This window comes from Solibacillus sp. (assembly GCF_040273735.1).
GTDB lineage: Bacteria > Bacillota > Bacilli > Bacillales_A > Planococcaceae > Solibacillus.
The window spans coordinates 115,344-230,686 of record NZ_JBELZM010000002.1; the positions used below are offsets into that span (position 1 = coordinate 115,344).

Genomic DNA, 115,343 nt, shown 5'->3' on the forward strand with positions numbered 1-115,343 from the left:
TGAGTCTAAGAGGAGGTGCATTTTAATGTACGCAATTATCGAAACTGGTGGTAAACAAATCAAAGTTGAAGCAGGTCAAGAAATCTATGTTGAAAAACTAGGTGTGGCTGCTGACGAAATCGTTACTTTTGACAAAGTTTTATTCGTAGGTGGAGAAACAGTTAAAGTTGGAGCTCCAACTGTTGCTGGCGCTACTGTAACAGCGAAAGTTGTTAAAGAAGGTAAGCAAAAGAAAATTACTGTTTTCAAACTTAAAGCGAAAAAGAACTACCGTCGCAAGCAAGGTCACCGTCAACCATATACAAAATTAGTAGTTGAAGCTATCAACGCTTAATAAGTAGGTGATGGATATGATTACAGTAACTATTTATAGTGATGAAAATCGTAAATCGTATGGATTTGAAATTTCAGGACATGCTTTATCGGATATCTATGGTCGTGATTTAGTTTGTGCAGGTGCTTCTGCTGTTGCCTTTGGTGCAGTGAACGCAATCCCGCAAATTACAGGAATTACTCCTGAAATCGAACAAGGTGCTGAAGGTGGTTACTTAAAAGTAACTGTTCCACAAGCTGAACTGAATGATGAAACAGACGCTAAATTACAAGTTATTCTGAACACAATGGTGACACAGTTCTATACAATGACTGCGAGCTATTCAGAATATATCGAATTGAAATATAAAATGATCTAGGAGGTGGAACAGAATGTTATTATTAACTTTAGATCTTCAATTCTTCGCATCTAAAAAAGGTGTAGGTTCTACTAAAAACGGACGTGACTCTGAGTCTAAACGCCTTGGCGCTAAACGTGCTGATGGTCAATTCGTTACTGGTGGTTCAATTCTTTACCGTCAACGCGGTACAAAAATTTACCCAGGTACAAACGTAGGCCGCGGTGGTGACGATACATTATTCGCAAAAGTTGACGGCGTTGTTAAATTTGAACGCTATGGTCGCGACAAGAAAAAAGTATCTGTATACCCTACAGCTCAAGAAGCATAATTCTTGCAATGAAAGGACTGCATTTATTGCAGTCCTTTTTTTAAGTTGTTACACGAATTCATAGTTGAATGCAGAGATGCCTTTATGGAGATGGATGATTGAAATTTTCTTAAGTATTGAATATGTATGAGTATGAAGTATGGAAGGAAAACAGATGAAATACTTGTTATACTAATAATATTGGAATACGGAGTGTGTGAAATGACCGTTTCAAAATTAACTGTAAGTGAAGCATTGCGCTTTGCAAATCATGATTATTTGAATCAGCTTCATTTAATCCAGATGAACTTAGATTTAGGACGAGTGGACGAGGCAAAAAAAGTAATTTTTGATCAGTCTGAACATTGTAAAATACTTTCGAACATCAATCGACTTCAATTAACGGAAACAGTTGAATGGCTTCATACTCTATGTTGGCGTTATCCGGCTTTACAGCTAAACATGACAAGTGATGTAAGTACACCAATACAAAGCAAGTACGATGAAGCGATTGTTCAATACTTGGAAAACACAATTATTCATGTTTACGACAAGCTTGATCCATATGAAGAGCATCAATTACTGTTAAACATCGAAACATATGAAGATAAATGGAATATTTCGTTTCATTTAAAGGGAAAATGGGAACAGTCGCCATTTTCAATAGAACAGAATATTTTTAATGTGGAAACATATGAACAAACGAATACAAGTTGGAAATATGTTCTTCACATATGAGGAGTGAAAGAAATGTTTGTCGATCACGTAAAGATTTATGTTAAAGGTGGAGACGGCGGGGATGGAATGGTTGCCTTCCGCCGTGAAAAGTATGTACCAAATGGTGGTCCAGCAGGTGGAGACGGAGCTCGTGGCGGTAACGTTATTTTTGAAGTAGAAGAAGGTTTACGTACGTTAATGGATTTTCGTTACAAACGTCACTTCAAAGCTGAACGTGGAGAGCACGGAATGAGCAAAGGGATGCACGGTCGTCGTGCAGAAGATCTAATCGTTAAAGTACCACCGGGAACAGTTGTGATGAATGCTGAAACAAAAACAGTCATTGCCGATTTAGTTGAACATGGTCAACAAGCCATTATTGCTAAAGCAGGCCGTGGCGGACGCGGTAACTGCCGTTTTGCGACACCATCTAACCCTGCACCGGAATTAGCCGAAAAAGGCGAGCCTGGTCAGGAACTGGAAGTAATTTTAGAATTGAAAGTATTGGCGGATGTTGGATTAGTTGGATTCCCTTCAGTAGGTAAATCAACATTACTATCTGTTGTTTCTTCTGCAAAACCTAAAATCGGCGCTTATCACTTTACAACTATAGTACCGAACTTAGGTATGGTGGAGACTGATGATGGCCGTTCATTCGCAATGGCAGATTTACCTGGTCTAATCGAAGGCGCACACCAAGGTGTCGGATTAGGGATGCAGTTCTTGCGTCACATTGAACGTACACGCGTCATCGTACACGTTATCGATATGTCAGGTATGGAAGGCCGCGAACCATATGATGATTATGTAACAATTAACAACGAGCTTGAGCAATATAATTTACGGTTACTTGAGCGTCCTCAAATTATCGTAGCAAATAAAATGGATATGCCGAATGCGGAAGAAAACTTGGAAGAGTTTAAAAAGAAAGTAGGCGAAGACGTAAAAATCTTCCCGATTTCAGCCGTTTCCCGTCAGGGTTTAAAGCCGTTACTATTTGAAATTGCGGATCTTTTAGAAGTAACACCTGAGTTCTTATTACATGATGTAATCGACGAAGAATCAGATGCGGTAGTAATGTACAAGCATGAAGGCCAAGGTGGCGACTTCGAAATTACACGTGATGATGATGGTGCATATGTGCTTTCAGGATACACAATCGAACGCCTATTCAAAATGACTGACTTCAGCCGTGAAGACGGTATTCGACGCTTTGCTCGCCAGTTACGTGCAATGGGTGTCGATGAAGAGTTACGTAAACGCGGTGCTCAAAATGGCGATACTGTACGTTTAATGGAATTCGAATTTGACTTTGTCGACTAATTAAGTGGGGGATGACGATGAAAAACGTAGCAAATCAGCGATATTATTTAGTGCGTGAAGATGTCCTGACAGATGCGATGCAAAAAACATTGGAAGCAAAACAATTATTGCAAAAAGGATCTGTTTCATCCATTTGGGATGCGGTAAAAGAAGTGGATTTATCTCGCAGCGCATTTTATAAATATCGTGATGCAGTTTTTCCTTTCCATTCGATTGTGCAAGAGCGTATTTTAACGGTTTTCATTCAATTGCAAGATCGAAAAGGTACACTTGCCAAATTACTCGAAACTGTATCTGATGCCCATTGCAATGTCCTGACGATTCACCAGACGATTCCGATTCAAGGGCGTGCCAATGTGACGCTTTCTTTAGATGTGACAAGCATGTCTTATGAGCTGGATGAACTTATTCGCAGCTTAAATCAACTTGAATTTATCGAATCTGCTGAAGTAATCAGTTCAGGCGCATTTTAACTTTTCTTCAAAGAGCAGATGTTGCTTATAGAAAAAGTGAGATGACCCTCAGCAATTACATCAGGATATAATTAAATAAAAATTGCTGTCCAATAAGTTTTAGGGCATATTGGACAGCTTTCTTTATAGGATAAATTTCCAGAAAATTTAGAACTTATAATCGAGGTGCTCATTAATGTCAGAAAAAAATTGGGAAAAGAGAGTTGCTTACCTAGGTCCGGAAGCATCATTTACATATTTAGCTACAAAGGGTCTGTTCCCGAATGATTGGCATATTCCGTACAAGTCCATTCCGGAATGTATTGAAGCTGTATCGGAAGGGAAAGTTGAGCTGGCGGTTGTCCCTGTGGAAAATGCGCTGGAAGGCTCTGTTCCGCTGACAATTGACTATTTGTTTCATGAATCCGAGCTTTTCGTTACAGCTGAAGTCATGTCGAAAATCCAGCAGCATTTATTAGTGAATAAAAAATTCGCGGAAGATATCGAGGCAATAGAAGAGATTTATTCCCATCCGCATGCTTTGGCACAGTGCCATAAATATTTATATTACAATCATGGTGATGTAAGACAGACATCGTATTCTTCAACAGCTGCTGCAGCTGAGCTTGTTTCCCGTACAGAAGACCGCTGTATCGCTGCTGTTGCGAATCTTTCTGCCGCCGAAAAATATAATTTACATATACTGGAACATAATATCCATGATTTCCACTTTAATCATACGCGCTTCTTCGTTTTATCGAAGCAAAATATAAAGCATGGCTTAGTACCGCTGCAGGCACAGCCGAAAACAACGTTTATGCTTACATTACCGACAGATGTGTCTGGTGCGCTTCATCAAGTACTATCAGTATTTGCTTGGCGTAAACTGAACTTGAGCAAGATTGAGTCGCGTCCACTTAAAACAGGACTCGGGAATTATTTCTTTATAACTGATATACTAGCAGATGAAGAGGAACCAATGATGAAAGGTGCAGTTGAAGAACTGATTGCACTAGGCTGTAAAGTGAAGTCACTCGGAACATATTATACATACGTCACACCGGAATGAGGTGAAAAGCATGAAGCGAATCTTATTATTTGATGGAGTGTGCAATTTCTGTGATGCAAGCGTCAAGTTTATTATTAAACGTGACCCGAAAGCATTGTTTCAGTTTGCTTCGCTTCAAAGTGATGTTGGGGTAGCTTTGTTGAAAAAGTATGATGTGCCGGTAACCACGGACAGTATTGTGTTTATTGAAAATGACCGGCATTATACAGAATCGACGGCCGCACTTAAAATTACACGAAATTTATCGGGTTTGTGGAAGCTGTTTTATGTATTTATCGTTGTACCAAAACCGGTTCGCGATCTTGTGTATCGCTGGATTGCCAAAAACCGCTACAAATGGTTCGGAAAAAAGCAGGAATGCATATTACCTTCACCAGAACAGCGAAAACGATTTTTATAAAACAACACGTGCACTCTGCTTCATGCGGAGTGCTCTTTTTGTTTGTTAGGATGCGTCAGGAATTTTATTGGAACAATGGTGCCGGTTATTAGAAGAATTAAGCCGTTTATTAGAAAAAGCACCGAGGTTATTAGTACTTGGATGAATTTTGGAGACGCATCCGTGTTTTTTATTACATATAGGCCTGAATAAAATGGACGTATCGTTTATATTAGAACATCGGGACGGTATATTAGAAATTCGTCTATTTATTAGTACATAAAAATTTATTTTAGAAGATCTGCAAATATATTAGAAATTAAGTTAAGAAATCAAACTTTCCTATAACGGGGCTCGTCTAATTGTTGAAAGGAGGTATTACGGTGGAAGGTTATTTAATAAATGATACCGCTAACTTATCAAATGAAGCGATTATAGATGAACTAATGCAGCATTACGGAGAAGACGTATTAAAGCTTGTCATACAATATGTACATAATAACTCGGTTGCCGAGGATCTGACACAGGAAATTTTCGTGAAATGCTACAGGGCACTTCCTTCTTTTCAATATGGCTCGTCGTTAAAAACTTGGCTTTGGCGCATTGCAATCAACCATTCAAAAGATTATCTGAAAAGCTGGTATGCCAAAAATGTTGAAGCAAAAGATGATGAAGCTTTTATGCAAGTGGAAAGCAATATTTCCGTTGAACAGGAAGTCATCCAGCAACAGGAAGATGATAACTTAGTAAAGGCGGTCATGGCGCTGCCGATTAAATACCGTGAAGTTATTTATTTATGTTATTACGAAGATCAGACGATGAAGGAAATGGCAGATGTACTGCAAATTAATGAGAACACAGTAAAAACAAGACTTCGAAACGGGAAGCAGCTATTAAAAAAATATCTGGAGCGTGAAGAAAATGGATGATCGTTTAAAAAATTTGAAAAAAGCGATGGATCGCACTGCATTTTCCAGCACGAAGTTCACAGAGCAGCATAAAGAAAATGTTCAGCGGCAGTTAAGCGCCGATGAGTTGAAAAAGATTATTTTATCACTTCTTTTTGAAGCAAAGTCCGGTATTGAAATTACGCAATTACTGCATATAAGGGGGATACGGGATGTTGTCAACAATGAGGGATTGATTTATTCGATTCTTCATGAACAGGAAAGCAATGGATTTGTTCTCTCCAATTGGAAGGAAGGCATTAAGCGGTACGAGTTAACGAAGACCGGTAAAAAACAATTACAGCAAGAAGGTCATGTGAAACTGACATTAAAGGAACGGCTATGGGGGGTGCGCATTCATGCAGAGTGAAAGCTTCTTAAGAAAAGTAACTGCCTTTATTCGTTCGAAGGAAGCTCAGGTTCATGTGTATGAAGAATTGAAGCATCATATTGAATATTCGAAAAATGCATGGATGAAAAAAGGATATACACCAGAAGAAGCAGAACGAAAAGCGATCGAAGAAATGGGTTCGCCGTCCGAAATCGGGAAATCCATGGACAAAATTCACCGTCCGAAAATTGACTGGCTGCTGATTAGTTTAGTTGCCATTCTTTTAGGTGCAAGTTTTATCCCGATTTTATCATTTGACAGTACCATCATTTTTGGGACGGATATGACTGATTATTTTATTCGAAATAAGTGGCTGCACTTTCTATGTGCCGTAATATTGGTTGCAGGACTGACGTATATCGATTATCGGAAGCTGGAACGCTTCAGTCTGGCTATATATTTTGGTGCCCTTATTTTGTTAATGATATTAAATTATTTTCCGACAGCTATGGTGCAAGGGCAAAGCTATTTAATGGTAGGACCGATACAGATTCAGGCTTGGACCGTTTTACCATTGCTGCTCATTGCTTGGGCAGGCTTTTTTACGCAGAAAAAACTAAAAAGCTGGCAGTTAATCGTCTTATTCGTTTTGCCGTTATGGTTTATTCTAAGTGCACCAAGCCTGATAGCAGCGCTTATTTATGCAGGTGCAGTGACGGTATTGTTTTTTGTTAGCGACTATTCCGCCAAGACAAAAATTGTGACAAGTATGGCGGGAAGCGGGTTCATAGCGAGTAGCATGTTCCTGATCATTCCCCGGCTGCACGATTATCAGCTTGTACGGTTATACGCATTTTTGGATCCGTCTAGCTATGCGACAACGGAAGGCTATGTTTATTTGGTAGTTAAAAATGCACTAAATGAAGCAGGATGGTTTGGGGCAGAGAAGGTTCGTTATATTCCGGAAGGGCATACAGACTTTGCTTTGGTATTGCTTATTCAGGAATTCGGATATATTGCAGGGATTGTCATCGTATCGGTATTATTTGCCATCGCCTTTCGTATACTTTGGAAAGTGAACCGATTGACCCGTTCCTATGGCAAAATGCTTGTAATTGGAGCAGTATCTTTTTATTGCATGCAGTTTGGATATTCTGTTGCCATGATACTTGGCTGGTTGCCGATCATCGGATTGTCGCTTCCTTTTATAAGTTATGGTTTTACACCTCTCCTATTAAACTCATTTGTCATCGGGATTGCACTAAGTGTATATCGCCGGAAAACATTCATCAGAAGTGGCGTACAACGGAATTATTCATAAGAAAAACAGCTTATTCATTTGACAAGTGTCTTCTGAATAAGCTGTTTTAACTTAGTTTTCAATTAAAAAGCCGCGTTGTCGCAATTTTTCTTCGGCCAGATTCAAGCTTTCTTCGGAAGTCGAGCTAATGACATGTAAGTGAGTACCATCCGTTAATGCAGAAAGGTACAATGCATTAGTTTCCTGGACACGTTTCACAAAATGCTCAACTTCCAAGCGGTTAGAAACCATAATCGAAGCGGTAATTTCTCCGTATACCGGATGTTCGACAATAACGCTTTCGACCGTAACCCCACAATCAACCAATATGAAAAGCTCTTCTTTTGCCTCATTTGGATTGTGCATACAGACAATTTTTCGCTGAAGGCGTGTTTGCTGGACATTGTGCATATAAATATAACCTTGGCTTGTTGCTACAATCGGTTCATTTCGTGCTTTCAATAAATTCATATCATTGACGATGACTTGTCTTGAAACATTTGTATGCTTCGCCAAATCTGTACCTGTCATTGGCTGTTCAGCAGTTTTTAACAATGCTAGCAGTTCCAGACGACGTTCTTCACCTAATAATTTTTTCAATATATTCACCTCAATTAGCATACCGGTTCCTTTTCATCTTATCATATTTACCGCTTGCTAAGCGTGAACATTGTGGCAATAGCACAATTTGTGCATATGCTATTACGAGAAAAGGAGGAAAGAAGTGCGCGTTCATATTGTTCAAAAGGGAGACACTTTGTGGAAAATCGCGAAGCAATACGCGGTTGGCTTTGAAGAATTAAAGCGATTAAATGCCCATTTAGCAAACCCTGACTATATTGTTCCGGGAATGGAAATCTATTTACCGGACACGACAGCGAAAAAAGAAATGCCGCAACCTATGAAGGAGCAGCCGAAGTCTGTTAAGGAGCAACCGGTACCAACACCGGCCCCAGCACCGAAAAAAGAGCAAATTGTTAAGCCGGCCCCTGCGCCTGCTCCAACACCGGCTCCGATGCCGATGCCACAGCCGCAAAAGCCGCTTTGGCAAGGGGATATTTATTTACAGCAACCACAGCCGATGCCAATGCCAATGCCGAACTGGCAGACACATGTACATGTTCAGCCGACATTTGAAAATACGGTGACAGTACCGCAACCTATACCAATGCCACCGCAACCGGTTGTTCAACAACCTCCGCAGCCACCACAGCAACCGATTTTCATCGAACAACCGCAATATATCCAGCCGATGCCGATGCCAATGCCACAAATGCCTGTGTGTCCAACATGTCACCATATGCCGATGCCAATGCCAATGCCACAAATGCCTGTGTGTCCAACATGTCACCATATGCCAATGCCAATGCCAATGCCGCAAATGCCTGGATGTTCAAAATGTCATCAAATGGCAATGGAATCTCCAATGCATATGCATCCAATGCCAATGCCGCAAATGCCTGGATGTTCAAAATGCAACCAAATGGCAATGGAATCTCCAATGCATATGCAACCAAATATGTATATGGAGCCGATGTCGGTGCCTATGCAAATGCAGATGCAGCCAATTTTCCATGAAGAGTCTTCATTAAAGGGAGATCATTGCCAGGATAAGGATCATCTAGTACACCAGTATTATGAAGAAATTGACCACATGATGCGTCAACAAAACCCTTGTTGTCACCCACACATGATGCCGTATACAGAAAATACAATGCAGCAAATGATGCCATATCCAGCCAATACGATGCCTCAAATGCACCCAATGCCACATCCGCCGAAATCATGTCAATAGTAATTAAAGAAAATTGCTGGAAGTGGGATACACATAAAGGGTCCTTTTTTATGAAGTACTATGAGAATGGTTTTGTTGCGCAGAAAGTTAAAGCGATTCATCGAGAGCTTGATAATATACAATTTCCATATCATATTCCACTTGTTGAAAATGAAGAGCCGCATATATTAAAGCAGTTTTGGTTTGATGGGAAAAGTGCGGAGTATAAACGTTTTGAACATCAGCAGCTTTCCCTCCATGCAATCGAAAAACTGCACGAAACTAATGAAGTCATTCCTTGGGCGGAAACGGGCATCTTGTCCACGTATCAACTACAGGAGAAGTGGGCGAGGAGATTTGAACGTTTTATCAATCATGAAAGAGAACTAAGACGTTTATTAAAAAGCAATTATGATATTTTAGTCAATCATGCTTCTTATGCCTTAGGTTTAATGGCTCAAATTACAGTTCCGAGTGAAAAGCATACGATTTTACATGGGGATGTTGTTCATCATAATGTGATGTTACGTGGCGAAGACGTGAAACTTATTGATTTTGATTTAGCCTCTTTAGGAGAGGCGTCAGATGAAATTATTTTATGGCTTCATCGCGTATTGCCACATGTTCAGTATGAAATACAGCCACTTGTAAATGACCATCATTATTTGCATAAAGCGCAGGAAAAGCTTCATTATTTGTTTTTCCCGAATGAAATATTAAGGGAATGTTTATTCTATTTGAAACTCAGCGACCGGCAAAAGCTTTCCTGCTATCCGTTTATTCAATCGATTGTTTATGACTGGATGAAAAATTATGATTCTTTTGCAAGACAGATTGATACATTGCAAAACTAATTTGCAGTTTATAATCGATGTTAGATGGAGAAGAATATGATAAACTATTAAAGGCTGTCTTTAAGGACGGTCTTTTCTTTTTTGATGCAACATACGTTCGGTAATTCACAGTTCTTATGCTATAATAGAGCGAGAAATGTGAGGGATAAAACGATGTATGATTATTTAAAAGGACAGGTTACTAGGGTTACACCAGAATATATTGTATTAGAGCAACAAGGCATTGGCTGGATGCTGTATACACCAAATCCATTTGCATTCCGTACATCTGCAAGTGAACAGCAAATCTATGTGTCATTGCAAGTGCGTGAAGATGCCCAAAATTTATATGGATTCAATAGTTTGGAACAACGTGAATTATTTAAAAAACTGATTCAAGTATCAGGCATCGGCCCAAAAGGTGCGCTTGCTATTTTAGCGAGTGGAAATCCAACTTCAGTCATCCAGGCAATTGAAATGGAAGATGAAGCATTTTTAGTCCGTTTCCCAGGTGTCGGGAAAAAAACTGCACGTCAAATGATTCTCGATTTAAAAGGGAAGCTGGACATGCTGCTTGATCACGTCGAGTTACCGAGCGCCGAAAATGAACTGCCATTATTTGGAGTGAATCCGAACGAGCATGAGTTGCAGGAAGCGATGCTGGCACTTGTCGCATTAGGCTATTCAGAAAAAGAATTAGATAAAATCAGACCGCAATTAAGTGAAGACGAAAAGTTAACTACTACAGACGCCTATATTAAACAGGCATTGAAACTGTTGTTGAAATTGAAATAAAAAGGAGTGAGAATCATGTCAGACCGTGTACTTTCTGGTGAAGCAACAGATGCCGAGCAGCAGTTTGAGCTATCTTTAAGACCACAACGTCTAGCGCAATACATAGGCCAGGATAAAGTGAAAGAAAATCTGAAAATCTTTATCGAAGCCGCTAAGCTACGTCAGGAAAGTCTTGACCATGTTCTCCTTTATGGTCCACCAGGTTTAGGGAAGACGACGTTAGCAATTGTCATTGCAAATGAGATGGATGTAAATGTAAAGATGACGAGCGGTCCTGCAATTGAGCGGCCTGGGGATTTAGCAGCGATTTTAAGCTCCCTTGAAGCAGGGGATGTACTTTTTATCGATGAAATTCATCGCCTGCCTAGAGCGATTGAAGAAGTGCTTTATTCGGCAATGGAAGATTTCTGTCTTGATATCGTTGTTGGAAAAGGTCCTGAAGCCCGTTCGATCCGATTGGAATTGCCGCCCTTTACACTCGTCGGTGCAACAACGAGAGCTGGTGCTTTATCTGCTCCGCTTCGTGATCGTTTTGGTGTATTATCGCGCCTGGAATATTATGATGAGCAGTCTCTCGCTGAAATTGTCGTCCGCTCCGGCGAATTATTCGGTGTTGCACTCGATAAGCATGCGGCATTTGAAATTGCCCGCAGATCCCGAGGGACACCTCGTATTGCAAATCGATTGTTAAAACGTGTCCGTGACTATGCACAAGTATTGGCAGATGGCATTGTTTCCACAAGTCTTGCTGAGCAGGCATTAGAACTGCTGCAAGTCGATCCACGTGGACTGGACCATATCGATCATAAACTTATGCAGTCAATGATTGAACGATTCGGCGGGGGGCCTGTCGGATTGGATGCATTAGCGGCCTCGATCGGGGAAGAACGCATTACGATTGAAGATGTATATGAACCATATTTACTGCAAATCGGATTTATCCAACGAACACCACGCGGCCGAATCGCGACAAATCTATGTTACGACCATTTCGGTTATCCGCCGACACAAAATGAATAGAAGGAAGTTTTGAACGTGAAAGTAGAAGATTTTGATTTTTATTTACCAGAGGAATTAATTGCCCAAACACCATTATTGGACCGTACAGCGAGTCGTTTAATGGTAGTAAATCCGAACTCACTGGAAGTGGAGCATCACACATTCGGCCATATTTTAGATGAGCTAAATGCAGGGGATTGCCTTGTACTGAATGACACACGCGTATTGCCGGCACGCTTAATGGGTGTCAAAGCTGATACGGGTGCGAACATCGAATTATTGCTGTTAAAACAGACAAATGACGATGAGTGGGAAACATTAGTAAAGCCTGCAAAGCGTGTAAAAACAGGTACTGTCGTTACTTTTGGCGATGGACTATTGACGGCAACTTGTACGGGTGAGCTGGATCACGGCGGCCGTACTTTTAAATTCACATATGACGGGATCTTTTATGAAATTTTAGATCAACTTGGTGAAATGCCATTACCGCCATATATCCGTGAAAAGTTGGATGACCAAGATCGTTATCAAACGGTTTATGCGAAAGAGCGCGGTTCTGCAGCTGCACCAACAGCTGGTCTGCATTTTACACAGCCATTACTTGAAGCGATTAAAGCAAAAGGTATTGAAGTCGTATTCATTACACTGCATGTGGGACTTGGTACATTCCGCCCTGTAAGTGTGGATTCGATTGAGGACCATGATATGCATTCTGAATTTTACAGTGTGACAGTAGAGGCAGCGGCTGTAATTGAACGTGTTAAACAAGCAGGTGGCAAGGTTATATCGGTAGGGACAACCTCAACTCGTACGCTTGAAACAGTCGCATCCAAAAATGACGGTAAAATTGTTGCTTCTCAAGGGTGGACAAATATTTTCATTTATCCGGGATATGAATATAAAGCAATCGATGGACTAATTACAAACTTCCATTTGCCGAAGTCAACATTAGTAATGCTTGTCAGCGCACTCGCTTCAAAGGAAACAATTATGAACGCTTATGAACAAGCGGTAAAGGAAAAATACCGTTTCTTCAGCTTTGGCGATGCTATGTTTATCCGACCGACTAAGTAATTTGCAATTAGACAAAAACCTATATACAATAATAGTTTGTGCAACACCTACTAAACTTAGTAGGTGTTTTCATTCGAAGTACTGTGTTTACTTTAGAAACGAGAGGATTTTTTTATTATGACTGAAACAACAAAACAACCACCAATTCGTTATGAATTGATTAAAACTTGTGCACAGACTGGTGCGCGTTTAGGTATTGTGCATACACCACACGGATCATTTGAAACACCAACATTTATGCCGGTTGGTACACAAGCGACAGTAAAGGCAATGAGCCCTGAAGAACTAAAAGAAATGAATGCAGGAATTATCTTGTCAAACACTTATCACCTATGGTTGCGTCCAGGGAATGATATCGTGAAGGAAGCAGGCGGACTGCATAAATTCATGAACTGGGATCGTCCAATTTTAACGGATTCAGGCGGTTTCCAAGTGTTTTCATTGTCAAAATTCCGTAAAATTGAAGAAGAAGGCGTTTATTTCCGTAACCATTTAAATGGAGACAAGCTGTTTTTATCTCCGGAAAAGGCGATGGAAATCCAAAATGACCTAGGCTCTGATATTATGATGGCATTTGATGAATGTCCGCCATTCCCGGCGACATACGAATACATGGAGGCTTCAGTTGACCGTACAACACGTTGGGCAAAACGCTGTAAAGAAGCACACCAACGCCCGGAAGAGCAGGGACTGTTCGGCATTATTCAAGGCGGGGAATATGAAGAGCTTCGCCGTAAATCAGCTGAAGCATTAGTAGAGCTGGATTTCCCGGGTTATGCAATCGGCGGTTTATCAGTTGGTGAGCCTAAAGATATTATGAATAAAGTATTGGACTTTACTGCACCAATGATGCCGGCAGACAAACCGCGATATTTGATGGGTGTCGGTTCACCGGACTCTTTAATCGATGGATCAATCCGCGGCATCGATATGTTTGACTGTGTACTACCAACACGTATTGCACGTAATGGTACATTAATGACATCTGAAGGACGTATGGTCATCAAAAATGCGAAATATGCAAAAGACTTTACGCCAATCGATGAAAATTGCGATTGTTACACATGTAAAAACTATACACGTGCATATGTTCGTCATCTATTGCGTACGGAAGAAACATTCGGCTTACGTTTAACGTCATATCATAACTTACGCTTCCTCATTAAATTGATGGAAGATGTACGCCAGGCGATACGTGAAGACCGTCTAGGCGATTTCAAAGAAGAGTTCTTTGAAAAGTACGGTTACAACAAACCAAATGCTAAAAACTTCTAAAAATATGTTCGAAATCCGAAATTTAATATAATTTTTTTGAGAAAAAAAAGAGTTTTTTGCGCAAAAATCAGCAATTCTATACTATACTAGGTAAGTGAGAAAGAGATAGAGAAAGGGGGCAATTTGAAAATGGAAGGTTTAGTACAATTTTTACCGATTATCGTAATGTTCGTTGCGATGTGGTTCATTTTAATTCGTCCGGCACAAAAACGTCAAAAAGCAACTGCTACAATGCAAAACAGCTTAAAACGTGGTGATAAAGTCGTTACTGTAGGTGGCTTACACGGAGAAGTTGATGCAATTGAAGATACGACTGTCTATTTAATCGTTGACGGAAATACACGTTTAAAATTCGAACGCCAAGCAATTGGCCGTGTAGAATCAGTTTAAACGTTTCTAAAAAAGCTTGTGGAAAATAATTTTTCCACAAGCTTTTTTGTATCTTTCATGCAATTTAGAACAAGCTATTGTATGAGAGGTGAATCAATTGGAAGATTATACATTAATTATATTCCGAACAATTGTTTTATATATTATTTTACTAGTTGTTTTCCGTCTTATGGGCAAGCGTGAAGTTGGTGAACTCAGCATTGTGGATCTGGCAATATTCGTATTGATGGCTGAAGTAGCTGCAATCGCTTTGGACGATTATGACAGGCAGTTCTTTAAAGCCATTTTACCGATTATTTTGTTATTTTTGATTCAATACTTAAACTCCTGGCTTATATTAAAAAATAAAAAACTGCGCGACTTTATTGAAGGAGATCCGTCGCTTGTTATCCGCGACGGATTCATCTGTGAAGGTGAAATGAAAAAGCAGCGCTACAATCTCGATGATTTGCTCCAGCAATTACGTGAACAGGGAGTCTGCTCTGTACAGGACGTTGCCTACGCATTTTTGGAACAATCCGGAAAGCTATCGATTTACCAAAAAGATCAGGGCGGATTTATTTTGCCTCTCATTTTGGACGGCTATGTTGACAAAAGACATTTAAAAATTCTTGGTAAAGATGAAAAATGGCTCGTTCATGAATTATTGGTAAACGGTTATCCCAATATACGCGATATATTCTACTGCAGTTATGAAGACGGAAAGTGGTTTGTCCAATTACGAGCGCGAAAAAATTGAACGAAGATACTGGAAATCAGTAAAACGGATTTGTTTTGTAATGAACAGTAACAGCAAGACAAACCCAATTGTAATTGCAACGCTTATGATAAGCGGCATTCCGGCAGCAATGATCGGCTGTACAAAACAAGTAAGGATAAAAATACCATACGGCAGAACGAAAAAGCGGAAACCAACATTAATCTTTTTCTGCTGTCTAATGGAAGCGATGTGTAAGAAGGATGTGATTAATACGCCAAAGCCTATAGCGATAATCGCCCCTTTTTCCTGAATTGCAGGTTGTGAGGCAAGGAAAAACAGTAAAAACAGTTTTCCGATTCCTCCGTAGATGGAATTCATCATGGCAGCCTGCGCTTCATCTAGTGCTTGTAAAATAGAATGAAGCGGACTCTGTATATAATAAAAATAAAAGATAGGAGCCAATATTTTCATATAGCCACGATTTTCCTCAAGATGGAACAGTACCATAGTCAACTCATCGCCGTGTATGAAAAACACGGTAGCGGCCATACAGCCAATCAAAGAAGAGAGTCGTAATGAATGTGTGATGCGTTTATTAAGCAACGGGTAATTATTGCTGGCTAGTGCGCTGCTTACTGCAGGAATGAGTACTATTGCCAATGCGGCAGGTATAAAAGCCGGGAACAGCAGCAATGGTATATGCACACCTGAGATGATACCGTACAATGTAGTGGCCGCGCCTGCAGCCAATCCTGAAACTGTCAGTGCTTTTAAGAAAATGATTGGTTCCAAAAACCATGTAAATGTACCAAACAATTTACTGCCGGCTGATGGCAATGCAATATTAAAAATCGGTTTTGTAAAGGAAGTGCCTGTTGATCCCTTTTTGAACATTCTACTTGAGCGTTTATAAAAAATCGCCAAAAACAGTAATGAAAAAATCTCACCAATTGCTGTTATCCCCATAGCGGCTGCCGCTGTCAATGCAGGCGATTCCGAAATGAAATAAGGCAACAATACGACAATGAGGCCGATCCGTACAAGCTGCTCAAGAAGCTGTGCCCATGCAGTTGGTGCAATTTTCGCTAAACCTTGCAAATATGCTTTTATTAAGCTAGAAAAGATTACGATCGGAATTGTGAATAGGCTAATATAAAGAGTGAAAATAAGGTTTTCATTATGTAAAAGCACTTTTGCGATATACGGAATAGCAAAATAAATGAATGGGCTAAATAAAATAATTGAAATGGCCGAAATTTTGATTGCCGTTTTCATTACGGATGTAACATGTTCCGTTTTCTTTTTCGCATGGTATTCTGCAATAAGCTTGGAAATTGCAATCGGAATACCTAATTGAATTAGTGAAATGAAAAATATAAATGTCGGATAAGCCGTCATATAGAGCCCGACCGCTTCCTCCCCGGCAATACGCATAAACTGCATTCTGTACATAAACCCAAGACATTTTGAAATAAATATGACAAACATTAAAAATAATGTTCCTTTTAGAAATGAGCCCAAATAACTTCTGCTTTCTCCCTTCTCAATTTAATTTCATTCATATACAATAAAGTATGCAGTAGTAATCGCAGTTAAAACCTAAGTTCAGGAGTGATCGACATGCAAATTCCATTTTTCGGCCTTTATGAAAAGGTACAGCTTATATTGACGAACAAAATCGAGGAATTCCATTACTATGGATATGATTCGATAACAGAACAGGATTTATGGAAATATTGCATCGATAAGGTGTGGCGCAAAAAAGATGTGCAAAATATGCGGTTGCATGAGCTGACATCCGGCATTTTCGGTGCAACGGCTTCGGAAGTGCTTAGCTATATGCAAATAAGGGATTTTAAGCGTAATGAATTGAACTTAAAACTTTCCAATGAGGAGCTTCAGAGTTTATTCCATCCGCTTAAAGAGTAGGGAAAAATAAGAATAATATAATAAATTATCTAGTAATAATTTGACAGTTTCCATAAGCTGTTTCATAATGAGAGTGTTGTGCTTTTCAAACTGTCGGATTGTTATTTTTGAAAAGTGATTCAGGAAATTATTGAAATGAATACATAGTTTGTGGAAGGTAATTTTTACGTGTTACATCACACCGCGTTTCGTGTGATATTGAGGAGGATTTTTTAATGAAATTAGCAAACCGTATCATTACGTTCATACTTGTCGTAGCATTGCTATTTACAGGGATGGGCACAACGGTAGAGAAGGTTTTAAACGATGTAAAACTTGGGTTGGACCTTCAAGGTGGATTTGAGGTACTTTACGAAGTGGAATCACTTGTTGATGGACAAAAGATTACCCAGGATGTACTGGCCGATACAACGTCAGCATTAAACAATCGTATTAATGAATTTGGTGTAAGTGAGCCAAGCATTCAAATTGAAGGGGAAGACCGAATTCGTGTTCAGCTTGCTGGTTTGGCGGATCAGGATTCTGCTCGTGAGCTATTATCGAGTACAGCGAATTTAACTTTCCGTGATGTAAATGACAATATTTTATTGGATGGTACTGATTTAAAGGAAGGTGGCGCAGCACCGTCATTTGACCAGCAGAACCGCCCAATCGTAACGTTAACATTAAAAGACGCGGCAAAATTTGCGGAAGTGACGCAGAAAGTCATGAGCATGGGCGCACCTAATAACTTATTAGTTGTTTGGCTGGACTTTGAAGAGGGTGTAGATTCTTACGCTGAAGAAAGCAAAAAGCCACCTGAACAGCAAAAGTTTGTTTCGGCAGCGTCTGTTACACAAGTATTAAATACAACAGATGTTATGATTTCAGGTAGCTTCACAGTGGATGAAACGAAAAACTTTGCATCTATACTGAATGCAGGATCATTACCTGTTAAGTTAACGGAGATTTATTCAACATCGGTTGGAGCACAATTCGGTAAAGACGCATTAAATGATACAGTATTTGCAGGGGTTATCGGCGTAATGCTAATCTTCCTGTTCATGCTGCTATACTATCGTTTACCAGGGTTTATCTCTATTATTACATTATCGGTATTCACGTATTTAGTGTTAGTCGTCTTTAACGGCATTAATGCTGTATTAACATTACCGGGTATCGCTGCGATTGTATTAGGAATCGGGATGGCCGTTGATGCAAATATTTTAACAGCCGAGCGTATTCGTGAAGAACTGCGTGTTGGCCATTCTGTAAAGGACGCCTTCAAATTAGGTTCAAAACAATCACTATCAGCAATCATTGATGCGCAATTGACAACTTTACTTGCTGCTGTCGTATTATTCTACTATGGTACAAGTTCTGTTAAAGGTTTCGCTACGACGCTAATTATTTCGATTTTACTATCATTTGTAACAGCTGTATGGGGTTCTCGCGTACTGCAGGGTCTTCTTGTAAACAGCGGCTACTTCAATAATCCGGCATGGTTCGGAATTAGCAGATCGAAACAGCATTCAATTGATGAAGGAATCACTTCATTGGATTTATCAACGAAATTCGATAAATTGGACTTCGTTGGAAACCGTAAAAAATTCTATGCGATATCAACAATTATTTTAGTTGCAGGTATAGTTGTGCTTGGTGTATTCAAGCTGAATTTGGGAATTGATTTTTCTCAAGGTACACGGGTAGAGATTAAATCCGATACGGCGCTGGTCCAAGAAGAAGTTATAGATTATCTGGAAGAAATCGGTTTTGCAAACGAGGATGTCGTGATTTCAGGTGACAATCAATCTATCGCCGTTATGCGTTATAAAGATGACTTCTCTCAACAAGAGGTACTTGATTTTACAGCGCAGGTAAACGAAAAATACGGCCATGAGCCAAGCTTAAGTACTGTTTCGGCTACAGTCGGAAAAGAATTGGCAGAAAATGCGATCTATGCATTGGTATTGGCAGCTCTAGGGATTATCATCTATGTTGCAATCCGCTTCGAATGGCGAATGGGTCTAGGGGCCATTATTTCGTTACTGCATGACGTATTCTTTATCATCGTGATCTTCAGTATGCTGCGTTTAGAGGTAGATATTACGTTTATCGCTGCGGTATTAACAATTGTCGGTTATTCGATTAACGATACAATTGTAACGTTTGACCGTATCCGTGAAAATATCGACCGTCACGAAAAAATTACGACAAAAGAAGAGCTGGCATTGATTGTCAACAAATCACTTCGCCAAACGATGGGACGCTCTGTTAATACAGTATTGACAGTTATTGTTGTAGTTATTGCACTTATTTTCCTAGGTGCTCCATCAATTCAAAACTTCTCGATTGCTCTATTAATCGGGTTAGTTACAGGGATTTACTCTTCAATCTGTATCGCGGCACAAGTTTGGTATTCATTAAAATGTCGTGAAATGGACAAAAAAGGTACTTCTGTTGTGAAAAAAGAGAAAAAACAGTGGGGTTCAGACGAGCCACAAGTATAAAAATATTAAACCGCGTAATTGTACTTCTGCAAATTACGCGGTTTTTTGTTTACCCTTTTTTAAAAAAAGGAATAAATTTCTTAAATAAAGCGTGAAAGGAGACTAATATGAAAATTCAATGGACATTTGTAGTTGGACTCATTTTTGCTCTAATAATTGCCATTTTTGCTACAGTAAATGTGGATAGCGTGCAGGTCAATTATGTTTTTGGAGAAGCGCGCTGGCCATTGATATTAATCATTTTAGGATCGGTATTAATCGGTTTTATCATCAGTTTTTGTTTTTCGGTATTCCGTATGTACGGAAGTAAAAAGCAAACGAAAGCACTTCAAAAAGAACTTGAAGCAGCACATGTACTGATTAATGAAAAGGATGCTGAGATAGTACGATTGAAAAATGAACTCCGGAAACGGGGTACTTCAGGAGTTGTAACAGAAGAAATTTCGGATAATAATGAAATGCCGATGCCTAAAAAGTAGACAAAATGGATGCTGTTCAATGGTAGCTATTTGAAACGTATATAACGTTACAAATAGCTTTTTTTATTTATTTATAAATTTGGTGAAGAAACCGTTTGGTGACCGTCAAATTCATCAATTTTTCAAGCAGTCTTCCTAAAATTACATGTCAATTTTTCTAAGAAACTTTGGGAAACGTAATAGATTTCCGTTATAATGAACTGCGTGAGGAAGTGAATATATATGATACAGTCACAAAAATTATGGATAATAACAAAGCAAGATGAGCAACTTGTAAAACAATTCAGTGAACAGCTGAAAATTTCAACGATCGCAGCAAAAATTTTAATTGCCCGTGGCTGCACATCGATAGAACAAGCAAAGCCATTACTTAAAATTGATGAAACCCAGTATCATGATCCGTTTCTAATGGCCGGGATGGAAGATGCGGTTATGCGTATCGAACAAGCATTGGATAACGGTGAAAAGATTCTCGTATACGGTGATTACGACGCCGATGGAATAACAAGTACAACTGTGCTGCTCAATGCTTTACTTGATCTGGGTGCAGATGTCAGTTTTGTCATTCCGGATCGGTTTATTCATGGATATGGACCGAATGAAGAACTTTTCAAAAAAGCTTATGAAGATGGCGTAAATTTAATCATTACGGTCGATAATGGAATAAGCGGGATTGAACAAGTAAAAGCGGCCAGAGAGCTTGGTATGGATGTGATTATTACTGATCACCATGAGGCGGGTGAAACTTTGCCGGATGCCAATGTTATCATCCACCCACGTGTACCAGAAGGTCATTACCCGTTTGGAGAGCTTGCTGGAGTAGGTGTTGCCTTTAAGTTGGCGCATGCATTATATGGCGAGTTGCCGGACCATTTATTTGAATATGTGGCGGTCGGGACAATTGCAGATTTAGTGCCGCTCATCGGCGAAAACCGCTATTTAGTACAGCGCGGTTTGCAGGCATTAAAGCAGTCTCCGAATCCTTGGGTTAAGGCCATTTGTGATGCTTCAGGGGCAAACCAGAGAGATATTAATGAAGAAACTGTTGGTTTTTATTTTGGCCCGCGTCTTAATGCAATTGGGCGTTTAGGCAGTGCCGAGCCGGGTGTGCATTTTTTAATGAGTGAAGACCCGCTACAGGCAAATGCAATGGCAACCCTATTAAATGATAAAAATACAGAACGGAAAAAAATTGTAGAAGACATTACAAATGAAGCTATGGCAATGATTGAAAGTGACGTTACCCTAAAAGATTCCCTTGTTTTAGTCGTTGCAGGGGAAGGTTGGAATCCGGGTGTTGTCGGTATTGTTGCATCGCGATTAGTTGAAAAGTATTACCGTCCGACAATTGTACTTTCACTTAATCCTGAAAAAGCGATCGCGAAAGGTTCCGCGAGAAGTATTGAGGGATTCCATCTATATAATGAGTTGGCGAAAAACCGGGATATTTTACCGCATTTCGGTGGCCATCCAATGGCGGCAGGGATGACATTACCGATTGAACATGTGGAATCATTGCGTACACGTTTAAATGAACAGGCCAGCCTTTGTTTAACCGAAGAACAGCTTGTACAAAAGATGCAGATTGATGTGCCGATTGAGCTGAGTGAAATTACCGTTGATGCGATTGAAGAACTGCGGCAATTGGCTCCGTTTGGCACAGAATTCCCGAAGCCGGTTTTTGGAATTCAGGATGTTAAAGTAAAATCGATGCGAAAAATTGGTTCTGGCGAAAATCATCTGAAGATGGAGTTGGAAGATCCGTATCGCTCTCTTGATGCAATTGGGTTCAACAAAGGGTCCTTACATGATGAAATTTCATATGGAGTTGCCTTATCATTAGTTGGGGATTTGCAAATCAATGAATGGCAGGGCAATAAAAAACCGCAATTCATGATTCAGGATGTTCGGGTTAATGAATGGCAACTATATGATTACCGCGGGAAAAGCAAGACTGCAAACTGGCTTGCAAAAATTAACGTGAAAAAAACGGATTTTATAGCTTTCTTCGAACAGACAAAGCTACATTTTGAACAGGAAATTCCAAAAGAAATAATATATTTCACAGCTGGGACAAAAGCCGAAAATTTGCATAAAAATATCGTTTTACTCGATTTACCGGAAAATGTATCCACATTGGAAAAATTACTGCAGGATGTTCAAATTGAACGAATCTATGCACATTTATATACCGATCAATCAGCATATTTTAATGGAATGCCGACAAGGGAACACTTTAAATGGTATTACGGATTCCTGAAAAAACGTCCTGATTTTGACTTGAAAGAACATATTCGACAATTATCCGAACATATCGGACTGAATATAGAAGTAATTAAATTTATGACAAAAGTGTTTTTTGAGCTAGGATTTGTTACAATAGAGAATGGTTTGACGACCGTAAACGAAAATGCACCGAAAAAAGCATTATCCGAAGCACCGTCATATAAATTGCGTTCACAGCAGATTGAACTTGAGCAGAAGCTGTTATATGCAACATACAGTGAACTTAAGCAATGGTTTAGTGAACGATTGAGTTCTTGAGGAGGACATAGGAAGAATGGATTTAAAACAGTACGTAACAACAGTTGAAAATTGGCCGAAAGAGGGCATCAGCTTTAAAGATATTACAACAATCATGGATAATGGTCCGGCATATAAATATGCGACTGATGAAATTGTAAAATATGCAAAAGAAGTTGGCGCTGAAATCATCGTAGGTCCTGAAGCACGCGGATTTATTATTGGTTGTCCGGTTGCCTATGCATTAGAAATCGGTTTCGCACCAGTTCGTAAACCAGGAAAGCTTCCACGTGAAGTGATTTCTGCAGATTATGGCTTAGAATACGGTACAGACACGTTAACAATGCACAAAGATGCAGTAAAACCAGGCCAAAAAGTTTTAATCTGTGATGATTTGCTTGCAACAGGCGGTACAGTAGAAGCGACTGTTCGCTTAATCGAGCAATTAGGCGGCGAAGTAGTGGGTGCAGCATTCATTATCGAGCTTACAGAATTGAATGGCCGCAACAAAATCAACAATATCCCAATTAAAACTTTAATTCAGTATTAATCCACCGAACTATCCCGCGAAACCTTTGCGGGATAGTTTTTTTTCAATGAATTATATACTAGAAGCTGTTCAATAATTCTACAAATTTCGACTTTCTGCAAAACTAAATGCCCACGTGCCTTTACATTTAGTAGATATATTTTATACAATTGAACTTATACTTAAAGCGAAAATAGAAAGAACAGGTGGACTCATAATGGCGAAAGAACAAATATTGGCGCCCGAAGATGTTTTCGAGCTCGTCAAATCTTATATGAACGAAGAACATGTTACCTTTGTTGTTAAAGCATTTGAGGTAGCGAAAGAAGCACATAAGGAGCAGTTTCGGAGCTCTGGAGAACCATATATTATTCATCCGGTCCAAGTGGCGGGTATTTTGGCTGAGCTGCAGATGGATCCTGAAACAGTAGCGGCAGGATTTTTGCATGATGTCGTGGAAGACACGGAAGTGACACGCGAAGATCTAGTAAATGAATTTAGTGAAGAAGTAGCCAAGCTTGTAGACGGGGTAACGAAGCTTGGGAAAATTAAATATATGTCAAAAGAAGAGCAGCAAGCCGAAAACCACCGGAAAATGTTCGTTGCGATGGCTCAGGATATCCGAGTGATTTTAATTAAGCTGGCAGACCGTCTGCACAATATGAGAACATTAAAGCATTTACCAGCTGAAAAACAACGCCGTATTTCTCAGGAAACACTGGAAATTTTCGCACCATTAGCGCATAGATTAGGTATTTCGAAAGTGAAATGGGAGCTGGAGGATACGGCATTACGCTATTTAAATCCGCAACAGTATTACCGGATCGTCAGCTTGATGAAGAAAAAGCGTGATGAACGTGAAGCTTATTTGGATAACGTAATGGACGAAATCAATTCCCAGCTGAAAGAAGTGGAAATTGAAGCGGATATTTTTGGCCGTCCGAAACATTTATATAGTATTTACCGCAAAATGGTACTTCAAAAAAAGCAATTTAATGAAATTTATGATTTACTGGCGGTACGTATTTTAGTCGATAGTATTAAAGATTGCTACGCGGTAATCGGAATAATCCACACATTATGGAAGCCAATGCCCGGACGCTTTAAAGATTATATTGCGATGCCAAAGCAAAATCTTTACCAATCCCTACATACAACTGTCATCGGACCATATGGGGATCCGCTTGAGGTGCAGATCCGTACAAAGGATATGCACAAAATAGCAGAGTTCGGTATCGCGGCACACTGGGCTTATAAGGAAGGCAAAACCGTAGAACAAAATGCCGAAACAATTGACCAGAAGCTGACTTGGTTCCGAGAAATTCTCGAGTTCCAAAATGAATCTTCTAATGCTGCCGAGTTTATGGAATCGTTGAAATTCGACTTATTCTCGGACATGGTATATGTTTTCTCTCCAAAAGGAGACGTAATTGAGCTTCCATCCGGTTCTGTACCGATTGACTTTGCTTATCGCGTACACTCGGAAGTCGGGAATAAAACAATTGGAGCAAAAGTAAACGGTAAAATGGTACCGCTTGATACACCTTTAAAAACAGGGGATATTGTTGAAGTATTAACATCAAAACAATCATTCGGTCCTAGCCGGGACTGGATTAAAATTGCACAAAGTTCGCAGGCAAAAAACAAAATCAAGCAATTTTTCAAAAAGCATGTACGTGAAGAAAGTGTTGTTAAAGGAAAAGAACTCGTTGAAAAGGAAATTAAGGCTCAGGAGTTTGATATGAAGGAAGTCTTAACAACCGAAAATATTAAACGTGTGATTGAAAAATTTAACTATACACATGAAGATGATTTATATGCGGCTGTCGGTGTAGGTGGAATTACGGCTCAGCAAATTGTCAATCGTCTTGCTGAAAAAATGCGCAAAGAGCGTGAACAGGAAGAAGCGCTCGAAAAAATCGTTAAAAGCATGAACAATCCGACGCCGAAAAAGCGCACGGAATCAGGTGTTATTGTAAAAGGAATCGATAATTTATTAATTCGTTTATCACGTTGCTGTACTCCGGTACCGGGTGATGATATTGTCGGCTTTATTACGAAAGGCCGCGGTGTTTCAGTACACCGTGCAGATTGTCCGAATATCCAGGAAGATGGAAACCTGGAACGTCTTATTGAAGTGGAATGGGAAAATGACGGCACACAGATCCGCAAAGACTACCCTGTGGATATCGAGATTTCGGCATTCGACCGTCCAGGCATTTTAAATGATGTCATGCATGCTGTCAGTGAAGCGAAAACAAATATTTTGGCAGTTACAGGTCGTGCTGACCGTGAAAAAATTGCCACGATTCATTTAACGATTGCCATTACCAATATTTCAGGACTACATCGTGTTGTCGAAAAAATTAAACAGCTTCCGGATATTTACTCCGTTCAGCGTGTAATTAATTAATAGATAGTAGGGGAAAAGATGCGCGTAATATTACAACGTTCAAAACAGGCCTCTGTTACAGTCGATGGACAAGTAACAGGTGCCATTCAAAAAGGCTATGTACTGCTTGTCGGCATTACACATAGTGATACAGAAGAAGATATCAAATATGTGGCTAAAAAAATTACCGATCTGCGTATTTGGGAAGATGAGGACGGCAGGATGAATCGTTCCATTGCTGAAGCAGGCGGTGATATTTTATCAATCTCCCAATTTACACTTTATGCGGATACTCGCAAAGGGAAGCGGCCAAGTTTTGTGGAAGCGGCAAGACCTGAACAGGCAAAGCCATTATGGGAAGCATTCAATGAACAATTAAAGGCGAACGGACTGCATGTTGAAACAGGTGTTTTCGGTGAGATGATGGATGTTGCACTCATTAATGATGGTCCTGTAACGATCACGATTGAGTCTAAAGCCAAATAAACGATGAACGGATCACTCCTTTAACGCATATTGTACAGTATGCATACAAAGGAGTGATTTTTTGGTTCAAATGAACACATATCCAAACGCGTACTGGCTTGAAGCGATCCAAAACTATTTAGGGCAAATGGTTGCCGTCCAGCAAGAGGGGAATCGTGTTCAGCAAGGGATATTGGCGGCAATCTGTCCGGACTATATTGTACTTGATGTGTGCCAAACGCCGTTCTATATTCGTATTGACAAAATAGTTTGGATTATGCCATTTTTAAAAAAATGAAATGAATATGGTCTACGCACCTTCTAATCGTCATAAGCTTACTATGACAATTAGGGGGTGCTTTATTGTTTCAACGCGTCAATCGATTACTTATTGATTTACCACAGGTTGAATATGGAGACGCAAACGCTGCAAGTGCGGTACAGGAATTATTAGGCGGAAAGTTTGGCGAAATGTCGACTTTGAATAACTATATGTATCAGTCATTCAATTTCCGTGGAAAAAAGAAATTAAAACCTTTTTATGATTTAGTTGCGAGTATTACAGCGGAAGAGTTTGGGCATGTGGAACTTGTAGCGACTACAATCAATCTACTGAGTAAAGATACGACGTTTTCCGGTAACCCAAATCTGGCACCGATGATGAACGCCAAAAATATGCGCAATACGCAGAGCTTTATCGCTTCTGCGCAGACAGCTTTACCTGTCGATTCGATGGGGAAACCTTGGAATGGGGAGTATGTATTTTCCAGCGGGAATTTAGTGCTCGACTTACTGCATAATTTCTTCTTGGAATGCGGCGCGCGGACACATAAAATGCGTGTTTATGAAATGACGGATCATCCGACAGCCCGTGAAATGATTGGCTATTTACTAGTACGAGGCGGAACACATGTTATTGCCTATGCAAAAGCACTGGAAATGGCAACTGGTGTAGATGTAACACGGATGCTTCCGATTCCTAGCCTTGATAATCATGTATTTGACCACGCAAGAAAATATGAAGAGCGTGGCTATGGAAATGTATTATTTACGTGGAATTACGTAGGGGATTATCAGGATATCAATAAAATCTGGAAAGGGCCGCATCCATTAACGAATGCCCCGCTCATTGTAGAAGAGGGCACACCAAAAGGTGCAAAGATGCCGGATTTAGATGAACTGCCGGAAGAGTTTGCACCGGGAATCGGTCCGGAAGAGTTCCAGATGATTGCAAAACGTCTAATGTTCAATATGTAAAATGAAGTGTATAAAAATAAACCCATTTTTCTTTGATAGAAAAATGGGTTTTTGTTGTGTCCGTCTCTTACGGCATTCATTGAACTCTGGTTATTCAATACCTTCGCAATAATTCACTACTGTTTGGAAGTCCAGGTCACCGCCGAAAATGGAAAGGGCACTGCCGATTGTTACGTGTAATTTACCATTTGAAATTGATTCGAACTTTTTCAAATCATCAATTGAACGTACGCCTCCAGCATACGTTGTCGGAATCGATGTCCATTCCGCCAGATCACGTACTAAATCTTCCTGCATCCCACTGCGTTTTCCTTCCACATCAACCGCATGAATGAGCAGTTCATCACAATATTCTTCAATTTCCTTAATCGACTGTGCATTTACTTCGAAGTCGCTGAATTTTGTCCATTTATCTGTTACAACATACCATTTACCATCACGTTTTCGACAGCTCAGATCAAGGACAAGTTTTTCTTTACCGATTTTTTTAACTAACTGCTGCAGACGATCCATATCAAGCTGCCCGTCATGAAAAATATATGATGTAACAATGACATGCGAAGCACCAGCAGCGATATATTTTTGTGCATTGTCGGCAGTAATTCCGCCGCCTATTTGAAGACCGTTCGGATAAGCTTGCAATGCAGATATCGCTGCTTCTTCATTGCCGGGACCTAGCATAATAACATGTCCGCCCGTCAGTTTGTTCTGCAGAAACAGTGAAGCGTAATATGAGGCATCCTGGTCGGAAGTGAAATTTTCAACCACTTCTTTATTTTCATAGCCAAGAGTGCTCCCGACAATTTGCTTCACTTTTCCGTCGTGTAAATCAATACAAGGTCTAAAGTTCATGTTCTTCACTACTTTCTCTTACATTCTATATGTATCATAACATTTCAACGTGCTGAATTAATAGAAAAATCAGACGTAATAGCTTGTTGGCATTATTGTAGGACAGGCTTTAATCGGTATGATAAAATGGGCTTACAATTTATAAGAAAGCGTGGCATGAAAATGGCGGAAAATCTAAATTTGTTTGACGTAAATAAGCTTTTTATTTTAGGTCGACCAATTGTAACAATTTTTCATAATTCAACGAATATGTACTCCATTGTTCGTGTCAAAATTCAAGAAACAAATATTCAGCATGACGAGAAAGAAATCATCGTAGTTGGTTATTTTCCCCAATTGGTTAATGATGAACTATACCGCTTTACTGGACAGTTAAAAAGTCATCCGAAATACGGGAGGCAGTTTCAAATTGAGACATTTGAAAAAGAGGTGCCGACAACAGAGCAGGGGATCGTCCATTATTTATCAAGTGACCTATTTACAGGGGTCGGCAGAAAAACGGCAGAGACTATCGTAGAAAAGCTCGGAATGGATGCCCTCACGAAAATACTGGAGGATCCGGCAGCACTTGATGCTGTTCCTCGTTTATCTGCTGAAAAGAAATTACATATTCGCCAAACGATCGAGGAAAATCTTGGATTGGAACGGGTGATGGTAAGGCTGAACGATTGGGGCTTCGGACCACAGCTCGGGATGAAAATTTATCAGGCGTATCGTGAAGAAACAATTCAGCTGCTGACAGAAAACCCTTACCGTTTGATTGAAGAAGTAGAAGGGGTCGGATTTATACGTGCAGATGAACTTGGTGCGAAGCTGGGGATAACAGGGAATCATCCGGATCGAATTAAAGCAGCCATTTTTCATGTACTGACAAATGCATCATTATCTGAAGGTCATGTTTATTTGGATGCGGAAATGGTGCTTCCGATGGTGAAAGATATACTTGAACAAAGTCAGCGCATTGAAATTCCATATGAAGCGATTTCGAAAGCGGCAATTGAAATGCGAGAGGATTCGAAAATATGCGGTGAAGAAACACGCATGTACTTGCCGTCACTTTATTTTAGTGAGGTGGGCATTGCAAGTAAGATTAATGAACTGAAAGAAAAAAATAAAATGGCCGAAAGTTTTTCGAAAGATGAAATCCGAAAAGCGATTGGTGACATTGAAGAACAGTATGATGTGACATATGCGCCAACACAGGCACAGGCTATTGAAACGGCGATTAATTCCGCGGTGATGATTTTAACAGGTGGACCGGGGACAGGAAAAACGACCGTTGTCCGAGGTTTGGTCGAAGTATATGCTGAGCTTCACGGGTTATCATTAAACCCAAAAACGTATGCGGAAAAAGAGGAACCGTTTCCGATTGTCCTTGCAGCACCTACAGGACGTGCAGCAAAAAGACTCGCGGAATCGACTGGCTTGCCTGCAATGACAATACACCGTTTACTAGGATTTAATGGGCAGGAAAAGGATGAAGAAACAGAGCGTGAAGTTGTAGGGCGACTCATTATAATCGATGAGATGTCAATGGTGGATACATGGCTGGCACATCAGCTTTTAAAAGCACTGCATGAAGATGTACAGGTCGTTTTTGTAGGAGACCAGGATCAGTTACCGCCTGTTGGACCAGGGCAAGTATTAAAGGATCTGCTTGCATCCAAGCAAATTCCTACCGTTGAATTAACGGATATTTACCGTCAGGCTGAAGGATCTACAATTATCGAAATGGCCCATCAAATCAAAAAAGGCAGAGTGCCGGATACGTTGACTGCAAAAACAACGGACCGTTCGTTTATTCAGGCAGGAGCCGGACAAGTAACGAGCGTTGTCACTCAAGTTGTAAAAGGTGCGCTTGCAAAAGGTCAGGCAATTCGAGATATTCAAGTATTGGCGCCGATGTACAAAGGTCCTGCAGGCATCGATAATTTAAATAAAGAAATTCAGCAGCTTGTCAATCCAAATGATGGGACAAGAAAAGAACTTGTTTTCGGTGATACGATTTACCGTATCGGGGACAAAGTGCTGCAGCTAGTGAATCAACCGGATAATAATGTTTTCAACGGGGATATGGGTGAAGTGATTTCCATAATCCGTGCAAAGGAAACAGTGGAAAAGCAGGATTTGCTTATCGTCAGCTATGATGGGATTGAAGTAACATACCAGCGTGCAGATTTAAACCAGATAACATTGGCCTATTGCTGTTCAATTCATAAATCACAAGGCTCGGAATTTCAAACGGTTATTATGCCGATTGTCCGCGGCTACTCGAAAATGCTTCGCAGAAATTTGCTGTATACGGGAATTACACGTGCCAAAAACTTTTTAATTTTATGTGGTGAGCCGGATGTATTAGCGAATGGTTTAGCGAAAACAGATGATTTAACTCGATTAACAACATTAAAGGCACGATTGAATCCGGAATTTATAGCTGCAGAAAAGACAGAAGAGTTACCGGAAAAAGAAGAGGAAAAAGCGTCCGTTAAGGAAGTAAAAAAAAATCCTTCAACAGAGCAGCTTGGTCTTTTGAATTTTTCAGCTTCACATAAAATTGGTGAAGCGTTGCCAAATCACTTGACGGCAGAAACAGCGCCATATATTCATCCATTAATTGGTATGGCGAATATTTCGCCGTACGACTTCAATGAAGAATAGAACTAGCCATTTTCGTTCATGTTTGAATGGGAATGGCTAGTTTTTTTATTGCTCATGGAAATTTACTGTTTTGGACAAATTTATTAAATGATGTGTTTATGATCAAGTGTTGAGGGAAAATGTTTGAAATATAATAAAAGTTTGAAACAAATCGGGGCATAATAAAAAAATGATAACTTTTTGCGGAAAAAATCAGAAATTTTAAAAGAAACTATTAATTAATATTATTTGTGTGGATATGTTAGTATGAAAAAAACTTATATGACGTCTGAAATTCGATGTCAATATTTACAAATGAAAAGGTTTTCAAAACTAAAAAAGAAGGTGCACATACATGGATTACGTATGGGGAATCATAGGTATTCTGGGAATCGTAGCGATTGCCATCGGGTTATCGAATAACCGTAAAGCAATTCAGTGGAGAATTATAATTGCAGGATTGATTGTACAGTTAATCTTTGCTTTTATCGTACTAAAGTGGTCGTATGGTCGAGAAAAACTAATGGATCTTTCTGCAGGCGTGCAAAAGTTAATTAGCTATGCGAATGAAGGAGTTAATTTTGTATTCGGCGGGTTAGCGAATCCGGATAATGTCGGGTTTGTATTCGCGATGAGCGTATTAACAATTATTATTTTCTTCTCATCTTTAATCTCTGTCCTTTATTACTTAGGGATTATGCAATTTGTCATTAAGATTATTGGTGGTTTCTTGTCGAAAGTATTAGGTACGACAAAAGCAGAATCTGTAAATGCCGCAGCCAATATTTTCGTTGGACAAACAGAAGCACCGCTTGTAATTCGTCCATTTTTAAATAAAATGACAAGATCGCAAATGTTCGCGGTTATGACAGGTGGACTTGCATCAGTTTCAGGTTCTGTATTAATCGGTTATTCATTGTTAGGTGTTCCGCTAGAATACTTATTGGCGGCAAGTTTCATGGCTGCTCCTGCAGGATTGGTAATGGCAAAATTAATGATTCCTGAAACAGAAGAAGTGAATGAAGATGACTTTAAATTAGAGCGTAATTCTGAAGCGACAAATGTTATTGATGCGGCTGCAGCAGGTGCATCTGACGGATTGAAATTAGCTGTAAACGTTGGTGCAATGCTATTAAGTTTCATCGCGTTAATTGCTTTATTAAACGGTATTTTAGGCGGCATCACAGGATTGTTTGGTTTTGATAATGTTACGCTTGAAGGTTTATTAGGCTATGTCTTTGCGCCATTGGCATTTTTAATCGGTGTTCCTTGGGATGAAGCAGTGCGTGCGGGTTCATTTATCGGTCAAAAATTAATATTAAATGAATTTGTTGCCTACTCTAACTTTGGTCCGATTATCGGCGAGTTTTCTGATAAAACAGCCATCATCATTTCGTTTGCACTTTGTGGTTTTGCAAACTTAAGCTCAATGGGTATTTTAATCGGCGGTTTAGGTGGTATGGCACCACAAAAACGTACGATGATTGCACAACTTGCAATTAAAGCAGTTGCTGCAGGTACATTAGCTTCATTATTATCAGCTGCAATTGCTGGTATGTTTATTTAATATCTTTCAGTGTTCAAGAGACTGTGCTAAAAATATTTTAGCGCAGTCTTTTTTTAATACGTAATTTCTGCTGCGAGTTTTTCCAGTTCAGGCCGATTAGTCAGAACATACCCGCGATTTTGCTTCGTGATATAGCCGGCTTCGCTGAATTGTGCAAGGACAAATAGCAGGTGGCGATAGGATACACCTAAGTAATCACAGACTTCTGTATGTTTTTCTTTATAGAATTGTTGATCTGAGGATAGTAGAATAAATGAGGCTAATCGGTTTTCCAACGAATAGGCCTGGTTTTGTGTATATTTTGCTGTTGCTGTAGTTGCTTTGTGACTTAAAAAAAGACAGAGCATTTTCAGAAAAACAGGATCTGCTAATAATTTTTCCTTCACTTCCTGAATCGAAATCGCAAAACATACTGACTTTGATAAAGTTTGAATGCCTTTTGAATAGCGTTCAGCATTTAACAATTCCATTTCGCCCATGAATGTTGGCGCGGTAATAAAATCGATGAGCGAGATTTTCCCATTTTTATGGGTAATATATAATTTAGCTTTCCCTTCAACCATGTAATACAAATAGTCAGGGATGGAATGCTCGTGGAAAATAAATTCGCCTTTATCGAATTCATACACATGGATAAATGGTACAATATCAAACGAAAAATATTGGGAAATCGGGTATTGTTCGATATATGAGAGACTTTCATCTATTGGTAACTTTCTCAATTATAGAGCAACTCCTTCCAGTAAAATATGAGATTTCTCACATTATTGTAGTATTTCTCATGTTAATATTCAACTTAATAAAAACGAAAAAGGATGAAGACTATGAATAATCAGCGTTGGCTCGCAAAAAACTTCTTTATGTTCTTTATTACATGGGGGATTTTCCTGCCATATTGGACAGGTTGGCTTATTAATGATAAAGGGCTTACGGTTTCGGAAGCGAGCATTATAATGGGCTTTGGACTGGTTGCACGGGCCATCTCAACGATGTTTATTTTCCCGTTTGTTTCTAAAGTGATGAGCAACAAAAATGTGCTGATCTTTTTTACTGCAAGTTCACTAATTGTGACGCTGCTATACATACCGATTAATTCATTCAGCGGCTTATTTTTAATGACATTGCTGTTCAGTGCTTTTTACCCGGCATTATTACCGGCTGTTGAGAGCAGTGCTTCCACGTTAATGCAACATGGATCCATACATTATGGGAAAGCGCGTTCGTTGGGATCTTTTGGGTTTGTCGTCGCTGTATTAATCATCAGTATGATCAGCGGGATGTACGGGGAGCAAATGATTTTGTGGATGATGATTTTAGGTTTAGCGGCATTGCTCATCATTCAATTCATGCCTGCACCTCAAGTTTTAAGCTTAGTGCCTGTAAGAGAGAACGGAAAAACGCTCTCAATGAAAGGACTATTTGAAGTAAAAAGCTTTATCATCGTATTGTTTGTCGTCATTTTACTTCAGGGGGCACACGCATCGTACTATAACTATGGATATATTTATTTGCAGGATCTGAATGTAAATCCGTTTTATATCGGCATGATTTTAAATGTTGCAGTAATATTTGAAGTTCTTTATTTTTATAAGGCCGATACAATTCTAACAAAATGGAAGCCTTCTTCATTATTGCTTATAGCGGCAATTGGCTCGAGTATTCGCTGGATACTAGTTTACGCATTTCCGAATATGCCGATGTTTATCATATCTCAGGCACTTCACGCCCTGTCGTTTGCGATGGCTCATTATGCCTTTATCCGCTATCTTTCAAAAGCTTTACCACAGGAACAGATTCCAAATGCACAGGGGATTTATTCTGCACTTGCAATGAGTTTAAGTGCAGCGATTCTGACATTATTAGGTGGCGCACTTTATGAAATCGAGCCAGGTTTGGCGTTCTTAGGAATGACTATATGTACAGTGCCTGCAATCCTTTTAATTTTACTGACGAAAAAACGCTTTAATTATTAAGGAATGCCGATTGACAGCACGATGTCTATTTTTTATAATGAAGAGCATAATAAAATGAAAACGATGATGGAAAAAGTACGTATGGACTTCGTGAGCAGAAAGAGATTTCCCGGCTGAAAAAATCTCCCCGAATAAATACTGAAAGCTACTCCAGAGTGCAGCTAACCACTGCCGTTTGCTTACGTTACAAGCACTTGAGATATAATGCATGCGCGTTATAAATTAGGGTGGTACCACGAGATAATAGTCTTCGTCCCTTTACCGGGATGAAGGCTTTTTTTGTTTTCTTCAGCGGATTATTGAGATTTCCGGTGAACGAAGCACTTATCTAGGTGAAGGTGTAATTAATCCGTACCAAAATTCATCGACTTCAATAAAAATTAGGAGGAAAAAATCATGACAACAAAAATTATGACAGGTTCCGAAATTCGTCGGCTTTATTTGAATTTCTTTAAAGAAAAAGGGCATCATATTGAACCATCAGCACCATTAGTTCCAATTAATGACCCATCACTTTTATGGATCAACTCAGGGGTGGCGACATTAAAACCGTATTTTGACGGTCGTATCATTCCAGATAACCCGCGTATTACTAACGCACAAAAATCGATTCGTACTAACGATATCGAAAACGTAGGGAAAACAGCGCGTCACCATACATTCTTTGAAATGTTAGGGAACTTCTCTATCGGGGATTACTTTAAAAAAGAATCTATTCATTACGCTTGGGAGTTTTTAACGGATCCAAAATGGATGGGCTTCGATCCTGAAAAGTTATCGGTAACAATCCACCCTGAAGATCAGGAAGCATATGACGTATGGCACAATGAAATCGGGATTCCTAAAGAGCGCCTAATCCGACTTGAAGGCAACTTCTGGGATATCGGTGAAGGTCCATCTGGTCCAAACTCTGAAATCTTCTATGATCGCGGTGAAGAGTACGGTGTTGGTGCACCGGCGGAAGAAATGTACACAGGCGGGGAAAACGAGCGTTACCTTGAAATTTGGAACCTTGTATTTTCTCAATTCAACCACAATCCGGATGGCACATATACACCACTTCCAAAGCAAAACATCGATACAGGTATGGGTCTTGAACGTATCGTTTCTGTAGTACAAAACGTACCAACAAACTTTGATACAGATCTTTTCATGCCAATCATTGAAAAAACGGAAACGTTTGCCAACCGTACGTACAAACGTCCGCATGAAGTGGATTTAAGCGAAATTTTCGGATCAACTGAAGATGTAAATACACCATTTAAAGTAATTGCCGACCACATCCGTACAGTAGCATTTGCTATCGGGGACGGTGCATTACCATCAAATGAAGGCCGCGGCTATGTATTGCGTCGTCTATTACGTCGTGCTGTTCGATATGCGAAAAAAATCGGCATCGAAAAGCCTTTTATGTTTGAGTTAGTGCCGACTGTCGGAGAGATTATGCATGATTTCTATCCGCAAGTAAAAGAAAAGGAAGCATTTATTCAACGTGTTATTAAAAACGAAGAAGTGCGCTTCCATGAAACACTTGACGGTGGATTAGCAATTTTCAACGAAGTTGCAGAAAGCCAAAAAGCAAAAGGCGAAACAGTTATTCCGGGTGCTGATGCATTCCGACTGTATGATACATTCGGTTTCCCGATTGAGTTAACGGAAGAGTATGCAGAAGAAGTTGGCATGACAGTTGACCATGAAGGTTTTGAAGCTTCTATGGAACAACAGCGTGAACGTGCTCGTAATGCACGTGCTGATGTGGATTCAATGCAAGTGCAAAACGAAGTGCTTTCGAATTTAACACAGCAATCTACATTTATTTATGATGCATTTGAAGCTTCTGCAAAAGTTGCTGCAATTGTTGTCAACGGACAGGAAACTTCAACTGCTTCTGAAGGTGAAGAAGCGTTGGTCATTCTATCCGAAACACCGTTCTATGCTGAAATGGGTGGACAAATTGCCGATACTGGTCTCATTGAAGCAGACGGATTCACTGCCATCGTAAAAGATGTTCAGAAAGCACCAAATGGCCAGCCATTGCACACAGTTGTAGTAGAATCAGGTGAGATGAACGTCGGTGATACGGCTACTGCAAAAGTAGATGAAGCTAAACGTAAATTAATCCTTAAAAACCATACAGCAACACACTTAATGCACCGTGCGTTAAAAGACGTATTAGGAGACCATGTAGCACAAGCTGGTTCTTATGTTGGACCGGACCGTTTACGTTTTGACTTCTCTCACTTTGGCGCTGCAACGAAAGAAGAGCTTGCGCAAGTTGAGCGCGCAGTAAACGAAAAAATTTGGGAAGATATCGAAGTCATTATTCAGGAAATGGATATCGATTCTGCAAAAGCGATGGGTGCAATGGCGCTATTCGGTGAAAAATATGGTGACGTTGTCCGTGTTGTAGCCGTTTCGGACTACTCTATCGAACTTTGCGGCGGACTGCATGTAAGCCGTTCATCTGAAATCGGCATTTTCAAAATAGTATCTGAAAGTGGCATCGGTGCAGGTACACGCCGTATCGAGGCTGTTACAGGAAAATCGGCATATGAAGCGATTAAAGAAGAAGAAGCGATCTTGAATGAAGCGGCTGGCCTATTAAAATCAAATGCTAAAGATGTGGCAACTCGTGTGGCAACACTTCAAGCAGATTACAAAGAACTTCAACGCGAAAATGATTCATTGTCTCAAAAAATTGCAAATGCACAAGCTGGCGCAGTATTGGATGCCGCACAAAAAATTGGTGATGTGACAGTACTTGCTACTCGTGTAGAAGCAAAAGACAATAATCAATTACGCCAAATGATGGATGATTTAAAAGAAAAAATGGAATCAGCTGTTATTGTTCTAGGTGCTGTCGATGGCGAGAAAGTAATGTTATGCGCGGGTGTAACGAAGGACATCGTAGGTGGGAACTATCACGCTGGGAACATTGTGAAGCAAGTTGCTGAAGCTTGCGGCGGTAAAGGCGGCGGTCGTCCGGATATGGCGATGGCAGGTGCAAAAGATGCTGCTAAACTGGAAGAAGCGTTAAATGCTGTATACGAACATGTAAAATCTTTCTAAACAACTAAATTTTACTACTGGCATATTTGAAGTGCTTGCAGGAATAAGTTATAATGATATAAATGGAGATGGGAGAGTGTGCTCCATCTCCTCATTGCTGAAAGCGAGGTGCTGGTCTTGAGTTCTTTCGATAAAACAATGAAATTCAGTTTTCCAGAAGAATCCATGGAACAAGAAGTAAAGCAAGTGATGCTGAAGGTGTATGCGGCTTTAGAGGAAAAAGGGTACAATCCAACAAATCAAATTGTAGGGTATTTATTATCTGGTGACCCGGCATACATCCCTCGCCACCAGGACGCACGTAATTTAATCCGCAAGCTTGAACGTGACGAGATTTTAGAGGAACTCGTTAGATTTTATATTAGAAAGAATACTGAGGCGGATAAATGAGAATTATGGGTTTAGACGTCGGCTCGAAAACAGTCGGCGTTGCAATTAGCGATGCGCTAGGGTGGACAGCGCAAGGAATCGAGACGATAAAAATCGATGAAGCGGCAGGCGAATTTGGTATTGAACGTATTAATGAGCTTGTAAAGGAACACAATGTAACAGAATTCGTTGTAGGCTACCCGAAAAACATGAATAATACAATCGGTCCCCGAGGGGAAGCTTCCGAAAGCTATAAAAAGCTGCTGGAAGATACATTCGGTTTTCCTGTTAAGCTTTGGGACGAGCGTATGACAACGATGGCTGCTGAGCGTATGTTGATCGAAGCAGACGTAAGCCGTAAAAAAAGAAAGCAAGTTATTGATAAAATGGCTGCTGTCATGATTTTACAAGGCTATTTAGATAGTAAAAACTAAAGTTGCTCCACATGATGCTTTTTTGTACTTATCCGAAAAGGCTTTATGTATAATGAGTTGAGCAGCAACAGGCACCAATGCCTAAATATTATGAAGAGGTGACGATCATGTCAGAACAACAAAATCACATTACAGTAGTCGATGAAAACGGCAACGAACAACTTTGCGAAATTTTACACACTTTCGATTCAGAAGAGTTCGGTAAATCATACGTATTATATTCTTTAGTAGGCGCAGAAGAAGATGAAGATGGCGCAGTTGAAATCTTTGCCTCTGCATTCGTTCCTGCTGAAAACGGTGAAGATGGCGAATTAACGCCTATCGAAACAGAAGCAGAATGGGATTTAATCGAAGAAGTATTAAATCAGATTGAAGACGAATTAGGCGAAGAAGAATAATTCATTTGACACGATAAAAACAGAGTGGGTGATGAGCCTGCTCTGTTTTATTCATTCATTGGGAGGAATTAGTATGGAAGAAAATATTTTTATTTTGCAAAAAGAAGATGGCGGAGAGCAGCAATGCCGCGTTGTATTTACATTTGATTCGGAAGAGCATTCTTATGTATTATTTTCATTAATTGGTGATGAAGAAGCAGGTATTTCTGCACTTCGCTATGTTCTCGATGAGAATGGCGAAATGAGTGGTTTTTCGGACATTGAAACAGATGAAGAATGGGCAATGGTTGAAGAAGTTATGAATACGGTGCTTGCAGAATTTGGCTCGGATCAGACAAATTACTTCACCATCACGAATGAAGATGATGAAGAAGTTATGTGCCAAATATTGCATCGCTTCGATAGCAACGGCAAAAATTACTTGTTCTATGCAATAATGGAAGACGATGAGCCTGTACTCGAGGAAGTATACGCTTCAGCTTACATCGCTGGCGACAATGGTGAAGTAGCGGACTTGCTTCCTATCGAAACAGATCAAGAGTGGGAAATGGTAGAACAAGTATTAAACTCATTAGCACAAAACTAATTTCAAGAACCTTACTGACGATGTATACGACAGTAAGGTTTTTTTATTGTACAAAATTAGACAAAAACGAACATTTTCTATTATAAAACGTCGCAAATAGTGAGAATTTACATACCTTTCGTGGCTCTATATTGTGTCGAAAGGAATTTTTATGTATCATTATGAAAGAGAAAAAGGGGGGACTCCCGTGCTAGACGAAAATAAGAAGCAAGAAATGTTCAATAAGATGAAAGAGCGTAAAGGAGAAGTTAAAACGGTGCGTAAAATAGTGGGAATCATCGCGCTTGTCGCTCTTCTTATTATTGCCATTGTCGGTTTCGTAGGATACAACTATGTGACATCGGCATTGGAACCGATGGACCCGGAATCGAACGAAAAAGTTGAAGTCGAAATTCCTATGGGCTCAGGTATTACATTAATATCAACTATTCTAGAAGATAAGGGCATTGTAAAGAATGCGCAGATTTTTAAATATTATACTAAATTTAAAAATGAATCGGAATTCCAAGCCGGCAGTTATTCTTTAACGAAATCCATGACACTCGACGAAATTATTGAAAGTTTAAAGACGGGTCGTGTGTATCGCGAGCCTGTATTTACAATGACAGTGCCAGAAGGGTTAACGCTCGAGCAAGTAGCAGATGTTGTACAGAAAAATACTCCTCATAAAGCAGAAGACTTCATGAAAAAAGTGACGGATGCCGCTTATGTTCAGCAATTAATCACTGAATATCCTGATTTATTGTCAGAAGCTATTTTAAAGGAGAATATCCGTCATCCGTTAGAAGGTTATTTATATCCGGCAACATACCCATTCTTTGAGGAAAACCCAACGATTGAGGAAATTATCGATACAATGCTTTCTGCAATGAATACCATTGTTTCCGAATACACTCCGATATTGGAAGAACGCGAAACATCGGTACATGAATTGCTGACATTTGCATCATTACTTGAAGAAGAGGCAACTGCGCAAACAGATCGTGAAACAATTGCGAGTGTATTCTATAACCGTATGGAAATTGAGATGCCTTTACAGACAGACCCGACCGTACTGTATGCATTAGGTTCGCATAAAGACCGCGTGCTGTATGAAGATTTGGAAGTGGACAACCCGTATAATACGTATCAAAATGTTGGATTGCCTCCAGGACCAATTGCGGGAGCCGGAAAAACATCAATTGAAGCGGCATTGAACCCTTCACAAACTGATTATTTATATTTCCTGGCAGATAAAGAAGGCATAAATCATTTTGCTAAAACGTATGAACAACATTTAGCGAACATCGAAAAATATTTACGTTAAGAAAGTTAAGTTGTAGAAAAGGAATCGAATGGCTTGAAATTTCCGTTTTACGATGGAATTCAGGAAATTGTTCGCATTCCTTTTCTTTTCATGCTATTATAAATTGTGATTTTTTGTCCTTATATAACAATTTTGTAGGCGCAAACATCTTCGTTTCGTCTTTTTTCTTGTGAATGAAAGATGTGCGCAAACAACCAGGTAAAGGGAGAATGACGAATGGAATTATCAGACGCTTATATTGCTTCCTTCATTCCTGAACGTGATGAATTACTAATGGAAATGGAACGCTTCGCAGAACAGAATCATGTCCCGATTATGCAGCTTGCAGGAATAGAGTCACTGAATCAAATTTTGCGTATTCAAAATCCGAAATCGATTTTGGAAATTGGAACGGCAATTGGCTATTCTGCTTTACGAATGGCACAAGCGCTGCCAGATTGTCATATTGTGACGATAGAACGCGATGTGTCGCGAGTTCAGTATGCCAAGGAATTCATTGCAAGGTCAGAGGTGGCAAACCGCATACAAGTAATAGAGGGCGATGCGTTAGAGGTAGACATGGAAACACTTCCTACTACTTTTGATGCTGTTTTTATTGATGCGGCAAAAGGGCAATACATGAAGTTTTTCGAAAAATACGCATCACTTGTTCCATCGGGTGGCGTTTTATACATCGATAATATGTATATGCACGGATTATCAGATTTAGATATAAAAGATGTACCTAGAAGAAAAAGAACGATGATCCGCAATTTAAAAACATTTTCAGACTGGATCATGGCACATCCGGATTATTCGAGTGCCTTTTTCCCTGTCGGTGATGGTTTGTTAATTTGTTTGAAGAGGTGATTAGTGTGAAAAAACCAGAATTATTAGTAACACCACAATCCATTGAGCATATTACAGCACTACTTGAGGCAGGTGCAGATGCTTTTGTGATCGGTGAACAAAAATTTGGCTTACGTTTAGCTGGAGACTTTACAGTAGCACAGGTGGAAGAAGCAACAAAGCTGATTCACGCTGCAGGTAAAAAGGTTTATGTAGCGGTCAATGCATTATTCCACAACGATCGTTTAGACGCATTGGATGAATATTTAGTACAGATGCAGCGTATCGGGGTAGACGCACTATTATTTGGGGACCCTGCAGTAATTATCGCAGTGCGTGAAAACAACGTAACCGTTCCGTTGCATTGGAATCCGGAAACGATTGCAACGAACTTCTTCCAAGTGAACTATTGGGGTGAACGCGGTAGTAAGCGTGCAGTATTGGCACGTGAACTTTCAGTCGATGAAGTTATTGAAATTAAAGAAAATACAAAGCATGAAATCGAAGTACAAGTACATGGCATGACTTGTATGTTCCAATCTAAGCGCTCGCTTTTAGGAAACTATTTCCTGTACCGTGACGAAGCGATGGAAATTGAAAATCGTAAAGAAAACAAAAATATGTTCCTTCACGACAAAGAACGTAAAAATAAATATCCGATCTATGAGGATATGAATGGCACACATATCTTCTCCCCGAATGACATGTGCATTATCGAAGAGTTAAATGAATTGTTTGAGGCGGGTATCGATTCATTTAAAATTGATGGGGTCCTTCAAACGTTTGATTATACGGTGACAGTTACAAAACTTTACCGTCAAGCAATTGATACGTATTTTGATCAAGGCGAAGATGCGTACGATGAAATTAAAACCGGGTTATTTGAGCAAATCGAAGCAATTCAGCCAGCGTTACGTCCACTGGATACTGGCTTCATCTACAAGGAAACAGTCTACTAGGAAGGAGAACGGACGCAGTATGCTACAATTAATTCAAAATGAAAAGATCCGTGAAACTATTAACGGAAAAACAGTAATTACGAAAAAACCAGAGCTTTTAGCACCGGCAGGAAGCTTGGAAAAATTAAAAGTAGCCGTTCACTACGGTGCTGACGCTGTATTTATAGGTGGTCAGGAATTTGGTTTACGTTCAAACGCAGGGAACTTCACAATTGAAGAAATGAAGGAAGGCGTTGAATTTGCCAACAAATACGGAGCCGTTGTATATGTAACGACAAATATTTTCGCGCATAACGAAAATATGGACGGTTTGGAAGAATACCTGCAGGCAATCGAGGGAGCTGGCGTAAAAGGGATTATCGTTGCAGACCCGTTAATTATTGAAACTTGTAAAAAGTGCGCCCCCTCTTTAGAAATCCATCTTTCTACACAGCAGTCTTTATCCAACTGGAAGGCGGTAAAGTACTGGAAAGAAGAAGGTTTGGAACGTGTTGTTTTAGCACGTGAAGTTGGCGGGGAAGAAATGCGTAAAATGAAAGAAGAGGTAGACATTGAAATCGAAGCATTTGTGCACGGTGCAATGTGTATCGCTTATTCCGGACGCTGTACACTTTCAAACCATATGACGGCACGTGACTCAAACCGTGGCGGCTGCTGTCAGTCTTGCCGTTGGGATTATGATTTATATGAAAATAACGATGGTGAAGAAACAGCATTGTTTAACGAAGGTGAAGCACCGTTTGCAATGAGCCCGAAAGACTTGAAATTGATCGAATCCATTCCTCACATGATTGAGTTGGGGATTGATTCATTAAAAGTGGAAGGCCGAATGAAGTCGATTCACTATATTGCAACAGTTATTTCCGTTTATCGTAAAGTAATTGATGCTTACTGTGCAGATCCGGAAAACTTTACTTTTGAAAAAGAATGGCTGGAAGAATTGGCGCGCTGTGCAAACCGTGCAACTGCTTCGTCATTCTTTGAAGGTGAGCCAAGCTATAAACAACAAATGTTTGGTTTCCATTCTCATAAAATGAAGTGGGATTTCGCAGGGTTTGTAATGGACTATGATGCCGAAACACAAATGGTAACATTAGAACAACGCAACTATTTCAAAACAGGCGATACGGTTGAATTTTTCGGCCCTAATATGGATACATTCAAAATGACGGTTGGCCAGCTTTGGGATGAAAAGGGTAATGAACTCGATGTTGCCCGCCACCCACTACAAATCGTTAAATTTAAAGTTGATCGCTCATTATCACATTTTGATATGATGCGAAAGGAGAATAATTAATGTCAAACCGTCCAGTTGTAATCGGAATTGCCGGTGGTTCATGCTCAGGTAAAACGAGCGTGACACGTTCTATATACGATGTTTTCCGTGAACATTCAGTAGTTGTAATCGAACAGGATTATTATTATAAAGACCAAAGCCATATGACGTTTGAACAACGTCTGGAAACAAATTATGATCATCCGCTTGCATTTGACAATGATTTGCTGATCGAGCATATTCATCGTTTACTTGCCTATGAAGCAGTGGAAAAACCGGTCTATGATTATGTGCAGCATACACGTTCAAATGAAGTCATCCATGTAGAACCTAAAGATGTAATTATCGTCGAAGGGATTTTAGTGCTGGAGGACGAGCGTCTGCGTGATTTAATGGATATTAAATTATTTGTGGATACGGATTCTGATTTACGTATTATCCGACGCATTCAACGCGATATTAAAGAACGCGGTCGTACAGCTGATTCGGTAATCGATCAGTATTTAACTGCAGTGCGTCCAATGCACAATATGTTTATCGAACCGACTAAGCGATATGCAGATGTAATCATCCCTGAAGGCGGGGAAAATAACGTGGCAATTGACTTAATGGTAACGAAAATAAAAACAATTCTTGAAACTGAATCCAACTTGTAATATGATGATGTAGTATTTACAATAATTACATGTTAAATTGGTAGAACAACATAAATAATTAATCATAAAATTCGGCTGCCCGTATTACGGTGTAAACTTCTTCTAAAAGAAGGGATTTACACATACCGTAAACTAGTAGTCGGGTTTTCTGTTATTTATGAACAAAATACGTGAAAATAACTTTTAAAATTATACGTATTTTTAGAAATAGAATAGAAAACGCAAAAAGAAAACGTTTTCAAGTTATTACTAAGGAGTGGGAATAATGTCAAACGAAAAACAATATCCAATGACACTAGAAGGAAAACAAAAATTAGAAGATGAATTAAACACGCTTAAAACAGTAAAGCGTCCGGAAGTTGTAGAGCGTATTAAAGTAGCTCGCAGCTTCGGTGACCTTTCTGAGAACTCTGAGTATGATTCAGCAAAAGAAGAGCAAGGATTTGTGGAAGGCCGTATTTCATTGATCGAGCAAATGCTGCGTAATGCTGTCATAATTACAGAGGACGATTCATCAAATACAATTTCTTTAGGGAAAACAGTTACATTTGATGAGCTGATCAACGGTAAACGTGCAAACTTTGAAGAATCTTACACAATTGTTGGTTCAGCTGAAGCTGATCCGATGGAAGGTAAAATTTCGAATGATTCTCCAATTGCTAAAGCTTTAATGGGCAAGCATGTGGATGATGTTGTAAAACTGACAACACCAGGTGGAGATATGGAAGTTATTATTTTAGAAGTAAAATAATTCATGAAGCAGTTAGCATCAAATTGCTAGCTGCTTTTCTTTTGTTGATAAATTTGGAAGAGTTTCCAATGTTCGATTTCCGTGCAACCTTTGCTCTTCTAATGCTAAAATAGGTGTGCATAGGAGGAATTGAAATGGAACGAAAAAGACGATTTCAAACACGACAACAGTATGCTGAACAAAAAACAAAACAGACGAAATTTCAAAAAGCGGATAAAAGATTAAATTATTTAATCGCTATTGTCGCTGTGTTAATTGTGGCAACATTAATTTTTATTATTACACAAGAGCCAGAACCTAAAAACGAAGCTGAGCAAGATTCACCGGCAGAAGTAGCAACTGATGTCACGGAAGATGACGCTGGACAAGGTACGGAAGATAATGAAACAGAAACAACTGTACCGGAAGATGTTGAAGAGGAAGATAACGCTACTGATGAAACCGAACAGCCAACATCTGAATCAGGTGACATAGTAAGTCCTTCCGACGATCCGTCAGTAAAAGAAGTTATTACAAATCCGAATTGGCCGGCCTATCCGACGGCACAAACAGGTGAACATGTGTCGACATATGAAAAAGGGCATATTGATTACGAAGAAAAACTAAAAGCAATTTTTAGTGTCATTGATTTACAGCAGGAAAACAGTATTGTACTGCGTGTGAACAATAACGGTAGTACGGAAAGTGCAATTGCCGTAGTCACATCTATGGACAAAGAACAAAAATACCGTGTAAGTATAGAATGGGTTGACAATGAAGGCTGGAAACCGGTTCAAGTAGAAGTTTTATCAACATTAGAAGGTTCACGATAACGAAGAATAGTCAGCAAGTTAATTGGAGGAATGAATAAATGACAATAGCAGTAATCGGCGCAATGGAGCAGGAAGTAGAATTATTACGCGGTGCTCTACAAAATACGCAAACAGAAACAATTGCAAACAGTGAATACACAACAGGTACATATGAAGGCAAAGAAGTCGTACTGTTAAAGAGCGGTATCGGTAAAGTGAATGCTGCAATGTCTACGACAATCTTATTGGAAAAGTTTAATCCGAAAGTTGTCATCAATACAGGATCTGCAGGCGGTTTTGATGCAGCATTAAAAGTTGGCGATATCGTCATTTCGGATGAAGTACGTCATCATGATGTGGATGTTACTGCTTTTGGTTATGAGATCGGTCAAATGGCCGGGATGCCAGCAGCATATAAATCGGATAAACAATTAATGGAAGTTGCGAAACAGGCAGTTAAAGAAGTGGGAGAGCATAATTACAGTGTAGGTCTTATTTGTTCAGGCGATGTATTTATGAGCAACCCTGAGCGTGTTGAGGCAGTACGAAAAGATTTTCCTGCAATGAAAGCCGTGGAAATGGAAGCGGCAGCTGTAGCGCAAGTATGCCATCAATTCAATACACCGTTTGTTGTCATTCGTGCACTATCGGATATAGCAGGACAAGAATCAAGCATGTCATTTGATGAGTTTTTACCTGTTGCAGCGAAACACTCAACAGAAATCGTATTAAACGCGATTACAAAATTATAATTCGGATCAAAATGAGTAATGCCCAATCTCTAAAAGGATTGGGCATTTTTTAAATCGCGTGTGGAGTTATTGTTTGTTCGAAATTTATCTACTTTCATCTAGCCTATTCTTTCTCTCCATGCTTAAACTGCTGGTAAAGCTTAATAAGTGCCCGTTTTTCAATGCGTGAAACATAGCTGCGTGAAATATTGAGTCTTTTGGCAATTTCTTTTTGGGTATGCGGGTCGAAGTTTTGAAGTCCATAGCGGTAGGAAATAATTTCGAGCTCACGTGGATCCAGTGTATCCAAATAGCGATACAGCTGGGCAAAATCCTCCTGTCGTTCAATTTTTTCGATTGTTGAAGGTTCATCAAGCTGCAGTAAATCACGGATTTGAAGAGACTGCCCATCTTTATCGACACCAATCGGCTCAAATAACGAGACATCTTTTTGCACTTTTTTTTGTGCACGAAGATGCATCAGAATTTCATTTTCGATACATCGGGCGGCATATGTGGCAAGACGGGTCTTTTTTTCTGGTGTGAAGCTGCTTACGGCTTTCATAAGACCAATCGTGCCAATTGAAATATAATCATCAAGCAAATCGTGTGAAGGATGGAATTTTTTTACGACGTGCGCAACTAGCCGCATATTTCGCTCAATTAATTCGACACGAGCGCTTTCATCCCCCTTTATAAAACGATTGATGACTTCTTCTTCTTCCTCGCGTGATAACGGTTTATAAAAAGTCTGCCCTTTTAAATAGCCTAATAATGCGGGAAGCTCAAGCCAAAGTTGAACCAATGCTGTCACAAAACCGCTCAAGCAATTAACATCCTTTCATCTTTTCGACAGTATATGATGAATTTTGCGCAGAAATGAAAAAAGTGTAAGAGCGATATTTCTGCTCTTACACTTTTTTTAATGTAAACGTACTTACCATCAATAGTGCCAACACCGGGAAAAGAATTAAGTAAAATGTTTCGGATAACATATTTGTAAAGAAATAAGAAATAGTTAGTAATGTACCCGCCGCAGTAATCGGCAGTCCTACGAAATAACCTGTTGAATCCATCACATTGAATCGAGCCAAACGCAACGCACCAGCAGCAATAAATAATACTGGCATCATCATACCTGTAAATCCTGCATTCATTAATGCCATTTCATACATTAACAGGGCAGGTGCTACACCAAAGGAAATAATATCCGCCATGGAATCAAGCTGTTTTCCCAATTCGGATTCCTGATTAAATTTACGGGCAACTTTACCATCATAACGATCTAAAAAAGCAGCGATAAAAATTAATAATACACTGTAGCTATGATATTCATTTAATGTGGCCATAATTGCAGCCCCACCAAACGACATATTTGTAATTGTAATAATATTAGCAGCATTTGCTTTTATTTTTTTAAACGTCGAATCAACTTTTTGAAGTAGAAACATTGGAAAACACTCCCTTGCACATCGGCTATATTCTATTATACTTGTTCTATTAAAAAAAGGTAATAGTTAATTCATATTAAGACCTATCTTTGTATGGCCAGTCATTATATAATTTACTTTTATCCCGCATTAACGGGTAGTATTTAATCTGCTTCTAAAGCGTATCGGCAGAAGCAAATCTCCCGCTATAGACTTTAGTAGAGAAAAGGATAGGCAGGGGATCAACTATCCCAAAAGGCAAAAGCACCATTGGTTCAGTGGGGAATGAAGAAAACCCACTGATTGAAGTTTCACTTTTATTCAATACTTAATTAAAACCGGAGGACCTAGAATGAAGGAAAAATTATACCGGAATATGATAGAACTATCAAATGGTAAGATCTCTTCGAAAATTTTACAACAGATCGCACAATCACGTTTAAGTAAAAACTTTATTCGTAGTTATAGTCAAATATACGGAATTAACATAAAAGAAGTTTCAAAATCTCCAAAAGAATTTACTAGCCTGCATGATTTTTTTGTTCGCCAGTTGAAAGAAGAAGTCCGTCCGGTAGATGTTCGCAAAAATATATTTGCAAGTCCTGTCGATGCAAAAATAGAAGCATTCGGCAATATTGAAGATCAGGAAATATTTACTGTGAAAAATAAACCGTATTCTTTAATTGATCTGATGGGAAATGAAACACAGGCAAAGAGGTATAATAATGGCAAATATATTGTTTTTTACTTGAGTCCTGCAGATTATCACCGTATCCATAGTCCGATTGATGGTGTTGTTAAGCGTCAATATATACTTGGACAGAAGTCTTATCCAGTAAACCAGATGGGCTTGCAATATGGAAAAAAACCGATCAGTCATAATTATCGTATGATTAGCGAAATTAACTATGAAAAACAACATTATACAGCGTTCATTAAAGTAGGAGCGACATTTGTGAATTCAATTGAACTTACAAACACGTCTGCACAGTGGAAAAAAGGGGAAGAAGTTGGCTATTTTGCGTTCGGCTCAACCGTTGTGATGTTATTTGAACAAAATGCAATTGAATTTACCGAGAATGTAACAAATGGAGCGAAGATAAAAATGGGAGAAGCCTTTGCTACTATGGTATAATGAAAAAATAAATTTTGAGTTAGGGGTTACGGCTTTGTACAACTTTTTATTACCAGATGAATTTATTCGCAGTGTATATGAAATTACACCGGAAAAATTAAAGGATTTAGGCATTAAAGGGATCATAACAGATTTAGATAATACGCTTGTTGAATGGGACCGTGCTGATGCAACGGAAGAGCTTGTACAATGGTTTGAAATGATGCGTGAAGCAGGCATAAAAATTATCATTGCCTCAAACAATCATGAAGCACGGGTGCGCCAGTTTGCAGAACCGCATGGCATTCCGTTTATTTTCCGTGCCAAAAAACCATTAGGTGCAGCATATTATGCGGCCCTTGTCCAGCTGCGTCTACGTCGCCATGAAGTTGCGATGCTGGGAGATCAGCTATTAACAGATGTGATGGGTGCAAAACGTCAAAAACTTTATACGTTTTTAGTTCGTCCTGTTGCTGACTCTGATGGACTCGTCACAAAATTTAACCGCTTCGTCGAACGTCGTGTATATAACGATTTAAAGCGAAAAGGAAAGTATCCTTGGGAAGACTAAAAACTACCCAAGTTTTTTTGCATGAGTGTGCAATAGTAGTTAGGAGGAAATAGTGAATGAATGAAATGCCACAATGTATTGGCTGTGGAACAGTGATTCAAACTGAAGATAAAAATGGATTAGGGTATGCACCTGCATCCTCGCTGGAAAAGGAAATGATTATTTGTCAACGTTGTTTCCGTTTAAAAAACTATAATGAAATCCAACCTGTTAGCTTAACGGATGATGATTTTTTACGTATTTTAAACGGTCTTGGACAACAGCAAGGTCTGATTGTGAAAATCGTGGATATTTTCGATTTCAATGGCAGCTGGCTACCAGGTTTACACCGATTCGTTGGAAATAATCCGATTCTTTTAGTAGCAAATAAAGCAGACCTTTTACCAAAATCGGTAAAAGAAAAGAAAGTGATCAACTGGTTAAAACGTGAAGCGAAAGCGCTTGGATTAAAGCCGGTTGATGTGAAGCTTGTTTCGGCACATAAAGGAATGGGCATGCAGGAAGTCGTTGAAGCGATTGAAGAATACCGAAATGGCAAAGATGTATATGTTGTAGGTTGTACAAATGTCGGTAAATCGACGTTTATTAACCGTATTATTAAGCAAGCTACAGGTGAAGGAGAAATTATTACTACTTCTCATTTCCCGGGAACTACGCTTGATATGATTGGCATTCCGTTAGATGACGGATCATCTTTGTATGATACACCTGGTATTATCAATCACCACCAAATGGCACACCATATCGATTCGAGTGAATTAAAATATATTATGCCGAAAAAAGAAATTAAACCAAAAGTGTATCAGCAAAACCCTGGACAAACACTATTTATCGGTGCTCTTGCCCGTTTTGATTTTATTCAAGGCGAGCGTTCGGCATTTACTGTACATGTTGCAAATGATTTGCCGATCCACCGTACGAAGCTGGAACGAGCGGATCAATTATATGATGAACATAAAGGTGAGTTACTGGCACCTCCAACGTCTAAACATATTGATCAATTACCGCCATTAGTGCGTCACGAGTTCTCGATCAAAGAACCAAAAACTGATGTAGTTATTTCAGGATTGGGCTGGATTACAGTACAGCATGCCAATGTTGTCGTAGCAGCACACGCACCAAAAGGAGTAGAAGTATTCATTCGTCCATCACTGATTTAATAGTGCGGTCTCTTCACCTAATTTAGGATAAAATTTTTATCCTCTGAAGTTAGTTGATTGGAATGAAGAGGAGGCGGGCATTTTCGCCTTCTTTTCATCAAGTAAATTATTTTACAGTGAATGAATGGTAGTAGGAAAGAGGGAAATGTCGATGAAAAAGTGGTTTGCGGTTATTGGGGATCCGATTGCACAGTCAAAATCTCCAGAAATGCATAATGCATGGTATGAAGAAGCGAATGTGGATGCAACGTATATCCCGATACACGTGAAGCCAGAACATCTACAACAAGCTGTTGCATCATTCAAACTGTTAGGGACAAGCGGCTGGAATGTAACGATTCCGCATAAACAAGCGATCATTCCGTTCCTTGACGAGCTTGACGAGCTTGCCGAAAAGATGGGTGCGGTCAATACGGTCGTGCGCACTGCAGAAGGTAAATTAAAAGGCTATAATACTGATGGTCCGGGTTTTGTAAAATCACTTGAACATGTAATCGGCACTACGAAGCGTGAGGCACCTGTTTTACTGATTGGAGCAGGCGGCGCAGCCCGCGGTATTGCATTTGCCCTTCAACTGACAGGTTATACGAATATAACAATTGCCAACAGGACAGTTGAAAAAGCACAGCAAATTATTGATGAATTACATGCCGGCCAAGCTGTTTCAATGCAAGAAGCAGAACAAAGCCTGGCTAATTATGAAATTTTTATTCAAACAACACCAGCAGGAATGACTACGGGCGACTTTGCATTACCATTTTCGCTTGAAAAGTTCCCGGCAGGCGCAATTGCTGCAGATATTGTGTATAATCCATTAATGACGCCCTTTTTGCAAGCGGCTGAGCAAAAAGGGGCGACGATTGTCAATGGGTTAGGCATGTTCGTGCATCAAGGTGCGATTGCTTACCAACACTGGTTAGGTCATTATCCAAATACAAATGCAATGATTGCCCGTTTAACGGCGCAATTAGGAGGAAATTATGTTAACAGGTAAACAAAAACGTTTTTTACGTGCTGAGGCACATCACTTAGATCCAATTTTCCAAGTTGGGAAAGGTGGCGTAAATGATGCAATGATTGCACAATTACGCGATGTATTGGAAGCACGCGAACTTATTAAAGTACGCATTTTAGACAACTGTGAAGAAGACAAAAATGTCGTGGCGGAAGAACTGGCTGCCGGTACACGTGCCGAGCTTGTTCAACTGATCGGGTTGACAGTTGTTTTATATAAAGAATCACGCAACAACAAAAAAATCGTATTACCAAAAGTAGCTACGAAATAAGGTGAATTTAATGAAGAAAGTCGGTCTTTTTGGCGGAACTTTTAATCCACCGCATATTGGACATTTAATGATGGCCAATGAAGTGTATGCAGCGCTTGATTTGACGGAAGTACGCTTTATGCCGAACGCAAAACCGCCGCATAAGGATTTGGCACGCTCAGCAACAAATGCGCAGCGTCTGCGGATGGTTGAGCTGGCAATCGAGGAAATTCAATATTTTCATGTGGAAACATATGAACTTGAGCGCGGAGGGGTATCCTATACATTCGACACAATGAAAGTATTGTGTGAACGTGAACCACAAACACAGTTTTATTTTATTATTGGCGGGGACATGATCGATTCTTTGCATACATGGCACCGTATCGATGAATTAATGAAACTTGTCACATTTGTTGGAGTGAAGCGCCCGGGCAGTGAAGCAAAATCTTCCTATGACGTGTGTATGGTGGAAGCTCCGCAAATTGACCTTTCTTCAACATATATTCGAAACCGATTACAGCAAACAGAGGCACCTTTACAGTTTTTATTGCCTGCTGCAGTTGAACAGTATATTCGAAAGGAAGGTTTGTATGGAACGTCAAACGATGCTGGCAGCGATTAAGGATCGGATGCCTGAAAAGCGGTATATTCATACGATTGGGGTAATGGAAACAGCGATTCGTTTAGCTCAACAATACGGTGAAAATCCCCAAAAAGCCGAAATCGCGGCTATTTTCCATGATATCGCTAAATATGCGGATGTTGACTGGATGAAGCAAGTCGTGATTGAACAGCAGTTGGATGTGCGCCTGCTTGACTGGAATGCTGAAATATTGCATGGTCCGGTCGGTGCCTGGATTGTCGAGACAGAATTCCAAATAAATGATGAAGCCATTTTAAATGCAATTCGTTACCATACTACCGGACGTGTGAATATGACAACTTTTGAGAAAATTATTTATATAGCAGATATGATTGAACCGAATCGTAAATTTCAGGGTGTTGAGGAACTAAGAACGTTGGCAGACATCAGTTTAGAGGATGCATTCCGGGCATGTGTGACACATACGCTCAGTTTTTTAGTTTCGTCACAGCAGGCAATTTACCCTGTTTCAATTGAATGCTACAACAGCTTATTAAGAGAGGAATAAACATACATGAATGAAACGTTATTAAATATTACGTACAAAGCAATCGATGACAAGCGAGGAGAAGATATCGTTGCATTAAATATGCAGGGAATTTCACTTTTAGCTGATTATTTCATCATTGCGGAAGGTAGCTCAGAGCGCCAAGTACAGGCAATTGCACGTGAAATTAAAGAAAAAGCGGAAGAAGCGGGCTACACAGTTCGCAAGCTTGAAGGCTTTGATACTGCACGCTGGATTTTAGTCGATATGGGTGATGTTGTTGCACATATTTTCCATAAAGATGAGCGTGCTTATTACAACCTAGAGCGTCTATGGGGAGATGCACCACAATTAGACGCGCCACAAATGGACAATGAATAGTTATGAGCGATTTGCGGAAGTTTATGATGAATTAATGACAGATATCCCGTACACGGAATATGTGGAATGGATTCAGACATATGCACCTGCACAGAACTATAAAAATCTGCTCGATATCGGCTGTGGTACAGCAACGCTTGCTTTCTTACTGCATAAAGCGGGTTACGCTGTATCAGGTATTGACTTATCGGAAGAAATGCTTGCTATTGCGAGTGCCCGTATGGAGGATGAAAAAATTACAATGCCTCTATATGCGATGTCAATGGACGAACTGGAAGGTTTCAGCGAGTTGGATGTGGCCATCATTCCAATTGACTCGATCAATTATGTAAAAGAGCAGCAAAATGTCGTGGAAACATTGAAAAGGATATTTGGCAGTCTTCGTGAAGGCGGACAACTATTTTTTGATGTACATTCGTTATATAAAATGGACAATATTTTTCTTGACGGTCCATTTACATATGATGACGGCGAAATTTCATATGTTTGGTATACTGAGCCGGGTGAAGAACCGCATTCTGTGTACCATCAAATGACATTTTTTGTACTAACAGAAAGCGGCCTGTTTGAACGCTTTGATGAAGAACATTATCAGCGGACATTTGCGTTTGAACAATATGTGAAATGGCTGAAAGAAATCGGTTTTTCTCATGTTGAAGTGACGGCAGACTGGATGGCAACACAACCGACTGATGAAAGCGAACGAATTTTTATCCGGGCAGTTAAATAAAATAGCCGGAAAAGTAAGTTTCAGCAGTTTTGATGGAAATACCTTTTCATAAAGAAGTGGAATTTGTATAGTGGATGTAAGCTCCATATATAAAACCTTCTTTATGAAAGGGTGTTTTTTATTTTGCAGCCATTTCTGGAGAAATATAAAAAGCAGCTCGCCATTATGGGCGGAATAGTTGCTGTGGTATTAATCTACTTATTATTCCTCGATGATTCCTCGCACAGTGCTACGATTGAAACAATTGATCAAATGACAATTCCTGCTAGAGAAGAACCTTCCGCAAATCCGGACACGGAAATCGAAACTGAACGTAAGCCGATAATGGTTGATGTAAAAGGAGCGGTAAAATATCCGGGTGTGTATACGTTATCCGAAGAACAACGGATTGTCGATGCCGTTGAAGCAGCAGGAGGATACACAGACGATGCCAATCCGGTGCTCATTAACCATGCCCAAAGGCTTCAGGATGAAATGGTGATCTATATACCTAAAACGGGTGAAGAGCCTGCAGAGGTAATGGAACAGATGATACAGGCAGGCCCGGCAACCGGCTCCGGCAGTGGAGATACGAACGGGAAGATTAATATAAATAAAGCGATGGAAGCGGAGTTAACCCAGCTCCCGGGAATCGGTCCCTCCAAAGCGGGGGCAATTATTCAGCATCGGTCCGAACATGGGAATTTTCAAGTCATTGATGATTTAAAAAAAGTTACGGGAATCGGGGAGAAAACATTTGAGCAGTTAAAGGACTTAATCGACGTAAAATAAAGTGAAATTTCTGATCGGTCTTACATTGCGAATGTCAGGAACTACGTATAAACTGATAGGTGACAAAACATTTGGAGGTTATCATATGGAGCGAATTACTTGGGATCAATTTTTTATGGCGCAAAGTCATTTACTCGCATTAAGAAGCACGTGCAGCCGTCTTGCAGTAGGAGCGACAATTGTACGGGAAAAGCGCATTATTGCCGGCGGATATAATGGATCGATTTCAGGCGACGAACACTGTATCGAAGAAGGTTGCTACGTTGTGGACAACCATTGTGTACGCACAGTGCATGCCGAAACGAATGCATTACTGCAATGTGCAAAATATGGTACGCCATCAAATGGAGCGGATCTGTATGTCACGCATTTCCCGTGTCTGCCATGCACGAAGACGATCATTCAAGCCGGCATCAAAAATGTGTACTATGCAAAAGATTATAAAAATAATATGTACGCAATGGAACTGTTCAAAAAAGCAGATGTCCATGTTGCGCATATTCCGTTTGATGAAGCAAAAATCGACTTTCTGCAAGATGAAAAGTTCGCATTAACTGCTGAAATGCTCGAAAAGCTTCGTGAGTTAGGTGCAAGCCGTGATCAGTTGCTCCCATTAGAGGAGAAGATGCATGCTTTATTTGGTAAACTTGTTCAAGCATAACTGGATATTTTACGCCTTGTCGGTTTGTATCAGTGCACTTGCTGCATTTGAATCGGTAAGGCTTCTTTTCCTGTTTGCGTTATTGTTTGTGTTTACTCTTTATAAACGACTGGCAAACATTCATCTATTGTTTATTTTAATAGTTGGCATTGGAAGTTACATCTATTTTTCCTTTGAAGTCAATAAGCTTTCAATTCCGGTTAAACTACCGGCATTGTTAACCTGGACTGACGAGTACAATATAAATGGTGTGATGCTAAGGGGATTCATGCTTGATGAATCCGGCGATAAAGTATATGTGACCTATGAATTGAAAACTGAAAAGGAAAAACAGCGTTTCGAGGCACAGCAGCTTGCTGGTACAAGTTTTATTGTAACCGGGGAGCAAGTATCCCCATCAATTCCCGCACACCGCTATGGCTTTTCTATGGCCCGCTATTTGCAAAGCAAAAATGCAAGAGGAATCATCGAAAGTCAGCAACTTCAATATTTCCGGCAAAATAAAAACTTCGTGCAACCTATCTATGATCAGCGCTTTCGGTTAAAAAGGCATATTGAAGAAACTTTCCCGTCATCACTTGCAGCAGAAGCACAGGCCCTTTTGATCGGTTTTCAGGAAAATGTCGATGAGCAATTAAATCGCGCTTATCAAAAGCTTGGGATTACCCATTTATTCGCGATTTCGGGTTTGCATGTCGCACTTGTCTCATTCCTGTTTTTTCAATTATTGCTTCGCTTGAGGATACGTAGAGAAGTCGCTACAGTTTTTTTGCTTATTTTATTGCCTTTATATGCAATTTTAGCAGGAGGGGCACCGTCTATTTGGCGTGCAGTAAGTGTCGTGGAATTCGTCTTGCTTGCACAGTATATTCGTTGGAAAATACCGGTGGATGATGCATTGTCGCTCAGCTTTATTGTGTTTGTATTATTAGAGCCTGGTGCAGTTTTTCAAGTTGGCTTTCAGCTATCCTATTTGGCCACTTACAGCTTAGTTTATTCCAGTCGCATTTTAGCCCGCTACTCAAACTTTTGGATACAATCCTTTTACATTACGTTCGTTTGCCAAATCCTCGTTTATCCTTTATTACTGTTCCACTTTTACGAAATAAGTCTTTCTTCTTTTATCGCCAATATTTTCTTCGTCCCTCTTTTTTCATTTATTATTTTACCAGTCAATCTATTTGTCCTTGTACTGTCTTTTTTGCCATTCCCTTTTGACTCCATTCTGTTTTATATTTATGAGCCGGTGCGTACAGCGCTGACAAATTTAATTCTCTTTATTCAGCAGCCGATTGTTCAAATGTGGAACCCCGGAAAACCTTCGATTATGTGGCTTGTCATTTTATACGTTTCGGTTTTTTTCACTTTTTATTTGCTTGACCAGCAAGCACAGTTAAAGAAAGTCATCTTTGCTTTAGTACTGCCTGCCTTTTTATTTCATGTACAGCCATTTATGAACAGTGATCTGAAAATTGCCTTTGTCAACGTAAGTCAAGGGGACTGCATCATCATTGAACTGCCTCACAGAAAATCGGTCATTGTCATTGATGCAGGGGGGGTATTACGATTTGAACAGGAAACATGGAAAGAGCGCAAAACTCCTTATGAAGTTGGTCGTCAGGTTGTTGTTCCTTATTTGAAAGGGCGAGGAATCCAAACAATCGATACATTTATGCTGTCACATGCGGATGCCGATCATGTAGAGGGGGCTGAAGAAGTGTTGCGGGAAGTGATTGTAAAAGAGGTGCATGTGACACCAGATTCGATCACCAGGCCGGTTATGAACGATTTTTTGCATGAGCTAGAGAAAACAAATACAAAACTGTTCGAGAAAATGGCTGGTCATAAGTGGAAAATCGGGGAAACAGCTTTTGAATATTTATGGCCATTGGAAATCGAATATGAAGGAAATAATGATTCGCTCGTTTTATTCGTAGAGCATAAGTCATTTCGGGCATTGTTTACAGGGGATTTGGAGCAGGAAGGCGAGAGGGAGCTGATTCGGCTTTATAACGAGAAATTACGTAATATCGATCTATTGAAGGCGGGGCATCATGGCAGTAAAACATCAAGCATCGAAGAATTCATAACAATAACAAACCCTAGATTTGTCGTGTTTATGGCAGGTGAAAATAACCGCTATAATCATCCGCATATTGATGTTGTGAATCGGTTTGAGACGAAAAAAATTCCATACTCGACAACGGGATTAGACGGTACGATAGAAGTTTCTTTCTCACAAAATCAAATGTACATTGAAAAATCCAATTCTCTTTTTATGAAATAAAAAATGGGATGGTTTCTCGTTTTAACAAGAAACCATCCCACTTTAAAGGAATTACAGACGTGTAGCTGCTTCTACGATTGTTGCAATAATAAACAATACGATGAAGAATCCGCCACCGATGGCGAAACCGTAACCGGCATCTGGGAAGTCATTGCTTTTCATCGCCCGGCCACGACCTTCAAATGGGTTTTCAGCTACATAGTTTGGATCTTGATGTCCTGCCATAAGTATCCCTCCTAATCTTCAATAATTATAGAATATTCTAACTGAAAATGCTATATGAAATGCTAATTATTCCTTTTATTGGTTTATTGGTTCGGTGTATATTTCAAGAAAAATCCATAAATAAATATAGAGGAGATAAGCAACATAAATTCTTCTTCGATACTTATTGGATGTGAAACTGGACATCCTCAATAACGTAAAAAATGGTATACTTAGAACTACGAAAGTAAAGGAGGTTCCCAGTATGATAACAAAAGTATGGCAAGATTTTAAAAAGGGGAATTTCGCACCGGTTTACTTGCTTGTAGGAGAAGAATCCTATTTTGTAGATGAAACAATTAAGCAGTTGAAGGCGGCTCTTCAAAAAAATGAAGAAGCGGAAGTCATGACCTTTGACTTAAATGAACAGCCGATTGATTATGTTATTGATGAAGCGGATACCATTCCGTTTTTCTCGGAACGTAAACTAATAATAGCTAAAAATGCATCATTTTTAAAAGCGACTGAAAAAGGCAAGGAAAAGATTGACCATGATTTAAAGCGACTTGAAAGCTGGCTGCACCACCCTACAGATACAGCCATCACCATATTCATCGCGCCTTACGAAAAGCTGGATGAGCGTAAAAAAGTCACGAAGCTTATGAAAGAAAAATGTACAGTAATCGTCGCGGAAACACCCCAAAACAATGATTTGAATATATGGGTAAAGAACGAAGCTGAGCAGCATGGAAAAGCGATCACCGATGAAGCTGTCGGTAAACTGCTTGAAATGGTCGGTCCGAATATGCTCCAGCTTCAGATGGAAATAGAAAAGATGGCCTTGTATTTAGGTGAAGATTATGAAATAACACGTGAACTTGTTGAGGATTTAGTAGCGAAAACGCTTGAGCATGATGCATTTAAAATGCTGAATGCCTATTTGGACCACAATCAGGAAGAGGCACTTAAAATCTATCATGATCTTTTACGTCAAAAAGAAGAACCGATCAAACTTGTAGGCCTCTTGGCAAACAATATCCGAACAATGACCAATATTTTCTATTTGCAAAAAAAGGGGTACCATCAGCAACAGATTGCAAAACAGCTTAAAATTCATCCGTACCGGGTGCAGGTCATTTCAGGTCAAAGGAACCGTCCATCCGACCAGCGTTTACTTCAAGCGCTCTATAGTCTGGCGGAAGTAGATCTACAGCTGAAAACAACTGGTGGTAACCGTGAGCGCCATCTAGAGCTGTTTTTAATGAAGAAACTATAGAAGATTATATTCTAGGAAACAATGAAAAAAGCCAACTGTGCAGATGCACAGTTGGCTTTATAAGTTTACAAATTAAGCTTTTTTCGCTAAACGAGACTTTTTACGAGAAGCCGCGTTTTTGTGAATAAGACCTTTAGAAGCAGCTTTATCTAATGCTTTAGAAGCAGCAACTACTAATTCTTGTGCGTTTTCAGCACCTGTTGCGATCGCTTGCTCAGCTTTTTTAACTGTAGTACGCATTGCAGATTTTGCTTGTGCGTTAGCAGCGTTAGCTTTTTCGTTAACTTTTACACGTTTGATAGCAGATTTAATGTTTGGCATTTCTTTCACCTCCTAGATTTAGGTACGAGATGAGTATTTTCTCACTTATTTCATGTGTCAATACAACAAAAATCATTCTACCAAAGGATTGAAGGAATTGCAATACATAAATGCAAAGAATATTTACTTGACAGTTTGAACAAACTGAATTGTGGAGGTGCATTATGAAAAAAATTGATTGGAATCGAACAGATTTAATTGATGAAACAGCAGAAGTTGTCCAACATCAGACAAAACAGCAAAAGGAAACATTGGAACATGAACGCGGCATTCACATGGAAGAATCTCATCAAAACCGTGTAAAAATCACAAAAGTTGAAGTGAATGCTACAGGGGAAGAAAGAATAAGTAAAAAGCAGGGGACGTATATAACGTTGTCGATCCCTACATTAACTTCAGAAGACCGCCATGGCTTTGAGCAAATGCAGGAATCTTTAATCCATTACCTGCACGATTTGCATAAAGACGTAAAAATTACGGCGGATTCAAAAATTTTAGTGATAGGCTTAGGGAACAAGACGATTACCCCAGACGCAATTGGTCCTTATACAATTGATGCGATGCATAAAAAACAGTCGGAACTGGATTCACCAAAGTTTATTTTGTATGCGCCAGGTGTTACTGGACAAACAGGATTTGAGACAAGTGATTATATCCATGCATTGGCAGAAAAAATTAAGCCTGCACTCGTAATTATTATCGATGCGCTTGCAACAAGCGGAAGTGCACGTTTATGCCGGACAATTCAACTGACAGATACCGGAATCCATCCAGGAGGAGGTGTCGGCAACCATCGCAAGGAAGTTTCCAAGGAAGTGCTCGGCGTCCCGGTAACAGCAATCGGAGTTCCGACAGTAGTGGAAGCACCAATTTTAATCGCTGATGCAATCGATGTAGCATTCAGATCAATTGCGGCTAAAATACAGGAACGAGACAAACCGTCCGGTAAGCTCTCAGTAACAAGCTGGACACCTGTAAACGAGGAAGTCGATTTAACGAAAGTTGAGCCGATTTTCGGCCAGTGGGCAACATGGCCGACTGAAGATCGCAGACAATTATTTGAAGAAGTATTCAGTACCCATCCGGAGCGGTTGATGGTTACACCGAAAGAAGTCGACTTCTGGCTGAGTCAATATGCGTTTTTACTAGGTGAAAGCTTGTTTACATGGCTTGATGAAAAACAAAAAGCCGGTAATTAACCGGCAATTTATTTTCTGAACAATAAAAACTAGTTATCCGTTCTAAGTTTTACTCTTTTCCCATATTGTATTGGAGAAAGGGTGATGTGTTTGCGGAAACTAAAACGCTTCTCATTATTGTTCTTATTTTTATTTTCACTGCCTATCATTATTGGGCAATTCCCTTTTCCAAATAATGAAATGACTACACAAAAAAGTAAAAGTGAACGTCCCCACGTTGTTTATGCGGCGGCAGAGCCAATTGTAACGGTACCTGAAGAACCGAAAATTGATCCATTCAATGTACTGTTGATGTTCACACATTCACACGAGTCCTATAAACCAATCGTCAAAAAAACAAAAGGGATGCAGGCAGTTTATGATGAAGAAATGAATATCTTTTCACTTCAGGAAATGATGCAGCATTATCTTGAATTAAATGGTTTAACACCACATATTGTAGACTTTGATGTTATGACCGAAATGAAACAGCTTGATGCAACATTTCACCAAGCATACAAAGTGGCTCGACCTGTATTGGCACAGTATTTGGAAGAAAATGAATATGAACTTGTAATTGATTTTCATCGGGATTCGGCCCCTAAAAAAGTGACGACACTTACGGCAAATAATGAACAATATGCAAAAATTGCATTTGTTGTCGGCGCGGAACATCCTGCATATGAAGCGAATTTAGCTTATGCAACGATGTTGAGTGAGCAAGTGAACAGCATTGTGCCTGGTATTTCACGAGGAATTATTAAAAAGTCTGGTACTGGTGTAGACGGTGTTTATAATCAAGATCTTGCAACAAATGTATTGCTGATTGAATTTGGCGGTATCGACAATTCTGAAGAAGAACTTCAGCGAACAATGGCGATTTTAGCCCAGGCAATCCGGGTAGCTTTCGTTGAATCAGCTGCATAGGTATTAATTGGTTTACAAATAGTAGGCGGGTAGTGTAAGACACGTTGAGCAATTTCAGCACGGCTATTCGCTCCAATATGAAAAACCGCATTTCGCAAAAGTTAGGTGCGAAATGCGGTTTTCCTATTGTAGATGAGGTTCGCTGTTGTCGTTTCACTACAATTCATAGTATAATTTAAAATAAGCTATGCCTCTATTGTTCCATTACTTAAAATTGGTGGAGATAGAGGCTGTATTTTAGTAGAAAAGTAAATGGATGAATAATCTACATATGTAGTGACACCAACCCTAAAAGGGCTCAGGTGTTTTTTCTAATTAGGAGAGGAATTATACATGAACCGAGAACAACGTTTAAAACGACAAGAAAATATCCGAAATTTCTCGATTATTGCACATATCGACCACGGGAAATCAACACTTGCAGACCGTTTACTGGAATCGACGCAAACCGTTACACAACGCGAGATGAAGTCTCAGCTGCTGGATTCGATGGATCTGGAGCGTGAGCGCGGAATTACAATTAAATTAAATGCCGTACAATTGAAATATAATGCTAAAAATGGCGAGATCTATACTTTCCATCTGATCGATACACCGGGTCACGTCGATTTCACATATGAAGTATCACGTTCATTAGCGGCATGTGAAGGTGCCATTTTAGTAGTCGATGCTGCACAGGGAATTGAAGCGCAAACGCTGGCTAACGTATATTTGGCATTGGACAATGATCTGGAAATCCTACCGGTTATCAACAAAATCGACTTGCCTGCTGCAGACCCTGAGCGTGTTCGCGCTGAAGTGGAAGATGTAATTGGGCTGGACGCTTCTGAAGCAGTACTTGCATCTGCAAAAGCAGGAATTGGAATCCAGGATATTTTGGAACAGATCGTTGAAAAAGTACCTGCCCCACAAGGCGATCCGGATGCCCCGCTACAAGCATTAATTTTTGACTCTGTTTATGATGCTTATAAAGGTGTTATCATTTCAATTCGTATCGTAAATGGTACTGTTAAAGCCGGAGATAAAATCAAAATGATGGCAACGGGTGCAGAGTTTGAAGTAATCGAAGTAGGTGTTCATACACCGAAATCGATACCACAAGCTGAATTGACAGTAGGTGATGTTGGGTATTTAACAGCATCCATTAAAAATGTTCAGGACACACGTGTAGGTGATACTGTAACATATGCGGGCAGCCGTGCTGCTACAGAGCCGCTTCCGGGTTACCGTAAACTGAATCCGATGGTATATTGCGGTCTTTATCCAATTGACACAGCAAAATACAACGATTTACGTGAAGCACTTGAGAAACTGGAATTAAACGACTCTGCACTACAATATGAGGCAGAAACTTCACAGGCATTAGGCTTCGGCTTCCGATGCGGATTCTTAGGACTATTGCACATGGAAATTATTCAGGAACGTATTGAGCGTGAATTCAACATTGATTTAATCACAACTGCGCCTTCAGTAATTTATGAAGTGACAAAAACGGATGGTTCGGTATTAAAAGTCGATAACCCGTCCATGATGCCGGATCCTCAAAAAATCGACCGCATTGAAGAGCCGTACGTAAAAGCGACAATCATGGTACCGAACGATTATGTAGGTGCTGTTATGGAGCTTTGCCAGAAAAAACGCGGCAACTTCTCAGGGATGGATTACATCGATGACACACGTGTGAAAATCGTTTATGAAATGCCTTTAGCGGAAATTGTATACGACTTCTTTGATTTCCTGAAATCGAATACGAAAGGCTATGCTTCATTCGATTATGAATTAATCGGATACCAGCCTTCTAAGTTAAGCAAAATGGATATTCTATTGAACGGTGAACAAGTTGATGCGTTAAGCTTCATCGTACACAAAGACTTTGCATATGAACGCGGAAAAGTAATTGTAGAAAAATTAAAAGAGCTGATTCCACGTCAACAATTCGAAGTACCGGTGCAAGCTGCAATCGGTCAAAAAATTATTGCCCGCTCGACAATTAAATCAATGGGTAAAAACGTACTTGCAAAATGTTACGGCGGTGACATTTCACGTAAACGTAAATTACTTGAAAAGCAAAAAGCCGGTAAAAAACGTATGAAGCAAGTAGGTTCGGTAGAGGTTCCTCAAGAAGCATTTATGGCTGTACTGAAAATGGATGATAGTAAATAGTTTTTTAAAAGGCAGATAGAGCGATCTTTCTGCCTTTTGTTTTTAGATGTGAAAGTTTACTGAAATGTTTTTTGAAAATGAGGTGGGAAATATGACCGATATTTTAAATTTTTTGCATTATAAAAATGAAAAACTGGAAAGTGAATTGAATAAATTGTTTGAACGTGCCAATTCGCCGGTAAGCCGGGTAGATGCTCTGCTGGAAAACAAAGCACTGCAACTGGAGGATCACAAGCTGTTTTTGGCATTTTTAGCATATTTAGCACAGCGAAACATTGAAGCAAAACGTTTGTTTCAAGATGTTCTGCGCCTGCCAAAGCATCAATTCGAAGCAAAATATGAAATGAATTGGGCACAGGTAATCAAATTGAGTGTCACATTTTTTACAATTTTACGCGATAACGACCTGAATAGTTACAAACAGTTTATCGACTAGCTTGTAACAACCGGCAACAGTTCGCTATAATGATGAAATGAGTAAAGGTAATAAATGATAGGGGGGCAAGTAGTCGATGAATGAAGAACAACGACTAGCTAGTCAGCAGATTAAACAACCTAAGGAAGAAAAAGACTATAGTAAATATTTCGAGAAAGTATTTACGGCTCCTTCACTAAAAGACGCGAAAAAACGCGGTAAAGAAGAAGTAAAGTATCATAAGGATTTTGATATCGAAGAAAAATATTTAGGAATGGGGCAGGATCGTAAGTTTTATATTCGAACATACGGCTGTCAAATGAATGAGCATGATACTGAAGTAATGGCTGGTATTTTCATGCAGCTTGGCTATACACCTACTGAAATGATTGAAGAAGCGGATGTTGTTTTACTAAACACGTGCGCAATCCGTGAAAATGCGGAAAATAAAGTATTCGGTGAGCTAGGCTTCCTGTTAAAATATAAACGTAAAAATCCGGAAATGCTGATCGGTGTTTGCGGATGTATGTCGCAAGAAGAATCTGTCGTAAACAAAATATTAAAACAGTATCAGCATGTTGATATGGTGTTCGGGACACATAATATCCACCGATTACCGAATATTTTACACGATGCCTATATGTCTAAGGAAATGGTTGTCGAAGTATGGTCAAAAGAAGGCGATGTCATCGAAAACCTTCCGAAAAAACGTCTTGGTTCGATTAAAGCCTGGGTGAATATTATGTACGGCTGCGACAAGTTCTGTACATATTGCATCGTTCCGTACACACGAGGCAAGGAACGTTCACGCCGCCCTGAAGAAATTATTCAGGAAGTGCGTGAATTGGCCGCACAAGGCTATAAAGAAATTATGCTTTTAGGCCAAAATGTCAATGCATACGGGAAAGACTTTGATGATATCGAATACCGACTCGGTGATTTAATGGACGAACTCCGTAAAATCGATATTCCGCGAATCCGCTTTACGACAAGTCATCCGCGCGACTTTGATGACCATTTAATCGAAGTACTGGCAAAAGGCGGCAATCTCGTTGACCATATCCATTTACCGGTACAGTCGGGTTCAAACGAAATTCTGAAAATTATGGCGCGTAAATATACACGTGAGCATTTCCTGCAATTAGTCGATAAGATTAAAGCAGCAATCCCGGGAGTAACATTGACAACTGATATTATTGTAGGCTATCCGAATGAAACAGAAGAGCAATTCCAGGAAACGCTTGATTTGTATCGTCAAGTCGGCTTTGATATGGCGTTCACGTATATTTATTCGCCTCGTGAAGGAACACCTGCTGCAAAAATGGTCGATAATGTAACAGAGGAAGAAAAGAAAGACCGTCTGCACCGTTTAAATGCGGTTGTCTCTGAGTATTCTGCAAAAGCGCTCAAAGACTTGGAAGGTCAAACAGTAGAAGTTTTAGTTGAAGGCAGCAGTAAAAGACGCGATGATGTGTTAGCTGGCTATACGCGCAAAAACCGTCTTGTTAACTTTAAGGCAGATCCAAAATATATTGGAAAGCTTGTAAATGTAAGAATTCTAGAAGCAAAATCTTACTCTTTAATGGGTGAGTTTGTAGAAGAAGTGACAAAAGAGGGGGAGTTCGTAAGATGACAACAAAATTGTATACAAAAGATGAGATTGTAGAAAAAGCAAAAGAAATTGCCCATATGATTGCGAATACCGAAGAAGTAGAATTTTTCAAAAAAGCGGAAGAACAAATTAATGAAAACCAATTTGTACGCGAAAAGATTGCCTCACTGAAAGCACTGCAAAAGCAGGCGGTTAATTTCCAGCACTTAGGAAAAGAAAAAGCGCTTAAAATGATTGAAGGTAAAATTACAGGAATTGAAACAGAAATCGACGAATTACCAGTCGTTCAACAATTCAAACAATCACAGACAGAAGTAAATGAACTATTACAATTAGTATCGAATGCCATTGCGAATAATGTCACAGATGAAGTTATTGCTTCTACAGGCGGGGATATACTAAAAGGCGAAACAGGATCGAAAGTGCGTAATAGTACACCAGGCTCATGTTCATAGAAAATTAAGGAAGATATCCCTTGTGGATATCTTTTTTTGTATGGACTTTATATTCTAAAAGTCTAACAATATGTGTAAATAATGATGTCGATATTCCTACTATGTTTTGCTATAATTTAAGTTAGTTAGAACTATATAGGAAGGACTTTACCTATGAACGAATTTGACAATCTAAATGTAAGTGATCAAGTAATGTATGTTTGGTTATGTCAGGTGGCTCGGCAGATCGATGCAGCGGTAGCAATTATTAACCCGAATAAAGGATATACAATTGAATTTGTGAACCAGATTTTTATGCAAACAACAGGATATGATGAAGGTGATGTAATCGGTTCCACACTGTCATTACTACAAGGGCCTCATACTGACATGCACAATGAGAATTCGATTCAGGAAAGTATTGAGAACGGACTTACTTTTAAAACATCGTCATTTCATTACCGAAAAGATGGTTATGCATTTTGGAACGAAGTGCGTCATTTACCAATGTTCAATCAGCAAGGAATACTTCAATATTGTGTCATCATAATGAAAGATGTAACTGACTCCATGAACATCGAGTCGTTAATTGAGCTGGAACGAGACGTCTACTTTAGTCTTGAAACAGGGCATCCGCTTGAAAATGTATTACGCAATATTTGCAAATCGGTTGAAATAACATTCGGGAAGAAATGCCACTGTTCAATCGTCCTTGTTGATGACAATGACCGGATGATTAATATTTACGGTGAAATGTGGAAAGATCTGAAAAAGCTCGATGAAAAAGTTTTATTAATGGATATTGAAGATAAAAGAAAAATAAATAAACCGCTCATCATCAAAGATTTAGAGCAGTCGGTCTATCATGAAGCCTATCGGCAGATTATTGAAAAATATCGCTTAGTTTCAATGTGGAGTCAGCCGATTTTAAATTCAGAAGAAAAAAAAATCGGCTTATTTACAATGTACTTTGAGCAACGGGCAGACCCAAAAATGATTGAAATCAAATTTATGAATCGAATTGCACCAATCGTTACACTCGCATTAAAATATTATGATCAGAAAAGTGCAATTCGCCGTCTTGCTTTTCAGGATGTTGCATCCGGATTAAATAATTATGAGCGCTTTAAAATCATTTTAAATGATTTTGCTGCAGATGGGTCGAGAGGGCATTTATATATTATTGAACCTGGAGAATATCAAAATATTATTGATTTGTATGGCCGCCAAGGCGGGGATGAAGTACTGCGTCAGCTTGCAAATCGAATTCAGAATATCTCTACATTCGGTGATTCGATCATTGCGAGATACACACATTCATCAATTATTGTAGCGACGCGGTTATCATTACGGAAAATGAATATTCCACCCAATGAAGCTGATCAGATTTTATCAGAGCCGTATTATATTGATGAAAAAGAAGTATACTTAACATTAAAAATAGGAACATCGTCTTTTAGTTCCCGTATTAATTACATAGAAGCAGTCCGCCAGGCGGATAATGCGTTATCGAGTGCGCTTAAAGTTACGGGCACTGTTATTAAAAATTTTAATATGAGTTTAATTGAGTCAGTCGAACAAGAGATGAATGTACTGGCCCATTTTACGCGCGGTCTAAAAAACAGTGAATTTTTTCCGATGCTCCAGCCGAAAGTGAACTTGGTGACAGGAGAAATCGAAAGTTTTGAAGCATTGGCACGCTGGAATTCGGCAGATTTAGGTTTTGTCTCACCAACGTTATTTATTCCGGTTGCAGAAAATACCGGTAATATCTATAAAGTAGATCTCGAAATTTTCAAAAAGGTGCTCCAATGGCAAAAACAACGTAATGATGCAGGATTGAAATTGTATCAAGTATCGATTAATATTTCACCGAGCCATTTTTATAATCCGGCATTTGTGGAAAGTTCCATAGCCCTTATAGAAAGCTATAAAATAGATCCGAAATTTATAAAATTTGAAATAACCGAAAGTGTCGAACTTGAAAATGTCTTAAGGGCAAAAAAAATAATCGATGAGTTGCAGCAGCGTGGTATTGAAACATCGATTGATGATTTTGGTGTTGGTTATTCATCACTAAGTTATTTGCAGGAATTGCCGTTTAAAGAAATTAAAATCGATAAAAGTTTCGTCGATGATATAGCGAATCCACGGATGAATGCCGTCATTAAAACCATTATTCAGCTTTCGGATAACTTGAACATGGTGTCGGTAGCGGAAGGAATCGAAACGGAAGAACAGCATCTTGAGCTGAAGCGATTAGGCTGTCAGATCGGCCAAGGCTATTATTATTATAAACCAATGCCAATTAAGCAAATTAATGAACTACTGGATAACGAAATAAAAATTTCTTTCAGGAAATGAAAATCTCATTGAAATAAAAATATAGGCTAAACAACAAAGCACTATGTAGGCCATATCCCGTATACTGATACAACAGCTGTGAGAAACAATTGAACAAAGCAATAGCAAAAGCGCTACTACAATAAAGGTTTGTAGTAGTTTTTTCTTTTCTAAAAACTCATTTCACCCTTTAGGCACCTGCCGCATACAATAAGTCGAGCAGTTGAAGAAAGGAGAGATGTTCGGTGAAGCGTTTACGTCAAATTGTGACGAAAGCAGTTATTGCAAAAGGGAAGAAGCGTACCGAATGTGTTGAAACGCTCTGTCCACCGAATGCGCCAACGAGCATATTAGGTTGTTGGGTAATTAATCATCAATACCAAGCGAAACGTAACGGTAAATTTGTTGAGGTGACAGGGAAGTTCGATGTGAATGTGTGGTACGCATATAACAATCATTCAAAAACGGCAGTGCATACAGAGACAATTTCCTATAAGGATCGTGTCAAACTGTCATTCCGCGATGGAGATGAAGTCGATTCAAATGATGTGAAAGTTCGTGTTTTACAAGCGCCAAATTGTATTGAGGCAGTTATTACAAAGCAAGGCGACAAAATTCAGGTAACGGTCGAGCGTGAATTTTTAGTGGAGATCATTGGGGAAACGACAGTTGTCATTAATGTACATCCGCTGGATTACGAAGATGAATGGTCATTTGAAGAAAGTTCACAGCAGCCATCTAGCAGTTCATCATCCAGCAGTTCATCATCCTCATCGTCGTCGTCCGACTCTGGGGGCAAAGATTTTGGCAAAGATTATGATTCCTCATCATTTTCTTAAAAGCGACTATTTTTTAACAGCAATTGTTTAGTCGTATAAAATTGTAAAACTCTATCGTAAACAGATGGGAATTGTTTGAAGGTAACTTTCAGACAATTCCTTTTCTTTGCGTTTCGAAGGCAAAATGCGAGTCAAATGGTATAATACTTGTACAAGTTCTAGCAAGTGAGGGAAATAAACATGACTACATATACACCGATGATGCAACAATATTTGCTCGTAAAACAAGATTACAAAGATGCTTTTTTATTTTACCGTTTAGGCGATTTTTATGAACTGTTTTTTGATGATGCCATAAAAGCGTCACAGCTGCTGGAAATTACATTAACAGCACGTGCCGGCAATACCGACAATCCGATTCCAATGTGTGGGGTACCGCATCACTCCGCGCAGGGCTATATCGAAACACTTGTCGCAAAAGGTTTTAAAGTGGCAGTATGCGAACAGACGGAAGATCCAAAGCATGCAAAAGGTGTTGTGAAACGTGAGGTCGTACAGGTAATCACACCGGGAACGATTACAGAGGGGAAAGCGCTTGACGGGAAATCGAATCACTTTATTGCAGCGGCTGAAAGTAATGAGAATGATGAAATCGTATTTGCCTATTTGGACGTATCAACAGGCGAAGCAAACTGTTCGCTAATTGAAGGAAGTGCAAAACAATTAGTTCAGCAAGTACAAGCATATGCAATAAAAGAACTTATTGTGACGGAACAGCTGCAGTTACTGCTTGCCGATTATGCGGAAGCTGGAGGTATCGTCCTGTCGCTTGAGACTGAAGAAATGGATCCGGTTAAAGCAGATCAGTATGTTGCCCATTTGCCGGTTCAGCTGCAAGGTGTGGCAAAGCGACTATTACAATATGTGGAACGTACACAAATGCGTTCTTTATCGCATATTCAGCCGTTTGCCTATACTGAAGCTGATAATTTCCTTCGTATCGATACGAATTCCAAACGTAATTTGGAATTGATTCAATCGATACGCGGCGGGGATTCTAAAGGTACATTGCTGTGGCTATTGGATGAAACAGTAACAGCTATGGGAGGCCGAAAACTGAAACAGTGGATGCATCAGCCGCTCGCAAAGAAAAATGCTATTGAAGCAAGACAGGCGATTGTGACGGAATTACTGGAAGACTTCTTCTTGCGCGACGAATTAACGACACTGCTGAAAAATGTATATGATTTAGAGCGTCTGGCAGGGCGTGTAGCATTTGGTTCCGTTGGGGGACGCGATCTGGCCCAGCTGCGCGAATCATTACGACAAGTACCCGAGATACAGCAGAAGCTCGTAAACAGCGGATTGGTAAAATGTATGGATCTTGGTCAAAAGCTGGATGTCTGTGCCGATATTGAACAATTGCTGGCAGAGGCCATTACCGATCATCCGCCAATTTCGATCAAAGAAGGCGATGTCATTCGCGATGGCTACAATCCCCAGCTGGATGAATATCGTGATGCATCCCGAAACGGGAAAGACTGGATTGCCCAGCTGGAGCAGAAAGAACGTGAACTGACAGGAATCAAAAATTTGAAAATCGGCTATAACCGCGTGTTTGGCTACTATATCGAAATTACAAAATCCCATTTGAATAATACCGACCTGGCACGCTTTGAACGCAAACAAACTTTGGCGAATGCCGAGCGTTTTATTACAGAAGAATTAAAAGAAAAAGAAGCACTGATTTTGAATGCCGAGGAGCAGAGCCTTGCATTGGAATATGATTTATTTGTAGCATTGCGTGAACAGTTAAAAGGGTATATACCTCGTGTTCAGGCTTTGGCTGCCCAAATCAGTGAGCTTGATGTTCTGATGAGCTTTGCGACGGTAACGGACAAATACCGTTTTACAAAGCCGGTATTTCATGAAGGACGTGCTTTGAAAATTATTGATGGAAGACACCCGGTCGTTGAAAAAATGCTCAATAAACAAAGCTATGTACCGAATGATTGTGTGCTGACAGATGATAAAAATATGATGCTGATTACCGGTCCGAACATGTCGGGTAAAAGTACGTACATGCGCCAAGTTGCACTAATTGTCGTTTTGGCGCAAATGGGATGCTATGTACCTGCGGATGAAGCGATATTACCGATTACCGACCAGATTTTCACGAGAATCGGAGCAGCTGATGATTTAGCGGCAGGTCAATCGACATTTATGGTGGAAATGCTTGAATCACAGCATGCCATTACACATGCAACTAAAAATAGTTTGCTGTTATTTGATGAAATCGGCCGCGGTACCTCAACATATGACGGGATGAGTCTGGCACAGGCAATGATGGAATATATTCATGATGAAATCGGAGCAAATACATTATTTTCAACTCACTATCATGAACTGACGGATTTGGAAAACGAACTGGCACGACTGCAAAATGTTCATGTCAGTGCAACCGAGCAAGACGGCAGAGTTGTATTTTTGCATAAAGTGAAAAAAGGTGCCGCTGATAAAAGCTACGGTGTTCATGTGGCGGAGCTTGCGGAAATGCCGGAAACGATTTTACAGCGTGCCCGTGTGTTGCTGGAGCAGTTTGAAGCAACGAATGCTGAAAAGCCACAAGCTGTCAATTATGAACAGGAACAACCACAAAATCCCCAATTAGAGGAACAGGTGGCGGAGAACGATTTGCAGCTCTCATTGTTTACAATGGAGGAAGAATCATCATTCGCACCCGAACAAAAAGAAGTACTCGATGCATTGAAAAAACTGAATGTAATGGGTACAACACCGTTGCAGGCGATGACATTATTGCATGAACTGCAGCAAAAATTACTAGGCAATCAATAAAGGAGGGAACGGCTTTGGGAAAAATTCAAATAATGGATGAGTGGCTATCGAATAAAATTGCAGCCGGTGAAGTAGTCGAACGCCCTTCATCTGTTGTAAAAGAACTAGTAGAAAATGCAATTGATGCGGGCAGTACGTCAATCGAAATTTTCCTGGAAGAAGCTGGCCTTCAATCGATACAAGTCATTGATAACGGAAGTGGTATGGACGAGGAGGACGCGCTTAAATCCTTTTCGCGCCATGCCACATCAAAAATAGAAAAAGAACAGGATCTGTTCCGGATTCGCACACTTGGTTTCCGTGGTGAAGCATTGGCATCGATTGCTTCGGTTTCCAAGTTAACCTTACGTACATCGGACGGGAATGGAGGTGTGCATTTGTATATGGAGGGCGGTCATTTGAAGGAGCATCAGCCGACCGCACTGCGCAGGGGGACAGATATTACTGTTGCGCAGCTTTTCTTTAATACACCGGCACGCCTTAAATATTTAAAAACGATTCAGACCGAGCTTGGGCATACAATCGATTTTGTAAACCGGATTGCACTTGGCTATCCGACGATTGCGGTTAAACTTGTGCATAATGGGCAAACATTATTGCAAACAAACGGGCGCGGTCAAGTTCAGCAAGTATTGGCAGCCATTTACGGTGCACATAATGCGAAGAAAATGCTGCCGTTTGAAGGCCGAAATCAAGATTATAAAATTCATGGTTTTGCAAGTTTGCCTGAGGTGACTCGTGCTTCAAAAAACTATATGTCGCTTTTCGTCAATGGACGCTGGGTCAAACATTTCGTGATTCAGAAAGCAATTACAGATGCATACCATACGTATTTACCGATTGAGCGTTTTCCAATTGTACTTTTGTATGTTGAGGGAGATCCGCAATTAACCGATGTCAATGTCCATCCGGCGAAGCATCAAGTACGCTTAAGTAAAGAACCGGAACTGTTGAAGCTTATTGAAGATACAATCCGTACTGCGATTCGGGATGTGATCCGCATTCCGCTCGCTGAAAAAAAGGAGAAGCCAGTTCGAACGCCGACTGAACAGATGAATATTTGGAACCCTTCACCGACACCTTCATCACAGCCTACGTTCAATGAAGAAAAGTTATCGACAATTGTTGAGCGATTATCAAGTGAAACTTCTGTTGTAAAAGAGCCGTATGCGCCGGTTCCGACTAAACAACAACCGGTCGTGTATACTACTTCACCTGTGCCGGAAAGCAGTGAACAGCATAATCAATCTGATTTCAATGAACTTCAAACTGTTGAAGAGGAAACCTATCCGGAAGAAACCTTAAAGGCAGAGTCCGAACCGAAAAGGCATTTTCCGCAAGTTGAAATTGTCGGCCAGATTCATGGGACGTATATTGTAGCTCAAATGGAGGACGGATTTTATTTAATCGACCAACATGCAGCACAGGAGCGGATCAAGTATGAATATTTCCGTGATAAAGTCGGAGAAGTAAATGCAAACGAACGTCAGACACTCCTCATGCCATTAACGTTCCATTATGCGGCAGATGAGGCATTGCGTCTAAAAGAATCAAAGGAGGCACTTGAAGAAGTAGGGGTTTTCTTGGAAGAATTCGGACTTTCTTCATTTGTTGTTCGGGAATACCCGACATGGTTCCCGAAAGGCGAGGAACAGGAAATTATCGAGGAATTGATCGAGCAAGTGTTAAGTGCACGGAAAACCGATATAAAAAAATTACGTGAGGATGCGGCCATTATGATGAGCTGCAAGAAGTCGATTAAAGCGAATCATTATTTAAACAAAGAACAGATGGAAAGACTGATCAATGATCTACGAAATGCGGACAATCCGTTTACATGTCCCCATGGAAGACCTGTATTAATTCATTTTACGTCATATGAAGTAGAAAAAATGTTTAAACGCGTAATGTAATTCATAAAAAGGGGATGGTTTTATGGAGCAACGGTCATTTTTTGTCACAATGACAGACGGGCATGATATTTTCGTCCGTACTTATGCACCATGTAAAAAGCGTATCGGACATATTCATATTTTACACGGGATGTCGGAACATAGCGGGCGTTATGAAAAATTCGCAGAAAAGCTATGTGATGAAGGGTATTTTGTAACAGCACATGATCATCGCGGGCATGGTTTTACAGCGCAAAAAAACGGCATGTTTGGTTATTTCGGACCTGATAAGGGTTTTGAACTTGTTGTTGATGATGTTGTAGAAGTGCTTTCCTATTTAAAGAAAGAAACAACGGAACGGCTAATTTTATTCGGTCATAGTATGGGCTCATTCATAGCACGCCGCTTTATCCAACAGTATAGCGATATAATTGAACGGCTGGTTTTATCGGGAACGGGATCACCGACATTGCTTCATAAGGCAGGGCATATTATTGCAAAGCAGTTGGTAAACCTGCAGGGAGCACAAATTCAAAGTGATCTCATGAATGATCTTAGTTTTAGCAGCTTTAATCGAAAAATTAAGGATGCGAAAACTAATTTTGACTGGCTTACTACCGATGAAGAAGAAGTACAAAAATATATCAATGATCCACTTTGCGGTGTGATCCCTACGAATCAATTTTTCGTTGATCTAACGGGTGGCATGCTTAAGATGGAGGATGAACATGCAAATGCGGGCATCCGCTCTGATTTGAAAATACTAGTTGTAAACGGGACATATGATCCAATCGCTGGACCTGAAGCAGCAGGAGCGCTTCGAGTAGGCAAACTGTTTGCACGTGCCGGTGTAGAACATGTGAAGGTGCATATATTCGAAGGGATGCGCCATGAAATTCTAAATGAAAAAAAGAAAGAACAAGTAAGAGAAATAATTGTACGGTGGTTAAAAGATGAATAATAAAATAGATGTCGTGGCCATAATCGGTCCTACTGCATCCGGAAAAACAGCGCTAAGTATCCGCTTGGCAAAAGAGATTGACGGCGAAATAATAAACGGAGATTCCATGCAGATCTATCGTCATATGGATATCGGAACTGCCAAAATTACCGAAGCCGAAATGGAAGGTGTTCCGCATCACTTGCTTGATATTAAAGAGCCGACAGAAGGATTTTCGGTTGCTGAATATCAGCAGCTTGTTCGCGGAAAAATTGAAGAGATCCAAGCCCGAGGTAAAATGCCGATTATTGTTGGGGGTACGGGGCTATATGTACAATCTGTCCTGTACGATTTTCAATTTACGAAACAGGAAGTTGATGAATCAGCACGCGAAAACTACTATAAAGAACTTGAAGTATTGGGACCTGAAGCGATGCATGCAAAACTTCTACAAATGGACCCGGCAGCTGCAGCGTCCATACACCCGAATAATACACGACGTGTTATTCGGGCATTGGAAATGGCAGAACTTGCGGGGGTTTCTAGAGCGGAAGAACAATTCAATCGAGGAGACATTCCGTTATATAACCATTTAATCATCGGGTTGGATATGGACCGTGAAAAGTTATATGAAAGAATTAACTTACGTGTGGATTTGATGATGGAAGCAGGTCTTGTTAAAGAAGTTCGGGCACTATATGATGCGGGGATACGTGATGTCCAGTCGATTAAAGCAATCGGATATAAAGAATTGTACGCTCATTTCGATGGACTTGTTTCACTTGATGAAGCAGTGGAACAGATTAAACAAAATTCAAGACGTTATGCGAAACGCCAGCTTACCTATTTCCGAAACAAAATGGATATTGCGTGGATCGGAAATGATTGGAGCAAAATAAAAAGTTTAGTTGAAAATCATTAAAATTAAAGGGAAATTTTGTCCGCATAACGAATAGGTAACTATTGCATGTATTTTATGGTAAGGGAGATTGAACGACGATGAAATCGATAAATTTGCAAGATACTTTTTTAAACAATTTACGTAAAAATAATGTTTTTGTAACGGTATTTCTGTTAAATGGCTTTCAATTAAAAGGACTTATAAAATCATATGATAATTTTACCGTACTATTGGAGTCAGAAGGAAAACAGCAGCTTATTTACAAGCATGCAATTTCTACTTTTGTACCGTCCAAAAACGTAGCTTTATCGGAAGAAGAGTAACCACACAGCCAAACTTGTAGCGAATTTTGGCCTGATTGATTATAATGACTAAGATGCTATAAGTATTGGAGGATTTTTGATGAAAACGATGACAACAGATGAACTGATCAACTTACTCGATGCAAATGAAGATTTAAATGTAATCGATGTTCGTGAAGATTTTGAAGTGGAACACGGAATGATTCCAGGTGCTGTACATATTCCACTTGGCTCAATCCCTGAACGTACTAGTGAACTGGATAATTCAAAATCATATATCGTCGTATGTAAAGGCGGCGTACGCAGTGCGAATGCATGCGAATATCTGGCAGAGCAAGGTTTTGATGTAACGAATTTAGATGGCGGAATGATGGCCTATGATGGAGAATTAGAATTTAAATAATTTCCTAGAGAAAGGGAGTGTCGAATCAATCGACACTCCCTAAATTTATGCTATTTTGTATAATGGATTTTTTTCGATGGCAGACTCCAGCCTTTTATGTAGGAACATATGCGCAGGAAAGTAATGAGGACGAATAAAAAATATAAGAAAAGATCTCCTGCAAAAATTTCAAGACCGATTAAGAAACCTGCACTCGCAGCCCAGACGGCATAAATTTCGTGCCGTAAAATAATGGGTCTTCTTCCAGCAAGCAGGTCGCGAACAACCCCTCCTCCGGCACCTGTTAGCACGGCAGCTACAATTACTGCTACAATCGGTAACTCAAGGTGGACAGCATGCATTGCCCCTTGAATGGCAAAGGCGGATAATCCGATTGCATCGGTCACATATCCCCATCGACTCCATTGTTTAAATAAATGATGCGGAATCAAAAAGAAAACCGTAATCGCAAGAAGAGCGATTTGAAACATAAGCTCCTGGTTCCATAATGTCGAGACAGGCAGGCCAATCAAAATGTTCCGAATAGCACCACCGCCAAAAGCTGTGACAATACCTAATATGTACACCCCAAATAAATCATACTCTTCTTCCATTGCCACAATGGCCCCGGAAACGGCAAAGGCAATTGTTCCAATCAAACTAAATACTTCCCAAGCCATAAACATCTCTCCCTTAATGTCCTTTCGACCATGACAATAGCAGTTTTTCAAACATTCGTCAAAACTATTTTTTTTCATGTATAATAGATACAGTTTGAACAGAATGGAGTAGTAAAAATGGCATTTCAATCAATATTAACAACTGAAATATTAACGCTTGCATCACAAGTGGAAGAAAAAGTCCGCACTTATCATCAGGAAGTGGATGAACGTGCGTTTTATAATCAGCAAAAGGTGCTGGCAGCTTTTCGTGAAAATCAAGTAAGTGATTTTCATCTACATCCTTCAACAGGGTATGGCTATGACGATGAAGGCCGTGATAATTTAGAGCGTGTATATGCACAAACTTTCGGTGCAGAGGCAGCTATCGTACGTCCTCAAATCATTTCAGGTACACATGCAATTACATTGAGTTTATTCGGTGTCTTACGTCCAGGTGATGAATTGGTCTATATAACAGGTAAGCCATATGACACACTTCAGTCGATCGTTGACGGGGGTGAAAAGGATACAGGTTCCTTGAAAGACTATAAAATCGGCTATTCCCATGTAGATTTAATCGACAACAAGGAAATTGATTGGGAAGGTGTAAAACAGGCAGTAAACGAAAATACGAAAATGATTGCGATTCAGCGGTCAAAAGGCTATGCGACACGCCCGTCATTTACGATGGAACAAATTGCTGAAATGGTTGTGAAAATCAGGACAATCGCACAAGATGCCGTTATTTTTGTAGATAACTGCTACGGGGAATTTGTAGAGTTGCTTGAGCCGACAGAAGTTGGTGTTGATTTGATGGCCGGTTCATTAATCAAAAATCCTGGTGGAGGTTTTGCAAAAATTGGGGGATATATTGCAGGTCGCGCAGATTTAGTGGAAAAATGTGCATATCGTATGACATCACCGGGAATTGGTGCAGAGGCAGGGGCTTCTTTAAACACGTTAGCAGATTTTTACCAGGGCTTCTTCATGGCACCACATATCGTTGCACAAAGTCTAAAAGGTGCAATTTTTACGTCGGCAATGCTTGAAGAAATCGGTATGACGACATCTCCGCATTACACTGATGTCCGCACGGATCTCATTCAATCAGTCTCATTCCAAACGGCTGAACAAATGGTGGCATTCTGTCGTGAAATTCAAGCTGCTTCACCTGTTAACGCTCACTTTGCGCCAGAGCCTGCCTATATGCCTGGCTATGAGGATGATGTCATTATGGCGGCAGGTACGTTTGTCCAAGGATCAAGTATTGAATTAACAGCAGATGGTCCAATTCGTCCTCCCTTTACAGCATTTATACAAGGCGGCTTAACATATGAACATGTAAAATATGCCATTTGTGCAGCTGTCCAAAAACTAAAATAATCTTTAGGAATCGTCCATTTATTGGACGATTTTTATTGTGCATAAAATTTGCTTTATTCTGTTAATCATTTGCTCATTTAAAAAAGTTATGTGAGTTTTTCTGACATACATTTGACATTGTAAATAACAAGTCGTAATATAGCCATAAGGGAGGTGAATTAAATGAGTAGTGAAATTCGACGTTCAATGCCACTATTATCGATAAGTATCGTCATGCAATTAACGGATCTGACAGCAAGACAAATCCGTTATTATGAAGAGCATGATTTAATTCATCCACACCGGACTGAGGGAAATCGACGCATGTTTTCTTTAAATGATGTTGACACTTTACTGGAAATCAAAGATATGCTTGAGCAGGGTATTAATATGGCAGGGATCAAAAAAGTATTTGCATTGAAAAATGACCCGGCAGCACAGAAAGCAAGCAAAGAAATTTCCGATTCGGATTTACGTAAGATTTTACGTGAAGAAATGCGTCAAGCACAACGTATGCAAAAAACATCTATTCGCCAAGGGGATTTATCGCGTTTTTACCAATAGCGCGTAAATTATAAAAGATCGAGTAAAATCGGTACTGAACAAATTTAGGAGTGTGGAATTTAGTGGGCAAATATACAAAAGACGATATTAAACGTCTAGTAGAAGAACAACAAGTAAAATTCATTCGTTTACAGTTTACAGATATTTTAGGAACAATTAAAAACGTAGAAATTCCTGTAAGCCAACTAGATAAAGCATTGGACAATAAAATGATGTTTGATGGTTCATCAATCGAAGGTTTTGTACGTATTGAAGAGTCAGATATGTACTTATATCCGGATTACGATTCATTCATGATTTTCCCTTGGACAGCTGAAAAAGGAAAAGTAGCTCGTTTCATCTGTGATATTTACAATCCGAACGGTACGCCATTTGCAGGCGACCCACGTAATAACCTGAAACGTGTATTAAAAGAAATGAAAGAGCTGGGATTCACAGATTTCAACTTAGGGCCTGAACCAGAGTTTTTCTTATTTAAACTTGATGCAAAAGGCGAACCAAGCCTGGAAGTAAATGATCACGGCGGATATTTCGATTTGGCACCGACAGATTTAGGCGAAAACTGCCGACGCGATATCGTATTGGAACTAGAAGAAATGGGCTTTGAAATTGAAGCATCTCACCATGAGGTTGCACCGGGACAACATGAAATTGACTTTAAATATGCGGATGCTATTACAGCTTGCGACAATATCCAAACATTTAAGTTAGTTGTAAAAACAATTGCTCGTAAACACGGTTTACACGCAACATTCATGCCAAAACCTTTATTCGGTGAAGCCGGATCAGGAATGCACTTCAACGTTTCATTATTTAAAGGAAAAGAAAATGCCTTTTATGATGAGTCTACTGAATTAGGTCTTTCTGAAACAGCGATGCAATTCATGGCAGGCGTACTTGACCATGTTCAAGGTTTTACGGCAATTACGAACCCGACAGTAAACTCTTATAAACGTTTAGTACCAGGTTATGAAGCACCATGTTACGTAGCATGGTCTGCACAAAACCGTTCACCATTAATCCGTATACCTTCTTCTCGCGGAATTTCAACACGTGTAGAAGTTCGTTCGGTCGATCCATCAGCAAATCCATATTTGGCGATGGCAGTAATCTTAGAGGCTGGTCTGGAAGGGATTCGAAAAAAATCAACGCCACCACCAGCAATCAACCGCAATATTTATGTAATGAGCGAAGAAGAGCGTAAAGCAAACGGCATCGATAACCTGCCTGCAGCTTTAGATGACGCGTTAAACTTACTTGCAAAAGATGAAGTTGTTCAACGAGCATTAGGCAACCATATCTATGCTAACTTTAAAGAAGCAAAAGAAATCGAATTCGACATGTACCGTTCGACTGTCCATCAGTGGGAACGCGACCAATATATGAAAATGTACTAAGAAAAAGCGCTGGAGCTTAAAATTCCGGCGCTTTTTTATGTATACATAATTGTTAATAGTTATAACCAAAATAATTGCTGGAACTGAAAAAACCGGCAATAAAAATTGCCGGTTCAATATTTTTATTTATTGCCGTTTTGGAATTTGTTCTTACCAAATTGACCAGAAGCCTGTTGTTTTTTAGCTTCGGCCTGCTGGTTTTGCTGTTTCACTTGGTTAACATCTGTTTCCATGCCAAACTCTGCGCTCATTGAAGAAAGCTTTTTCTGTAAACCGCTGTTTGCGAACAATCCAGAAGATTGCTGCTTTTTGGCTTCAGCTTGCTGGTTTTGCTGCTTCACTTGGTTAACATTTGTTTCCATACCAAACTCGGCTTTCATTGAATTCGGTTTTTTCTGTAAACCACTGTTTGCAAACGCACCGGAAGCTTGTTGCTTTTTAGCTTCAGCTTTTTGGTTTTGCTGCATTACTTGATTAACGTCCGTTTCCATACCAAATTCGACGTTTTTATTATTGATGTTGTTTTTATTTTTTGACATCAATATCACCTCCTGAGATTATTCTGTTCAGAGGTTGTTTTATTATTCGGTGAAATAATTTGCCAATTTTTTTAATAAATTTAAAAGTGGAGGGTAACAATAAAAGGACAATGAAACTGGAGTGTTTGTCACGTATATATCCTGATCCTGTAAATGCAATTTAAAATGAATTTTATACTTATAAAGCTAATTACTGAGAAAAAGGCTAGGTATGTCGATCGGTTAAACCATATAATAGTAAGAGACAAATACTTTAATAATATAAGGAGGAAATTATGAAACTCGATACAATGATGCAAGAGTTAGAAGCACTGGGCAAAGAGCGTACAAAAAAGATTTATATGTCCAATGGTGCAAAGGAGCCGGTTTTCGGTGTAACGATTGGCTCGATGAAACCGTATGTAAAACAAATAAAGATAGATCAGGAACTGGCTGAACAGCTCTATGCCACAGGCAACTATGATGCTATGTATTTTGCAGGAATCATTGCGGATCCGAAAGCTATGACTGAGGAAGATTATGACCGCTGGATGGATCAGGCCTATTTCTATATGATTTCCGATTATGTTGTTGCAGTGACATTGGCGGAATCCGATATTGCGCAAGAAGTAAGCGATAAATGGATTGCCAGTGGTGAGGACCTGAAAATGTCGGCAGGCTGGCATTGTTACTGCTGGCTTCTCGGAAATCGTAAAGATGAGGAATTTTCAAAGGAAAAGTTAATGGATATGCTTGAGTATGTAAAACACAATATCCTTCAAGCACCTCAGCGTACTCAGGTGGCAATGAATAATTTTGTCATGACTGTCGGTGTTTCATTTAAACCTTTACATATTGAAGCTGTGCAAATTGCCAATGAAATCGGACCAATTGAAACGAAACGTGAAGGGAAAAAACCGGGTCTGCTTCATGCATTTGCGGAAATTGAAAAACAGGTGGAAAAAGGGCGAATCGGTTTTAAACGTAAATATGTACGTTGTTAATTGTAAAGAGTTAAACCTTGTTTTTTAACAATACAATTGTATAAACTAAAATCAGGAAATTTCAAGGAGGCTTATTACATGAAAAAAAGTATTGCTATCGATATGGATCAGGTGCTAGCAGATTTTTATTCGAAATTACGTGTTACGTATAACGAGAATTTCGGAACAAATTTTACAGATGAAGAGTTTCTTATGACGACACAGCGTGATTTGCCTCGAGAAGATGCAAAAAAATTATTTGCTTTATTAAATGAGCCTGACTATTTCAGAGATTTAAAAGTACTGGATGGAGATGCAATTGAAGTCATTCAGGAACTGCAGGAGCATTATGAAATTTTTATTGCGACAGCTGCAATGGATGTACCGGGTTCATTTACAGCGAAATACGATTGGCTGATGGAGCATTTACCCTTTATTAAAACACAGAACATTGTGTTTTGCGGAAATAAAGCTGTAATACATACCGATTATTTAATTGATGACAGCCCACGCCAGCTTGCAGCATTTAAAGGAACGGGCATATTGTATTCGATGCCGTACAATCGATCAGAAGAATGTTTCATACGTGTTCAGAACTGGAAAGAAATAAAACAGTATTTTATAAAACAAATGGAAATTGTATAAAAATAAAGGGTTGCGGTTGTGCAATCCTTTTTTATTTTTTGTAGTCATTTAGTATAACGAAATAGTATAATTTAAATTATTGGAATTATCTACAAACTATAAGGGGATAAAAAGAATGAAACCGATTATTGGATTAACAATGTATGATTTTGACAAGAAATTGGATATTAACAACGCATATTTAACTTCCATTGAACAAGCTGGAGGTATTCCGATTTGTATACCGAATGCTACAGAAGAAAACGTAGATGCATTATTAAATCTAATTGATGGCCTCGTATTAATTGGTGGAGCGGATATAGATCCGTTGTTGTTTAATGAAGAGCCGCACCGTCATATCGGAAGTGTTGTACGAAAGCGGGATGACAGCGATCTTTTATTAATGAATGAAGCCTTTAAAAGACAAATGCCTGTTCTCGGTATTTGCCGCGGACAACAGATTATGAATGTCGCATTTGGGGGGACGATCATTCAGGATATACCATCACAAGTAGAAAACACAATTTTACATAAACAAACTTCAAAGCGCGGGGAATTGGCACATACCGTTGAAGTAAAAACACCAAAATTTAAAGAAATATTTAAAGAAGACTCATTTCGTGTAAATACATTTCACCATCAATCGGTTGGAAATCTCGGGGAAGGGCTCGTTGTTTCGGCTGTCGCTAAGGACGGCATCATTGAAGGGATTGAACATGAATCGCATCCATATTGTGTCGCGGTGCAATGGCATCCGGAAGAATTGGCTCCAAACGGGGATGTATATGCACAGCGCTTATTTAACAGTTTTGTAGAAGCATGCAATAAATAAATATAGGCTCAGTCATTCGCGGCTGGGCTTTTTGTTTTAAAAATAAAAAGCTTGCCGATTATATTAGAATGGCAAGCTTAATAATTAATGGATATTTCGATAGAGGCCGACTACTTTACCTAAAATAGAAACTTGGTTGACAATGATTGGCTCCATTGAGCTATTCTCAGGCTGTAGACGGAAATGAGTTTTTTCTTTGTAAAAGCGCTTGACAGTCGCTTCATCGTCTTCCGTCATTGCTACGACAATCTCTCCATTGTTCGCAGTAGACGTTTTTTTAACGATAACATAATCCCCATTTAAAATACCGGCTTCAATCATGGATTCTCCCATAATTTCAAGCATAAACAATTCCTCTTCCGGTGAGCCGTAAGCATCCGGCAACGGGAAATATTCCTGAATATCCTCGATTGCGGAAATAGGCAGACCAGCTGTAACTTTACCGATCAACGGAACATGAATGACACCTTGTTTCGCAATGTTCATCTCTTCCTGGTCCAATATTTCAATGGCACGCGGCTTTGTAGGATCACGACGGATAAGCCCTTTACTTTCTAAACGAGCTAAATGCCCGTGGACAGTTGAACTGGAAGCTAAACCTACTGCTTCTCCAATTTCGCGAACTGATGGCGGATAGCCTTTAGAACGAACTTCCTCTTTTATAAAAGTTAGAATAGCTTGCTGCCGCTTTGAAATTTTTTGTGTCAACTAACTCACCTCTTTATCATGCTATTTTTCTTAAAGTAAGTATAGCAGTATGCGAACACGAATGCAAACATAAGTTCGAAAAAACGGTTGACAAAAACATATGTTCGTATTATTATGAGAACAAATATTCCGAACATACATTCGAAAGAGGGTTTTTCTAATGAAAAGAATTAAATTAAATGGCTTCACATCAATGTTTCTACTATTCTCTATACTTATGATTGCTTTATTCATGATGCAGGATGATAAAATTGAATTATACGAACACGTAAGCATAGAGCACGGTGATACTTTATGGTCGTTGGCAGAACAATATCGTGGTAAAATGGCTAAGCATGATTGGATCAATGAAGTAAAAAAGGAAAACGGAATGCTGGATGAAAAAGTTGTTTTAGGACAAGTATTGGTTGTACCTGTAGAAAAAGATTCACAATACATTGCTCAGCTGAATGAATCCTCCGATATGCAATCGATTAAAGTAGCGAGAGGGAACAATGATAAAAACTAAAGCAGTAATTTATTGCCGTGTCAGTACGGATAAAAATACTCAGGAAACATCACTAGTGCGTCAGCAGGAAGAACTGACAAAATATGCAAAAACATTCGGCTATAAAGATGTGGAGATTTTCATGGATCAGCATAGTGGATATGATGTCGATCGAGACGGATTGCTCGATATGCTTGACTATATGAAAGAGTACGGTATTAAAGCATTATTTGTACAGGACGAGACACGTTTAGGTCGAGGAAATGCCCGTATGGCAGTGCTTCACCTACTGCAAAAATATGAAGCGACAGTATATACATTAAACGATGCAGGTCCAGTCATATTAAACGAAATGGATACAATGCTGCTTGAAATTTTGGCGATTGTAGAAGAATATCAGCGCCGTATGCATAATGCAAAAATCCGCCGGGGAATGCGCCGCGCTGTAGAAAATGGCTACCAGCCGCAAAATAATTTAAAAAATCGTGGCAATATTGAAGGGCGTGAACGAAAAGAAGTGCCTGTCGAAGAAATTGTTCAGCTTCGCCAGAAAGGTTTAACATTTGCGGAAATTGCTACGACTTTGTCGGGTTTGGGAATTTCTATCAGTAAAGCGACCGTACATAGAAGATATATTGAATATATGGAGCGACTTGAAGAGTAAACACTTGTTTTCAAGTCGTTTTTTTTATACCTTTGTAGTAGGTAGGAAGAAAGGTGAGATTCAAATGTTATCAAAAGAAAAATTAGCTCGCATTAATGAGCTTTCTAAATTAGCGAGAGAAGGTAAATTGACTGAAGAGCAGGCGAAGGAACGTACAGCACTGCGCAAAGAATATTTAGATACTTTCCGTACTACAATGCGCGATACAATCGAGCATGTGAAAGTAATTGATGAAGAAGGCAATGATGTGACACCTGAAAAATTAAAACAAATTAAATCACAGAAGAAATTCTTAAACTAATTACATTTCATTAATATGTCACAATTAATATAAAGTATGACATATTTTACGGGACGTTTTTAGAAATTATTGTTTTCTTGTGGAAATTTGTCTACACTATAAAATGTATAAATATCGTACGAGGAAAGGATGTCACATAATGACACAACAGATGGATCAGTTAGCAATTAACGCAATCCGTACACTATCAATTGACGCAATCGAAAAAGCAAATTCGGGTCACCCAGGTTTACCAATGGGTGCTGCACCTATGGCCTATACATTGTGGACGAAGCAATTACGTCACAATCCACAAAATCCTAATTGGTATAATCGCGACCGTTTTGTACTATCAGCTGGACATGGTTCCATGCTTTTATATAGTTTATTGCATCTAGGCGGCTACGGTTTAGAGATGGAAGAGATCAAAAACTTCCGTCAATGGAATTCAAAAACACCGGGACATCCTGAATATGGTCATACAGTTGGTGTAGAAGCGACAACTGGTCCATTAGGACAAGGTATTGCAATGTCAGTAGGTATGGCTATGGCTGAACGTCACTTGGCAGCAACATACAACAAGCCAGGTAAAGACATTGTAGACCACTATACATTTGCTCTTTGCGGTGACGGAGATTTAATGGAAGGTGTTGCTGCAGAAGCAATTTCTCTTGCAGGTCACTTAAAATTGGATAAATTAATTGTACTATATGATTCAAATGACATTTCACTTGATGGTGATTTAGAAAAGTCATTCTCTGAAAACATCCAAAAACGTTTCGAATCTTACGGCTGGAACTATTTAAAAGTTGCAGACGGTACAGATATCGCGGAAATTAATTCAGCTATTGAAAAAGCGAAGCAAAATACTGGCGGCCCAACTGTAATCGAAGTGAAAACTGTCATCGGTTTTGGTTCTCCTAACAAATCTGGTAAAGCTGATTCACATGGTGCGCCACTAGGGTTTGATGAAGTTACTTTAACAAAAGCTGCATACGCTTGGGAACATGAGCCATTCTTCGTTCCAACTGAAGTATACGATACATTTAAAGCGGCAAGCGAAGTGCAAGGTGTACAAGCAGAAGCAGCATGGAACGAATTATTCGAAAGCTACAAAAACGAATATCCGGAACTGGCTGCACAATTTGTAAACGCAATGGATAACAAATTACCGGAGAATTTTGCTTCTGAATTACCTGTATATGAAGCAGGTACTGCAGTAGCTACTCGTTCATCATCTGGTGATGCAATCAATGCAATTGCAAAAACAACACCATCATTCTTCGGTGGTTCTGCTGACTTAGCAGGATCAAACAAAACAACAATTAAAGGCGCTGGCGATTTCTTTGCTGAAACTCCGGAAGGCCGTAATATTTGGTTTGGTGTTCGTGAATTTGCAATGGGTGCTGCGCTGAATGGTATGGCATTACATGGCGGTTTAAACGTATTTGGCGGTACTTTCTTTGTGTTCTCTGACTATGTACGCCCAGCAATTCGTTTATCTGCATTAATGGGTTTGCCTGTAACATATGTGTTTACACATGACTCAATTGCAGTAGGGGAAGATGGTCCTACACATGAGCCAATCGAGCATTTAGCATCATTACGTGCAATCCCGAATCTATCAGTGATCCGTCCTGCTGATGCAAATGAATCTGTAGCAGCATGGAAATTAGCTGTAGAGAGCAAATCAACGCCAACTGTATTAGTATTATCCCGTCAAAACTTGCCGGTATTAGATGTTGCAACAGAGACAGTATACGATGGTGTTGAAAAAGGCGCTTATGTTGTTTCAGCTTCATCTAAAGAAACTCCGGATGTCCTGTTAATTGCAACAGGTTCTGAAGTTGGCTTGGCAGTAGAAGCGAAAAAAGCATTGCTAGCAGAAGGAATTGACGCATCTGTTGTATCAATGCCATCAATGGACCGCTTTGAAAAACAGTCGAAAGAATACAAAGAATCTGTATTACCTAAAGCTGTGACGAAGCGTTTAGCAATTGAAATGGGAGCATCACTTGGCTGGCATAAATATGTTGGTTTTGAGGGCGATGTATTGGCGATCGATAAATTTGGTGCATCGGCTCCAGAGAAAATTGTGTTAAAAGAATACGGCTTCACAGTAGAAAATGTAGTTGCGAAAGTAAAAGCACTTTAGTTCGAAGCTCAAAATGTCACTTGTCTACTATGGCAAGTGGCATTTTTTCATTTATAGATCATTCAGAGGCGGGCCAATCGTTTAGAATGACAAGAAAAAAGCTTTGGCAAAAAGAGCAAATTCAGATACAATATGCCCATACAAATAATTGGATAACGTGCGATTTTCCTGAAGGAATGGTACGATAATAAAGAAATATGGAAGTATCAGATGAAGGATGTGGATGAATAATGACAGCAGAAAATAAGCAAAAAGAAATTACTACATATATCGAACAGACACTTTATTTCTTATCGAATAAAGCAGACCTTGAAAAATTCCAAACAATGCTTCAAAAAAATATCGATGAAAAAAGAGCTTCCTCCACGTCAACGACTGATTTTTATGATCGATTAATGTTAAATATTGCGTATTACGTGGAAAATAAAATGGCATGGACAGATCTTGTTCGGGAGACATTCAGTTCAGGAAAAGTGCCAGCCGTTTCTTATATTGAAAATGAATTGATGGCACAGCAAATGCAAATCCGCAATAGTGTCGGAGAGAAAATGGACGATTACAAGAAAGCATTCCATCAGCAATATGAAGCATTAAAGGTAGAAGATGAAGATGTGATATACGATTATGCGTATGCATCCGTAGAGCATGCATTCCGTATTGATTTTTTAACGGTTGCCTGTGCAAAAAATGCAAATATTTTAACAGAAGGCGATATTGAAGAAACAATCAAAATGCTGGATGGCTATATGGCTTATTACACGGACCAGCTTGTCAATAAAATGACGCTTTCTTAAAAGGAGATTTAAAATGAACACACCATTTATTTATTTACACAAAGCACCTAAAGTCGAGGCAGATAAGCAACCTGCGATATTCTTGCTGCATGGTTTAGGGAGCGATGAAAACGATTTACTGCAACTTGTTGATTCGTTTTCAACAAATTGTCATATTTTTAGTTTGCAAGGACCGATTAAACATCGTCCCGGCTTTGCATTTTATACATTTGAAGAAGAGGGCAAGCCGAATCGCGCCATCTTTGATAAAGTGCTGAAAGGTATTGAATTATTTATTAAAGAAGCCATTTGGGAATTCAATTTGGATGAACAGCAAATTTATGTTGTTGGTTTCAACCAAGGGGCAGCGATGGCACAGTCACTTGCAATGGTGATGGGCAATGCCATTCGTGGAACAGCAGCATTAAGCGGTTATTTACCGGAATTTGCTGCGCTTGAGTACAGCAAAAAAACGATGGATAAATCAAAAATCTTTATTTCTCACGGAGAATATGATTATGATTTTCCGATTGAATGGGCAGAACATGCCGTTCGTTTTTTCAGTGACTATGATACGGACGTAACATTCAGAACTTATCCGGTAGGCCATGGAGTGAGTGAGCAAAATCTACACGATTTAATCGCATTCTTATCAAAAGATTTACCGGACAATTTAAACTAAAGAAAACAGCTGACGGAAGGTGATTTACTTCCCGCCAGCTGTTTTTTTCGTGTCCAGCAATTGTTCTGCTTCGGTAATGGACATCGGTTTATAGAAATAATAGCCTTGACCAGCAGGACAGCCAAGTTGTTGAAGCATTGCCAGTTGTTCTTCAGTTTCAATTCCTTCGGCAATGGGACGCATTTGAATGTTTTTAGCCAATTGGATGATTGTTTGCACGATTGCATACATCCCGGGTTCATTCATTGCACTGACAAAGCTCCGGTCAATTTTGATTTCAGAAAAGGGCAGCTGCGGTAAATAACTTAATGAAGAAAAACCAATTCCAAAATCGTCGATTGAACATTCAATGCCCATAAATCTTAGTTGATTCAGAATCTCTTTTGCATTTTTAAAGTCCACCAACTCTATGCTTTCCGTTACTTCCAGTTTTATATATTCCGGGGGAACATTATATTGGTAAAATATATCTCTTATATTTTGAAGGAAATCCGGATCGTAAAAATGGTCCGGAGAAATATTGAGCGCAATTGGTAAAATCTTTTTGTTCTCATTTATACGATTTTGAAGCCAGACAAGGATCTGCTTAAAATTCAGTAAATCAATCGCTTTAATTTTTCCGGTTTGTTCAGCGATCGGGATATATTTTACCGGTGAAATAAAACCAAGTTTGCTCGAATTCCAACGAGAGAGTGCTTCAAAACCTTCCACTTCGATTGTCTGGAAGTTAATCTTAGGCTGCAAATAAACTTCGAATTCTTCATGTTGAAGCCCATAGGCCAATTGATTGAGGATATCCATTTCTTCCGTCAATTGTTTCGTACTATTGTCTTCATATACAGCATAGCTCGTCCCAGTTCGCTTCTGTGCATTGGATAAGGCGATATCAGCCTGGTGAATGCTCTGCTCGACTGTCATCGACTGATTAAAGACCGTATAACCAATTTTTAATGTAATATAGATTTCTTTACCATCGATAATATAAGGTAATTGTGTTATTGATTCAAGAGGCTGATTATAGGCAAGGAAGCACTCATTTTCGTCAACTTTTCCGAATATGAGTGAATTTGAAAATCGTGCAATCAGTGAATCACTTTTCGGGATATATATTTGCATACGATCTGCCACTTGTCGGAGTAAATCGGCTCCGGCGTTTCTTCCGTATAAATCAACGACTTTATTAAATTCAGTAGGATGTAAGATTGCAACCAATCCCGAGTTGCCAACATTAATCCATTCTGATAATTCAGATTTGAAGTAATGGAGGTTTGGTAAATTTGTTTCAACATCAAAAAAGGCAAGTCTACTAAGCTCAATTTTTTGTTCAGCATATTTTATTGCCAATTGAATCAGTAAAGCCAATCGATTTAAGTAATTAATATCGATTTGCTTTAACTCTGTCGTATCCTGATTGAACAGGGTCAAAATGCCGCTAACTTCATTTTGAGGAGTTAAAATCGGCTTTGTCCATGAGCCTTGAACAAAATTAAGATGCCAATGTTTAAAAAGATCTAGATGTTGATCTTTTTGAGCAAAGTCCTTTAAATAAACTGCGTTCGAATTCAGGCTAGTATTAGGAGTAATTTCCAATATATTAAGTTCATTAATAATTTCCAATGGCAATGAATGTGTGCCTACCGATTTAATTTCAAAATTTTCATCAAAAATGTGAATGGCACAGTAGACATCGCGAATATAGAAAAGTTCAATTTTCTCGGTAATTAAATTTAAAATCGACTGCAGGTTATCTTCATGATCAATCGCTTCATAAACTTCATGCTCCAGTTTATAAACCATTTTATTTAACTCTGCTTCCGTTGTATCTTCGCAAGTTAATAAAATATACTGAATCACTTTGTCTTCATTTCGAATCGGATGCAGTGTAACCGAGTTCCAAAAAGCCGATCCTTCTTTCGTATAATGCAAAATCGTAAATTTTTTTGCTACACCTGATTTTAAATGTAAATTAAATTCTTCAATAGATATTTCATTGGTTCTATGTCCATTCAAAATATTGATATTTTGATGGAGCAATTCATTCATTTCGAAAGATGTGAATTTTAAAAAAGGTGAATTAGCATGTAAAATAGGTAAATTTGCCTCATTAATATCAATGATGAGCGATCCTTTCGAAAGCTGGTTACTTAAGGTTTTTAGCCAATTAAATAATCGGTCTTTTGATAGGGGTATAAATTGATCAATGGTCATTCTAACTTCCCCTTTAAAAAGTAGTGTGTATTTTAACTAAAGTATAACAAAATTCCTATAAATTTAAAGTGAGATTATATTAATATAAAAATATTCCTTATAATTGAGACTAAAGAACTTGGTGAAAAATAGATTTCATTAACTATTTTAGCGCAAAAAAAAGAAACCAGTAAATATGGAATTTACTAGTTTCTGTTAACCTTATTTTCGATATTCGTCGATTTTAGTTGTAATTTTATCTTTAACATCAGCAACTCTTTCCTGTGCTTCTCCTTTTAGCTGATCGCGCTGACCATCCAATTGTAAAGATGGATCATTTGTATTTTTACCGATTTCTTCTTTTACTTCACCTTTAATTTTGTTTCCTGCACCTTTTAGTTTATCTGTAAATCCATTTGACATAATATGACCTCCTAAAAGTTTAGATGGTAATTCTATTCCCTCAGTGTATGAATACTAAACAATTTGGATAGAAAAGCCGGATTAAAGCAAAAATAATGAAAATAATTAATGTATGTAGGCATTATACAAGTGATGAAGAATTTCCTGACCCTCTTCTTTTATAAGTATTTGACCATCCATTTTCATGGATACTTTTGTTTTTGTCTCATCCATTGTGCCACTGTTAAATGAAAGGATTATTTCTACTTCGCCATTTTCTTTTAACTGTTCTCTTTGGTTCCCTGAAAATGAATGCTGGGCGAATAAACCGTTATCTTGCCAATTACCTGTGATTTTTAACTGCTGTGTTTTACCGCTGTCGTCATAATCCCATTGAACATCGCGTAATATAGTTTTAAATAAGTCGTTAATAGTAAAAGTATGATTGTCGAATTTGATTTCAGTAGCTCGAATGGAATGGACATCGATTGAAATAGCTGAAGCAGCTTCATTTGCCTTTGAATTAATACCTGCTGCCGCCTCTTTTAAATCCGCTACCGTCTCACCACATCCAGCCAATAAAATTACAGTAAATAATATTAAACTAAATCTCCTCATTAGAATCCCTCCAATGCTGTCATTTCATTCATCTTACTAAATTGTGGTAAAAGATTCGCACCGATTTTGAAACAAATTGTGAAAGAATTGTAACAGTCCGTTAATTTGTTGTTTAAAGATATTCTTTTCTGAAATTGTTTGCATTGTTTGTTCATGAATAACGTTCGCAACTCTGGGTATGATTAGACATAGATACGAATCGCTTGGCGCTGAAAAGTCCATCATCTAAAAAATCGAAAGTGAGTGATTTTATTGCGGATTAATGATGAATTGCTAGACAAACTTGGAATTTACTTTGTTTATCATGAAGTGTATAACAAATATGGCATTACTTTTGAGAGCTTTGTTGATCGCTGGACAAGAGGAATTCTGGAAATATAGTTTTGCGTGAGCAGTGAGAAGTATGAATGGAACATAAATTTATTTCTTATGCTGAAAAAGATGCGACCTGCTGGGAGGACGTGTCTTTTTTTCTGTTTTCTTTTTGGAAAAAGTTGTTTACGATGAAACTAACTACATAAACAACTAAAGGAGAACAGACAATGAAAGTACGTGAATTGGGTATATCGATTGGGCAATTGCCTCCAGGGGATAAAAACTGTATTACCGATATTGAAGGTGTAAGTGTCGGGCATGTAACATTGGATTATCCGTTAAATGATTCAGGTGATGCTGCCTGTACCGGAGTAACGGCTGTTTTACCACATCAGGGCAATCTTTTCCGGGAAAAGGTGACAGCAGCCAGCTATATATTAAACGGCTTCGGAAAAACAAGTGGTCTTGTTCAAGTGGATGAACTTGGTGTAATCGAGTCGCCAATTATGCTAACTAATACATTTGGGGTACCAAATGTATCACAAGGGACACTCCAATATTTACTTGAACAGAACGAAGAGATAGGAATTACGACTGGTACAGTTAATATTGTTGTCGGAGAATGCAATGATAGCCATTTAAACTCCATCCGCCATTTTCCGGTAAAACCTGAACATGCAATAGAAGCAATACAGCAAGCTAAAACAGATGTTATAGAAGAGGGAGCTGTCGGAGCAGGAAGAGGTATGGTCTGCTTCGGCTATAAAGGAGGAATTGGCAGCTCTTCACGCATCGTTGAAGAACGGACAGGTCAAAAATATACTGTCGGATGCCTCGTATTGAGTAACTTTGGAAAGGCGAGCGAATTTTTGACAGACCGGTATAAGGTTACGGCTGACAACAGAGAATCAACAATTAGCCCTACAGACGGCTCTATTATTATTGTAATGGCGACAGATGCCCCATTAAGCAGCCGCCAGCTAAAACGAGTTATAAAACGCTGCGGAATAGGATTAGGGAGAACAGGCAGCCATTATTCCCATGGAAGCGGAGATATTGTCATCGGTTTTACAACAGCTCGTACAGTACAACATCAGTTCGATGGTGAACTGGAAAGTCGCCGGCAGATTAGAGAAGATCATGAAGTCATGAACTCATTATTTATGGCAGCTGCCGAAGCGACAGAAGAAGCAATCCTGAATTCTTTGTCACAAGCTACAACTACAACGGGAAGAAATAATCACAAAGTCCAAAAATATAATTTTGTCGAATAATGTATTTTTACGTTATGAAGCTTATTGAGTCTTTTACATAATATCTATGTAGAAGGCTTTTTTCTTATGAAAATATAATATCAATGGGGATAATATGTTTTGAAAAATGCTATTTAACTAAGGTTTTAGCCCTTTATAATTTTATAATTTTATTTAGAAAACTATTAGAAAAAACTTCCACAATCGAAATAAGTATGGTATTTTATAGATTATAAATAAAAGACTGAAAAATCTAAATCTTCCAAAATGTTATTCTATACTGATGAATAAATAAAAAATTAAAGGAGAATCGTAATAAATGAAAGTATATATAAGTGCGGATATCGAGGGGATAACAGGCACAACGGTCTGGAGTGAAACCGAACTGAGCGCTCCGGATTACGCCCAGTTTCAAAAACAAATGACAAAAGAAGTGCTTGCCGCAATTGAAGGAGCATTTGCAGGTGGTGCTACTGAAATTTTATTGAAAGATGCACATGATTCCGGGCGAAATATTCTTATAGAAAACCTGCCGGAAAATGTAAGAATCATGCGCGGCTGGACGCAGGAGCCAATGTGCATGGTTGCGGGATTGGACAGCAGTTTTGACCGGGCGATTTTTATTGGCTATCACAGTGAAGGCGGCAGTGAGAAGAACCCGCTGGCACATACATTGAGCTTATTGGCGGATGTCAAAATTAACGGGGAATATGCTAGTGAATTTTTAATAAATACATATGCAGCATCCCTCCATGAGGTACCGGTTGCTTTTGTTAGCGGAGATTTGGCATTGACAGAACATATCGCCCGTTACAATGACCAAATCGTCACATTCGCGACAAAAGAGGGAGTCGGTCATGCAACAATCAGTGTAAGTCCGCAAACGACATTAAAACAGACGAAACATCTTATAGAACAGGCAATGAAGATTGAACGAACAAAACTTCAAATTGAATTGCCGAAACACTTTACGGTAGAAATTATTTACAAGGATCATATTAAAGCATACCGAAATTCGTTTTATCCAGGCGCAATATTTAAACCGCATAATACAGTCCAGTTCGAAACGACCGATTATTTTGAAGTGTTAAGACTGTTACAATTTTTAACTTAAAGCAGGTGAATCTATGAAAATATCAAAGGTTGAGGTGGGTCTTGTCGAGGCACCTCTTATTACTCCGTTTAAAACAGCGCTACGCACAGTACATAGTATACGAAATACCGCCGTCTTTATTTATACAGACAACGGGCTAATTGGAATTGGTGAAGCTGCGCCTACCCATGTCATTACAGGAGAGACACTTTCATCAATCAGCTATGCAATAGAAGAAGTGATAGCACCATCGATTATCGGAATTGAAATTGATGAAATTGCACTGCTTTGTCAAAAGGTCGATACGTGTCTCTACCAGAATACGAGTGCTAAAGCGGCGGTCGAAATTGCGCTTTATGATTTATGGGCGAAACAATACAATGCTCCCCTTTATAAATTGCTAGGGGGCTACAGAAAGAACATTACAACGGACATTACTATTAGTGTGAATGGAACGGATGAAATGGTGAAAGACAGTTTAGTAGCTGTTAAACGTGGCTTTTCCATTTTAAAAGTAAAAGTCGGGAAAAATCCGGTAGAAGATGTTGAACGGGTTATGGCAATTCGAAAAGCAGTAGGACCTGCTATTACATTAAGAGTTGATGCCAATCAAGGATGGACAGCAAAAGAAGCTGTAAAAATCATTGGAGAGCTTGAAGATAAAGGGGCTGATATCGAACTCGTTGAACAGCCTGTACACTATAGTGATGTGAAGGGCATGCAATATGTAACAAGTAATACGTATACAAATATTTTGGCTGATGAAAGTGTATTTTCTCCAAAGCAAGCGATCGAGGTCATTGAAAAGCGGGCCGCGGATTTAATAAATATTAAGCTGATGAAAACAGGGGGTATTTCAAAAGCTCAACAAATTAACCACATTGCAGAGGCAAATGGTGTCGCTTGTATGATTGGCTGTATGCTTGAAACAAAAATTAGTGTCAGTGCAGCTGCGCATTTTGCAGCAGCCAGCAAAAATGTCACTATGGTCGATTTAGATGGACCGAGTTTGTGCAGTGAAGATCCAATTGAAGGGGGGCCGATTTTCGAAGGGGAGAATATTCAGATGACCGATGCTCCCGGTATCGGGTTATTAATAGAGACTTACTTAGCCAGATAGAATAGAGAAATGGGGGAAATGACTTTGAAAAAATCTTTGTTAGCGTTACTTTGTATGTTTGTACTCGTACTGGCAGCTTGTGGTGATTCATCGGATTCTGGTGAAACATCGGAATATCGAACAGTGTATTCCGGTGAAATTAAAACGCTGAACTATTTAAAAACAGCGGAAACAAATGAATTTGCATTATCGGCAAATTTGGTAGAAGGATTAATTGAATATGACCAATACGGAGTCGTTAAACCTGGATTGGCTGAAAGCTGGGAATCCAATGAAGACGCGACTGTATGGACATTCAAACTTCGTGATGATGTAAAGTGGGTAGATCATGAAGGTAAAGATGTGGAAAATGTTGTAGCACAGGACTTTGTAGACGGTTTAAATTATGTGCTTGATGCGAAAAACGAATCTTCGACAGCGTGGATTGCAACAGTCGTGAAAAACGGTGATGCCTTCTATAACGGGGAAGTAACGGATTTCTCGCAAGTAGGTATTAAAGCGATTGATGAAACAACGCTTGAATATACATTGGAAGCTCCGACGCCATATTTTTTATCGATGCTGAACTATGTATGTTTCTTCCCGGTGAACGGGGAATTCTTAGCTGAAAAAGGCGATACGTTCGGAACGACTCGCGAGAATATTTTATATAATGGCGCATATATTTTAGATAAATTCGAACCTCAGAATGAGCGTGTACTTGTGAAAAACGACGCTTACTGGGATAAAGAAACAGTAAAAATCGACCGTATCCGCTATAAGTACAATAAAGAAGCAGCAACAGTTGCACCTGAACTGTTCTTACGTGACGAGATTGATGGGGCATTAATTCCGACATCCATTTTGGATGAATGGCTAAACAGTGACGACAAAAAAGATTTAGTACGCCAAAACACAAATAACTTCTACACATACTTCTATGCATTAAACTTTGATCCGCAATATGATGCAGAGTATGAGCCTGAAAACTGGAAAGTGGCAGTAAACAATAAAGATTTCCGCAAATCGCTTTATCATGCGCTTGATCGTGTATCAGCGATGTTAACAATCGAGCCGTACAATCCGCAAGATTTATTGTCAAATACAATTACACCGAAGAACTTTGTGGATGTTGAAGGTGTAGATTACACAATGCTAGAGCCATTAAAAGCAATTACAGAAACAGACTCATTTAACAAAGACTTAGCTCTTGAACATAAAGAGGCGGCATTGGCTGCACTAGCCGGTAAAGCAACATTCCCTGTAAAGGTATTATTACCATACAACTCTGGTTCACCAGAATGGGCAAACCGTTCACAAGTAGTGGAACAGCAACTAGAAAACCTTTTAGGTACAGATTACATCGATGTGGAACTATATGCAGGCCCTGCGACAGGATTCCTTGGTGAAGTACGTCGCCCTGGTAAGTTTTCGATGCTTGAAGCAAACTGGGGTCCGGACTTTGCTGATCCGTCAACATATACAGATCCATTTTCAGAAGGCGGAACTTATAATAAACCGGAAATGGCAGAAGGTTATAACAGTGAATATAACAAGCTAGTCGAAGCTGCAAAGGCAGAAGTAGATCCGGCAGTACGTTATGAGCTATTTGCGAAGGCAGAGGCATTTTTAATTGAGGAAGCATTTGTTATTCCGTACGCTGTAGGCGGCGGTGGTTATACTGCTTCAAAATTAAATCCGTTTGAATCACAATATTCGCCATTTGGTGTTACATCCGAGAAGTTTAAAGGTCAGTCTATCCTAGATAAGCCAATGAGTAATGAAGAATTCAAGTCTGCTAAAGAAGCATGGGAAAAAGAACGTGCGGAAGCATTAGCAAACACTTCTAATTAATACGTAGGCATTTTAAATGGAGGTAGATTAGGAGATGACAGGATGTTTCTGCATCTCCTTTCTGCTTTTATATACTTCATTCGCTTGGCGCTAGGGGCAAATAAGACACGGGAAGTCATTACGCCGAGGAATTACTGAGGAGGGAACGTGTTTGTTAAAGTATATTGCGAAACGATTCGCGCAATCCATATTGACGTTATTTATCATCATTACAATAGTTTTCTCACTGTTAAGATTAATGCCTGATGAAGGGTATTTAGGCGCAGCAGCAGAAAAAATGTCGCCTGAACAACAGGAAATCTATTTAACAAATCTTGGCTTACGGGATCCGTTGTTAGTCCAACTTAAAAACTTCTACGTTGACCTCATTCAAGGCGACTTAGGAAAATCGATTACATACCGTACAGATGTACCAGTACTTGATATTATTCAGGATAAAATGATGTATTCTATATTGTTTGGATTAGGGGCTGTAGCGCTCTCTTTACTAGTTGGTGTACCGTTGGGCATTTTAATGGCCCAGTTTAAAGGACGCTGGCTCGACAGGCTCGGCACAGGCTATATCGTTATTGTAGTAGCAGTACCGGCGATGGTGTATTTCCTCATGATTCAAATGTATATTTCGGAATGGTTCAACTTGCCGATGCTGTTTGATGAATACAATGCACGGAGTTTTATATTACCGTTAATCTGTTTGGCACTTGGTCCGATTGCTTCTTATGCGATGTGGATGCGACGCTATATGGTGGATGAGCTGAATAAGGATTATATTAAGCTGGCACGTGCAAAAGGTGTTACAGAGCGTACGATTATGTTCCGCCATGTGATGAGAAATGCCTTCATACCAATGGCGCAATATTTACCTGCTACAATTTTATTTACGATTACCGGTTCGATTTACATTGAATCATTATTTTCGATTCCAGGTATGGGTGGATTGCTCGTAGATGCGATTCAACGTCAGGATAACAATGTCGTCCAAGGTTTAGTGCTTGTATTTTCTTCACTTGGGATCATTGGGTTAATTTTAGGGGATTTACTGATGGCAATTGTTGACCCTCGAATTAAACTAGGGAAAGGGGACAGTGTACGCTAATGGGAATTTTCACGAAAGAGATTCAGAATATTTCGGAAAAATCAACAGAACAGCTGCATGATCATATGTTTGACTTTGCCGCTGTCGATGATGCAAAAGCGGAAGAAACAGCTTATTCCAATTACTCTTATTGGCGTTCGACCTTCCGCTCCTTTAGTAAAAATAAAATTGCTGTATTTTTGCTTGTCTTTGTCATCGTTTTGATTGCATTTACATTTGTCCAACCTTATTTACCAGATCAGAAATCGCCGACTCAGATTTATTTAAATCCGGACACAGGAATGCAGGACCGGAATGTGGCTCCAAATGATGAATATATTTTTGGGACAAACTCCATCGGTCAGGATTTATGGTCCCGAATTTGGGAAGGGACAAGAACATCCTTATTTATCGGATTTGCTGTAGCGATTATCGAAGTTCTTATCGGTTTTACAGTTGGGGCTTTATGGGGCTATTCGAGAAAACTCGAGGTACCGATCACTCAGTTATACAACATAGTGGATAATATTCCGACAACGATTGTGCTGATTTTAATGGCGTATATTTTACGACCTGGCATATCGACGATCATTATTGCCATGTGTATAACTGGCTGGGTTGAAATGGCGCGGTTCCTGCGAAATCAGATTGTCATTCTGCGCGACCGTGAGTACAATCTAGCATCGAAAACATTAGGAACGCCCGGCTATAAAATTATCTTGAAAAACCTGCTCCCATATTTAATTTCGGTTATTATGCTGCGTATGAGTTTAGCAGTGCCGGCTGCAATTGGAGCGGAAGTATTTTTAACATATATCGGCCTTGGACTGCCGGTTAGTGAGCCATCATTAGGAAACTTGATCAATGAAGGACGGGTACTGATGATGTCACCGGATTTACGTTATCAGCTTATTTTCCCAAGTATCGTGCTAAGTGTCATTACGATTGCCTTTTATATTATCGGGAATGCATTTGCAGATGCGGCAGATCCGAAAAATCACGTTTAAAGAGGAGGGCGTTATGTGGAACAGGAAAAAATATTATCCATCGAAAATCTAGTCATAAAATTTAAACTGCGTGGACAAACATTGACGGCTATCCGTGATATTTCGCTCGATTTATATAAAGGGGAAAGTCTTGCAATCGTTGGGGAATCCGGTTCAGGGAAATCAGTGTTAGTAAAATCGATCATGGGCCTGCTTGATAAAAACGGCTATATTGCGGATGGACAAATCCACTTTGACGGGCATGATTTATCGAAATTTAAAACAGAGGCGGATTGGCTGAAAGTTCGCGGCAAAAAAATCGCCATGGTAACACAAGACCCGATGACATCGCTTAATCCGCTGAAAACAATCGGAAAACAGATCGAAGAAAGTGTCGTGCTGCACCAAGGATTAAAAGGGAACGAAGCATATGAAAAGACATTGCAGCTGCTGCGTGATGTTGGGATTCATGATGTTGCACGCCGCTATAAGCAATACCCGCATGAATTTTCCGGAGGGATGCGTCAGCGAATCGTGATTGCGATTGCTGTTGCCTGCAACCCGCAAATCCTAATATGTGATGAGCCGACAACCGCACTGGATGTAACGATACAGGCGCAAATCCTTCAGCTGTTAACAAATTTGCAGGAGAAGTATTTGCTGTCTACAATTTATATTACGCATGACTTAGGTGTCGTTGCAAAAGTCGCGGACAGAATTGCGGTAATGTATGCAGGGGATATTATTGAAGTTGGACAAACTGAGGAAGTGTTTTTCGACGCGAAACATCCGTATACATGGGCCTTGATTTCTTCACTCCCTCAATTGGGAAATAAGGGTGAAGAATTATATTCCATCAAAGGAACGCCGCCGAATTTGTTTAAAGAAATTAAAGGGGATGCGTTTGCGCCTAGGAACCAGTATGCATTGAAAATCGACTTTGTTGAACGTCCACCTTTTTTCAAAGTGACAGATACTCATTATGCACGTACATGGCTGCTTGATCCAAAAGCACCGAAAGTAGAACCTCCTGAAGTGTTGCAAGCCTTTTTCGCAGAAGGGAGACAATATGCAAATGACTAAAATAAATGAAGAAAAACTGATTGAAGTAAAAAATATTGATATCGTTTTCGGGCAAGGCAAAAAACAGTTCAAAGCGGTAGAGAACGTGAGCTTCGACATATATAAAGGTGAAACATTCGGGCTTGTAGGGGAATCCGGTTCAGGAAAAACGACGATCGGCCGGGCGATTATGCGTATTAACCCGATAACAAACGGAGAAATTCTGTTCCATGGAAAACCGATAAATGGCCGCATTTCCAGTACATGGGACCGCGAAATCACACAAAAGATTCAAATGATTTTCCAGGACCCGGGCGCATCTTTAAATGAACGGGCAAAGGTTGACTATATTGTATCGGAAGGCCTGATCAACAATAAAAGGTACAGCAATGAACAGGAGCGGATCGATAAAGTAAAAAAAGCATTACTGGAAGTCGGACTGCTGCCGGAATTTGCTTCACGTTTCCCTCATGAGTTTTCAGGCGGGCAGCGTCAAAGGATCGGCATTGCCAGAGCACTTGTCATGGAACCGGAATTTATCGTAGCGGATGAACCGATATCTGCACTGGACGTTTCGATTCGTGCTCAAGTATTGAACTTATTGTCAAACTTACAGGAACATCGTGAGTTAACGTATTTATTTATCGCTCATGACCTTTCGATTGTCCGCTTTATTACAGATCGTACAGCGGTCATTTATAAGGGGAAAATTGTTGAACTGGGTGAAACGGAAAAGCTGTTCAACAATCCGCTGCATCCTTACACGAAAGCATTGCTGGCAGCGGTTCCAGAACCAAATCCGTTAAAAGAGCGAAGAAAAAAGCTGCAAGTGTATGATCCGACTGTCCATCAGTATGAAATGGATCCACCTGAATTTGTTGAAATTGAAGAAGGACATTTCGTATTGGCCAATCAAGAAGAGCAGGCACAGTATCGGGCGGTGCTTGCCGGAAGTGGAGTGTAGACGATGGCAATGATAATTCCGAAGTCACTGAAAAAAGGCGATACTGTAGCATTAATCAGCGCATCAGGAGCAACACCGGAACATCGTATCGAACGGGCGATCCAGGCAGTGGAAAAGCTGGGTTTCCATGTGGTTGTAGGAGAAACGTGCAGAGCACGACACGGTTATTTTGGTGGCAGTGATGAGCTGCGGGCAAAAGAATTGAATGACATGTTCCGGAATCCTGAAATAGACGGTATTTTTTGTATTCGCGGAGGTTATGGAGCGACGCGGATTTTACCGATGCTTGATCTGGAGATGATTAAAGAAAACCCGAAAGTATTTGCAGGCTATAGTGATGTTACGGCACTGCATATTGTATTCAATCAGCAATGCGGTTTTGTAACGTACCATACACCGATGCCGTCAACGGAATTTATTCGACCTGAAATGGATGAGTATACATGGGAGTATTTCATTAACAGTGTGACAAATACCGGATGGAGTGATTATTTCCTGGAAAATGCGAAAGACCAGATTATGAACACGGTTGTTCCCGGTACTGCTACAGGGAAATTAGCTGGTGGAAATTTAACACTTGTTGCAGCCTCATTAGGGACACCATTCGAGATTGATTTGAAGGGCAAAATTCTATTTTTGGAAGACATCGATGAAAATGTGCAACGAATCGACCGGATGCTGACACAGCTATCATTGTCAGGGAAGCTTCAGCAGCTGTCGGGTATTTTGCTAGGTGGTTGGACGGATTGTGGGCCAATGGATTTAAATAACGCAGAAAACAATTTAAGTTTGGATACGGTATTTGAAGAAATTTTAGTGCCTTTGAATATTCCAATATTAAAAGACGTAACATGTGGTCATGTGCTACCGACGATGTCATTGCCGCTTGGTAAAACCGTAACAATCGATGCAACAAATAAATCAATTCGGGTTGTAGGACAGTTCGATGTATGAAAAACTTGATCGCATTATTGCACAGTGCCCATATAAAGTGCATGTCATTGTCGAAGATTACAATACAAACAATATCATCTGGAAAAATCGGGACAAGGAAATTTTTAGCAGTGCAAGTATAATCAAAGTGCCGATTCTCATTGCTATCTTGGCTCATTTGGATAAAACGAACGGCAATTTAAATCACGTCTACGAAATTGCGTCGGAAAACATGGTCGAGTTCAGTGTTATAACTGAGCAGAGGCAAACTCGTGCTACACTGCACGAGCTGTTACTTTGGATGATAATTACGAGTGACAATACAGCAACAAACGTTTGTATTGATCTATTAGGCATGGATGCATTCAATAATTATTTTAAAGAAATCGGCTTACATAATACTCGGGTTCAGCGAAAGATGATGGATTTTGAACGTCAAAAGCTTGGCTTTGATAATGAAACAACAGCACAGGATATACAGCATCTTTTCCGGCAAATATATAGAGGTACGCTGCTTACAAAAGAGTGGAATTTGGTTGCACTCAATATTTTAAGCAGGCAGCGCAGTTATGAATCGCTCAAACGCTTTATCGTAGATGATGTTAAAATGGCGCATAAAACTGGAGGTCTCGATACGGTCGACCATGATACTGGAATTATTTTTGCAGAAAAACGAGATTATTTTATCGGGGTTTTTATTACAAATGTGACCGACAATGACAAAGCGAGACAAACGATTGGTACTATTTCTAAAATCGTCTATGATCATTTTACAAAACAGGAGGAGGGAACCGATTGAATGCCGTTGTGAAAATGAAGCTTGCGAGTTTACATGCAGCACCGGACCGACATTCTGAGTTAATTGATGAGGCGTTGTATGGGATGCCGGTCGAAGTTCTGGAAGAAGTTGATGAAAATTGGGTCAAAATACGAACATTTTACCGATACGAAGGCTATACATTAAAATCCAACTTGCAAGTTGGTAGTGAACCTACTGTAAACTGGGTATATGAAGCAAATGATGTCGTAATTCAAAACTTTGCCGATGTCCTTAAAGCACCAAAAATACAAAGTGAAAACATCATCACATTAACACGAGGCGCTTTTATTAAAGTTGTATTGGAAGCAGGGCTTGATACAGCTTGGGCAAAAGTGCAGCTTGTTACAGGGGAAGAAGGATATGTACGGTCGGCCTGGATTAAGGATCGTGTGAAAGTGTATACGACAAATGAAGAGCTGTTTCGCAAGCAAGTCGTGGAAACTGCTTTTCGCTACATCGGAACACCATACCGTTGGGGCGGAAAAACGCCTTTAGGCATTGACTGTTCAGGTCTTGTTTCAATGGCGTATATGCTGAACGGTGCTTATATTTACCGTGATGCTAAAATAGAGGAAGGTTTTCCATTAAGGAAAATAGAAGGCGAAAACTTAAAGCCGGGAGATCTGATTTTCTTCCCTGGTCATGTAGCGATGTATATTGGTAATGACGAGTATATTCACTCTTCGTTAGGCGGAAATGAGGTCAATGTGAATAGCCTGAACTTGCAGCATGACCATTACCGTGAAGACTTGGCGACAACGATAACGGAGTACGGCAGTATTTTTTAATACAAAATAAAAAAAGGGTCAACTCAGCAAGATAGCTCTGGGTTGACCCTTTTAGTTACATGAAAATTGGTTTTGTTCAAATTAAAAGTTTCTAAGGATCCAATCGTTAGCCTCTATCCAATTATTAACGCGAATGACGTTATTAGGTACAGGCATTTGATTGTAAGGTGTATCGAATAAAATGACAGGGATTTTAAGCTCTTCGGCAATTTCCACTGCATTATCATGTTTATCTTCGAAAAAAGCTTCTACTGCATGCTTCTTTGCGATGGCAATTTTGTTATGACTGCCGATACATTCGATATGGTCGTAAGGAACTTTAAATTGATCAAACCAGTTTTTCGTAATATCGAAAACATTTTCTCCACGCGCAGAAATATAATAGAGCTCATACTGGTTTTGCCAGGCTGTTAAAATGCGGTGTGCATCTGCAGCAAGCTCACTCACTTCATACATTCGTGGCTCATTTTCTTTAAACCAGGCCTGAAACTGTGCGCGGTCTACAGGGTGCGGAAAGCCACTTAAAAAATCATATTCCGTTACATCTTGTAGCGTCATATTAATTTTGTACTGTTTATTAATATGTGGAATCAATGTGGCAGGACATGTAACTGTCCCGTCAATATCAATGCCGAACCGATGTTTTAAGTTTGTCATTTCCATTACCTCATTTCTTTACACAGTTGCATTGGCTTCTGCTTCACGCTTTGCCACCATTTCAGCAGCTAATTTATCGATTTCTTTCTTCAGTTCTTCCACCATTGTTTCTTCCGGAACTTTACGAACTGTTTTACCTTTCATGAATAAAAGCCCTTCGCCACGTGCACCGGCAATACCGATATCCGCTTCACGTGCTTCACCAGGACCGTTTACCGCACAGCCTAAAACAGCTACTTTTAACGGAACATTCAGCTTTGAAATATATTCTTCTACTTCGTTGGCAATCGAAATTAAATCAATTTCGATACGTCCGCAAGTCGGACAAGAAATTAATGTCGCCATATTTGATGCCAAGCCGAAAGATTTTAATAATTCACGAGCTACTTTAATTTCTTCTACAGGATCTGCAGATAATGAAATACGTAAAGTATTTCCGATACCTTTAGATAAAATCGCACCTAAACCGGCAGCTGATTTAACAGTACCGGCGAATAACGTACCTGATTCTGTAATACCTAAATGCAGTGGATAATTGAATGCTTTTGATGCTTTTTCATATGCTTCAATTGCCAGGTTTACGTCTGATGCTTTCATCGAAACGATAATGTCATGGAAATCCAAGTCTTCTAAAATTTTAATGTGGTGCAATGCAGATTCTACCATTCCATCTGCAGTAGGGTAACCATACTTTTCGAGGATATGGCGCTCTAAAGAACCGGCGTTAACACCGATTCGGATTGGTATACCTTTTGCTTTTGCCGCGTTTACAACTGCCTCTACTTTTTCGCGACGCCCGATGTTACCCGGGTTGATTCGTACTTTATCGATGCCACCTTCAATGGCTTTTAATGCTAATTTGTAATCAAAGTGAATATCCGCCACTAATGGGATATTAATTTGTTTTTTAATTTCAGGTATGGCATTTGCGGCGCGCTCATCCGGTACTGCAATACGTACGATCTGACAACCTGCCTCTTCCAAACGTTTAATTTCGGCAACAGTTGCTTCTACATCATGTGTTTTCGTCGTACACATACTTTGGATTACGACTTCGTTATTACCACCAATTGTTAAGTTACCGACACGCACAGGACGTGTTTTCGTACGGTGAACGATTTCACTCATGAAAAATTCTCTCCTTTTCAGGCTTTTAATGTGTTATATCTCCTAATAGATATAACGATATGTAAGCCGTCACTGTTCCTTATTTTATCAGTGTATGAAAAGAAGAACAAGGAAGAAACATTATGATTTCAATTTAGACAATTTTCCTTCACATTCGAGACGATTGGGATTAGGACAGTATCTCCTGGTACAAGTGGCTGTAAATTTAAATGCGGGTTAAGTTGATAAAATTGTGCGAGTCTTTCCGGAAAAGTGGTTTTAATAGGCGAGGGAGTTGCTGAAAATAGGCTGTAAATTGTATCGTCCTGTTGGATTTTTACGACAACATAGCTTCCTTGTTCACCTTCCTCACATGATTGTGGTGCAGCATAAAAGGATGCTAATGGGAGAGTACCTTCTTGTAAATCTACTTTAATGACAAATGCAAACAGCAAAAGAACTATGGAAGCTATTAAAAAGCGCAAAAAAATCCTCCTTTTCTCTACAATTTAACTCGTTAATAGATTGTTAAACTATATGATTCAGAAGGAGAATTTATTATTTTTGTACGGGATATTTTGTTAAGGCAACGATTATAAAGAACATTGTAATAAAAATACTACTAAGTGTAATAACAGTTTGTGAGATCATAAACAGATTTCCGAACATCGTCAAAAATGTACCCCACGTACTTGCAAAAACAGCTGTTCGCCATACTTGACGATATTCGCCGCGGCGTCTCATCGGCTTAATGAAAAATTGGCCAGCTAGTGCATACAGACTTACTTTAATAAAATAGATCGACGTATTCAGTACGAATAAAAATACAATGGCAATCGGATAAACAATCCACTGAATATTTTGTGCATACTGTTCAATTTCCGAATAGCCGAAAATCTCGGCTGTCCCGGCATTAATAAATTGGCCGAATGAAAAAGCAGTAATAAGGGTAATCATTAAAAAGGCATACTGCATCACTTTTCCGATTGATAGAATCCGGTAGGCACCCAATTTTTTAGGGCTCGTTAAACTATGTATAAATAACTGCATATGTGAAATTTTCATAATAATCGAATGCTCCTTTACAAAGTAGTGTAACATGAAAAAATTTCGATTTGAACTCGGAAAATTAAATTGAATCTTTTCTTTGTTCATTACGTATAATTTGTGAAAACATATAAGGGAGAAGAATTAGAAAGGATGTGAAATGAGTGGATATTATTGCATGGACACTTATTATAGCGCTGTTTATTATCGCGTTTATCGGTTTAGTATATCCAATTATCCCTTCCGTATTATTTTTACTTGGCGGGTTTATCGTATACGGGCTGTTTTATAGTTTCACCGAATTGCCATGGTGGTTCTGGTTAATTGAACTACTATTTGTTGCACTGCTATTTGCGGCAGATACGATTTCGAATCTGATCGGAGTAAAAAAATTCGGCGGATCAAAAGCAGGGATGTGGGGGAGCACGATCGGTTTACTGATCGGTCCATTTGTTATACCGTTTGCGGGTATTATCGCGGGGCCGTTTATCGGTGCGATCATTGGTGAACTAATTGTGACACGAAGCAATTTACAGCAGGCAATTAAAGTCGGTGTTGGTTCAGTTGTAGGATTTTTAACATCTGTCGTAACAAAAGGGATTATACAAGTTGTTATGATTGTCTTGTTTTTTATTGCCATTTAATTTTTTACGAGTTAAAGCAGATTGAATTGATGAGGAGCAAATATTTGTAAAATCAAACAGGTATCGCTTACACTAGTAAAGGAAAGATTACAAACAACAGGTAAGACAAGTAATCCGCAGCCTTTCCGTCAAAAGACTGAAATGCAAATATTACTGTTTTTTTCATTGAATGAGGAATCATTTTTTGATAACCTAGTATTGTAATCAACATTAATTACTTGTTCCAGGGAGGAATATTATCATGGCATTCAAATTACCAGAATTAACTTACGCTTACGACGCATTGGAACCACATATCGATGCAAAAACAATGGAAATTCACCACTCTAAACACCACAATACTTACGTAACAAACTTAAACGCAGCAGTAGAAGGTACTGAATACGCTGACAAAGACATTAACGAATTAATCGCTAACATCGATGCTTTACCAGCTGACAAACAAACTGCTGTACGTAACAACGGTGGCGGACATGCTAACCACACATTATTCTGGGAATTAATCGCTCCTGGCGGTTCTAACACTCCAGTAGGTGAAGTAGCTGCTGCAATCGATGCGAAATTCGGTTCATTTGACGCTTTCAAAGAAGAATTCGCAAAAGCTGCAACAACTCGTTTCGGTTCAGGTTGGGCATGGTTAATCGTTGATGGTGACGGTGTAGCTGTTACTTCAACTCCAAACCAAGACTCTCCAGTAATGGAAGGCAAAACACCAATCTTAGGCTTAGACGTTTGGGAGCACGCATACTACTTAAACTACCAAAACCGTCGTCCAGACTACATCGGTGCATTCTGGAACGTAGTGAACTGGGACGTAGTGGAAGCTAAATTCCAAGCAGCAAAATAATTAAAGCTGATCTGTACCGAAAGCAAAGCAGCAGGTACAAAATACTTTAAACGTAAAACGCATGAGAAGTTTCATTACTTCCATGCGTTTTTATGTATTTTTTTACAGTTATCTGCTACGCTCAAAATATTAAACAGAATCGGGGTGCAGTGGATGATTGATGAATTTGTCGCACAAATTGATGAGAAGTGGCACGGTGCTTATATAAAATTAATGGAGACAATTGATGGGAACTTGCCGCCAGGGTTTGAAAAGTCAATTGACCGGAATATGATCGTATATAATGTACCATTAACAACCTATCCAAAAGGGTATCATGTTACACCGAACACACCATTACCGTTTATGGCGCTTGCTCCACAAAAGCGCCATATTGGGCTTTATCATATGGGCATCTACAGTGATCCTGAACTTCTCGAGTGGTTTCAGGAAGCCTATGCCGAAGTTGTTCCAACAAAGCTGAATATGGGGAAAAGCTGTATTCGCTGGACCTCGACAAAACATATACCATATGATCTGATAGGGGAACTGAGCAGTAAAATGACGGTAGATCAGTGGATTACTGCCTATGAAAGTGAAATACAGAGATAAAATCATAGTTTATAACACAAACAAAAATACCGGTAGATAAGAATAAAACTCTTATTAAGAATCCGGTATTTTTTGGTTATAACCAACCCTTATGTCATAAATTAAATATTCTTTTTCAAAGTTTCGTTTAAGCGATAAAATTCGTAAATATATTTGTTTAATGTCTCGGGTGCAAGCACATAATCTTCTTTATGCCACTGAATAAGAATGCCCATAATGGAGTTCGCTGTATAGCTTGCCAAATATTCAAGCTGCTGGTCGGATATGTGCTCGATTTCTTCTAAATGCGACTCCAATATAAAGGAACGGACTGTCTCTAATAATTTGTGGTAATAAAGCATCGGCGTTTTCTCATCGAAAACAATCCGGTAAAAGGCTTCATGCTTTTTGACATGGTGAAAAATCTGAATCATTTCAGGTGTAAGCATGGATAAATTATCTTTTGTCACATCGTATGGAAAATCGTACGAAAACTTCAAATCTTTCACGATGTCATTGAAATATCGCTCAAATACTCCGTGGACATTTTTGTAATGCAAATAAAAAGTTCCGCGGTTAATTTCTGCAATCCGGCAAATTTCTGCTACCGTAATGTTCTCCAAAGATTTTTGGTTCAGTAAAATAAGAAGCGCTCTTTGCAGGCTGTCATGTGTCTTCTTTACACGTAAGTCCATAAAAATTTCCCCTTTAATGAACAGATTAATAAAAAGTGTTGGATAATGTACGGAATTCCAAATAGTTGTTGTTTGTACATTAATTTGCTTTCAATTATAATTTTTATTGAACAGATGTACAATAACTTCTAATACTAAAGGAGAGATTTATAATGAAATTAAAGGATAAAGTAGCAATCGTAACTGGTGCCGCTTCGGGTATGGGTAAAGCAATCGCGGAAGCTTATGCAAAAGAAGGAGCAAAAGTAGTGATTTCGGATTTAAATGAAGAAGGCGCAAAAACAGTTGCGGATGAAATTACTGCAAACGGTGGTACAGCATTTTCGATCGCAACAAATGTAGCGAAAGATGAAGACTTGCAAAAATTATTTGACGCTACAATTGAAAACTACGGTCAGTTAGATATTTTAGTAAACAATGCAGGCATTATGGACGGATTTGAGCCTGTAAACGAAATTACAGATGCACGCTGGGATATGATTTTCGCTGTTAATACAACTTCAGTTATGAAGTCAATGCGTATAGCAACAGATATGTTCTTAAAACAAGGTCATGGTGTTATTGTAAATAATATTTCAGCTGGCGGTTTAAACGGAGGACGTGCAGGTGCAGCATACACTGCTTCGAAACATGCTGTAGTCGGTCTAACAAAAAATACTGCATTCATGTTCTCTCAATCCGGTATTCGTGTAAATGGAATAGCACCAGGTGCTGTTATGACAAATATCCAACAGTCGATGCAAAATGTCAGCCAATACGGTGCCGGCCAACAGCAAAAAGGTTCTGCATTAATTCCACGTGTAGGAAATCCGGATGAAATCGCGAAATTAGCTGTATTTTTAGGTTCGGAAGATTCAAGTTTCATCAACGGTCAAATTATTACAGCGGATGCTGGTTGGACAGCTTATTAAGCATATATTTACTAAAAGGCTTTGTAACTTCGGTTGCAGAGCCTTTTTTTGCATATTTAATTTTTTCCATATAGTACGTAAGTACACCTAAACCAAGCTACTTGTGAATAAAGTATAAAGAGGTGAGGAATAAATGAGCATGACGTACAAAAATATACTAGTTGCCGTGGATGAGACGAATGAGTCGCTGATTGCTTTTAGAAGAGCTGTGCAAGTGGCACGGGGTAATGTCGGAAGTAAGCTGTATATTGTTCATGTAATCGATACTCGTTCCTTTGCATTTTCAGAAGGCTATAACTTTGATATGGCGGAAAAGTTTACAAATAATAAGAAGGATCTTTTAGATTCTTTTGAGAAAAAAGCGCAGCAGTCAGGGTTTACAAATATTAAAAAAATAATTGAATACGGGACACCTAAGCACGTTATCGCACGAGATATCCCTCAACAGGAAGAAATTGATTTAATTATTTGCGGTGTAACAGGAAAAGGGGAATTAGCCCGTTTTTTCCTAGGTTCCGTATCAGAAGGGATTTTAATAAATGCCCGCTGTGACGTACTTGTTGTAAGAAATACTTAATTAGATGCCGAAGCTCCACATTAATTTTCGTGAAGCTTCTTTTTTATGAAACTTTATAAAAGTACAGCCGTCTAAAAGATGAATAATTAAAATCTGAACTCTTTTTTCGTAGAGTTTTCAGTGTTATACTAAAGGCTATGATTATACATTCATGTACACGCTACATAAAGTAAGGAAGGGGAAGTGTTCTTTGCGCAAAATTACGCAAAATCGTCAGCAAAATCCGAAGGCAAAGCAACGGGCAAGTTTAACATTTCGGATGAATGTCCTTTTCTTTTCAATATTTGTTTTATTCTCATTACTAATTTTTCGTCTAGGATATATACAAATTGTAAAAGGTGAAGATTATGTGCGCGCATTGGAGCGTACTGAGGAAGTACGGGTGAATACAAGTGTACCCCGTGGTCGTATTTTTGACCGATATGGTCGTATTTTAGTTGATAATCAGCCAGAAAATGCGATTACATATACAAAAATGCAAACGACAAAATCCGCTGAAATGCTTGAAATTGCAGAAAAACTTGCACATATCATCGAGCAGCCGACAGAAAAAGTAACGCATCGAGATAAATTAGATTTCTGGATTTTACGGAATCCGGAAGAGGCAAAAGAAAAAGTCACACAAAAGGAAATGACGAAATTCCAACTTGAAAATGAAGATTTAGAAACGAAGGAAATCAATAAAGAATATGATCGACGAATCCGGGATCGTATTACAGATAAAGAACTGGAAGAGCTTACCGATTTTGACTTGGAAGTTCTGGCAATTTACCGTGAAATGATGACGGGCTATAATCTATCACCGCAAATTATTAAAGGTGAGAATGTTACACCGGAAGAGTTTGCCCGAGTTTCAGAACACTTGGCAGATCTGCCTGGTGTGAATACGACAACAGATTGGAAACGCGTACGATTATCTCCATTAGCGATATTAGGTCGAACAACGGTACCAAGTAAAGGTGTACCTAAATCAAAACTGAACCATTATTTAGCTCGTGATTATTCTCGAAACGATCGAGTTGGGGAAAGTTATTTTGAAGCACAGTATGAAGAAATATTGCAAGGTGAAAAATCGGTCGTTAAAAACATCACGAATAAAAAAGGTCAAGTAGTTGAAACGATGACGACTTTTGCGGGGGAGCCGGGTAAAGATTTAGTAACAACAATTGATGTGGAACTCCAGCAAAAAGCCGATGAAATTTTGGAAAAGTATTTATTGGAATTGAAAGCTAAAGGTGGTTCCCAATTACTGGATCGCGGCTTTTTAGTTGCAATGAATCCAAAAACCGGCGAGCTTTTATCGGTAGTCGGTAAAAAAATTGAAAAAGATAAAGATACTGGCAAACCTTATATTGTTGACTATTCTTACGGTACATTTACGTCTGCATATGAAGCAGGGTCAACTGTAAAAGCAGCAACCGTCCTAATGGGATACAATGAAGAAGTTATTAAGCCGGGAACTGTCATGCTCGATTCACCAATGCGAATCGGGAATATTACTTTAAATACACTATTCAACAAGAATGGTAGTGTCATGGTGGATGATTTGACGGCATTAGAGCGTTCATCAAACGTCTATATGTTCAAAATTGCGATGGGTATTGGCGGTCGTACGTATTCGCCTGGTATGCGATTTAGTTTAGCATCAGGTACATTGCAGACAATGCGAAATGAATATGCACAGTTCGGACTAGGTGTACCAACAGGGGTTGACCTTCCGGGTGAATCAACCGGCTATCAGGCTGACCCGGATACCGATGTAAAACTATTGAACTTGGCAATCGGTCAGTTTGATACGTATACGACGATGCAATTGGCACAATATATTTCAACAATTGCAAACGGTGGTTACCGTATCCAACCGAGAATGCTTAAAGAAATTCGCAACCCATCTAAAGATGGAGAATATTTAGGGCAAGTTGTGGAAGAAGTAACACCTAAAATATTAAACAAAATCGAAAACAGCCAACAGGAAATTGATCATGTTAAAGAAGGGTTGCGCCGTGTTTACTTCGGTACGAATGGTTCTGCCCGTCGTCAATTTGAAACAGCAGACTATACGGCTGGTGGTAAAACTGGTACTGCCGAGGTAGTTTACTATGGACCGCAGCGTGATAAATGGAAAACAAACACGATCAATATCGTCCATGTAGGTTTTGCTCCATACGATGACCCGGAGATTGCCTATGCAGTTATTTATCCATGGGCAACGACGAACTTTAACAATAACTATTTACCACAGGCGAATTTGACGGCCCGTGAACTAGTAGATGCATATTTTGAGTTGAAAAACAAATATGCGGATGAGGGCTTATCTACAAGTAAAGTAGAAAAACCGATCATTAAGCATTCTGATGAAAAGCTGGATGAGGACGAAGAAGTCGAAACAGTAAATGAATAAAATAAAGATCCCGTAGTTTCTAGCTACGGGATTTTTTTAAGGGGAAGATTCGATGAGGAAGAAAATCATACATATTGTCGTCATCCTAGGTGCCTTAAGTAATGCAGCGATTTTAGCATTTATGGACATGCCGGCGTGGCTCATAATTTTAATGTCGGTTATATATATCGTTATTTTTGAAGGGCTCCTGCTCGTCCTGGAACCACGGTTAGTCCGTGCCGAACGTGAACGGAATGTTAAAGCCTTTCCTTTTTTACGGGAGCTGGTCGATGCTAAAAAAGCGACGGTTACTTTGCGGGATGGTTCCGTATTATATAATGCTACGTTTGAAGGCTATGCCCATCCAAAAGATGCAAAAACAATTTTACTTTATGTACATAAAGTAAAGACGAAAAAGGAAAAGCCGACATTTACAGAACATTCTATTAAACTTGTAAACATAAAAAGCGTGAAAAAGATTCAATAAGAAGAAAATGAGACAATTTGCAGAGAGCTACCGTAAATTGTCTTTTTTATTTACAAAGCTTTACATTCAATTAACGGCTGAATTATATAAGCTTAATAAATTGTCTCTATAGTTGGAAATGTAAGAAAAACATCTATTAAACAAGCGGAGGAATTACAAATGAAAAAGTGGCAGTACTTAACATCAACAGCTTTACTAGGTTCAGCAATTCTTTTAGGAGCATGTGGCGGAGAAGAAAATAGTGATGAAACGTCAACTTCAGCACAAA

Annotated in this window: 121 protein-coding genes and 1 other annotated feature (2 of these 122 cut by a window edge); of the genes, 102 read left to right on the top strand and 19 right to left on the bottom strand. The window is 39.4% G+C overall.

All coding sequences use genetic code 11. From position 1 onward, the window contains the following. Window positions 1-11: a sequence feature (ribosomal protein L21 leader region), on the top strand (it extends 67 nt beyond the left edge of the window). Window positions 12-25: 14 nt separating this feature from the next. From rplU to ABS917_RS02725, 11 genes are all read left to right on the top strand, one after another. Beyond that, window positions 26-334: a 50S ribosomal protein L21 gene (rplU, locus tag ABS917_RS02675; RefSeq protein ID WP_008405205.1), complete on the top strand. Its 309-nt coding sequence runs from the start codon at window positions 26-28 to the stop codon at window positions 332-334. A 16-nt stretch (window positions 335-350) separates the two neighbouring features. Beyond that, window positions 351-692, top strand: coding sequence for a ribosomal-processing cysteine protease Prp (locus ABS917_RS02680; protein ID WP_008405207.1), 342 nt, complete (start codon window positions 351-353; stop codon window positions 690-692). 13 nt (window positions 693-705) lie between these two features. Further along, complete coding sequence (gene rpmA, locus ABS917_RS02685) at window positions 706-1,002, top strand: 50S ribosomal protein L27 (RefSeq protein ID WP_008405208.1); 297 nt, start codon at window positions 706-708, stop codon at window positions 1,000-1,002. Between the two features lie 201 nt (window positions 1,003-1,203). Further along, window positions 1,204-1,719, top strand: coding sequence for a Spo0B domain-containing protein (locus ABS917_RS02690; protein WP_350477558.1), 516 nt, complete (start codon window positions 1,204-1,206; stop codon window positions 1,717-1,719). A gap of 12 nt (window positions 1,720-1,731) precedes the next feature. Beyond that, the gene (obgE, locus tag ABS917_RS02695; protein ID WP_350477559.1) at window positions 1,732-3,021 is read left to right on the top strand and encodes a GTPase ObgE; all 1,290 of its coding nucleotides are present in this window, start codon (window positions 1,732-1,734) and stop codon (window positions 3,019-3,021) included. Window positions 3,022-3,038: 17 nt separating this feature from the next. After that, window positions 3,039-3,494 (top strand): ACT domain-containing protein, encoded by a 456-nt coding sequence (locus ABS917_RS02700; RefSeq protein ID WP_008405215.1) that lies wholly within the window; start codon window positions 3,039-3,041, stop codon window positions 3,492-3,494. Between the two features lie 175 nt (window positions 3,495-3,669). Further along, complete coding sequence (gene pheA, locus ABS917_RS02705; RefSeq protein ID WP_350477560.1) at window positions 3,670-4,542, top strand: prephenate dehydratase; 873 nt, start codon at window positions 3,670-3,672, stop codon at window positions 4,540-4,542. A gap of 10 nt (window positions 4,543-4,552) precedes the next feature. Next, window positions 4,553-4,942, top strand: coding sequence for a thiol-disulfide oxidoreductase DCC family protein (locus ABS917_RS02710; protein ID WP_350477561.1), 390 nt, complete (start codon window positions 4,553-4,555; stop codon window positions 4,940-4,942). A gap of 362 nt (window positions 4,943-5,304) precedes the next feature. Next, entirely contained in the window at window positions 5,305-5,850 is a 546-nt protein-coding gene (locus tag ABS917_RS02715; protein WP_350477562.1) for a sigma-70 family RNA polymerase sigma factor, read from the top strand. Further along, window positions 5,843-6,238, top strand: coding sequence for a helix-turn-helix transcriptional regulator (locus ABS917_RS02720; protein ID WP_350477563.1), 396 nt, complete (start codon window positions 5,843-5,845; stop codon window positions 6,236-6,238). The genes ABS917_RS02715 and ABS917_RS02720 overlap by 8 nt, the downstream gene beginning before the upstream one ends. Continuing rightward, a complete protein-coding gene (locus ABS917_RS02725) occupies window positions 6,228-7,520 on the top strand; it encodes an FtsW/RodA/SpoVE family cell cycle protein (RefSeq protein WP_350477564.1) in 1,293 nt (430 codons plus the stop codon). Before ABS917_RS02720 ends, ABS917_RS02725 begins: the two co-directional genes overlap by 11 nt. 51 nt (window positions 7,521-7,571) lie before the next feature. Here the strand turns inward: ABS917_RS02725 and ABS917_RS02730 are convergent, their stop codons facing one another. After that, window positions 7,572-8,099 (bottom strand): transcription repressor NadR, encoded by a 528-nt coding sequence (locus ABS917_RS02730; protein ID WP_350477565.1) that lies wholly within the window; start codon window positions 8,097-8,099, stop codon window positions 7,572-7,574. Window positions 8,100-8,223: 124 nt separating this feature from the next. On the opposite strand from ABS917_RS02730, the gene ABS917_RS02735 reads away from it, so the two are divergent. The 8 genes from ABS917_RS02735 to ABS917_RS02770 all read left to right on the top strand — a co-directional run bounded on the left by ABS917_RS02735 (window position 8,224) and on the right by ABS917_RS02770 (window position 15,378). Further along, window positions 8,224-9,294 (top strand): LysM peptidoglycan-binding domain-containing protein, encoded by a 1,071-nt coding sequence (locus ABS917_RS02735; protein ID WP_350477566.1) that lies wholly within the window; start codon window positions 8,224-8,226, stop codon window positions 9,292-9,294. A 50-nt stretch (window positions 9,295-9,344) separates the two neighbouring features. Then, on the top strand, window positions 9,345-10,127 hold the full coding sequence (locus tag ABS917_RS02740) for a phosphotransferase (protein WP_350477567.1): 783 nt from the start codon (window positions 9,345-9,347) through the stop codon (window positions 10,125-10,127). A gap of 153 nt (window positions 10,128-10,280) precedes the next feature. Beyond that, entirely contained in the window at window positions 10,281-10,901 is a 621-nt protein-coding gene (gene ruvA, locus ABS917_RS02745) for a Holliday junction branch migration protein RuvA (protein WP_350477568.1), read from the top strand. A gap of 15 nt (window positions 10,902-10,916) precedes the next feature. Then, window positions 10,917-11,921 (top strand): Holliday junction branch migration DNA helicase RuvB, encoded by a 1,005-nt coding sequence (gene ruvB, locus ABS917_RS02750; RefSeq protein ID WP_350477569.1) that lies wholly within the window; start codon window positions 10,917-10,919, stop codon window positions 11,919-11,921. Between the two features lie 15 nt (window positions 11,922-11,936). Beyond that, window positions 11,937-12,974: a tRNA preQ1(34) S-adenosylmethionine ribosyltransferase-isomerase QueA gene (gene queA / locus ABS917_RS02755; RefSeq protein WP_350477570.1), complete on the top strand. Its 1,038-nt coding sequence runs from the start codon at window positions 11,937-11,939 to the stop codon at window positions 12,972-12,974. A 117-nt stretch (window positions 12,975-13,091) separates the two neighbouring features. Next, window positions 13,092-14,249, top strand: a complete 1,158-nt coding sequence (gene tgt, locus ABS917_RS02760) for a tRNA guanosine(34) transglycosylase Tgt (protein ID WP_350477571.1) — start codon at window positions 13,092-13,094, stop codon at window positions 14,247-14,249. A 129-nt stretch (window positions 14,250-14,378) separates the two neighbouring features. Then, window positions 14,379-14,639 carry a preprotein translocase subunit YajC gene (gene yajC, locus ABS917_RS02765; RefSeq protein WP_014823349.1) on the top strand — a complete coding sequence of 87 codons (261 nt, stop codon included), beginning with the start codon at window positions 14,379-14,381 and terminating at the stop codon, window positions 14,637-14,639. 97 nt (window positions 14,640-14,736) lie between these two features. Continuing rightward, window positions 14,737-15,378: a DUF421 domain-containing protein gene (locus ABS917_RS02770; protein WP_350477572.1), complete on the top strand. Its 642-nt coding sequence runs from the start codon at window positions 14,737-14,739 to the stop codon at window positions 15,376-15,378. Here ABS917_RS02770 and ABS917_RS02775 read toward each other — a convergent pair. Beyond that, window positions 15,358-16,827: a putative polysaccharide biosynthesis protein gene (locus tag ABS917_RS02775; RefSeq protein ID WP_350477573.1), complete on the bottom strand. Its 1,470-nt coding sequence runs from the start codon at window positions 16,825-16,827 to the stop codon at window positions 15,358-15,360. The two genes, ABS917_RS02770 and ABS917_RS02775, sit on opposite strands and share 21 nt — an antisense overlap. Window positions 16,828-16,959: 132 nt before the next feature. Here ABS917_RS02775 and ABS917_RS02780 point away from each other — a divergent pair, with 132 nt between their 5' ends. From ABS917_RS02780 to ABS917_RS02820, 9 genes are all read left to right on the top strand, one after another. After that, window positions 16,960-17,268 (top strand): post-transcriptional regulator, encoded by a 309-nt coding sequence (locus ABS917_RS02780; protein WP_350477574.1) that lies wholly within the window; start codon window positions 16,960-16,962, stop codon window positions 17,266-17,268. Window positions 17,269-17,483: 215 nt separating this feature from the next. Then, the gene (gene secDF / locus ABS917_RS02785; RefSeq protein ID WP_350477575.1) at window positions 17,484-19,757 is read left to right on the top strand and encodes a protein translocase subunit SecDF; all 2,274 of its coding nucleotides are present in this window, start codon (window positions 17,484-17,486) and stop codon (window positions 19,755-19,757) included. 107 nt (window positions 19,758-19,864) lie between these two features. Then, the gene (locus tag ABS917_RS02790) at window positions 19,865-20,236 is read left to right on the top strand and encodes a LapA family protein (RefSeq protein WP_350477576.1); all 372 of its coding nucleotides are present in this window, start codon (window positions 19,865-19,867) and stop codon (window positions 20,234-20,236) included. A gap of 222 nt (window positions 20,237-20,458) precedes the next feature. Then, window positions 20,459-22,780 carry a single-stranded-DNA-specific exonuclease RecJ gene (recJ, locus tag ABS917_RS02795; protein ID WP_350477577.1) on the top strand — a complete coding sequence of 774 codons (2,322 nt, stop codon included), beginning with the start codon at window positions 20,459-20,461 and terminating at the stop codon, window positions 22,778-22,780. A 16-nt stretch (window positions 22,781-22,796) separates the two neighbouring features. Next, complete coding sequence (locus ABS917_RS02800; RefSeq protein ID WP_008407673.1) at window positions 22,797-23,309, top strand: adenine phosphoribosyltransferase; 513 nt, start codon at window positions 22,797-22,799, stop codon at window positions 23,307-23,309. A 196-nt stretch (window positions 23,310-23,505) separates the two neighbouring features. Then, complete coding sequence (locus ABS917_RS02805; protein ID WP_350477578.1) at window positions 23,506-25,701, top strand: RelA/SpoT family protein; 2,196 nt, start codon at window positions 23,506-23,508, stop codon at window positions 25,699-25,701. An 18-nt stretch (window positions 25,702-25,719) separates the two neighbouring features. Beyond that, a complete protein-coding gene (dtd, locus tag ABS917_RS02810; RefSeq protein ID WP_350477579.1) occupies window positions 25,720-26,166 on the top strand; it encodes a D-aminoacyl-tRNA deacylase in 447 nt (148 codons plus the stop codon). Window positions 26,167-26,236: 70 nt separating this feature from the next. After that, window positions 26,237-26,443 carry a YuzF family protein gene (locus ABS917_RS02815; RefSeq protein ID WP_251689991.1) on the top strand — a complete coding sequence of 69 codons (207 nt, stop codon included), beginning with the start codon at window positions 26,237-26,239 and terminating at the stop codon, window positions 26,441-26,443. A gap of 65 nt (window positions 26,444-26,508) precedes the next feature. After that, window positions 26,509-27,402, top strand: coding sequence for a manganese catalase family protein (locus ABS917_RS02820; protein ID WP_350477580.1), 894 nt, complete (start codon window positions 26,509-26,511; stop codon window positions 27,400-27,402). Window positions 27,403-27,492: 90 nt separating this feature from the next. Here the strand turns inward: ABS917_RS02820 and hisA are convergent, their stop codons facing one another. Further along, window positions 27,493-28,254 carry a phosphoribosylformimino-5-aminoimidazole carboxamide ribotide isomerase gene (gene hisA / locus ABS917_RS02825; RefSeq protein ID WP_350477581.1) on the bottom strand — a complete coding sequence of 254 codons (762 nt, stop codon included), beginning with the start codon at window positions 28,252-28,254 and terminating at the stop codon, window positions 27,493-27,495. 162 nt (window positions 28,255-28,416) lie between these two features. Here hisA and recD2 point away from each other — a divergent pair, with 162 nt between their 5' ends. Both recD2 and ABS917_RS02835 read left to right on the top strand, forming a co-directional pair. Continuing rightward, on the top strand, window positions 28,417-30,912 hold the full coding sequence (gene recD2 / locus ABS917_RS02830) for an SF1B family DNA helicase RecD2 (RefSeq protein WP_350477582.1): 2,496 nt from the start codon (window positions 28,417-28,419) through the stop codon (window positions 30,910-30,912). Between the two features lie 334 nt (window positions 30,913-31,246). Beyond that, entirely contained in the window at window positions 31,247-32,458 is a 1,212-nt protein-coding gene (locus tag ABS917_RS02835; protein WP_350477583.1) for a NupC/NupG family nucleoside CNT transporter, read from the top strand. 53 nt (window positions 32,459-32,511) lie between these two features. On the opposite strand, the gene yeiL is transcribed toward ABS917_RS02835, so the two are convergent. Beyond that, on the bottom strand, window positions 32,512-33,180 hold the full coding sequence (gene yeiL / locus ABS917_RS02840) for a transcriptional regulator YeiL (protein ID WP_350477584.1): 669 nt from the start codon (window positions 33,178-33,180) through the stop codon (window positions 32,512-32,514). A 102-nt stretch (window positions 33,181-33,282) separates the two neighbouring features. On the opposite strand from yeiL, the gene ABS917_RS02845 reads away from it, so the two are divergent. The 14 genes from ABS917_RS02845 to mtnN all read left to right on the top strand — a co-directional run bounded on the left by ABS917_RS02845 (window position 33,283) and on the right by mtnN (window position 46,606). Then, complete coding sequence (locus ABS917_RS02845; RefSeq protein WP_350477585.1) at window positions 33,283-34,431, top strand: MFS transporter; 1,149 nt, start codon at window positions 33,283-33,285, stop codon at window positions 34,429-34,431. Window positions 34,432-34,827: 396 nt separating this feature from the next. Next, complete coding sequence (gene alaS, locus ABS917_RS02850) at window positions 34,828-37,500, top strand: alanine--tRNA ligase (protein WP_350477586.1); 2,673 nt, start codon at window positions 34,828-34,830, stop codon at window positions 37,498-37,500. Between the two features lie 117 nt (window positions 37,501-37,617). Next, on the top strand, window positions 37,618-37,890 hold the full coding sequence (locus tag ABS917_RS02855) for an IreB family regulatory phosphoprotein (protein WP_350477587.1): 273 nt from the start codon (window positions 37,618-37,620) through the stop codon (window positions 37,888-37,890). Further along, window positions 37,887-38,303: a Holliday junction resolvase RuvX gene (gene ruvX, locus ABS917_RS02860; RefSeq protein WP_008407654.1), complete on the top strand. Its 417-nt coding sequence runs from the start codon at window positions 37,887-37,889 to the stop codon at window positions 38,301-38,303. The genes ABS917_RS02855 and ruvX overlap by 4 nt, the downstream gene beginning before the upstream one ends. A 107-nt stretch (window positions 38,304-38,410) precedes the next feature. Next, window positions 38,411-38,701, top strand: a complete 291-nt coding sequence (locus ABS917_RS02865; RefSeq protein ID WP_014823362.1) for a DUF1292 domain-containing protein — start codon at window positions 38,411-38,413, stop codon at window positions 38,699-38,701. A 73-nt stretch (window positions 38,702-38,774) separates the two neighbouring features. Beyond that, entirely contained in the window at window positions 38,775-39,287 is a 513-nt protein-coding gene (locus ABS917_RS02870; protein ID WP_350477588.1) for a DUF1292 domain-containing protein, read from the top strand. 187 nt (window positions 39,288-39,474) lie between these two features. After that, complete coding sequence (gene mltG, locus ABS917_RS02875; RefSeq protein ID WP_350477589.1) at window positions 39,475-40,593, top strand: endolytic transglycosylase MltG; 1,119 nt, start codon at window positions 39,475-39,477, stop codon at window positions 40,591-40,593. 216 nt (window positions 40,594-40,809) lie between these two features. Continuing rightward, entirely contained in the window at window positions 40,810-41,442 is a 633-nt protein-coding gene (locus ABS917_RS02880; protein WP_350477590.1) for an O-methyltransferase, read from the top strand. 5 nt (window positions 41,443-41,447) lie between these two features. Continuing rightward, window positions 41,448-42,380, top strand: coding sequence for a peptidase U32 family protein (locus ABS917_RS02885; RefSeq protein WP_350477591.1), 933 nt, complete (start codon window positions 41,448-41,450; stop codon window positions 42,378-42,380). A 19-nt stretch (window positions 42,381-42,399) separates the two neighbouring features. Next, the gene (locus ABS917_RS02890; protein ID WP_350477592.1) at window positions 42,400-43,677 is read left to right on the top strand and encodes a peptidase U32 family protein; all 1,278 of its coding nucleotides are present in this window, start codon (window positions 42,400-42,402) and stop codon (window positions 43,675-43,677) included. Then, the gene (gene udk / locus ABS917_RS02895; RefSeq protein WP_350477593.1) at window positions 43,677-44,312 is read left to right on the top strand and encodes a uridine kinase; all 636 of its coding nucleotides are present in this window, start codon (window positions 43,677-43,679) and stop codon (window positions 44,310-44,312) included. The genes ABS917_RS02890 and udk overlap by 1 nt, the downstream gene beginning before the upstream one ends. Before the next feature lie 265 nt (window positions 44,313-44,577). After that, window positions 44,578-45,063, top strand: coding sequence for a transcription elongation factor GreA (gene greA, locus ABS917_RS02900; protein WP_350477594.1), 486 nt, complete (start codon window positions 44,578-44,580; stop codon window positions 45,061-45,063). Window positions 45,064-45,197: 134 nt separating this feature from the next. Further along, entirely contained in the window at window positions 45,198-45,875 is a 678-nt protein-coding gene (locus tag ABS917_RS02905) for a YrrS family protein (protein ID WP_350477595.1), read from the top strand. 38 nt (window positions 45,876-45,913) lie between these two features. Further along, the gene (mtnN, locus tag ABS917_RS02910; RefSeq protein ID WP_350477596.1) at window positions 45,914-46,606 is read left to right on the top strand and encodes a 5'-methylthioadenosine/S-adenosylhomocysteine nucleosidase; all 693 of its coding nucleotides are present in this window, start codon (window positions 45,914-45,916) and stop codon (window positions 46,604-46,606) included. Window positions 46,607-46,709: 103 nt separating this feature from the next. On the opposite strand, the gene sigK is transcribed toward mtnN, so the two are convergent. Both sigK and pssA read right to left on the bottom strand, forming a co-directional pair. Then, complete coding sequence (sigK, locus tag ABS917_RS02915; RefSeq protein WP_079527948.1) at window positions 46,710-47,411, bottom strand: RNA polymerase sporulation sigma factor SigK; 702 nt, start codon at window positions 47,409-47,411, stop codon at window positions 46,710-46,712. A gap of 85 nt (window positions 47,412-47,496) precedes the next feature. Beyond that, on the bottom strand, window positions 47,497-48,036 hold the full coding sequence (gene pssA / locus ABS917_RS02920; protein ID WP_079527946.1) for a CDP-diacylglycerol--serine O-phosphatidyltransferase: 540 nt from the start codon (window positions 48,034-48,036) through the stop codon (window positions 47,497-47,499). A gap of 331 nt (window positions 48,037-48,367) precedes the next feature. On the opposite strand from pssA, the gene ABS917_RS02925 reads away from it, so the two are divergent. The 12 genes from ABS917_RS02925 to ABS917_RS02980 all read left to right on the top strand — a co-directional run bounded on the left by ABS917_RS02925 (window position 48,368) and on the right by ABS917_RS02980 (window position 58,088). Beyond that, window positions 48,368-49,150 (top strand): phosphatidylserine decarboxylase, encoded by a 783-nt coding sequence (locus ABS917_RS02925; RefSeq protein ID WP_350477597.1) that lies wholly within the window; start codon window positions 48,368-48,370, stop codon window positions 49,148-49,150. Between the two features lie 34 nt (window positions 49,151-49,184). Further along, the gene (locus ABS917_RS02930; protein WP_008407628.1) at window positions 49,185-49,700 is read left to right on the top strand and encodes a YqeG family HAD IIIA-type phosphatase; all 516 of its coding nucleotides are present in this window, start codon (window positions 49,185-49,187) and stop codon (window positions 49,698-49,700) included. A 56-nt stretch (window positions 49,701-49,756) separates the two neighbouring features. Then, window positions 49,757-50,860 carry a ribosome biogenesis GTPase YqeH gene (gene yqeH, locus ABS917_RS02935; protein ID WP_350477598.1) on the top strand — a complete coding sequence of 368 codons (1,104 nt, stop codon included), beginning with the start codon at window positions 49,757-49,759 and terminating at the stop codon, window positions 50,858-50,860. Between the two features lie 151 nt (window positions 50,861-51,011). Then, the gene (aroE, locus tag ABS917_RS02940) at window positions 51,012-51,854 is read left to right on the top strand and encodes a shikimate dehydrogenase (RefSeq protein ID WP_350477599.1); all 843 of its coding nucleotides are present in this window, start codon (window positions 51,012-51,014) and stop codon (window positions 51,852-51,854) included. Further along, on the top strand, window positions 51,841-52,146 hold the full coding sequence (gene yhbY, locus ABS917_RS02945) for a ribosome assembly RNA-binding protein YhbY (RefSeq protein ID WP_008407625.1): 306 nt from the start codon (window positions 51,841-51,843) through the stop codon (window positions 52,144-52,146). Before aroE ends, yhbY begins: the two co-directional genes overlap by 14 nt. A 10-nt stretch (window positions 52,147-52,156) precedes the next feature. Continuing rightward, on the top strand, window positions 52,157-52,750 hold the full coding sequence (locus ABS917_RS02950) for a nicotinate-nucleotide adenylyltransferase (protein WP_350477600.1): 594 nt from the start codon (window positions 52,157-52,159) through the stop codon (window positions 52,748-52,750). Continuing rightward, window positions 52,719-53,279, top strand: a complete 561-nt coding sequence (gene yqeK / locus ABS917_RS02955; RefSeq protein ID WP_350477601.1) for a bis(5'-nucleosyl)-tetraphosphatase (symmetrical) YqeK — start codon at window positions 52,719-52,721, stop codon at window positions 53,277-53,279. Before ABS917_RS02950 ends, yqeK begins: the two co-directional genes overlap by 32 nt. 6 nt (window positions 53,280-53,285) lie before the next feature. Then, entirely contained in the window at window positions 53,286-53,639 is a 354-nt protein-coding gene (gene rsfS / locus ABS917_RS02960) for a ribosome silencing factor (protein ID WP_008407622.1), read from the top strand. Next, window positions 53,632-54,369 (top strand): class I SAM-dependent DNA methyltransferase, encoded by a 738-nt coding sequence (locus ABS917_RS02965; protein WP_350477602.1) that lies wholly within the window; start codon window positions 53,632-53,634, stop codon window positions 54,367-54,369. Before rsfS ends, ABS917_RS02965 begins: the two co-directional genes overlap by 8 nt. 123 nt (window positions 54,370-54,492) lie before the next feature. After that, window positions 54,493-55,140, top strand: coding sequence for a helix-hairpin-helix domain-containing protein (locus tag ABS917_RS02970; RefSeq protein WP_350477603.1), 648 nt, complete (start codon window positions 54,493-54,495; stop codon window positions 55,138-55,140). Window positions 55,141-55,225: 85 nt separating this feature from the next. Next, window positions 55,226-55,801 carry a ComE operon protein 2 gene (locus ABS917_RS02975; protein ID WP_079527928.1) on the top strand — a complete coding sequence of 192 codons (576 nt, stop codon included), beginning with the start codon at window positions 55,226-55,228 and terminating at the stop codon, window positions 55,799-55,801. Next, a complete protein-coding gene (locus tag ABS917_RS02980; protein WP_350477604.1) occupies window positions 55,770-58,088 on the top strand; it encodes a DNA internalization-related competence protein ComEC/Rec2 in 2,319 nt (772 codons plus the stop codon). Before ABS917_RS02975 ends, ABS917_RS02980 begins: the two co-directional genes overlap by 32 nt. 51 nt (window positions 58,089-58,139) lie before the next feature. On the opposite strand, the gene ABS917_RS02985 is transcribed toward ABS917_RS02980, so the two are convergent. After that, window positions 58,140-58,313, bottom strand: a complete 174-nt coding sequence (locus tag ABS917_RS02985; RefSeq protein ID WP_079527924.1) for a YqzM family protein — start codon at window positions 58,311-58,313, stop codon at window positions 58,140-58,142. Window positions 58,314-58,557: 244 nt separating this feature from the next. Here ABS917_RS02985 and holA point away from each other — a divergent pair, with 244 nt between their 5' ends. Continuing rightward, window positions 58,558-59,568, top strand: a complete 1,011-nt coding sequence (gene holA, locus ABS917_RS02990) for a DNA polymerase III subunit delta (RefSeq protein ID WP_350477605.1) — start codon at window positions 58,558-58,560, stop codon at window positions 59,566-59,568. Window positions 59,569-59,640: 72 nt separating this feature from the next. Here holA and rpsT read toward each other — a convergent pair whose 3' ends face one another. Beyond that, window positions 59,641-59,889 (bottom strand): 30S ribosomal protein S20, encoded by a 249-nt coding sequence (rpsT, locus tag ABS917_RS02995; RefSeq protein ID WP_079527920.1) that lies wholly within the window; start codon window positions 59,887-59,889, stop codon window positions 59,641-59,643. Between the two features lie 164 nt (window positions 59,890-60,053). Here rpsT and gpr point away from each other — a divergent pair, with 164 nt between their 5' ends. The 14 genes from gpr (at window position 60,054) to ABS917_RS03065 (ending at window position 77,034) form a co-directional block, all read left to right on the top strand. Further along, window positions 60,054-61,088, top strand: coding sequence for a GPR endopeptidase (gene gpr, locus ABS917_RS03000; RefSeq protein ID WP_350477606.1), 1,035 nt, complete (start codon window positions 60,054-60,056; stop codon window positions 61,086-61,088). Between the two features lie 84 nt (window positions 61,089-61,172). Next, complete coding sequence (gene spoIIP, locus ABS917_RS03005) at window positions 61,173-61,994, top strand: stage II sporulation protein P (RefSeq protein ID WP_350477607.1); 822 nt, start codon at window positions 61,173-61,175, stop codon at window positions 61,992-61,994. A 333-nt stretch (window positions 61,995-62,327) separates the two neighbouring features. Beyond that, on the top strand, window positions 62,328-64,157 hold the full coding sequence (lepA, locus tag ABS917_RS03010) for a translation elongation factor 4 (protein WP_350477608.1): 1,830 nt from the start codon (window positions 62,328-62,330) through the stop codon (window positions 64,155-64,157). A 91-nt stretch (window positions 64,158-64,248) separates the two neighbouring features. Beyond that, a complete protein-coding gene (locus tag ABS917_RS03015) occupies window positions 64,249-64,593 on the top strand; it encodes a hypothetical protein (protein ID WP_350477609.1) in 345 nt (114 codons plus the stop codon). Window positions 64,594-64,669: 76 nt separating this feature from the next. Continuing rightward, window positions 64,670-66,205: a tRNA (N6-isopentenyl adenosine(37)-C2)-methylthiotransferase MiaB gene (gene miaB / locus ABS917_RS03020; RefSeq protein WP_350477610.1), complete on the top strand. Its 1,536-nt coding sequence runs from the start codon at window positions 64,670-64,672 to the stop codon at window positions 66,203-66,205. Continuing rightward, window positions 66,202-66,639, top strand: a complete 438-nt coding sequence (locus tag ABS917_RS03025) for a YlbF/YmcA family competence regulator (protein WP_350477611.1) — start codon at window positions 66,202-66,204, stop codon at window positions 66,637-66,639. Before miaB ends, ABS917_RS03025 begins: the two co-directional genes overlap by 4 nt. Before the next feature lie 153 nt (window positions 66,640-66,792). After that, entirely contained in the window at window positions 66,793-68,982 is a 2,190-nt protein-coding gene (locus ABS917_RS03030; RefSeq protein WP_350477612.1) for an EAL domain-containing protein, read from the top strand. Between the two features lie 224 nt (window positions 68,983-69,206). Next, on the top strand, window positions 69,207-69,800 hold the full coding sequence (gene cotE / locus ABS917_RS03035; protein WP_350477613.1) for an outer spore coat protein CotE: 594 nt from the start codon (window positions 69,207-69,209) through the stop codon (window positions 69,798-69,800). A gap of 180 nt (window positions 69,801-69,980) precedes the next feature. After that, window positions 69,981-72,596: a DNA mismatch repair protein MutS gene (gene mutS, locus ABS917_RS03040; RefSeq protein WP_350477614.1), complete on the top strand. Its 2,616-nt coding sequence runs from the start codon at window positions 69,981-69,983 to the stop codon at window positions 72,594-72,596. A 14-nt stretch (window positions 72,597-72,610) separates the two neighbouring features. Beyond that, on the top strand, window positions 72,611-74,509 hold the full coding sequence (gene mutL, locus ABS917_RS03045) for a DNA mismatch repair endonuclease MutL (RefSeq protein ID WP_350477615.1): 1,899 nt from the start codon (window positions 72,611-72,613) through the stop codon (window positions 74,507-74,509). A gap of 22 nt (window positions 74,510-74,531) precedes the next feature. Next, a complete protein-coding gene (locus ABS917_RS03050; protein WP_350477616.1) occupies window positions 74,532-75,449 on the top strand; it encodes an alpha/beta fold hydrolase in 918 nt (305 codons plus the stop codon). After that, complete coding sequence (gene miaA / locus ABS917_RS03055) at window positions 75,442-76,350, top strand: tRNA (adenosine(37)-N6)-dimethylallyltransferase MiaA (protein ID WP_350477617.1); 909 nt, start codon at window positions 75,442-75,444, stop codon at window positions 76,348-76,350. Before ABS917_RS03050 ends, miaA begins: the two co-directional genes overlap by 8 nt. Window positions 76,351-76,427: 77 nt before the next feature. Then, a complete protein-coding gene (gene hfq, locus ABS917_RS03060) occupies window positions 76,428-76,652 on the top strand; it encodes an RNA chaperone Hfq (protein WP_079527893.1) in 225 nt (74 codons plus the stop codon). A gap of 79 nt (window positions 76,653-76,731) precedes the next feature. Beyond that, complete coding sequence (locus tag ABS917_RS03065; protein ID WP_350477618.1) at window positions 76,732-77,034, top strand: rhodanese-like domain-containing protein; 303 nt, start codon at window positions 76,732-76,734, stop codon at window positions 77,032-77,034. A gap of 50 nt (window positions 77,035-77,084) precedes the next feature. Here the strand turns inward: ABS917_RS03065 and ABS917_RS03070 are convergent, their stop codons facing one another. Then, entirely contained in the window at window positions 77,085-77,693 is a 609-nt protein-coding gene (locus ABS917_RS03070) for a trimeric intracellular cation channel family protein (RefSeq protein WP_350477619.1), read from the bottom strand. 117 nt (window positions 77,694-77,810) lie between these two features. Here ABS917_RS03070 and ABS917_RS03075 point away from each other — a divergent pair, with 117 nt between their 5' ends. From ABS917_RS03075 to glnA, 3 genes are all read left to right on the top strand, one after another. Then, window positions 77,811-79,058, top strand: coding sequence for a methionine gamma-lyase family protein (locus ABS917_RS03075; protein ID WP_350477620.1), 1,248 nt, complete (start codon window positions 77,811-77,813; stop codon window positions 79,056-79,058). A 162-nt stretch (window positions 79,059-79,220) separates the two neighbouring features. Then, complete coding sequence (locus ABS917_RS03080) at window positions 79,221-79,601, top strand: MerR family transcriptional regulator (protein WP_350477621.1); 381 nt, start codon at window positions 79,221-79,223, stop codon at window positions 79,599-79,601. A 62-nt stretch (window positions 79,602-79,663) separates the two neighbouring features. Then, window positions 79,664-80,998, top strand: a complete 1,335-nt coding sequence (glnA, locus tag ABS917_RS03085) for a type I glutamate--ammonia ligase (protein WP_350477622.1) — start codon at window positions 79,664-79,666, stop codon at window positions 80,996-80,998. 122 nt (window positions 80,999-81,120) lie between these two features. On the opposite strand, the gene ABS917_RS03090 is transcribed toward glnA, so the two are convergent. Further along, window positions 81,121-81,537 carry a gamma-type small acid-soluble spore protein gene (locus ABS917_RS03090; RefSeq protein WP_350477623.1) on the bottom strand — a complete coding sequence of 139 codons (417 nt, stop codon included), beginning with the start codon at window positions 81,535-81,537 and terminating at the stop codon, window positions 81,121-81,123. Window positions 81,538-81,812: 275 nt separating this feature from the next. Here ABS917_RS03090 and ABS917_RS03095 point away from each other — a divergent pair, with 275 nt between their 5' ends. The 3 genes from ABS917_RS03095 (at window position 81,813) to ABS917_RS03105 (ending at window position 83,955) form a co-directional block, all read left to right on the top strand. After that, complete coding sequence (locus ABS917_RS03095; RefSeq protein ID WP_350477624.1) at window positions 81,813-82,520, top strand: DNA alkylation repair protein; 708 nt, start codon at window positions 81,813-81,815, stop codon at window positions 82,518-82,520. A gap of 78 nt (window positions 82,521-82,598) precedes the next feature. Next, a complete protein-coding gene (locus tag ABS917_RS03100) occupies window positions 82,599-83,144 on the top strand; it encodes a 5' nucleotidase, NT5C type (RefSeq protein ID WP_350477625.1) in 546 nt (181 codons plus the stop codon). A gap of 115 nt (window positions 83,145-83,259) precedes the next feature. After that, the gene (locus ABS917_RS03105; RefSeq protein ID WP_350477626.1) at window positions 83,260-83,955 is read left to right on the top strand and encodes a gamma-glutamyl-gamma-aminobutyrate hydrolase family protein; all 696 of its coding nucleotides are present in this window, start codon (window positions 83,260-83,262) and stop codon (window positions 83,953-83,955) included. A gap of 84 nt (window positions 83,956-84,039) precedes the next feature. Here the strand turns inward: ABS917_RS03105 and lexA are convergent, their stop codons facing one another. Then, window positions 84,040-84,663 (bottom strand): transcriptional repressor LexA, encoded by a 624-nt coding sequence (gene lexA, locus ABS917_RS03110; protein WP_087616022.1) that lies wholly within the window; start codon window positions 84,661-84,663, stop codon window positions 84,040-84,042. A gap of 160 nt (window positions 84,664-84,823) precedes the next feature. Here lexA and yneA point away from each other — a divergent pair, with 160 nt between their 5' ends. The 6 genes from yneA (at window position 84,824) to ABS917_RS03140 (ending at window position 89,704) form a co-directional block, all read left to right on the top strand. Beyond that, complete coding sequence (gene yneA / locus ABS917_RS03115) at window positions 84,824-85,171, top strand: cell division suppressor protein YneA (protein WP_350477627.1); 348 nt, start codon at window positions 84,824-84,826, stop codon at window positions 85,169-85,171. After that, entirely contained in the window at window positions 85,158-85,814 is a 657-nt protein-coding gene (locus ABS917_RS03120) for a YneB family resolvase-like protein (protein ID WP_350477628.1), read from the top strand. Before yneA ends, ABS917_RS03120 begins: the two co-directional genes overlap by 14 nt. Window positions 85,815-85,878: 64 nt before the next feature. After that, the gene (locus ABS917_RS03125) at window positions 85,879-86,115 is read left to right on the top strand and encodes a DUF896 domain-containing protein (protein ID WP_079527868.1); all 237 of its coding nucleotides are present in this window, start codon (window positions 85,879-85,881) and stop codon (window positions 86,113-86,115) included. A gap of 139 nt (window positions 86,116-86,254) precedes the next feature. Beyond that, window positions 86,255-88,249, top strand: a complete 1,995-nt coding sequence (gene tkt / locus ABS917_RS03130; RefSeq protein WP_350477629.1) for a transketolase — start codon at window positions 86,255-86,257, stop codon at window positions 88,247-88,249. Window positions 88,250-88,479: 230 nt separating this feature from the next. Continuing rightward, entirely contained in the window at window positions 88,480-89,043 is a 564-nt protein-coding gene (locus ABS917_RS03135) for a DNA helicase (RefSeq protein ID WP_350477630.1), read from the top strand. 13 nt (window positions 89,044-89,056) lie between these two features. Continuing rightward, the gene (locus tag ABS917_RS03140) at window positions 89,057-89,704 is read left to right on the top strand and encodes an alpha/beta hydrolase (protein WP_350477631.1); all 648 of its coding nucleotides are present in this window, start codon (window positions 89,057-89,059) and stop codon (window positions 89,702-89,704) included. Window positions 89,705-89,728: 24 nt separating this feature from the next. On the opposite strand, the gene ABS917_RS03145 is transcribed toward ABS917_RS03140, so the two are convergent. From ABS917_RS03145 to ABS917_RS03155, 3 genes are all read right to left on the bottom strand, one after another. Beyond that, window positions 89,729-91,912, bottom strand: a complete 2,184-nt coding sequence (locus ABS917_RS03145) for an EAL domain-containing protein (RefSeq protein WP_350477632.1) — start codon at window positions 91,910-91,912, stop codon at window positions 89,729-89,731. A 201-nt stretch (window positions 91,913-92,113) separates the two neighbouring features. Next, a complete protein-coding gene (locus ABS917_RS03150; RefSeq protein WP_350477633.1) occupies window positions 92,114-92,314 on the bottom strand; it encodes a CsbD family protein in 201 nt (66 codons plus the stop codon). A 105-nt stretch (window positions 92,315-92,419) separates the two neighbouring features. After that, entirely contained in the window at window positions 92,420-92,911 is a 492-nt protein-coding gene (locus tag ABS917_RS03155; RefSeq protein ID WP_350477634.1) for a 23S rRNA methyltransferase, read from the bottom strand. A gap of 542 nt (window positions 92,912-93,453) precedes the next feature. Here ABS917_RS03155 and ABS917_RS03160 point away from each other — a divergent pair. The 11 genes from ABS917_RS03160 to ABS917_RS03210 all read left to right on the top strand — a co-directional run bounded on the left by ABS917_RS03160 (window position 93,454) and on the right by ABS917_RS03210 (window position 105,153). After that, entirely contained in the window at window positions 93,454-94,500 is a 1,047-nt protein-coding gene (locus ABS917_RS03160; RefSeq protein WP_350477635.1) for a DmpA family aminopeptidase, read from the top strand. Window positions 94,501-94,798: 298 nt separating this feature from the next. Next, window positions 94,799-95,593 (top strand): M55 family metallopeptidase, encoded by a 795-nt coding sequence (locus ABS917_RS03165; protein ID WP_350477636.1) that lies wholly within the window; start codon window positions 94,799-94,801, stop codon window positions 95,591-95,593. 13 nt (window positions 95,594-95,606) lie between these two features. Then, window positions 95,607-96,692 carry a dipeptide epimerase gene (locus tag ABS917_RS03170; protein WP_350477637.1) on the top strand — a complete coding sequence of 362 codons (1,086 nt, stop codon included), beginning with the start codon at window positions 95,607-95,609 and terminating at the stop codon, window positions 96,690-96,692. 18 nt (window positions 96,693-96,710) lie between these two features. Continuing rightward, window positions 96,711-98,525: a peptide ABC transporter substrate-binding protein gene (locus ABS917_RS03175; protein ID WP_483316044.1), complete on the top strand. Its 1,815-nt coding sequence runs from the start codon at window positions 96,711-96,713 to the stop codon at window positions 98,523-98,525. Window positions 98,526-98,676: 151 nt separating this feature from the next. Beyond that, a complete protein-coding gene (locus ABS917_RS03180; RefSeq protein WP_350477639.1) occupies window positions 98,677-99,621 on the top strand; it encodes an ABC transporter permease in 945 nt (314 codons plus the stop codon). After that, window positions 99,621-100,607 (top strand): ABC transporter permease, encoded by a 987-nt coding sequence (locus tag ABS917_RS03185; RefSeq protein WP_350477640.1) that lies wholly within the window; start codon window positions 99,621-99,623, stop codon window positions 100,605-100,607. Before ABS917_RS03180 ends, ABS917_RS03185 begins: the two co-directional genes overlap by 1 nt. A 15-nt stretch (window positions 100,608-100,622) precedes the next feature. After that, window positions 100,623-101,669 (top strand): ABC transporter ATP-binding protein, encoded by a 1,047-nt coding sequence (locus tag ABS917_RS03190; RefSeq protein ID WP_350477641.1) that lies wholly within the window; start codon window positions 100,623-100,625, stop codon window positions 101,667-101,669. Next, window positions 101,662-102,612: an oligopeptide/dipeptide ABC transporter ATP-binding protein gene (locus ABS917_RS03195; protein ID WP_350477642.1), complete on the top strand. Its 951-nt coding sequence runs from the start codon at window positions 101,662-101,664 to the stop codon at window positions 102,610-102,612. The genes ABS917_RS03190 and ABS917_RS03195 overlap by 8 nt, the downstream gene beginning before the upstream one ends. Window positions 102,613-102,615: 3 nt before the next feature. Beyond that, on the top strand, window positions 102,616-103,566 hold the full coding sequence (locus tag ABS917_RS03200) for a S66 peptidase family protein (RefSeq protein ID WP_350477643.1): 951 nt from the start codon (window positions 102,616-102,618) through the stop codon (window positions 103,564-103,566). Further along, a complete protein-coding gene (locus ABS917_RS03205; protein ID WP_350477644.1) occupies window positions 103,559-104,344 on the top strand; it encodes a serine hydrolase in 786 nt (261 codons plus the stop codon). The genes ABS917_RS03200 and ABS917_RS03205 overlap by 8 nt, the downstream gene beginning before the upstream one ends. Beyond that, complete coding sequence (locus ABS917_RS03210) at window positions 104,341-105,153, top strand: C40 family peptidase (protein WP_350477645.1); 813 nt, start codon at window positions 104,341-104,343, stop codon at window positions 105,151-105,153. The genes ABS917_RS03205 and ABS917_RS03210 overlap by 4 nt, the downstream gene beginning before the upstream one ends. A gap of 81 nt (window positions 105,154-105,234) precedes the next feature. On the opposite strand, the gene ABS917_RS03215 is transcribed toward ABS917_RS03210, so the two are convergent. The 4 genes from ABS917_RS03215 to ABS917_RS03230 form a co-directional block, all read right to left on the bottom strand. Next, on the bottom strand, window positions 105,235-105,810 hold the full coding sequence (locus ABS917_RS03215; RefSeq protein WP_350477646.1) for a 5' nucleotidase, NT5C type: 576 nt from the start codon (window positions 105,808-105,810) through the stop codon (window positions 105,235-105,237). Window positions 105,811-105,828: 18 nt separating this feature from the next. Next, on the bottom strand, window positions 105,829-106,938 hold the full coding sequence (gene ispG, locus ABS917_RS03220) for a flavodoxin-dependent (E)-4-hydroxy-3-methylbut-2-enyl-diphosphate synthase (protein WP_079527831.1): 1,110 nt from the start codon (window positions 106,936-106,938) through the stop codon (window positions 105,829-105,831). 128 nt (window positions 106,939-107,066) lie between these two features. Next, entirely contained in the window at window positions 107,067-107,402 is a 336-nt protein-coding gene (locus tag ABS917_RS03225) for a hypothetical protein (RefSeq protein ID WP_350477647.1), read from the bottom strand. A gap of 73 nt (window positions 107,403-107,475) precedes the next feature. After that, window positions 107,476-107,982, bottom strand: coding sequence for a DUF1189 family protein (locus tag ABS917_RS03230; protein ID WP_350477648.1), 507 nt, complete (start codon window positions 107,980-107,982; stop codon window positions 107,476-107,478). Window positions 107,983-108,128: 146 nt separating this feature from the next. On the opposite strand from ABS917_RS03230, the gene ABS917_RS03235 reads away from it, so the two are divergent. The 3 genes from ABS917_RS03235 (at window position 108,129) to ABS917_RS03245 (ending at window position 110,046) form a co-directional block, all read left to right on the top strand. Continuing rightward, window positions 108,129-108,608, top strand: a complete 480-nt coding sequence (locus ABS917_RS03235) for a DUF456 domain-containing protein (protein WP_350477649.1) — start codon at window positions 108,129-108,131, stop codon at window positions 108,606-108,608. Between the two features lie 241 nt (window positions 108,609-108,849). Next, window positions 108,850-109,455, top strand: a complete 606-nt coding sequence (locus ABS917_RS03240) for a superoxide dismutase (protein ID WP_008408572.1) — start codon at window positions 108,850-108,852, stop codon at window positions 109,453-109,455. 153 nt (window positions 109,456-109,608) lie between these two features. Beyond that, on the top strand, window positions 109,609-110,046 hold the full coding sequence (locus ABS917_RS03245) for a DUF1801 domain-containing protein (RefSeq protein ID WP_350477650.1): 438 nt from the start codon (window positions 109,609-109,611) through the stop codon (window positions 110,044-110,046). 101 nt (window positions 110,047-110,147) lie between these two features. Here the strand turns inward: ABS917_RS03245 and ABS917_RS03250 are convergent, their stop codons facing one another. Beyond that, the gene (locus tag ABS917_RS03250; protein ID WP_350477651.1) at window positions 110,148-110,720 is read right to left on the bottom strand and encodes a TetR/AcrR family transcriptional regulator; all 573 of its coding nucleotides are present in this window, start codon (window positions 110,718-110,720) and stop codon (window positions 110,148-110,150) included. A gap of 152 nt (window positions 110,721-110,872) precedes the next feature. Between ABS917_RS03250 and ABS917_RS03255 the strand changes: the two genes are divergently transcribed. The 5 genes from ABS917_RS03255 to ABS917_RS03275 all read left to right on the top strand — a co-directional run. Beyond that, window positions 110,873-111,631 carry an SDR family oxidoreductase gene (locus ABS917_RS03255; RefSeq protein ID WP_350477652.1) on the top strand — a complete coding sequence of 253 codons (759 nt, stop codon included), beginning with the start codon at window positions 110,873-110,875 and terminating at the stop codon, window positions 111,629-111,631. A 133-nt stretch (window positions 111,632-111,764) separates the two neighbouring features. Beyond that, the gene (locus ABS917_RS03260; protein ID WP_350477653.1) at window positions 111,765-112,208 is read left to right on the top strand and encodes a universal stress protein; all 444 of its coding nucleotides are present in this window, start codon (window positions 111,765-111,767) and stop codon (window positions 112,206-112,208) included. A gap of 190 nt (window positions 112,209-112,398) precedes the next feature. Next, entirely contained in the window at window positions 112,399-114,609 is a 2,211-nt protein-coding gene (locus ABS917_RS03265; RefSeq protein ID WP_350477654.1) for a peptidoglycan D,D-transpeptidase FtsI family protein, read from the top strand. Window positions 114,610-114,661: 52 nt separating this feature from the next. Further along, window positions 114,662-115,075, top strand: a complete 414-nt coding sequence (locus tag ABS917_RS03270; RefSeq protein ID WP_350477655.1) for a response regulator — start codon at window positions 114,662-114,664, stop codon at window positions 115,073-115,075. 159 nt (window positions 115,076-115,234) lie between these two features. Then, window positions 115,235-115,343: the beginning of a PstS family phosphate ABC transporter substrate-binding protein gene (locus tag ABS917_RS03275; protein WP_350477656.1), read on the top strand. Its footprint extends 863 nt past the window's final position; the window shows 109 of its 972 coding nt (coding positions 1-109); its start codon is at window positions 115,235-115,237; its stop codon lies off the right edge, out of view.

Coding starts and splice junctions, on each gene's coding strand:
- ruvX (WP_008407654.1), top strand. CDS start 37,887: ATGAGAATTATGGGTTTAGACGTCGGCTCGAAAACAGTCGGCGTTGCA.
- mutS (WP_350477614.1), top strand. CDS start 69,981: ATGACTACATATACACCGATGATGCAACAATATTTGCTCGTAAAACAA.
- gpr (WP_350477606.1), top strand. CDS start 60,054: ATGAAAAAAATTGATTGGAATCGAACAGATTTAATTGATGAAACAGCA.
- ABS917_RS02700 (WP_008405215.1), top strand. CDS start 3,039: ATGAAAAACGTAGCAAATCAGCGATATTATTTAGTGCGTGAAGATGTC.
- ABS917_RS03015 (WP_350477609.1), top strand. CDS start 64,249: ATGACCGATATTTTAAATTTTTTGCATTATAAAAATGAAAAACTGGAA.
- ABS917_RS02925 (WP_350477597.1), top strand. CDS start 48,368: ATGAAGGAAAAATTATACCGGAATATGATAGAACTATCAAATGGTAAG.
- ABS917_RS02870 (WP_350477588.1), top strand. CDS start 38,775: ATGGAAGAAAATATTTTTATTTTGCAAAAAGAAGATGGCGGAGAGCAG.
- yhbY (WP_008407625.1), top strand. CDS start 51,841: ATGTTAACAGGTAAACAAAAACGTTTTTTACGTGCTGAGGCACATCAC.
- ABS917_RS02975 (WP_079527928.1), top strand. CDS start 55,226: ATGGAGCGAATTACTTGGGATCAATTTTTTATGGCGCAAAGTCATTTA.
- yqeH (WP_350477598.1), top strand. CDS start 49,757: ATGAATGAAATGCCACAATGTATTGGCTGTGGAACAGTGATTCAAACT.
- ruvA (WP_350477568.1), top strand. CDS start 10,281: ATGTATGATTATTTAAAAGGACAGGTTACTAGGGTTACACCAGAATAT.
- ispG (WP_079527831.1), bottom strand. CDS start 106,938: ATGAGTGAAATCGTTCACCGTACGAAAACACGTCCTGTGCGTGTCGGT.
- rplU (WP_008405205.1), top strand. CDS start 26: ATGTACGCAATTATCGAAACTGGTGGTAAACAAATCAAAGTTGAAGCA.
- ABS917_RS03070 (WP_350477619.1), bottom strand. CDS start 77,693: ATGGCTTGGGAAGTATTTAGTTTGATTGGAACAATTGCCTTTGCCGTT.
- holA (WP_350477605.1), top strand. CDS start 58,558: ATGATAACAAAAGTATGGCAAGATTTTAAAAAGGGGAATTTCGCACCG.
- ABS917_RS03050 (WP_350477616.1), top strand. CDS start 74,532: ATGGAGCAACGGTCATTTTTTGTCACAATGACAGACGGGCATGATATT.
- ABS917_RS02790 (WP_350477576.1), top strand. CDS start 19,865: ATGAAAATTCAATGGACATTTGTAGTTGGACTCATTTTTGCTCTAATA.
- recJ (WP_350477577.1), top strand. CDS start 20,459: ATGATACAGTCACAAAAATTATGGATAATAACAAAGCAAGATGAGCAA.
- ABS917_RS02690 (WP_350477558.1), top strand. CDS start 1,204: ATGACCGTTTCAAAATTAACTGTAAGTGAAGCATTGCGCTTTGCAAAT.
- ABS917_RS03140 (WP_350477631.1), top strand. CDS start 89,057: ATGAACACACCATTTATTTATTTACACAAAGCACCTAAAGTCGAGGCA.
- tkt (WP_350477629.1), top strand. CDS start 86,255: ATGACACAACAGATGGATCAGTTAGCAATTAACGCAATCCGTACACTA.
- ruvB (WP_350477569.1), top strand. CDS start 10,917: ATGTCAGACCGTGTACTTTCTGGTGAAGCAACAGATGCCGAGCAGCAG.
- yqeK (WP_350477601.1), top strand. CDS start 52,719: ATGGAACGTCAAACGATGCTGGCAGCGATTAAGGATCGGATGCCTGAA.
- ABS917_RS03095 (WP_350477624.1), top strand. CDS start 81,813: ATGAAACTCGATACAATGATGCAAGAGTTAGAAGCACTGGGCAAAGAG.
- ABS917_RS02890 (WP_350477592.1), top strand. CDS start 42,400: ATGCTACAATTAATTCAAAATGAAAAGATCCGTGAAACTATTAACGGA.
- ABS917_RS02865 (WP_014823362.1), top strand. CDS start 38,411: ATGTCAGAACAACAAAATCACATTACAGTAGTCGATGAAAACGGCAAC.
- ABS917_RS03255 (WP_350477652.1), top strand. CDS start 110,873: ATGAAATTAAAGGATAAAGTAGCAATCGTAACTGGTGCCGCTTCGGGT.
- ABS917_RS02725 (WP_350477564.1), top strand. CDS start 6,228: ATGCAGAGTGAAAGCTTCTTAAGAAAAGTAACTGCCTTTATTCGTTCG.
- ABS917_RS03030 (WP_350477612.1), top strand. CDS start 66,793: ATGAACGAATTTGACAATCTAAATGTAAGTGATCAAGTAATGTATGTT.
- udk (WP_350477593.1), top strand. CDS start 43,677: ATGTCAAACCGTCCAGTTGTAATCGGAATTGCCGGTGGTTCATGCTCA.
- miaA (WP_350477617.1), top strand. CDS start 75,442: ATGAATAATAAAATAGATGTCGTGGCCATAATCGGTCCTACTGCATCC.
- greA (WP_350477594.1), top strand. CDS start 44,578: ATGTCAAACGAAAAACAATATCCAATGACACTAGAAGGAAAACAAAAA.
- ABS917_RS03025 (WP_350477611.1), top strand. CDS start 66,202: ATGACAACAAAATTGTATACAAAAGATGAGATTGTAGAAAAAGCAAAA.
- alaS (WP_350477586.1), top strand. CDS start 34,828: ATGACAACAAAAATTATGACAGGTTCCGAAATTCGTCGGCTTTATTTG.
- ABS917_RS03150 (WP_350477633.1), bottom strand. CDS start 92,314: ATGTCAAATGGATTTACAGATAAACTAAAAGGTGCAGGAAACAAAATT.
- rpmA (WP_008405208.1), top strand. CDS start 706: ATGTTATTATTAACTTTAGATCTTCAATTCTTCGCATCTAAAAAAGGT.
- ABS917_RS02950 (WP_350477600.1), top strand. CDS start 52,157: ATGAAGAAAGTCGGTCTTTTTGGCGGAACTTTTAATCCACCGCATATT.
- ABS917_RS02845 (WP_350477585.1), top strand. CDS start 33,283: ATGAATAATCAGCGTTGGCTCGCAAAAAACTTCTTTATGTTCTTTATT.
- ABS917_RS02720 (WP_350477563.1), top strand. CDS start 5,843: ATGGATGATCGTTTAAAAAATTTGAAAAAAGCGATGGATCGCACTGCA.
- ABS917_RS02680 (WP_008405207.1), top strand. CDS start 351: ATGATTACAGTAACTATTTATAGTGATGAAAATCGTAAATCGTATGGA.
- ABS917_RS03260 (WP_350477653.1), top strand. CDS start 111,765: ATGAGCATGACGTACAAAAATATACTAGTTGCCGTGGATGAGACGAAT.
- obgE (WP_350477559.1), top strand. CDS start 1,732: ATGTTTGTCGATCACGTAAAGATTTATGTTAAAGGTGGAGACGGCGGG.
- ABS917_RS03250 (WP_350477651.1), bottom strand. CDS start 110,720: ATGGACTTACGTGTAAAGAAGACACATGACAGCCTGCAAAGAGCGCTT.
- ABS917_RS02905 (WP_350477595.1), top strand. CDS start 45,198: ATGGAACGAAAAAGACGATTTCAAACACGACAACAGTATGCTGAACAA.
- pssA (WP_079527946.1), bottom strand. CDS start 48,036: ATGTTTCTACTTCAAAAAGTTGATTCGACGTTTAAAAAAATAAAAGCA.
- ABS917_RS02800 (WP_008407673.1), top strand. CDS start 22,797: ATGGATTTAAAACAGTACGTAACAACAGTTGAAAATTGGCCGAAAGAG.
- ABS917_RS02965 (WP_350477602.1), top strand. CDS start 53,632: ATGAATAGTTATGAGCGATTTGCGGAAGTTTATGATGAATTAATGACA.
- ABS917_RS03175 (WP_483316044.1), top strand. CDS start 96,711: ATGACTTTGAAAAAATCTTTGTTAGCGTTACTTTGTATGTTTGTACTC.
- ABS917_RS02710 (WP_350477561.1), top strand. CDS start 4,553: ATGAAGCGAATCTTATTATTTGATGGAGTGTGCAATTTCTGTGATGCA.
- ABS917_RS03170 (WP_350477637.1), top strand. CDS start 95,607: ATGAAAATATCAAAGGTTGAGGTGGGTCTTGTCGAGGCACCTCTTATT.
- ABS917_RS03230 (WP_350477648.1), bottom strand. CDS start 107,982: ATGAAAATTTCACATATGCAGTTATTTATACATAGTTTAACGAGCCCT.
- ABS917_RS03160 (WP_350477635.1), top strand. CDS start 93,454: ATGAAAGTACGTGAATTGGGTATATCGATTGGGCAATTGCCTCCAGGG.
- ABS917_RS03100 (WP_350477625.1), top strand. CDS start 82,599: ATGAAAAAAAGTATTGCTATCGATATGGATCAGGTGCTAGCAGATTTT.
- yneA (WP_350477627.1), top strand. CDS start 84,824: ATGAAAAGAATTAAATTAAATGGCTTCACATCAATGTTTCTACTATTC.
- dtd (WP_350477579.1), top strand. CDS start 25,720: ATGCGCGTAATATTACAACGTTCAAAACAGGCCTCTGTTACAGTCGAT.
- rpsT (WP_079527920.1), bottom strand. CDS start 59,889: ATGCCAAACATTAAATCTGCTATCAAACGTGTAAAAGTTAACGAAAAA.
- yajC (WP_014823349.1), top strand. CDS start 14,379: ATGGAAGGTTTAGTACAATTTTTACCGATTATCGTAATGTTCGTTGCG.
- recD2 (WP_350477582.1), top strand. CDS start 28,417: ATGGCGGAAAATCTAAATTTGTTTGACGTAAATAAGCTTTTTATTTTA.
- ABS917_RS02835 (WP_350477583.1), top strand. CDS start 31,247: ATGGATTACGTATGGGGAATCATAGGTATTCTGGGAATCGTAGCGATT.
- ABS917_RS02880 (WP_350477590.1), top strand. CDS start 40,810: ATGGAATTATCAGACGCTTATATTGCTTCCTTCATTCCTGAACGTGAT.
- aroE (WP_350477599.1), top strand. CDS start 51,012: ATGAAAAAGTGGTTTGCGGTTATTGGGGATCCGATTGCACAGTCAAAA.
- ABS917_RS03105 (WP_350477626.1), top strand. CDS start 83,260: ATGAAACCGATTATTGGATTAACAATGTATGATTTTGACAAGAAATTG.
- hisA (WP_350477581.1), bottom strand. CDS start 28,254: ATGAACTTTAGACCTTGTATTGATTTACACGACGGAAAAGTGAAGCAA.
- ABS917_RS03075 (WP_350477620.1), top strand. CDS start 77,811: ATGGCATTTCAATCAATATTAACAACTGAAATATTAACGCTTGCATCA.
- ABS917_RS02805 (WP_350477578.1), top strand. CDS start 23,506: ATGGCGAAAGAACAAATATTGGCGCCCGAAGATGTTTTCGAGCTCGTC.
- mtnN (WP_350477596.1), top strand. CDS start 45,914: ATGACAATAGCAGTAATCGGCGCAATGGAGCAGGAAGTAGAATTATTA.
- ABS917_RS03195 (WP_350477642.1), top strand. CDS start 101,662: ATGACTAAAATAAATGAAGAAAAACTGATTGAAGTAAAAAATATTGAT.
- ABS917_RS03200 (WP_350477643.1), top strand. CDS start 102,616: ATGGCAATGATAATTCCGAAGTCACTGAAAAAAGGCGATACTGTAGCA.
- rsfS (WP_008407622.1), top strand. CDS start 53,286: ATGAATGAAACGTTATTAAATATTACGTACAAAGCAATCGATGACAAG.
- tgt (WP_350477571.1), top strand. CDS start 13,092: ATGACTGAAACAACAAAACAACCACCAATTCGTTATGAATTGATTAAA.
- hfq (WP_079527893.1), top strand. CDS start 76,428: ATGAAATCGATAAATTTGCAAGATACTTTTTTAAACAATTTACGTAAA.
- ABS917_RS02780 (WP_350477574.1), top strand. CDS start 16,960: ATGCAAATTCCATTTTTCGGCCTTTATGAAAAGGTACAGCTTATATTG.
- ABS917_RS03065 (WP_350477618.1), top strand. CDS start 76,732: ATGAAAACGATGACAACAGATGAACTGATCAACTTACTCGATGCAAAT.
- ABS917_RS03125 (WP_079527868.1), top strand. CDS start 85,879: ATGTTATCAAAAGAAAAATTAGCTCGCATTAATGAGCTTTCTAAATTA.
- ABS917_RS03135 (WP_350477630.1), top strand. CDS start 88,480: ATGACAGCAGAAAATAAGCAAAAAGAAATTACTACATATATCGAACAG.
- ABS917_RS02775 (WP_350477573.1), bottom strand. CDS start 16,827: ATGTTTGTCATATTTATTTCAAAATGTCTTGGGTTTATGTACAGAATG.
- ABS917_RS03145 (WP_350477632.1), bottom strand. CDS start 91,912: ATGACCATTGATCAATTTATACCCCTATCAAAAGACCGATTATTTAAT.
- ABS917_RS03155 (WP_350477634.1), bottom strand. CDS start 92,911: ATGAGGAGATTTAGTTTAATATTATTTACTGTAATTTTATTGGCTGGA.
- ABS917_RS03080 (WP_350477621.1), top strand. CDS start 79,221: ATGAGTAGTGAAATTCGACGTTCAATGCCACTATTATCGATAAGTATC.
- ABS917_RS03270 (WP_350477655.1), top strand. CDS start 114,662: ATGAGGAAGAAAATCATACATATTGTCGTCATCCTAGGTGCCTTAAGT.
- ABS917_RS02815 (WP_251689991.1), top strand. CDS start 26,237: ATGAACACATATCCAAACGCGTACTGGCTTGAAGCGATCCAAAACTAT.
- ABS917_RS03240 (WP_008408572.1), top strand. CDS start 108,850: ATGGCATTCAAATTACCAGAATTAACTTACGCTTACGACGCATTGGAA.
- ABS917_RS03120 (WP_350477628.1), top strand. CDS start 85,158: ATGATAAAAACTAAAGCAGTAATTTATTGCCGTGTCAGTACGGATAAA.
- ABS917_RS03215 (WP_350477646.1), bottom strand. CDS start 105,810: ATGACAAACTTAAAACATCGGTTCGGCATTGATATTGACGGGACAGTT.
- pheA (WP_350477560.1), top strand. CDS start 3,670: ATGTCAGAAAAAAATTGGGAAAAGAGAGTTGCTTACCTAGGTCCGGAA.
- ABS917_RS02985 (WP_079527924.1), bottom strand. CDS start 58,313: ATGGCAGGACATCAAGATCCAAACTATGTAGCTGAAAACCCATTTGAA.
- ABS917_RS03165 (WP_350477636.1), top strand. CDS start 94,799: ATGAAAGTATATATAAGTGCGGATATCGAGGGGATAACAGGCACAACG.
- ABS917_RS02740 (WP_350477567.1), top strand. CDS start 9,345: ATGAAGTACTATGAGAATGGTTTTGTTGCGCAGAAAGTTAAAGCGATT.
- ABS917_RS03090 (WP_350477623.1), bottom strand. CDS start 81,537: ATGTCAAAAAATAAAAACAACATCAATAATAAAAACGTCGAATTTGGT.
- ABS917_RS03245 (WP_350477650.1), top strand. CDS start 109,609: ATGATTGATGAATTTGTCGCACAAATTGATGAGAAGTGGCACGGTGCT.
- miaB (WP_350477610.1), top strand. CDS start 64,670: ATGAATGAAGAACAACGACTAGCTAGTCAGCAGATTAAACAACCTAAG.
- spoIIP (WP_350477607.1), top strand. CDS start 61,173: ATGTGTTTGCGGAAACTAAAACGCTTCTCATTATTGTTCTTATTTTTA.
- ABS917_RS02980 (WP_350477604.1), top strand. CDS start 55,770: ATGCTTTATTTGGTAAACTTGTTCAAGCATAACTGGATATTTTACGCC.
- ABS917_RS03205 (WP_350477644.1), top strand. CDS start 103,559: ATGTATGAAAAACTTGATCGCATTATTGCACAGTGCCCATATAAAGTG.
- lepA (WP_350477608.1), top strand. CDS start 62,328: ATGAACCGAGAACAACGTTTAAAACGACAAGAAAATATCCGAAATTTC.
- ABS917_RS03185 (WP_350477640.1), top strand. CDS start 99,621: ATGGGAATTTTCACGAAAGAGATTCAGAATATTTCGGAAAAATCAACA.
- secDF (WP_350477575.1), top strand. CDS start 17,484: ATGAAATTAGCAAACCGTATCATTACGTTCATACTTGTCGTAGCATTG.